Origin of the sequence: Photobacterium sp. NCIMB 13483, assembly GCF_003025475.1 — a bacterium.
Classification (GTDB): domain Bacteria; phylum Pseudomonadota; class Gammaproteobacteria; order Enterobacterales; family Vibrionaceae; genus Photobacterium; species Photobacterium piscicola.
This window is the reverse complement of record NZ_PYLV01000012.1, coordinates 1-115343: the sequence shown is the minus strand read 5'-3', so window position 1 is coordinate 115343 and position 115343 is coordinate 1. Positions and strand designations below refer to the sequence as shown.

At 40.1% G+C, this 115343-nt stretch carries 102 protein-coding genes, 1 tRNA gene and 1 riboswitch (1 of these 104 running past the window's edge); of the genes, 47 read left to right on the top strand and 56 right to left on the bottom strand.

Features of this window, described 5'->3' with window-relative positions:
* The 8 genes from oppC to moaA all read right to left on the bottom strand — a co-directional run.
* Window positions 1-645: the 5' portion of an oligopeptide ABC transporter permease OppC gene (oppC, locus tag C9I86_RS11450; protein ID WP_107276398.1), read on the bottom strand. 267 nt of this gene lie to the left of the window's left edge; only the first 645 of its 912 coding nucleotides appear in the window; the start codon lies at window positions 643-645; its stop codon lies beyond the left edge, outside the window.
* Window positions 646-661: 16 nt separating this feature from the next.
* The gene (oppB, locus tag C9I86_RS11445) at window positions 662-1582 is read right to left on the bottom strand and encodes an oligopeptide ABC transporter permease OppB (protein WP_080157911.1); all 921 of its coding nucleotides are present in this window, start codon (window positions 1580-1582) and stop codon (window positions 662-664) included.
* 76 nt (window positions 1583-1658) lie between these two features.
* Window positions 1659-3290: an ABC transporter substrate-binding protein gene (locus C9I86_RS11440; RefSeq protein ID WP_107276390.1), complete on the bottom strand. Its 1632-nt coding sequence runs from the start codon at window positions 3288-3290 to the stop codon at window positions 1659-1661.
* 468 nt (window positions 3291-3758) lie between these two features.
* Window positions 3759-3920 (bottom strand): hypothetical protein, encoded by a 162-nt coding sequence (locus C9I86_RS20200; RefSeq protein ID WP_162841603.1) that lies wholly within the window; start codon window positions 3918-3920, stop codon window positions 3759-3761.
* A gap of 523 nt (window positions 3921-4443) precedes the next feature.
* On the bottom strand, window positions 4444-4890 hold the full coding sequence (gene moaE / locus C9I86_RS11435; RefSeq protein WP_080157913.1) for a molybdopterin synthase catalytic subunit MoaE: 447 nt from the start codon (window positions 4888-4890) through the stop codon (window positions 4444-4446).
* 1 nt (window position 4891) lies between these two features.
* Window positions 4892-5137, bottom strand: coding sequence for a molybdopterin synthase sulfur carrier subunit (gene moaD / locus C9I86_RS11430; protein WP_080157914.1), 246 nt, complete (start codon window positions 5135-5137; stop codon window positions 4892-4894).
* Window positions 5134-5613 carry a cyclic pyranopterin monophosphate synthase MoaC gene (moaC, locus tag C9I86_RS11425; protein WP_045027816.1) on the bottom strand — a complete coding sequence of 160 codons (480 nt, stop codon included), beginning with the start codon at window positions 5611-5613 and terminating at the stop codon, window positions 5134-5136. The genes moaD and moaC overlap by 4 nt, the downstream gene beginning before the upstream one ends.
* 91 nt (window positions 5614-5704) lie before the next feature.
* On the bottom strand, window positions 5705-6694 hold the full coding sequence (gene moaA, locus C9I86_RS11420) for a GTP 3',8-cyclase MoaA (RefSeq protein WP_107276389.1): 990 nt from the start codon (window positions 6692-6694) through the stop codon (window positions 5705-5707).
* A riboswitch (molybdenum cofactor riboswitch) is annotated at window positions 6683-6857 on the bottom strand. (Overlaps the previous gene by 12 nt.)
* A gap of 184 nt (window positions 6858-7041) precedes the next feature.
* Here moaA and C9I86_RS11415 point away from each other — a divergent pair.
* The 3 genes from C9I86_RS11415 to yvcK all read left to right on the top strand — a co-directional run bounded on the left by C9I86_RS11415 (window position 7042) and on the right by yvcK (window position 9044).
* Window positions 7042-7269 (top strand): hypothetical protein, encoded by a 228-nt coding sequence (locus tag C9I86_RS11415; RefSeq protein WP_080157916.1) that lies wholly within the window; start codon window positions 7042-7044, stop codon window positions 7267-7269.
* A 193-nt stretch (window positions 7270-7462) separates the two neighbouring features.
* Window positions 7463-8041 (top strand): LON peptidase substrate-binding domain-containing protein, encoded by a 579-nt coding sequence (locus C9I86_RS11410; protein WP_107276388.1) that lies wholly within the window; start codon window positions 7463-7465, stop codon window positions 8039-8041.
* A gap of 106 nt (window positions 8042-8147) precedes the next feature.
* Window positions 8148-9044 (top strand): uridine diphosphate-N-acetylglucosamine-binding protein YvcK, encoded by an 897-nt coding sequence (gene yvcK, locus C9I86_RS11405; protein WP_080157918.1) that lies wholly within the window; start codon window positions 8148-8150, stop codon window positions 9042-9044.
* On the opposite strand, the gene C9I86_RS11400 is transcribed toward yvcK, so the two are convergent.
* The 4 genes from C9I86_RS11400 to pepE form a co-directional block, all read right to left on the bottom strand.
* Window positions 9006-9365, bottom strand: a complete 360-nt coding sequence (locus tag C9I86_RS11400) for an Hpt domain-containing protein (RefSeq protein ID WP_080157919.1) — start codon at window positions 9363-9365, stop codon at window positions 9006-9008. The genes yvcK and C9I86_RS11400 overlap by 39 nt on opposite strands.
* Window positions 9365-10816, bottom strand: a complete 1452-nt coding sequence (gene luxO, locus C9I86_RS11395) for a quorum-sensing sigma-54 dependent transcriptional regulator LuxO (protein ID WP_107276387.1) — start codon at window positions 10814-10816, stop codon at window positions 9365-9367. Before luxO ends, C9I86_RS11400 begins: the two co-directional genes overlap by 1 nt.
* Before the next feature lie 385 nt (window positions 10817-11201).
* Entirely contained in the window at window positions 11202-13229 is a 2028-nt protein-coding gene (gene uvrB, locus C9I86_RS11390; RefSeq protein ID WP_107276386.1) for an excinuclease ABC subunit UvrB, read from the bottom strand.
* A 1101-nt stretch (window positions 13230-14330) separates the two neighbouring features.
* Window positions 14331-15068 carry a dipeptidase PepE gene (gene pepE, locus C9I86_RS11385; protein WP_080157922.1) on the bottom strand — a complete coding sequence of 246 codons (738 nt, stop codon included), beginning with the start codon at window positions 15066-15068 and terminating at the stop codon, window positions 14331-14333.
* A 407-nt stretch (window positions 15069-15475) separates the two neighbouring features.
* Between pepE and rsxA the strand changes: the two genes are divergently transcribed.
* From rsxA to nth, 7 genes are all read left to right on the top strand, one after another.
* Complete coding sequence (rsxA, locus tag C9I86_RS11380) at window positions 15476-16057, top strand: electron transport complex subunit RsxA (protein ID WP_080157923.1); 582 nt, start codon at window positions 15476-15478, stop codon at window positions 16055-16057.
* A complete protein-coding gene (gene rsxB, locus C9I86_RS11375; protein ID WP_080157924.1) occupies window positions 16057-16641 on the top strand; it encodes an electron transport complex subunit RsxB in 585 nt (194 codons plus the stop codon). Before rsxA ends, rsxB begins: the two co-directional genes overlap by 1 nt.
* A 2-nt stretch (window positions 16642-16643) precedes the next feature.
* The gene (gene rsxC, locus C9I86_RS11370; RefSeq protein WP_107276385.1) at window positions 16644-19310 is read left to right on the top strand and encodes an electron transport complex subunit RsxC; all 2667 of its coding nucleotides are present in this window, start codon (window positions 16644-16646) and stop codon (window positions 19308-19310) included.
* Between the two features lie 2 nt (window positions 19311-19312).
* Window positions 19313-20359 carry an electron transport complex subunit RsxD gene (gene rsxD / locus C9I86_RS11365; protein WP_080157926.1) on the top strand — a complete coding sequence of 349 codons (1047 nt, stop codon included), beginning with the start codon at window positions 19313-19315 and terminating at the stop codon, window positions 20357-20359.
* A gap of 14 nt (window positions 20360-20373) precedes the next feature.
* Entirely contained in the window at window positions 20374-21006 is a 633-nt protein-coding gene (gene rsxG, locus C9I86_RS11360) for an electron transport complex subunit RsxG (protein ID WP_080158161.1), read from the top strand.
* 2 nt (window positions 21007-21008) lie between these two features.
* Window positions 21009-21713, top strand: a complete 705-nt coding sequence (locus C9I86_RS11355; RefSeq protein WP_080157927.1) for an electron transport complex subunit E — start codon at window positions 21009-21011, stop codon at window positions 21711-21713.
* A 147-nt stretch (window positions 21714-21860) separates the two neighbouring features.
* A complete protein-coding gene (gene nth, locus C9I86_RS11350; RefSeq protein ID WP_080157928.1) occupies window positions 21861-22496 on the top strand; it encodes an endonuclease III in 636 nt (211 codons plus the stop codon).
* Window positions 22497-22575: 79 nt separating this feature from the next.
* Here the strand turns inward: nth and C9I86_RS11345 are convergent, their stop codons facing one another.
* Window positions 22576-23025 (bottom strand): hypothetical protein, encoded by a 450-nt coding sequence (locus tag C9I86_RS11345; RefSeq protein ID WP_107276384.1) that lies wholly within the window; start codon window positions 23023-23025, stop codon window positions 22576-22578.
* A 92-nt stretch (window positions 23026-23117) separates the two neighbouring features.
* A complete protein-coding gene (locus C9I86_RS11340) occupies window positions 23118-24014 on the bottom strand; it encodes an OmpA family protein (protein WP_080157930.1) in 897 nt (298 codons plus the stop codon).
* Window positions 24015-24215: 201 nt separating this feature from the next.
* Between C9I86_RS11340 and rnt the strand changes: the two genes are divergently transcribed.
* The 4 genes from rnt (at window position 24216) to C9I86_RS11320 (ending at window position 30412) form a co-directional block, all read left to right on the top strand.
* Entirely contained in the window at window positions 24216-24878 is a 663-nt protein-coding gene (gene rnt, locus C9I86_RS11335) for a ribonuclease T (RefSeq protein WP_080157931.1), read from the top strand.
* Window positions 24879-25117: 239 nt separating this feature from the next.
* On the top strand, window positions 25118-26380 hold the full coding sequence (locus C9I86_RS11330; protein ID WP_107276383.1) for an outer membrane protein transport protein: 1263 nt from the start codon (window positions 25118-25120) through the stop codon (window positions 26378-26380).
* A gap of 34 nt (window positions 26381-26414) precedes the next feature.
* A complete protein-coding gene (locus tag C9I86_RS11325; RefSeq protein ID WP_107276382.1) occupies window positions 26415-28823 on the top strand; it encodes a VolA/Pla-1 family phospholipase in 2409 nt (802 codons plus the stop codon).
* A 266-nt stretch (window positions 28824-29089) separates the two neighbouring features.
* Window positions 29090-30412: a Na+/H+ antiporter family protein gene (locus tag C9I86_RS11320; protein ID WP_080157934.1), complete on the top strand. Its 1323-nt coding sequence runs from the start codon at window positions 29090-29092 to the stop codon at window positions 30410-30412.
* Between the two features lie 91 nt (window positions 30413-30503).
* Here C9I86_RS11320 and C9I86_RS11315 read toward each other — a convergent pair whose 3' ends face one another.
* Window positions 30504-30842 carry a Grx4 family monothiol glutaredoxin gene (locus C9I86_RS11315; RefSeq protein WP_080157935.1) on the bottom strand — a complete coding sequence of 113 codons (339 nt, stop codon included), beginning with the start codon at window positions 30840-30842 and terminating at the stop codon, window positions 30504-30506.
* Window positions 30843-31172: 330 nt separating this feature from the next.
* Here C9I86_RS11315 and sodB point away from each other — a divergent pair, with 330 nt between their 5' ends.
* Window positions 31173-31763, top strand: coding sequence for a superoxide dismutase [Fe] (sodB, locus tag C9I86_RS11310; protein WP_080157936.1), 591 nt, complete (start codon window positions 31173-31175; stop codon window positions 31761-31763).
* A gap of 73 nt (window positions 31764-31836) precedes the next feature.
* Here sodB and asd read toward each other — a convergent pair whose 3' ends face one another.
* A complete protein-coding gene (gene asd / locus C9I86_RS11305; RefSeq protein ID WP_107276396.1) occupies window positions 31837-32952 on the bottom strand; it encodes an aspartate-semialdehyde dehydrogenase in 1116 nt (371 codons plus the stop codon).
* Window positions 32953-33661: 709 nt separating this feature from the next.
* Between asd and nhaC the strand changes: the two genes are divergently transcribed.
* From nhaC to C9I86_RS11285, 4 genes are all read left to right on the top strand, one after another.
* Complete coding sequence (gene nhaC / locus C9I86_RS11300; RefSeq protein WP_080157938.1) at window positions 33662-35113, top strand: Na+/H+ antiporter NhaC; 1452 nt, start codon at window positions 33662-33664, stop codon at window positions 35111-35113.
* 429 nt (window positions 35114-35542) lie between these two features.
* Window positions 35543-36274 (top strand): nucleoside recognition domain-containing protein, encoded by a 732-nt coding sequence (locus C9I86_RS11295; RefSeq protein ID WP_080157939.1) that lies wholly within the window; start codon window positions 35543-35545, stop codon window positions 36272-36274.
* A complete protein-coding gene (locus tag C9I86_RS11290) occupies window positions 36274-36735 on the top strand; it encodes a YjiG family protein (protein ID WP_080157940.1) in 462 nt (153 codons plus the stop codon). The genes C9I86_RS11295 and C9I86_RS11290 overlap by 1 nt, the downstream gene beginning before the upstream one ends.
* A gap of 87 nt (window positions 36736-36822) precedes the next feature.
* Window positions 36823-37947, top strand: a complete 1125-nt coding sequence (locus C9I86_RS11285; RefSeq protein ID WP_107276381.1) for a M20 family metallopeptidase — start codon at window positions 36823-36825, stop codon at window positions 37945-37947.
* Window positions 37948-38090: 143 nt separating this feature from the next.
* On the opposite strand, the gene C9I86_RS11280 is transcribed toward C9I86_RS11285, so the two are convergent.
* On the bottom strand, window positions 38091-38459 hold the full coding sequence (locus C9I86_RS11280) for a nitrous oxide-stimulated promoter family protein (RefSeq protein ID WP_080158162.1): 369 nt from the start codon (window positions 38457-38459) through the stop codon (window positions 38091-38093).
* 296 nt (window positions 38460-38755) lie between these two features.
* Window positions 38756-39769: a nucleoid-associated protein YejK gene (gene yejK / locus C9I86_RS11275; protein WP_080157942.1), complete on the bottom strand. Its 1014-nt coding sequence runs from the start codon at window positions 39767-39769 to the stop codon at window positions 38756-38758.
* 76 nt (window positions 39770-39845) lie between these two features.
* On the opposite strand from yejK, the gene C9I86_RS11270 reads away from it, so the two are divergent.
* Both C9I86_RS11270 and C9I86_RS11265 read left to right on the top strand, forming a co-directional pair.
* The gene (locus C9I86_RS11270) at window positions 39846-40064 is read left to right on the top strand and encodes a YejL family protein (RefSeq protein WP_045027757.1); all 219 of its coding nucleotides are present in this window, start codon (window positions 39846-39848) and stop codon (window positions 40062-40064) included.
* Window positions 40065-40116: 52 nt separating this feature from the next.
* On the top strand, window positions 40117-41985 hold the full coding sequence (locus C9I86_RS11265; RefSeq protein ID WP_080157943.1) for a DUF3413 domain-containing protein: 1869 nt from the start codon (window positions 40117-40119) through the stop codon (window positions 41983-41985).
* A 62-nt stretch (window positions 41986-42047) separates the two neighbouring features.
* Here C9I86_RS11265 and C9I86_RS11260 read toward each other — a convergent pair whose 3' ends face one another.
* On the bottom strand, window positions 42048-42305 hold the full coding sequence (locus tag C9I86_RS11260) for a hypothetical protein (RefSeq protein ID WP_235865934.1): 258 nt from the start codon (window positions 42303-42305) through the stop codon (window positions 42048-42050).
* 306 nt (window positions 42306-42611) lie between these two features.
* Between C9I86_RS11260 and C9I86_RS11255 the strand changes: the two genes are divergently transcribed.
* Window positions 42612-44243: a GGDEF domain-containing protein gene (locus tag C9I86_RS11255; protein WP_107276380.1), complete on the top strand. Its 1632-nt coding sequence runs from the start codon at window positions 42612-42614 to the stop codon at window positions 44241-44243.
* A 63-nt stretch (window positions 44244-44306) separates the two neighbouring features.
* Here the strand turns inward: C9I86_RS11255 and C9I86_RS11250 are convergent, their stop codons facing one another.
* The 5 genes from C9I86_RS11250 to C9I86_RS11230 form a co-directional block, all read right to left on the bottom strand.
* Window positions 44307-46253: a DNA topoisomerase III gene (locus C9I86_RS11250; RefSeq protein ID WP_107276379.1), complete on the bottom strand. Its 1947-nt coding sequence runs from the start codon at window positions 46251-46253 to the stop codon at window positions 44307-44309.
* A gap of 216 nt (window positions 46254-46469) precedes the next feature.
* On the bottom strand, window positions 46470-47558 hold the full coding sequence (mnmH, locus tag C9I86_RS11245) for a tRNA 2-selenouridine(34) synthase MnmH (protein WP_080157948.1): 1089 nt from the start codon (window positions 47556-47558) through the stop codon (window positions 46470-46472).
* Window positions 47558-48592 (bottom strand): selenide, water dikinase SelD, encoded by a 1035-nt coding sequence (gene selD, locus C9I86_RS11240; RefSeq protein WP_080157949.1) that lies wholly within the window; start codon window positions 48590-48592, stop codon window positions 47558-47560. Before selD ends, mnmH begins: the two co-directional genes overlap by 1 nt.
* A gap of 258 nt (window positions 48593-48850) precedes the next feature.
* Window positions 48851-49399, bottom strand: a complete 549-nt coding sequence (locus C9I86_RS11235) for an NAD(P)H nitroreductase (RefSeq protein WP_080157950.1) — start codon at window positions 49397-49399, stop codon at window positions 48851-48853.
* 76 nt (window positions 49400-49475) lie between these two features.
* Complete coding sequence (locus C9I86_RS11230) at window positions 49476-51488, bottom strand: FAD-dependent oxidoreductase (RefSeq protein WP_107276378.1); 2013 nt, start codon at window positions 51486-51488, stop codon at window positions 49476-49478.
* Window positions 51489-51706: 218 nt separating this feature from the next.
* On the opposite strand from C9I86_RS11230, the gene sppA reads away from it, so the two are divergent.
* The 3 genes from sppA to C9I86_RS11215 all read left to right on the top strand — a co-directional run bounded on the left by sppA (window position 51707) and on the right by C9I86_RS11215 (window position 55621).
* On the top strand, window positions 51707-53554 hold the full coding sequence (gene sppA, locus C9I86_RS11225; RefSeq protein ID WP_080157952.1) for a signal peptide peptidase SppA: 1848 nt from the start codon (window positions 51707-51709) through the stop codon (window positions 53552-53554).
* A gap of 233 nt (window positions 53555-53787) precedes the next feature.
* A complete protein-coding gene (gene ansA / locus C9I86_RS11220; RefSeq protein ID WP_107276377.1) occupies window positions 53788-54801 on the top strand; it encodes an asparaginase in 1014 nt (337 codons plus the stop codon).
* Window positions 54802-54946: 145 nt separating this feature from the next.
* Window positions 54947-55621 (top strand): glutathione S-transferase family protein, encoded by a 675-nt coding sequence (locus C9I86_RS11215; protein WP_080157954.1) that lies wholly within the window; start codon window positions 54947-54949, stop codon window positions 55619-55621.
* A gap of 3 nt (window positions 55622-55624) precedes the next feature.
* Here C9I86_RS11215 and C9I86_RS11210 read toward each other — a convergent pair whose 3' ends face one another.
* Entirely contained in the window at window positions 55625-55948 is a 324-nt protein-coding gene (locus tag C9I86_RS11210; RefSeq protein WP_107276376.1) for a YeaC family protein, read from the bottom strand.
* 234 nt (window positions 55949-56182) lie between these two features.
* Here C9I86_RS11210 and C9I86_RS11205 point away from each other — a divergent pair, with 234 nt between their 5' ends.
* Window positions 56183-56968 (top strand): DUF2989 domain-containing protein, encoded by a 786-nt coding sequence (locus C9I86_RS11205; protein ID WP_107276375.1) that lies wholly within the window; start codon window positions 56183-56185, stop codon window positions 56966-56968.
* A 75-nt stretch (window positions 56969-57043) separates the two neighbouring features.
* On the opposite strand, the gene msrB is transcribed toward C9I86_RS11205, so the two are convergent.
* Window positions 57044-57433 carry a peptide-methionine (R)-S-oxide reductase MsrB gene (gene msrB, locus C9I86_RS11200; protein WP_080157957.1) on the bottom strand — a complete coding sequence of 130 codons (390 nt, stop codon included), beginning with the start codon at window positions 57431-57433 and terminating at the stop codon, window positions 57044-57046.
* A gap of 335 nt (window positions 57434-57768) precedes the next feature.
* On the opposite strand from msrB, the gene gap reads away from it, so the two are divergent.
* Both gap and C9I86_RS11190 read left to right on the top strand, forming a co-directional pair.
* Window positions 57769-58764, top strand: a complete 996-nt coding sequence (gap, locus tag C9I86_RS11195) for a type I glyceraldehyde-3-phosphate dehydrogenase (RefSeq protein WP_080157958.1) — start codon at window positions 57769-57771, stop codon at window positions 58762-58764.
* Between the two features lie 349 nt (window positions 58765-59113).
* Complete coding sequence (locus C9I86_RS11190; RefSeq protein ID WP_080157959.1) at window positions 59114-59989, top strand: D-hexose-6-phosphate mutarotase; 876 nt, start codon at window positions 59114-59116, stop codon at window positions 59987-59989.
* 50 nt (window positions 59990-60039) lie between these two features.
* Here C9I86_RS11190 and C9I86_RS11185 read toward each other — a convergent pair whose 3' ends face one another.
* Window positions 60040-60420 (bottom strand): VOC family protein, encoded by a 381-nt coding sequence (locus C9I86_RS11185; RefSeq protein WP_080158163.1) that lies wholly within the window; start codon window positions 60418-60420, stop codon window positions 60040-60042.
* A gap of 553 nt (window positions 60421-60973) precedes the next feature.
* Between C9I86_RS11185 and C9I86_RS11180 the strand changes: the two genes are divergently transcribed.
* The 3 genes from C9I86_RS11180 to C9I86_RS11170 all read left to right on the top strand — a co-directional run bounded on the left by C9I86_RS11180 (window position 60974) and on the right by C9I86_RS11170 (window position 65841).
* Complete coding sequence (locus tag C9I86_RS11180; protein ID WP_080157960.1) at window positions 60974-62908, top strand: PrkA family serine protein kinase; 1935 nt, start codon at window positions 60974-60976, stop codon at window positions 62906-62908.
* 25 nt (window positions 62909-62933) lie between these two features.
* Complete coding sequence (locus C9I86_RS11175) at window positions 62934-64205, top strand: YeaH/YhbH family protein (RefSeq protein WP_107276374.1); 1272 nt, start codon at window positions 62934-62936, stop codon at window positions 64203-64205.
* Between the two features lie 106 nt (window positions 64206-64311).
* Entirely contained in the window at window positions 64312-65841 is a 1530-nt protein-coding gene (locus tag C9I86_RS11170; RefSeq protein ID WP_107276373.1) for a SpoVR family protein, read from the top strand.
* A gap of 83 nt (window positions 65842-65924) precedes the next feature.
* Here the strand turns inward: C9I86_RS11170 and fadR are convergent, their stop codons facing one another.
* Window positions 65925-66776, bottom strand: a complete 852-nt coding sequence (gene fadR / locus C9I86_RS11165) for a fatty acid metabolism transcriptional regulator FadR (RefSeq protein WP_080157963.1) — start codon at window positions 66774-66776, stop codon at window positions 65925-65927.
* A 520-nt stretch (window positions 66777-67296) separates the two neighbouring features.
* Between fadR and nhaB the strand changes: the two genes are divergently transcribed.
* Both nhaB and dsbB read left to right on the top strand, forming a co-directional pair.
* On the top strand, window positions 67297-68886 hold the full coding sequence (gene nhaB, locus C9I86_RS11160; RefSeq protein ID WP_080157964.1) for a Na(+)/H(+) antiporter NhaB: 1590 nt from the start codon (window positions 67297-67299) through the stop codon (window positions 68884-68886).
* 142 nt (window positions 68887-69028) lie between these two features.
* The gene (dsbB, locus tag C9I86_RS11155) at window positions 69029-69541 is read left to right on the top strand and encodes a disulfide bond formation protein DsbB (RefSeq protein WP_080157965.1); all 513 of its coding nucleotides are present in this window, start codon (window positions 69029-69031) and stop codon (window positions 69539-69541) included.
* 89 nt (window positions 69542-69630) lie between these two features.
* Here dsbB and C9I86_RS11150 read toward each other — a convergent pair whose 3' ends face one another.
* Both C9I86_RS11150 and C9I86_RS11145 read right to left on the bottom strand, forming a co-directional pair.
* Window positions 69631-70056: a (deoxy)nucleoside triphosphate pyrophosphohydrolase gene (locus C9I86_RS11150; protein ID WP_080157966.1), complete on the bottom strand. Its 426-nt coding sequence runs from the start codon at window positions 70054-70056 to the stop codon at window positions 69631-69633.
* A complete protein-coding gene (locus tag C9I86_RS11145) occupies window positions 70056-70709 on the bottom strand; it encodes an SEC-C metal-binding domain-containing protein (RefSeq protein ID WP_080157967.1) in 654 nt (217 codons plus the stop codon). The genes C9I86_RS11150 and C9I86_RS11145 overlap by 1 nt, the downstream gene beginning before the upstream one ends.
* A 182-nt stretch (window positions 70710-70891) precedes the next feature.
* On the opposite strand from C9I86_RS11145, the gene C9I86_RS11140 reads away from it, so the two are divergent.
* The 3 genes from C9I86_RS11140 (at window position 70892) to C9I86_RS11130 (ending at window position 73615) form a co-directional block, all read left to right on the top strand.
* Window positions 70892-71569, top strand: a complete 678-nt coding sequence (locus tag C9I86_RS11140; RefSeq protein ID WP_107276372.1) for an NAD-dependent epimerase/dehydratase family protein — start codon at window positions 70892-70894, stop codon at window positions 71567-71569.
* Window positions 71570-71645: 76 nt separating this feature from the next.
* Entirely contained in the window at window positions 71646-72602 is a 957-nt protein-coding gene (gene dusC / locus C9I86_RS11135; protein ID WP_080157969.1) for a tRNA dihydrouridine(16) synthase DusC, read from the top strand.
* A gap of 146 nt (window positions 72603-72748) precedes the next feature.
* Window positions 72749-73615, top strand: coding sequence for a neutral zinc metallopeptidase (locus C9I86_RS11130; protein ID WP_080157970.1), 867 nt, complete (start codon window positions 72749-72751; stop codon window positions 73613-73615).
* Window positions 73616-73705: 90 nt separating this feature from the next.
* On the opposite strand, the gene C9I86_RS11125 is transcribed toward C9I86_RS11130, so the two are convergent.
* The gene (locus tag C9I86_RS11125) at window positions 73706-74149 is read right to left on the bottom strand and encodes a YcgN family cysteine cluster protein (protein WP_080157971.1); all 444 of its coding nucleotides are present in this window, start codon (window positions 74147-74149) and stop codon (window positions 73706-73708) included.
* 292 nt (window positions 74150-74441) lie between these two features.
* Between C9I86_RS11125 and C9I86_RS11120 the strand changes: the two genes are divergently transcribed.
* On the top strand, window positions 74442-74693 hold the full coding sequence (locus C9I86_RS11120) for a YkgJ family cysteine cluster protein (RefSeq protein WP_080158164.1): 252 nt from the start codon (window positions 74442-74444) through the stop codon (window positions 74691-74693).
* 30 nt (window positions 74694-74723) lie between these two features.
* On the opposite strand, the gene C9I86_RS11115 is transcribed toward C9I86_RS11120, so the two are convergent.
* Both C9I86_RS11115 and C9I86_RS11110 read right to left on the bottom strand, forming a co-directional pair.
* Window positions 74724-74969 carry a TIGR02647 family protein gene (locus tag C9I86_RS11115; protein WP_107276370.1) on the bottom strand — a complete coding sequence of 82 codons (246 nt, stop codon included), beginning with the start codon at window positions 74967-74969 and terminating at the stop codon, window positions 74724-74726.
* A 282-nt stretch (window positions 74970-75251) separates the two neighbouring features.
* Window positions 75252-76124 carry a Tim44 domain-containing protein gene (locus tag C9I86_RS11110; RefSeq protein ID WP_080157973.1) on the bottom strand — a complete coding sequence of 291 codons (873 nt, stop codon included), beginning with the start codon at window positions 76122-76124 and terminating at the stop codon, window positions 75252-75254.
* Window positions 76125-76533: 409 nt separating this feature from the next.
* Here C9I86_RS11110 and C9I86_RS11105 point away from each other — a divergent pair, with 409 nt between their 5' ends.
* The 3 genes from C9I86_RS11105 to C9I86_RS11095 all read left to right on the top strand — a co-directional run bounded on the left by C9I86_RS11105 (window position 76534) and on the right by C9I86_RS11095 (window position 79625).
* Window positions 76534-76938 (top strand): TM2 domain-containing protein, encoded by a 405-nt coding sequence (locus tag C9I86_RS11105; RefSeq protein ID WP_080157974.1) that lies wholly within the window; start codon window positions 76534-76536, stop codon window positions 76936-76938.
* Between the two features lie 197 nt (window positions 76939-77135).
* Window positions 77136-77732: a TetR/AcrR family transcriptional regulator gene (locus C9I86_RS11100; RefSeq protein WP_080157975.1), complete on the top strand. Its 597-nt coding sequence runs from the start codon at window positions 77136-77138 to the stop codon at window positions 77730-77732.
* A gap of 18 nt (window positions 77733-77750) precedes the next feature.
* On the top strand, window positions 77751-79625 hold the full coding sequence (locus C9I86_RS11095; RefSeq protein WP_107276369.1) for an MFS transporter: 1875 nt from the start codon (window positions 77751-77753) through the stop codon (window positions 79623-79625).
* A 55-nt stretch (window positions 79626-79680) separates the two neighbouring features.
* Here C9I86_RS11095 and menE read toward each other — a convergent pair whose 3' ends face one another.
* From menE to C9I86_RS11070, 5 genes are all read right to left on the bottom strand, one after another.
* A complete protein-coding gene (gene menE, locus C9I86_RS11090; RefSeq protein ID WP_107276368.1) occupies window positions 79681-81105 on the bottom strand; it encodes an o-succinylbenzoate--CoA ligase in 1425 nt (474 codons plus the stop codon).
* On the bottom strand, window positions 81093-82067 hold the full coding sequence (gene menC / locus C9I86_RS11085; RefSeq protein ID WP_080157978.1) for an o-succinylbenzoate synthase: 975 nt from the start codon (window positions 82065-82067) through the stop codon (window positions 81093-81095). The genes menE and menC overlap by 13 nt, the downstream gene beginning before the upstream one ends.
* A gap of 87 nt (window positions 82068-82154) precedes the next feature.
* Entirely contained in the window at window positions 82155-82967 is an 813-nt protein-coding gene (gene menH / locus C9I86_RS11080) for a 2-succinyl-6-hydroxy-2,4-cyclohexadiene-1-carboxylate synthase (RefSeq protein ID WP_107276367.1), read from the bottom strand.
* Window positions 82951-84684 carry a 2-succinyl-5-enolpyruvyl-6-hydroxy-3-cyclohexene-1-carboxylic-acid synthase gene (gene menD, locus C9I86_RS11075; protein ID WP_199190781.1) on the bottom strand — a complete coding sequence of 578 codons (1734 nt, stop codon included), beginning with the start codon at window positions 84682-84684 and terminating at the stop codon, window positions 82951-82953. Before menD ends, menH begins: the two co-directional genes overlap by 17 nt.
* On the bottom strand, window positions 84681-86015 hold the full coding sequence (locus C9I86_RS11070; RefSeq protein ID WP_080157980.1) for an isochorismate synthase MenF: 1335 nt from the start codon (window positions 86013-86015) through the stop codon (window positions 84681-84683). Before C9I86_RS11070 ends, menD begins: the two co-directional genes overlap by 4 nt.
* A 399-nt stretch (window positions 86016-86414) precedes the next feature.
* Between C9I86_RS11070 and C9I86_RS11065 the strand changes: the two genes are divergently transcribed.
* The 3 genes from C9I86_RS11065 (at window position 86415) to C9I86_RS11055 (ending at window position 89747) form a co-directional block, all read left to right on the top strand.
* Window positions 86415-87629: a pyridoxal phosphate-dependent aminotransferase gene (locus tag C9I86_RS11065; RefSeq protein ID WP_080157981.1), complete on the top strand. Its 1215-nt coding sequence runs from the start codon at window positions 86415-86417 to the stop codon at window positions 87627-87629.
* A gap of 166 nt (window positions 87630-87795) precedes the next feature.
* A complete protein-coding gene (gene yfbR / locus C9I86_RS11060) occupies window positions 87796-88380 on the top strand; it encodes a 5'-deoxynucleotidase (protein ID WP_080157982.1) in 585 nt (194 codons plus the stop codon).
* Complete coding sequence (locus C9I86_RS11055; RefSeq protein WP_080157983.1) at window positions 88380-89747, top strand: anti-phage deoxyguanosine triphosphatase; 1368 nt, start codon at window positions 88380-88382, stop codon at window positions 89745-89747. The genes yfbR and C9I86_RS11055 overlap by 1 nt, the downstream gene beginning before the upstream one ends.
* A gap of 817 nt (window positions 89748-90564) precedes the next feature.
* On the opposite strand, the gene C9I86_RS11050 is transcribed toward C9I86_RS11055, so the two are convergent.
* Window positions 90565-91173: a tRNA-uridine aminocarboxypropyltransferase gene (locus C9I86_RS11050; RefSeq protein ID WP_107276366.1), complete on the bottom strand. Its 609-nt coding sequence runs from the start codon at window positions 91171-91173 to the stop codon at window positions 90565-90567.
* A 10-nt stretch (window positions 91174-91183) separates the two neighbouring features.
* On the opposite strand from C9I86_RS11050, the gene rrtA reads away from it, so the two are divergent.
* On the top strand, window positions 91184-91726 hold the full coding sequence (gene rrtA / locus C9I86_RS11045; protein WP_241956887.1) for a rhombosortase: 543 nt from the start codon (window positions 91184-91186) through the stop codon (window positions 91724-91726).
* 68 nt (window positions 91727-91794) lie between these two features.
* Here rrtA and C9I86_RS11040 read toward each other — a convergent pair whose 3' ends face one another.
* From C9I86_RS11040 to C9I86_RS11005, 8 genes are all read right to left on the bottom strand, one after another.
* Complete coding sequence (locus C9I86_RS11040; protein WP_080157985.1) at window positions 91795-92097, bottom strand: helix-hairpin-helix domain-containing protein; 303 nt, start codon at window positions 92095-92097, stop codon at window positions 91795-91797.
* A gap of 129 nt (window positions 92098-92226) precedes the next feature.
* Complete coding sequence (gene ppiD, locus C9I86_RS11035) at window positions 92227-94119, bottom strand: peptidylprolyl isomerase (RefSeq protein ID WP_080157986.1); 1893 nt, start codon at window positions 94117-94119, stop codon at window positions 92227-92229.
* Window positions 94120-94544: 425 nt separating this feature from the next.
* The gene (gene hupB / locus C9I86_RS11030; RefSeq protein WP_080157987.1) at window positions 94545-94817 is read right to left on the bottom strand and encodes a nucleoid-associated protein HU-beta; all 273 of its coding nucleotides are present in this window, start codon (window positions 94815-94817) and stop codon (window positions 94545-94547) included.
* A gap of 216 nt (window positions 94818-95033) precedes the next feature.
* Window positions 95034-97406, bottom strand: coding sequence for an endopeptidase La (gene lon / locus C9I86_RS11025; RefSeq protein ID WP_080157988.1), 2373 nt, complete (start codon window positions 97404-97406; stop codon window positions 95034-95036).
* A gap of 197 nt (window positions 97407-97603) precedes the next feature.
* Complete coding sequence (clpX, locus tag C9I86_RS11020; RefSeq protein WP_107276363.1) at window positions 97604-98887, bottom strand: ATP-dependent protease ATP-binding subunit ClpX; 1284 nt, start codon at window positions 98885-98887, stop codon at window positions 97604-97606.
* 111 nt (window positions 98888-98998) lie between these two features.
* Complete coding sequence (gene clpP / locus C9I86_RS11015) at window positions 98999-99622, bottom strand: ATP-dependent Clp endopeptidase proteolytic subunit ClpP (RefSeq protein ID WP_080157990.1); 624 nt, start codon at window positions 99620-99622, stop codon at window positions 98999-99001.
* 105 nt (window positions 99623-99727) lie between these two features.
* The gene (gene tig, locus C9I86_RS11010) at window positions 99728-101026 is read right to left on the bottom strand and encodes a trigger factor (protein WP_080157991.1); all 1299 of its coding nucleotides are present in this window, start codon (window positions 101024-101026) and stop codon (window positions 99728-99730) included.
* A gap of 434 nt (window positions 101027-101460) precedes the next feature.
* Window positions 101461-101537: transfer RNA gene (locus C9I86_RS11005), tRNA-Arg, on the bottom strand.
* 349 nt (window positions 101538-101886) lie between these two features.
* Between C9I86_RS11005 and folD the strand changes: the two genes are divergently transcribed.
* A complete protein-coding gene (folD, locus tag C9I86_RS11000) occupies window positions 101887-102744 on the top strand; it encodes a bifunctional methylenetetrahydrofolate dehydrogenase/methenyltetrahydrofolate cyclohydrolase FolD (RefSeq protein WP_080157992.1) in 858 nt (285 codons plus the stop codon).
* Between the two features lie 76 nt (window positions 102745-102820).
* Here folD and rfaH read toward each other — a convergent pair whose 3' ends face one another.
* Complete coding sequence (rfaH, locus tag C9I86_RS10995; RefSeq protein ID WP_080157993.1) at window positions 102821-103324, bottom strand: transcription/translation regulatory transformer protein RfaH; 504 nt, start codon at window positions 103322-103324, stop codon at window positions 102821-102823.
* 448 nt (window positions 103325-103772) lie between these two features.
* On the opposite strand from rfaH, the gene C9I86_RS10990 reads away from it, so the two are divergent.
* Window positions 103773-105167 (top strand): peptide MFS transporter, encoded by a 1395-nt coding sequence (locus C9I86_RS10990; protein WP_080157994.1) that lies wholly within the window; start codon window positions 103773-103775, stop codon window positions 105165-105167.
* A 76-nt stretch (window positions 105168-105243) separates the two neighbouring features.
* Here C9I86_RS10990 and C9I86_RS10985 read toward each other — a convergent pair whose 3' ends face one another.
* Window positions 105244-106293 (bottom strand): response regulator, encoded by a 1050-nt coding sequence (locus C9I86_RS10985; RefSeq protein ID WP_107276362.1) that lies wholly within the window; start codon window positions 106291-106293, stop codon window positions 105244-105246.
* Between the two features lie 360 nt (window positions 106294-106653).
* On the opposite strand from C9I86_RS10985, the gene C9I86_RS10980 reads away from it, so the two are divergent.
* On the top strand, window positions 106654-107538 hold the full coding sequence (locus tag C9I86_RS10980) for a LysR family transcriptional regulator (protein ID WP_080157996.1): 885 nt from the start codon (window positions 106654-106656) through the stop codon (window positions 107536-107538).
* Window positions 107539-107869: 331 nt separating this feature from the next.
* On the opposite strand, the gene purF is transcribed toward C9I86_RS10980, so the two are convergent.
* The 7 genes from purF to C9I86_RS10945 form a co-directional block, all read right to left on the bottom strand.
* Complete coding sequence (gene purF / locus C9I86_RS10975; protein WP_080157997.1) at window positions 107870-109387, bottom strand: amidophosphoribosyltransferase; 1518 nt, start codon at window positions 109385-109387, stop codon at window positions 107870-107872.
* 86 nt (window positions 109388-109473) lie between these two features.
* Window positions 109474-109965 (bottom strand): colicin V production protein, encoded by a 492-nt coding sequence (cvpA, locus tag C9I86_RS10970; protein WP_045035698.1) that lies wholly within the window; start codon window positions 109963-109965, stop codon window positions 109474-109476.
* 64 nt (window positions 109966-110029) lie between these two features.
* A complete protein-coding gene (dedD, locus tag C9I86_RS10965; RefSeq protein WP_080157998.1) occupies window positions 110030-110680 on the bottom strand; it encodes a cell division protein DedD in 651 nt (216 codons plus the stop codon).
* A 62-nt stretch (window positions 110681-110742) separates the two neighbouring features.
* Window positions 110743-112005, bottom strand: coding sequence for a bifunctional tetrahydrofolate synthase/dihydrofolate synthase (gene folC / locus C9I86_RS10960; RefSeq protein ID WP_080157999.1), 1263 nt, complete (start codon window positions 112003-112005; stop codon window positions 110743-110745).
* Between the two features lie 199 nt (window positions 112006-112204).
* Window positions 112205-113128, bottom strand: a complete 924-nt coding sequence (accD, locus tag C9I86_RS10955) for an acetyl-CoA carboxylase, carboxyltransferase subunit beta (RefSeq protein WP_107276361.1) — start codon at window positions 113126-113128, stop codon at window positions 112205-112207.
* A 225-nt stretch (window positions 113129-113353) separates the two neighbouring features.
* Window positions 113354-114133 carry a tRNA pseudouridine(38-40) synthase TruA gene (gene truA / locus C9I86_RS10950; protein ID WP_080158001.1) on the bottom strand — a complete coding sequence of 260 codons (780 nt, stop codon included), beginning with the start codon at window positions 114131-114133 and terminating at the stop codon, window positions 113354-113356.
* An 868-nt stretch (window positions 114134-115001) separates the two neighbouring features.
* The coding region (locus C9I86_RS10945; RefSeq protein ID WP_146142630.1) for a transposase at window positions 115002-115343 on the bottom strand (342 nt) is incomplete at its 5' end.

The following is a 115343-nucleotide window of genomic DNA, read 5'->3' as shown; positions in this document are numbered from 1 at the left end:
AATATGACGGGTTATAATTCTCCAGCGGCTAACACCACAAACATGTGCAGCCTCAATAAACTCTTTACCTCGTAATGACAACGTCTGACCACGTACAATACGCGCCATATCCAGCCAAGAAATGGCACCAATAGCGATAAAGATCAGCATGATGTTACGACCAAAAAAGGTCACTAATACAATCACAAAAAACATAAACGGAATCGAATACAATATTTCCAAAATACGCATCATGACCCGATCAGTTTTACCACCAATAAACCCTGATGCGGTACCATAAAGCGTACCAATAATCACCGCAACTAAAGCACCTAATAGTCCTACCATCAGTGAAATACGACCACCAACTAAAGTACGTGTATAAAGATCACGCCCCAGACTATCCGTTCCAAAAAAATGTCCTTCAGCCCCTAATGATGGCGCAGCATGCAACGCATACCAATCGGTATCATCAAACGCATATTGACTGACCATCGGACCAAAAATTACCGCCAGTGTAATTAAACCTAAAATCACTAATGAGACCATTGCTGCCTTGTTACGAAAGAAACGTGAGCGAGCATCTTGCCATAAGCTACGGCCTTCTATTTCAAGGTTTTCAGAAAATTTCTCAAGAGCCTCGACATTATCTTTTTTTGTTAAAATCATAATTATCAGCCTCTTAATAACGAATTTTAGGATCGATCATCGCTAACACGATATCAACAATGGCATTGAAGATAATCGTTAACGAACCAATCAAAATCGTAACCCCTAGCACTAATGAATAATCACGATTAAAAGCTGCATTAACAAACAACTTACCAATACCAGGCAAACCAAAAATCGTTTCAATCACAACCGAGCCTGTAATAATACCGACAAAGGCCGGCCCCATGTATGACACCACGGGCAACAATGCTGGACGTAATGCATGCTTTAAAATAATGTGGCGATAGCTCAATCCCTTCGCACGTGCAGTACGAATAAAATTACTGTTTAAGGTTTCAATCATACTGCCACGCGTAATACGCGCGAAGGTTGCTACATACAATAGCGCCATACCTAGCATTGGCAGAATAACGAACTTAAACGATCCATCTTGCCAGCCACCAGCAGGTAACCATTGTAAATTAATGGCAAAGATATAAATCAAAACAGGAGCGAGAATAAAGGAAGGCATCACTACCCCCGCCATTGCGGTGGACATAATGGTGTAATCAAGCCATGTATTCTGTTTTAACGCAGCCAGAGTACCAACAGATACCCCCATAACTAATGCAAAAATAAAAGCAAAAAAGCCTATTTTTGCTGATACAGGTAACGCTTTAGACACTAATTCGTTAACTGTAAAATCTTTATATTTGAATGATGGACCAAAGTCACCTTGAACAATATTGCCTAAATATGTCGTATATTGTTCAAATACAGGTTTATCTAGACCATATTTTGCTTCGATATTAGCAAGAACTTCCGGCGGTAAAGGGCGATCTGAAGTAAAGGGGTTACCGGGAGCGAAGCGCATTAAAAAAAATGAGATAGTGATCAATACCAACAGTGTCGGTATCGCTTCAAAAATCCTTTTAGCAATGAATTTAATCATATAAAGCTACCGTATTAGTTGTGCAAGCGAAGGCTGCCTTTATTATCAAAGGCAGCTAATTATTATGATGAAAAAATTATTTAGCGATGAAATACAGATCTTTAGAGTAGATATTATCTTCTGCATTCTTCATTGGATAACCGCCTAATTGTGGATTCACTAATCGCGCATTAACGTAGTGATAAATAGGCATAATTGGCATATCTTGCGCTAAACTTGCTTCTGCACGTTTATAATCTGCTGCACGCTCAGCCGCTGTTGGGGCAAGAATGGCATCATCAATCGCTTTGTCATAATCAACGCTAGCATATTTAGGGTAGTTCTGTGAGTGGCCTGTACGCATAATCGCTAAGAAGGTTGAGGCTTCATTATAATCGCCACACCAACCCGCACGAGAAACATCAAAGTTGCCTTGGCGTTTACTGTCTAAATAACTTTTCCACTCTTGGTTTTCAAGTTGTGCTTCAACACCCAATCCTTTTTTCCACATTGATGCAATCGCAACAGCAATCTTTTTATGGTTCTCAGAAGTGTTATATAACACTTTAAATGTCAGTGGATTATTCTGGTTATAGCCCGCAGCTGCTAATAATGCTTTGGCTTTTTCTAGGCGTTGCTTTTGATTTAATTTAGCGTAATCCGGCATCTCAACATCAAGGCCATTAGTTGCTAATGGCGTAAAGTTATATGCAGGTGTTTCTCCTTTACCCACGATAAATTTCGCCAATACATCACGGTCAATGGCGTACGATAACGCTTTACGTACATCACCATTGTCAAATGGTTTACGTGCAGTATTGAACTCATAATAATAAGAGCATAAATAAGGGGTTACTTTAACATCTTGCGGATAATCTTTGGTTAAACGCTTGAAATGCTCATTGGGCATTTCGTAAGTCATATCGACTTCACCAGCAAGGAAACGGTTCATTGCAGCAACTTGGTTTTCAATCGGTAAAAATGTAACTTGGTTAATTACCGTCTCTTTATTATTCCAATAATTATTATTACGGGTTAAGACAATACGCTCGTTTACAACCCACTGATCTAACTGATAAGCACCATTTGATACGTAGTTGCCCACTTTCGTCCACTGATCACCAAATTTTTCAACTGCCTTTTTATTAACAGGTTTCATTGAGGTATGCACAAGCATTGATGCAAAATAAGATAATGGCTTATCTAGCGTTACTTTTAAGGTATGAGCATCAACAGCTTCAACACCTAATGTTGTGGGTAATTTCTTACCTGCAATAATATCTGTCGCATTTGCCATGGTCGTCATATCAAGATACGACGCATAAGGTGATGCCGTTTTAGGATCAGCAAGACGACGCCATGTATAGACAAAATCATCAGCGGTTACGGGATCACCATTTGACCATTTAGCATCGTCGCGTAGATTAAAAATCCAAGTTTTGTTATCCGTTGTCTGCCATGATTTTGCGACACCAGCAACCAGATTACCATCGGCATCTTGATTAACTAACCCTTCAAGTAAATCACGAATAACATTTGATTCAGGAACACCTGATACTTTTTGTGGATCAAGAGATTCAGGTTCAGTGCCATTCGCACGAACTAACTCTTGTGTATCGGCCAATTTAACTTCAGTGGGAACTTGTGCTGCAAAAATTGAAAAAGAAGGAAGGGCAACAGCGAGGCCAGCACCAAGTAACAAAGCTTGGGTAATTTTATTCTTATACATGCATTAACTCCAATACATCAATTTATAACGTCCATGACATTTTCAGCCGGTCATATTGATTACTGACAAAATAGTTATTCTCAATCCTAGAGAACAACTATCAAACCGAAGAATTGTCTAAAACATTAACAGGAGTTATATTAATTTGCCACAAACAGACAAATAAAACACATTTCATACTACACATTTGGTTAACAACCACCAACATTAACTAGATCAATCTCACATTTATAGTTTATTACACCTATAATCATTAAGGTTAAAGCTATTAATATTAGTAAAAATGGCTCATTTGGCCTTTTTTAAGGTTATAATTTGTACATCAATTCAGAATCAGAATAAAAAACCACTGAAACCCAGCATTACCGAGCATAAAACAAACACTAGCATTACAAACTAAAGACAAAAAGAAGCATAAAAAAAGGCACTACCTAAGTAATGCCTTTCTATAATAATACCGCATAATATTTACTTATTTTGACTGTCTAGTTCAATCAGCTGCTTGTCTTGACTCACGGCTTGTTCTTTTTGTTCGAGTAATAACGGCTCTTCGTTATCGTGGTTATTATCATCCATGCCAATATCAGCCATCATCTGCTTGATTCTTTTACAAGGTATACGTTTATGCATTATTAACCTCTCCGCTGTTAAATGATGCTAGTAGACCGTTACTGCCTCTTCACTGCTTGGTCTTATACCAGCCAAAAACTCTTGCGCTTAATCTTCACCTTTTAAATATGGCACATAAATAACAACTTCACTGGCTAATTTACCTTATTGTTGCTTATTTATAACAAAAGGATCTTAAAAAGATAACAGATAGATTATTTTAGCAAACAACATCATAAGCTGGTAAGGATCCTATAATTTAGCCAATAAGCCCGCTACTATTTAGCCACTAAGAAATATATCCTGTACCAACGTCAATTTCTTAGTAATACCTCTGTCATTTCATACGGTGAGAATAAGAGTAAAATTATGAGACCTACAGGCTGCATTTCACGACCAAGTCCATCCCGTTTTCGCACGAGTTACGTTCCAACTACCACGGCAAATCGAGATAAGAATAAAAATAAAAAATAATCTTTTTCGTTAATATCTACCTATAAAAAAAGGAGCTAAAATTAGCTCCTTTTCTATATCAATCAAAATCTTATTCTGACCATCTATCAGCGGCAGAATTGTCAGTTTCTCGCGCATCTACCCAGCGACTTTCTAATGGTGTTTGCTCTTTTTTCCAAAACGGTGCTTTGGTTTTCAAGTAATCCATAATAAATTCGCAAGCTTCAAATGCAGCACCACGGTGAGCGCTTGTTACACCAACAAAGACAATTTGATCACCCAAATCAAGATCACCCACACGGTGAATCACACGTGTTTGTAATAATGGCCAACGGCTACGTGCTTGCACAATAATTTCTTGGAGGGCTTTTTCTGTCATACCAGGATAATGTTCTAAAGATAACCCAGTAACAGCATCGCCTTGGTTAAAGTCACGTACTTTACCAATAAACGTAACAACTGCCCCAGCTTCATTACCTTCAGCTAGTTTGGCGTACTCATCAGCAACAGAAAAATCATCGTGTTGTACTGAAATCATATTAACCCCCAGTAACGGGTGGAAAGAAAGCGACTTCATCACCATCTTTTATCGCAGTATCTAAGTGACAAATTGTTTGATTAACTGCAACCAATAATTTGCCTGATTCTAATGCTAACTGCCATTTGTCACCACGACTTAACAAGGCTTGACGTAAATCATCTGCTGTTGCAAATTCCGCAGCAACTTCAATCTTATCAACACCCACTAACTCTTTAATTTGAGCGAAAAACAATACATTAATCATGCTTCTGCCTTAAAGTGACCAGATTTACCGCCCGTTTTTTCAAGTAATCGTACTTGACTAATAACCATGTCTTTTTGAACCGCTTTACACATATCATAAATGGTTAATGCAGCAACAGATGCTGCCGTTAATGCTTCCATTTCGACACCCGTTTTACCTGCAAGCTTACAGCAAGATTCAATGCGAACTTTATTTTCAGCCGGTATCGCTTGCAACTGGACTTCAACTTTCGTCAGTAATAGCGGGTGACATAATGGAATTAAATCCCAGGTTTTTTTTGCCGCTTGAATACCGGCAATACGTGCTGTCGCAAACACATCACCCTTATGATGTTGGCCTGAAACAATCAATGCTAATGTTGCAGGAGCCATGTGTACAAAGGCTTCTGCACGCGCTTCTCGTACTGTTTCAGCTTTTGCCGAAACATCAACCATGTTAGCTTCACCTGAAGCATTAATATGGGTAAACTGATTCATTCTATATTCCCAATAAAAGCAATAACTTAAATGCAATTAAAATTCTTATTTCGATTGCTTATTTATTATTTATAATCATTCTTCGTACTATCTAGCCACCAATAGACGCCAAATTAGGTGTCATACCCGTCTTACCTTCATCAAGGAAGTGGCTCACCGCTTTTGTGTTTAAACTGGTTTGAATACGCTCAATAAGTTGTGGCTGCTGGCTATCGTCTGCCAACAAATCGCGTAATTCAACACCATCTTCACCAAAGAGACACAGGTGTAATTTACCTTTAGCTGAAATACGAAGACGATTACAGCTTTCACAAAAGTTCTTTTCATACGGCATGATAAGGCCAATTTCACCGATATAATCAGGGTGATAAAAAACTTGTGCAGGGCCATCATTATTATCTTTTACTTTTAGTAACCACCCATTAGCGATGAGATGATTACGAATACTCACACCAGAAACATGATGTTTACTAAAAAGACTGTCCATTTCACCGGTTTGCATTAACTCGATAAAACGTAATTGAATTGGGCGAGTTTTGATCCATTCTAAAAACTTTGGCAGTTCTTGAGAGTTAAGATCTTTGAGTAATACCGTATTGATTTTTACCTGTTCAAAACCAGCGTCAAAAGCTGCATCAATGCCTTCCATTACTTGATGAAACATATTTTCACCCGTAATTTGGTAGAACATTTTAGGATCTAAGCTATCAACGCTCACATTGATATGAGTTAATCCAGCTTTACGCCATTCATGAACATGTTTTGCCATGCGGTAGCCATTGGTGGTGGTTGCCACCTTTGTGATACCCGGCTGACTCGCGACAGTACGAATAATATCGGTAAAATCACGACGCAAACTCGGTTCACCACCCGTGATACGCACTTTAGTGGTACCACAGTCAGCAAAAGCCGCAGTCACTCGATGAATTTCGTCCAGCGTTAAAAAAGAAGGTTTCTTCTGATCCGTAGGCTGGTAGCCATCTGGCAAGCAATAGGTACATTTGAAGTTACATACATCTGTAACTGAGAGTCGTAAGTAATAAAATTTACGATTAAAACTATCTTCTAATTGTTTAGCCACGGAACACCTTTCCAAATGCGGGAGGCCAGTTCATTTCTAAACCAACCCTGGTGACATTATGTCACTGGCGTTAATCACTTATTGACTATTGATTATTTCCTTTATGGATCAATCAAACAGCACGTAGCAACTTAGTGAAAAAAGCTCGGAGTTATGGCAGTTGTGCCCATCAGTCGTTGATTAACTATTAATGTCACACAACGGCATTTCTTATTTAAAAGTATCAGAGTTTTTCGAAAATTGACAAATAACTGAAAAAAACAGGCTGACATTCTACCTTTCGAGCAGAAACACGACAATACTAGTTAGGTATTTAACGCTAAAATCATGTCAATTGTGGAGGATTTATGTTCAATATAATGGAATCAGCAACACTGGATGATATTGCACTTTATCTGCAACGAGAAGAAAGCCTTGATTCAGATTCTGCTCGTGCAGCAGCCCAGCAAGTATTAGGTAATTTTATTGAAATGCGCAATAAAGGTCTAATAAAAGGATGGTACTTTGATGAATTTGGCCATTTAGAGTTGCTACCGACCGACAGTGTTCAATCATGGATCGATCAAACAAAATAAACCGCCACAGGCACAATGGTTTTTATTTTGCTTACCAATAAAACCCAATATTAATAAGTGGTATTTTAACATAAACACCTGATGGTTATTTTTGCTTAACAATCAATCACTTTAGTTGTCGACGTGTGTTTTTATAACTTCGGCACCAGACTTGCTTGCCTATAAAAAAAGACATCTCATCAATGGTGTAATCATGGCAACGCTACATATACCGCTCTTATTTCAAAAACGTCATATCCTGCCGACAGGACGGATGCAGCTTTATTTATCGACCATTACTGATGCAACAACACTAAAAATTATATTATCATCAAAAACAGGCATTGGTATCTGCATGTTTAGCGATAAAAAAAACCAACAACGCTTATGCCATATAGGCACACGAGTCACGGTTGAAGACTTTAACCATGAACCTAACAAACAACGGATTAAATTAAACATCTATGGCGAAGATCTGTTTAAAATAGCAAAAATAGAGCAAGGTGAAAATAATGTCATATGGGGGAATTGTCAGCAATTACCACTCTGGCCCCAACGTGAACTCACCCTAGAACAACAATTGTTATCGACTCGATTACAGTTAATGTTTAATAAACATCCCGATTTACACAAATTACATCATCAGCAAGAATTCCATAATCTAAGCTGGTTGTGTCAACGTTGGCTTGAAATCCTACCCGTACCGACACAAGAAAAGCAGACCCTACTCAACCGCCCTGATTGTCTTTATGCTTGCGACTACCTCATGAGCATGATCCAAACCCACCATTAATTTTTAAATAATATGATCCATATCGAAATCAGCATTAACCAATAAATGCACGAACGCATATCCTTTGTTAAAATATACTCATAATATAATAATTAGAACGAACATTATGTCTACAGAGAGTACAGCAGTAACACGTATTGTTGCCATTGGCGGCGGTCACGGACTAGGTCGAGTATTATCATCATTATCTGATTATGGCTCACAGGTTACAGGCGTCGTCACTACAACAGATAACGGGGGCTCTACAGGTCGTATCCGTGCCTGCCAAGGTGGTATTGCATGGGGCGATATGCGTAATTGTATTAATCAATTAATTACTGAGCCGTCTATTGGTTCTATGATTTTTGAATACCGCTTCCGTGGTAATGGCGAACTTAATGGGCATAATTTAGGTAACTTAATGCTAACTGCATTAGATAACCTTTGTATTCGTCCTCTTGATGCGATTAATTTAATTCGCGATATGCTCAAAGTTAAGCCTTTCATCATTCCAATGTCTGAACACCCTTCTGATTTAGCAGCTATTACCCATGACGGTCAAATCATTAATGGTGAAACCAGTGTTGATGAATTAGCTGAAATTCCCAAACGCCTCTACTTAGAACCCGCAGTACCTGCAACAAAAGAAGCCGTAAATGCCATTATGGAAGCAGATATTATTCTATTAGGACCCGGCAGCTTTCTAACAAGTATTATGCCCGTATTACTACTGCGGGATATCGAACAGGCTCTAAAAATCAGCACGGCTAAAATTGCTTTTATTACTAATATAGATAAAGAAAAAGGCCCAGCTGGAGAGATGAGCCTTAAAACGATGCTACATTGGTGTGAACGCGCAATGGCAGGAAGAAAGATTGATACCATCATCACAGATGTACATCAACCACTACTCAATCCTAAGTATCAGCAGATGGTACTGGATTTAGCGTCAAATAATCATGAATGGCGTCATGATCGTAACAAATTAAAACATGCGGTTGATAGACTCATTGCTTCCCGCTAGTTGTTTATATTCAATTGCCATTCCTGCGACCATTTGCCTAAATTGAGGTAAATGGTCAATCATCCAATCATCTTGACCTTGCCTAACACGGTATTCACATTCTTGTGCCATTAATGCTAAATCATCAGCACCAAAACTTGCGGCACTGCTTTTAATCGCATGGCTAATATCACCAATTTGATTTATTGAAGGTTGGCTTGACAGCTTTTGACAGTACTGTTCAAGCTCATCACTAAAAACATTAAGCAAGATTGCGACCGTGTCTGCCCCGACTTCATCTGCTAATTTTTTTAATGTTTCTGCATTTATATTAATTGCCATTAATCAATCTCCCGACTACCCGCCGTCTCTTGCCAAGTTTGTAATTTACGATAAATTGTTGATGGACTCACTTCTAATAACCCTGCAGCACGAGGAATATTTCCATCACAAGCATCAATAGCCCATTGAATAGCACGTTTTTCTACTATCCATAGAGGTTCAATTTTATCTTTTTGTATTTCGTCAACAAATGATGTATTTATCGTTGGTGTCAATGTCGTATTTAGTTGTGGATAGACTGATACGGGAGATGCAATTTCCGCACCAAAAATAGCATTAATCGGTGGTGGCACCATTTCTTTCGTTACTTCTTCAGCGGTATTTAGCACAACAATATTACGAATAATATTTTGTAGTTCACGCACATTTCCCGGCCAAGAATAAGATTCAAATAACTGCAATACTTCTTTAGAAAAACAGCTAAAATTCTTACCTTCTTCTAATGACATTAATCCTAATAATGCATGAGCAATTTCAATAACATCATCACCACGATCACGTAATGGTGGTAAGGTGATCGGAATCACATGGAGTCGATAATAAAGGTCTTCTCGAAAACGACCTTCTTGCACCTCTTGCCATGGATTTCTATTGGTCGCGCACACAAAACGAACATCAACATGGCATGTTTTAGATGAACCGACTTTTTGATAAGTGCCGGTTTGGATAAAACGCAATAATTTGCTTTGTAAATCCAAATCCATCTCACAAAGCTCATCTAACATTAAGGTGCCATTATGTGCTATCTCAACAGCTCCTTGACGTTCAGTTGATGCCCCCGTAAAAGCACCTTTTACATGACCAAATAATTCACTTTCAATCAGTTCTTTAGGAATTGCGGCACAGTTTAAAGCAATAAACGGTTTATCATGACGTGGGCTTGCTGCATGGATAGCTTCAGCACAGACTTCTTTTCCCGTTCCACTTTCACCGGTTATAAATACTGTTGCTTTACTTGATGCCGCAGATTCAATAACGCGATAAACAGCTTGCATAGGTAAGCTATTACCAATGAAGCCTTGATATTGTGCGCCATCAGATTGTTTTGAGGGGGTATTAGATAATGATTTAGTATTACCTTTAAATACATTATTGACCGTTATTCGTAACCGATCTGCCTCACAAGGCTTAATTAGAAAATCTTGAGCCCCCTGTCGAATCGCATCAACAGCAATATCGATAGAGCCATGAGCTGTCATAATAACAACAGGAATATTACCGTGATCTTGTCGAACTAACTGTAAGACTTCCATGCCAGTCATATCAGGTAAGCGAAGATCTAATAAGATTAAATCTGGAATAACACCTTTGATAAACTGCAATGCTTCTTCACCGGTACCCACAATACTTACATTGAGTCCGAGAGGATTTAAGTAAGATTTATATAAGGCAGCCACTGACGCGGTATCTTCAACCATTAATACTTGGCGTTGTCGTGTAATGCTTTCCATCGCTCCTCCAAAAACGAACTCCTTAATCTAATTGTAATCAATACAATTGAAAGTGGGATCCTAATTTACTTTTTTTATATTATGCCAGATTCAATTGCAGAATGGTTTGCATTTTGCGAATACCATTCGTTTTATGCGCATCAATAATGAAAAATAAAGACACTCAATCACTAGAAACAGACAAAAAAAGCCGATAGATGCTATAAAAAAAAGTTGGCATGGGGTATGCAACTATAACAATGACTCTTATCTTAGGGGTCAACCTAGCCAACTGACGTTGTTGTGGATTCTTTCACTTAACAATGAAGCCAACCGAACCTTTTTCTCGGCTGGCTTTTTTTTTATCTGCATATTTCAATAAATATACACTATTAGCTACAAGCAATTAACTGTTAGCAATAAATTGCTGCCTTAATTGATGAATTTTATCCCGCGTTTCAGCAGCTTGCTCAAACTCTAAGTTTTGTGCAAAATCATACATTTGTTTTTCTAAACGCTGAATTTCAAGCTCTAATTGTTGCGGTGTTAATACCGAATAAGTCCCTTTTGATTCCGCCACTTTATGTAGCTCAGCGGCTTTATTTCGAGATTTAGTTCTTCCACTCGGCGCACCCAGTTCTAATAAATCACCAATTTTCTTATTCAATTTTTGAGGAATAATATTGTGCTCAAGGTTATATATAATTTGTTTTTCACGGCGACGTTGGGTTTCATTAATAGCCCGTTCCATAGAACCAGTAATACGATCACCATATAAAATAGCCTTACCTTCAATATTACGTGCAGCTCGTCCCATGGTTTGAATCAAGGATCGTTCTGAACGTAAAAAACCCTCTTTATCCGCATCTAAAATAGCCACCAATGAGACTTCAGGAATATCGAGTCCTTCTCGAAGTAAGTTAATCCCAACTAACACATCAAATTTACCTAACCGTAAATCACGAATAATTTCAACCCGTTCAACCGTATCGATATCAGAGTGAAGATAACGTACTTTAACACCATGTTCAGTTAGATATTCAGTAAGATCTTCTGACATTCGCTTAGTTAACGTCGTTACTAACACTCGCTCTTGTTTAGCAGATCTTATGTGGATTTCAGAAAGTAAATCATCAACTTGTGTTGCTACAGGTCGAACTTCTATTTCAGGATCAAGCAAACCTGTAGGACGTACCACTTGCTCAGCAATATCACCTGCTGATTTTTCAATTTCATAAGTACCTGGTGTCGCTGAAACGTAAATTGTCTGAGGTGCTAGAGATTCAAACTCTTCAAACTTCATTGGACGATTGTCTAGCGCTGACGGTAATCGAAAACCATATTCCACCAGATTTTCTTTACGAGAGCGATCGCCACGGAACATAGCCCCTATTTGAGACACAGTAACGTGTGATTCATCAATAATTAATAAACCATCGGCAGGAAGATAATCAAATAATGTTGGTGGCGGCTCACCCTCAGCACGACCACTGAGATAACGTGAATAGTTTTCGATACCAGAACAAAAACCAAGCTCGTTCATCATTTCGATATCAAATTGCGTTCGCTGTGAAATACGCTGTTCTTCAACCAATTTATTATTATCTAACAATTGTTGCTTACGCTGGGTTAACTCTAATTTAATCCCTTCGATGGCTTCAAGAATTTTCTCTCTGGGTGTCACGTAGTGTGTTTTAGGATAAATCGTCGTACGGGCTAAATTACGTTGAATAATAGCGCCAGTTAAGGGATCAAATGATGAAATAACTTCAACTTCATCATCAAATAATTCTAATCGAATCGCTTCTTTTTCTGATTCGGCTGGGAAAATATCAATCACTTCCCCTCGAACTCGAAACGTACCTCGCTCAAAGACAGCATCATTACGTTTATATTGCAGTTCAGCTAAGCGACGAAGAATGTCACGTTGATTGAGTACATCACCACGACGTACATGTAACATCATTTTTAAATAAGATTCCGGATCACCCAAACCATAAATAGCCGATACTGATGCGATAATAATAACGTCGCGCCGTTCCATTAATGCTTTGGTTGCTGACAACCGCATTTGTTCAATATGGGCATTAACGGAGGCGTCTTTTTCAATAAATGTATCCGTGGTAGGTACATAAGCCTCAGGCTGGTAATAATCGTAGTAAGAAACAAAATACTCTACGGCATTATCAGGAAAAAAATCTCTCATCTCACCATATAACTGAGCTGCTAAGGTTTTATTGGGGGCCATAATAAGCGTGGGACGATTAGCTTGAGCAATCACATTGGCTATCGTAAAAGTTTTACCCGAGCCTGTAACCCCAAGTAGCGTTTGCTGTGCAAGACCAGAATCAAGCCCATCCATCAATTGTGCAATGGCCGTGGGTTGATCGCCCGCTGGTGAATAATCAGATACAAGACTGAACAGCTTACTCATTACATCTACCCGTAATAACAATACTGAGTATCATTGTGAGCACCTACCCAATAATGTCAATACTGGTGTAGTGAAGTTCAATAATTGTGGTGGTAGCAGGAAAAGGATAAAAATAGCTTCAGTAATAAAACATTACTTATTAAAATTTGAACACCAAACCCAATTTTAACAGCAAAAGCCGCAACCTAGTTATTAACATGGTTGTTAACGCTAGGCCCCCTTTGGACTTTACGTTTTATTACTGAAGCAAATCAACGAATGTTGAATTAAAAATAAAACAGATATTTACACATATAATCATTTTTGGATTAAGTATCTCACCTCTTTCTAGTTTTTACGTAGAAAGATAGAAAACAATAATGAATATGGAAATACTTAATACCTCAAAATAATAAGTAAAAAAACAAGAACAATAAATACCTACTAATGAATATATCGCCTCATATAAATAACCACAATTAATGAATGGTGATGTAATTTATCAAGCGAGCATATGCACAATGTTAATAAACAATAAAAACGTTAAATATCAATAAAGTAAATAAATATCAGCTAAATTATAATTATAATTAAAATCAGCAACTATAATATATGAAGAAATTATTCATCAAATTTTATGTCTTTTTACTCTAGACGACTCTTTAATTATATTATCTTATTTATACCCTATGGCTATCGTTGAAATTACCGTTAATAAACGCTTTATTTTCCATCAATTCTATAACCATACTATAAACGGAGTGATCACTAACCATTCAAGCTTAAATACTCTCCACCGCTTTTCCAAACATGCTTGCTTTCAATATCATCACACTATTTTTTATATTTCTTCATTATTTATAATATTTACATCTCTATTTCTTTCTCGTTATTCCTTATCATCATTATTATAACAATAGAGCCCCTCATTACATTTCTTATCAACATCAATCAAAATAACCCCCTAACATCAACATAGTTATCCACAGAAATTGTGGACAACCACCAAAAAGCCAAGTGGTTAGGCACTTCTTAAAAATCAAGTCTTTTTTTTATCCCATAAAAAAAGCTAACCTAAATGGCTAGCTCCTTATTAATGTATTAACTATAACAACAATAATATTAGTAATTAAGATCCATCAAAAACTGTACGTCATCACCGGGTTGATAATAAACAGGCTCATTACCGTAGCTAAAGAATTTTAGCGGCTTCCCGTTAGCTGCATGATAACTAATCTTATTATCTGTAACTGCTAACCAGGTACCTTCAGGAATACCAATAACAGGTTCATGTTTATTGATTTCAAGGAACTCTTGAATACGCTCATCACGCGTCTCACCCATATGACCTTCAACAGAGGCTTCTAAGTAATGCGGATTAATTTGGAAAGGCACGAAATTTAATGAAGATAGAATTGCACCAGTTACTATCGGCATATCGTTAGTTGTACGAATAGTTGGGCAACCGATGTTAGTCCCAGCACTCCAACCAATATAAGCCGTTCCTTTTTTTAGTACTGCTTTACGAATTGGACCAACTAAACCTAAATCATGTAAGGTTTTATTAAGTACCCAAGTATTACCACCACTAACAATAATACCATCAGCTTGTTCGATAGCCGTAACAGGATCTTCAGCACGGTGTAAGCCTGTTGCAACACAATCCAAACCCAGTTTATCAAATGTCGCTTGAACTAATGCTACACGATCATCATGACTTGAACGAATAACAGCGTATGGGATCACGACAAAATGCTTCGCTCCAGTACGCTTTACCTGCTCAACAATTGCATCAGCAGCAAATTCCATTACATGCGTGTTACCAGCAATTTTACCATTACTGAGTAATAAAATATCCATTGTTCCATCCTATCGCTTATGTTTATTCGTTATACGTGTAATCACGAACATTATTTATATTAAACTCAGTTATATCAAACGCAGAATTCGCTAATTTTACAACCGCTACAATCACAATTTACAAAAACACTCAGAAAAAACAGCTAAATTTTCATAACAGTTAGCAACATGTTCACTATTTAAAAACACCACCAGCACAATTAAAATTCAAAAACAACGTATTTTATTAACAACCAAACACAAGCTATCCGCTTAAAAGAAGAAATTTATTGCACTAAAAACTTATATTTCAAACAACTACTCAAATTTAAGGCCATTAATAGATAAAACCCTACCCTTGAGGAGTTGTTATAGCGCTCACAAAATCAGATAATGTTGAGATCTCTTGCAATGATAATGAACTCGGTATGACTGAATACCTTTTACTCCTGATCGGAACAGTGTTGGTAAACAACTTTGTTCTCGTTAAATTCTTAGGTTTATGTCCTTTTATGGGTGTATCTAAGAAACTAGAAACCGCTATAGGTATGGGCTTAGCAACTACATTTGTACTAACGCTTGCTTCTGTGTGCGCATATCTTGTTGAAACCTACATCTTGGAACCATTAGGTATCCAATACTTACGCACGCTTAGTTTTATACTCGTGATTGCCGTTGTGGTGCAATTTACGGAAATGGTCGTGCATAAAACTAGCCCAACGTTGTATCGATTATTAGGTATTTTCCTACCGTTAATCACAACCAACTGTGCGGTATTAGGTGTCGCTTTACTCAATACCAATGAGCACCATAACTTCATTCAATCTGTTATTTATGGCTTTGGTGCGGCAGTGGGTTTCTCATTGGTATTAGTATTGTTTGCTTCTATGCGTGAACGAATTGCAGCGGCCGATGTACCGGCTCCTTTTAAAGGCGCTTCGATTGCAATGATCACCGCAGGCCTTATGTCTCTTGCCTTTATGGGCTTTACTGGATTGGTGAAATTGTAATGAGCGGGATCTTAATTGCTGCCATTGTAATTGCTGTTTTAGCTGCAATATTTGGCCTTATTTTAGGTTTTGCTTCAGTGCGTTTTAAAGTTGAAGCAGATCCTATTGTTGAACAAATTGATGCTATTTTGCCGCAAACTCAATGTGGTCAATGTGGTTTTCCCGGTTGTCGTCCCTATGCTGAAGCAATAGCAAATGGCGAAGTCATTAATAAATGCCCACCCGGTGGTCAAGCTACCATTGAAAAACTTGCCGATTTAATGGGTGTCGAAGTGCCTCAGGCTTCGAATGAAGTAACTAATAGTATTAAGAAAGTCGCTTTTATTCATGAAGATATGTGTATTGGTTGTACCAAATGTATTCAAGCGTGCCCTGTAGACGCCATTGTTGGCGGCACTAAATCAATGCACACCGTAATAAAAGACGAATGTACAGGCTGTGACCTTTGTGTTTCTCCTTGTCCTACAGACTGTATTGAAATGATCCCAGTTAAAGAAACACCAGATAACTGGAAATGGCAACTCAACCAAATACCGGTTGTTAATATTGCTGCGACAGCGAATGCAGAAAAGGTTAAGCCATAGTCATGCTATCGATTATTGAACAAATTAAACAAGGTAAATTGTGGGATTTCCACGGTGGTATTCACCCTGCGGAAAATAAAACATTATCAAATACGCAGCCAATTAAAACTGCGGGCATTCCTAACGAATTAGTGTTGCCACTAAAACAACACATTGGTTCTCGCGGTGATATTATCGTCAATATTGGCGATCACGTTCTCAAAGGCCAACCACTCACGCAAGGTGATATTGCGATGTGTGTGCCTATTCATGCTCCAAGCTCTGGCACTATCACGGCGATTGAGCAACGAACAACCGCCCATCCTTCTGGCTTAACCGATTTATGTATCGTAATTGCAACCGATAACCAAGATACTTGGTGTCATGCAACGCAATACCCTGATTATCAAGATCGCGATCCAGCTGAACTGATTGAAGCTATTCGTCTTGCGGGTATAGCAGGCCTTGGCGGTGCCGGTTTTCCAACCGCACGTAAACTTCAAGGTGGTTTAGGTAACGTTGATATACTGATCATCAATGCTGCTGAATGTGAACCCTATATCACTGCCGATGACCGTCTCATGCAAGATTATGCGGATGAAGTTATCGAGGGCGTGCGTATTTTACGTCATATTATTGCACCAAAATTAACTTTAATTGGTATCGAAGACAACAAACCTGAAGCAATCAAAGCATTAGAAGCCTGTATTAGTGAAGACGATAATATTATTATTCGTGTTATTCCAACCAAATACCCTTCAGGCAGCTCTAAACAACTGGTTAAGCTATTAACAGGCCGAGAAGTACCTAGCCAAGCACGCTCAACCTCAATCGGGGTTATTATGCAGAACGTAGGTACCGCTTTTGCAATTAAGCGCGCTATTGTTAACGGTGAGCCATTAATTGAACGCGTAGTGACCTTAACAGGTGAAGCCTTTAAACAACGCGGTAATGTGTTTGCCTTATTAGGAACACCAATCGCTTATCTACTTGAAAAATTTGGTTATCAAGCTGATAAAAAACACCCTCGCGTCATTATTGGTGGCTCGCTGATGGGCTTTACATTGCCACATGCCAATGTACCAATTACCAAAATTACCAACTGTATTTTAACGCCTAAGCGTAAAGAGTTACCGCTGCATACTTACGAAATGGCCTGTATTCGTTGTTCTGCTTGTGCTGATGTTTGCCCATCGTCATTATTACCACAACAGTTACAATGGTATGCAAAAGACAAAAACTACGACAAATGTGAAGAATATAATTTAAGCGACTGTATTGAATGCGGTGCTTGTGCTTATGTTTGTCCAAGTGAAATTCCATTGGTACAGTATTATCGCCAAGCCAAAGCTGAAATTTGGGAACGCCAACAAGATGAAATGAGTGCCGAACGTGCACGTCAACGTTTTGAAGCCAAACAGCAGCGCATGGAACGCGATAAAGCTGAACGTGAAAACCGCTTTGCTAAAGCAGCAACGGATCGTCGTCAAAATATGGCAGCATCTGGTGGCGATGATGCTGTTGCAGCAGCTATTGCGCGAGTGAAAGCGAAACAAGCAGCTGCGGCAACAGAAACAACAGCACCAACCATTAAACCTGCAGTTGCTGCCGCTATTGCTAAAGCAAAAGCCAGACAAGCCGCTTCAGTACCAGAAACGAATGCAGAGCCTGATAACAGTGAAATGGCAGCCTTACGTAAGCAGCGTAAACTTCAAGCTCGCGAGCAAAAAGCAGCCAAACATGCTGAATTAATACAACAACAGCAAGCCGACTCAGATCAATCACCAGCACAAAATACAGATAAGAAAGATGCAGTTGCTGCCGCTGTTGCGCGTGCAAAAGCCCGTAAAGCAGCACAACAAGCACCTGTTAACGACGTAACAACAGATACGGCGCCTGTTGCCGAAACAAACACCGACGCTGCAGTCGATCCTAAAAAAGCAGCGGTTGCAGCTGCCATTGCACGTGCAAAAGCCCGTAAAGCAGCACAACAAGCACCTGTTAACGACGTAGCAACAGACACGGCGCCTGTTGCCGAAACAAACACTGACGCTGCAGTCGATCCTAAAAAAGCAGCAGTTGCTGCTGCCGTTGCACGAGCGAAAGCCCGTAAAGCGGCGCAACAAGCACCTGTTAACGATACAACAACAGACACGGCGCCTGTTGCCGAAACAAACACCGACGTTGCAGTCGATCCTAAAAAAGCAGCGGTTGCTGCTGCCGTTGCACGTGAAAAAGCCCGTAAAGCGGCGCAACAAGCACCTGTTAACGATACAACAACAGATACGGCGCCTGTTGCCGAAACAAACACTGACGTTGCAGTCGATCCTAAAAAAGCGGCGGTTGCTGCTGCCGTTGCACGTGCAAAAGCCCGTAAAGCAGCACAACAAGCACCTGTTAACGACGTAACAACAGATACGGCGCCTGTAGCCGAAACAAACACTGACGTTGCAGTCGATCCTAAAAAAGCGGCAGTTGCTGCTGCCGTTGCACGAGCGAAAGCCCGTAAAGCAGCACAACAAGCACCTGTTAACGACGTAACAACAGACACGACGCCTGTTGCCGAAACAAACACTGACGTTGCAGTCGATCCTAAAAAAGCGGCAGTTGCTGCTGCCGTTGCACGAGCGAAAGCCCGTAAAGCAGCACAACAAGCAAATAAAGTACAACCCAACATTGAGGAAGAATAATCGTGGCTTTTAATATTGCCAGCTCACCCCATGCACATAACCGTCGCAGCACAAGTACCATTATGCGAACGGTTATTTTATGTGCGATTTTTGGTGTTATTGCTCAATGCTATTTTTTTGGTTTGGGAACACTTATCCAAATTGTTTTTGCATCTCTGTGTGCTCTTGCATTTGAAGCCATTGTACTTAAATTACGCCAACGTCCATTAGCACCTTATTTACGTGATAATACTGCACTATTAACCGGGGTATTAATTGGTATTTCTATTCCACCACTGGCACCGTGGTGGATCACCGTCATTGGTGTATTCTTTGCGATTGTTGTCGCAAAACACCTCTATGGCGGTATGGGACAAAACCTATTTAACCCAGCAATGGTTGCTTATGTAGTGCTATTGATTTCATTCCCTGTTCAAATGACAACATGGTTACCACCAGCATCTTTAAGTGCTAACCCTGTGACATTTATGGATAGCTTGTCTGCAATCTTTACGGGTTACACCCCTGATGGTTTTAGTATTCAACAACTCAAAATGTCAGTTGATGGCTACACAATGGCAACGCCATTAGACACCCTAAAAACATCATTAAAAACCGGAATGACGATTGCAGAAGCAATGAAAAAACCAGTTTACGGCACACTAGCAGGTATTGGTTGGGAGTGGGTTAACATTGGTTTCTTATTAGGTGGTTTGCTACTGCTTAAATTACGTATTATTCAATGGCATATTCCGGTTGCAATGCTAACGTCATTACTGGTTATTAGTAGCATTATGCATGTGCTTGATCCAAGTGTCGCAGCTTCGCCGCTATTACATATGTTCTCTGGCGCAACAATGCTTGGCGCATTCTTCATCGCCACCGATCCAGTAACGGCCTCAACAACGGTAAAAGGTCGACTGATCTTTGGTGCTTTTATTGGCATAATGATCTACCTCATTCGTACTTGGGGTGGTTTCCCTGATGGGGTCGCCTTTGCAGTGCTACTCGCCAATTTATGTGTGCCAATCATCGATTACTACACTCGTCCACGCACTTATGGACACTAATAATGAGTATGCCCATGTTTAAATCCATGAAAAAAAATGGTCTAATTCTGGCTATTTTTGCCTTATTGTCGACAGCATTAGTCTCTCTAACTCACTATTTAACGGCTGATCGTATTTTTGAACAGCAGCAACAGCAATTACTGAATACACTTAACCAAGTTATTCCTGTCGCAAGCCATGACAACTTACTTTATAAGAGTTGTACGCTAGTTAAAGATCTACGCTATATCGGCACCAAAACACCGATGCCAGCTTATATTGCGACTCAAGCAGGTAAACCAACAGGGATTGCAATTGAAGGAATTGCACCGGATGGATACAGTGGCGCAATCAAATTAATTGTAGGCCTTGATACTAAAGGGGTTATCACTGGCGTTCGTATTTTAGAACAGCATGAAACGCCAGGACTGGGTGATAAAATTGAAACCACTGTCAGTGATTGGATCTATAGTTTCACAGGTAAGCGAGTCAATGGCGCTAACGATCCTAAATTTCATGTCCGTAAAGATGGCGGTGAATTTGATCAGTTTACTGGCGCAACCATTACTCCACGCGCAGTGGTTAAAGCGGTAAAAAATATCTCGTTGTACTGGCAAAATAATCAACAGCAGATTCTGAACCAGCCACTAGACTGTCCGAGTGAATAATTATGACAACATCTTATAAAGAGTTGATGAAAAATGGCTTATGGTACAACAACCCAACTGTCGTGCAGCTGTTAGGTTTATGTCCATTATTAGCGGTATCATCAACAGCAACCAATGCGCTCGGATTAGGTCTTGCGACGACCATGGTTTTGGTAATGTCTAACTTTACTATTTCCATCATTCGAAAATGGGTACCATCAGAAATTCGAATTCCTGTGTTTGTGATGATCATTGCATCATTGGTAACCTGTGTGCAGTTATTAATGAATGCCTATGTCTATGGCTTATATAAGTCATTAGGTATCTTTATTCCATTGATTGTAACTAACTGTATTATTATCGGTCGAGCAGAAGCCTTTGCCTCAAAAAATAAGCCATTACCTGCGGTATTAGATGGTTTATGGATGGGTCTAGGTATGACATCAGCGCTATTTTTACTGGGTGCTATGCGTGAAATTTTAAGTAAAGGCTCATTATTTGATGGTGCCAACCGCTTATTAGGTGATTGGGCGTCGGTGCTGCATGTTCAAATATTTCATTTTGACAGTAGCTTTTTACTCGCGATGCTACCACCAGGCGCATTTATTGGCGTGGGTTTCATGATCGCTCTAAAAAATATCATTGATAAATATAAAGAAAATAAACAATCAACCCAAGAACAACAACAACCGAAAGTGGAACGTGCACGTATTACTGATGTTAAGTAATACCGTATTTGTGACTTTTCAGAACTAAAACTGGCTTTTAAGCCAGTTTTACTCTTGCTATGAATATGCTCAAATATGCCAACTATCCCTATAGGTGCTCACCCTTGATCATGGTGATATTGGCATTATATTGCGTCAGGAAAGACTATGAATAATCAGAAACGGGTTCAAATATTAGAACGATTACAAGCCGAAAACCCACACCCACAAACTGAGCTACATTGGACGACACCGTTTGAGTTGTTAATTTCAGTTTTACTGTCAGCACAAGCAACAGATGTTAGTGTCAATAAAGCAATGGATAAACTTTACCCTATCGCTAATACACCCCAAGCTATTTTTGATCTTGGTGTTGATGGCGTAAAACAATATATAAAAACCATTGGTTTATTTAATTCTAAAGCTGAAAACGTCATCAAAACATGCCGTATTCTATTAGATAAACATAATGGAGAAATTCCTGAAAATCGCGAAGCATTAGAAGCCTTACCGGGAGTGGGGCGTAAAACAGCAAATGTCGTCCTTAACACAGCATTTGGTTGGCCGACTATTGCAGTTGATACTCATATTTTTCGAGTCTGTAATCGCACCAAGTTCGCTATTGGAAAAAATGTTGAAGAAGTAGAACAAAAGCTACTAAAAGTGGTGCCTGCTGCATTTAAAGTCGATGTCCACCACTGGCTTATTTTACAGGGCCGTTATACCTGTGTTGCACGCAAGCCCCGTTGTGGTAGCTGTATTATTGAAGACCTTTGTGAATATAAAGATAAAATTGACATTTAAAAGTCGACATTTGAACATCATAGCGCTATAAAAAAAGGAGCATCAATATGCTCCTTTTTTGTTATTCATCACTGTTTAATTACAATGGTTGACAGTCTTTAGTAAAGCCATTTTGTTGACGTTTAGCCGCTAACTCTGCCGCCCCTTTATCAAGCGTATCAAATAACCTTTCACGCTGTTGAGGTGACATTTTTTTACCGCCCGCATCTAACGATTGTTGTAATTCTACTTCCGCTTTTTGCTTGTCGCCTTGAAGATAACTGTCTTGTGCTAGTGCAATATAAGCCATGCTTCGCGCTAAAGGTTGCCCTTCATGACCTAACGCTTGTAATTCCGTGGCTGCACCTGATTGACATAATTGTTGATTTTTTATTGCTTCAGCAACCGGTTTTAAATTGGCTTTAACAACTTTTTTTACGGTTTCTTTAGTCGTCACAGGAGCTGTTTTTTCAACACTCGTTGTGTATGTTTTAATTCCAATAATGGCCGCAATAATAATCACGATACCAATGAGTAGACGCTTCTTCATACCCAAGTCCTTATATGATAATTAACACCGCTATCATAAAATATATTCAAGTAAGCAATGTCAACGCTAGATTAACATTGCACAAGAGCGTCTTATGCTTCACTTCTACCTAATGAAATCACCACTCGGCGATTTTGATTACGGCCAACAGGAGTCGAATTATCAGCAATCGGTCGTCTTTTTCCATATGCTTCCACCTGAATTCTATTTTCAGGTAAACCTAGCCCTTTAAAATAACTTTCAATTTTTGCAGCGCGCTGTTCTGATAAACGTTGCCCTTCAACGGTACCAAGAGCAGCATCGCTATACGCAGCCACCAGCACTAAATCAATATCATCGGAATAACGAACATAATCAGCAATTTGTGCCAATCGTTTTTGCGACATATTATCCAGCTTATCACTGTCATTATTATAATGCAGAATAGTGAAGGCAATATCATCAAAGCTAAATGGCATTAAGTTATTTAAACAATGACTAAAATCTTGATATGACTTATTAAAATTCACCGCAGACAAACCAACTTCCAATTGTCGTTGCTGCTGTACGGGCCATGTTTTATAACTAAATGTTGGATTACGCCCATCTTCTAATTCCGCTAACATTTGCCACGCAGTATTTCCGCCAATATACCCATCAAATTGTTTAAAAAACTTCAAATTTGTCATCGCATAAGCCGCATCACCCGGCATCCATGACGGTGGCATCGATGTAAGCTTAACATTACGCGTCGCCCCCAATTGACGATTCATTTTTAACTCAAAATGAAGATTCATTTGTTTGCTAGAACGTGCCGAAAATTGCGCACTACCATAACCCGGAATATCATGATTTAGACGACATTCTAAGGGAGTATCAACAATCACTTGCCATTGTGATTGGCTAGGTTGCGCTAAATAATTTTTAGCCATGGCTGCTGGCATAAAGAAAAAAACACTCATGATCAATCCAATTCGCAGCCAAGGTGTTAATAATTCAATTAAATTCATTTCATAACCAAATTAGAAGAAAATAATACAGCAACAATGACAACAGTATGCCTCTATATCGGCACCCATGACGTGAGCTTTAGCCTTGTCTTACTGTATAGAAATATCAATGCATTCAATTCGAGAACGATCGCGAACAGCAATGAAATTAAGCTATTAATCTGCCATAATACCTGATTCTATTATTTTGACAGCAGTGCTATGAGCCAAGATAACCAATTCAATACCCTAAAAAGTCGCTTTCGCGGCTACTTTCCTGTCGTCATTGACGTTGAAACTGCAGGTTTTAATTCAAAAACTGATGCCTTATTAGAAATTTGTGCTGTCACTCTACAAATGGATGAAGATGGTTGGTTAAAACCTGCAACAACCCTTCATTTCCATGTTGCACCTTTTGAGGGCGCGATTTTACATAAAGAAGCCTTAGAATTTAATGGTATTCGCGACCCATTTAGCCCATTACGTGGTGCAGTATCAGAAGAAGTGGCACTGAAAGAAATTTATAAGCAAATCAGAAAAGAACAAAAACACACTGATTGCACACGAGCGATCATGGTGGCGCATAACGCAACGTTTGATCATAGTTTTGTAATGGCGGCATCAGAGCGCGCAAAACTAAAACGTAATCCATTCCATCCTTTTGCGACCTTTGATACTGCGGCGCTAAGTGGTTTAGCATATGGACAAACAGTGCTAGCTAAAGCTTGTCAAACTGCAGAAATTCCATTTGATAACCGTGAAGCACACTCAGCGTTATACGATACCGAACGCACCGCTGAACTGTTTTGTAAAATAGTCAATAAATGGAAACAATTAGGTGGGTGGCCGCTATGCACTCCCACAGAAGAGCCATCAGTAGAGTAAATCTCAATCATTCAGCAGCTCTTGATTAAGCCCATCTTAGTATGGGTTTTTTTATGCCCCGCAACACTCCATCACTAGTTACCTTCACACCTTTCATTGAAAATAATCATCAAAATTAATAATTAGCTCGCATAATTTAACAAATATACAACATTACTCTTATACTAAATCTGTAATGCGTTTTGTTTTTCCTCATGGATGAATAAAAAATGAAATAATGATCGTTGAGAGGCAGAATAATGTCCGTAAATATACGTTATATTTCCCTTGCTCTTTGTAGCAGTCTTACCGCCACCTCCGCCTTTGCTGCGGGGTTTCAAGTATCAGAACAATCAGCATCAGGTTTAGGCCGAGCCTTTGCTGGAGAAGCCGCCATCGCCGATAATCCAGCTGTTATTTCTCGAAACCCAGCCGCAATGACGCACTTTGATACAATGGCGGTTTCAGTCGTCGGCAGTATTGTTGCACCAGATATTGATATTACCGCCCATGACGCTCCCAATGGTGTCCAAACTGCTAAAAATGTTGCACCAATGGCTTTTGTACCTGCTAGTTACTTTGTGATGCCCATCAATAATCGTCTCTCTTGGGGTGTCGCTTTATTTTCAGGTTATGGCGTAACCACCGATTACCCTGCCGATTTTTATGATGGCACTTCAGCGGGAAAAACCTCATTAGTTGCCATTAATTTAAACCCCAGTGTCGCTTATAAAGTCACCGAGCAATTAAGCCTTGGCGTGGGAGTCAATGCCGTTTATGCCTCAGCTGAACTCTACCGTCACTATGGTCAGAATGCGTTGCCTTTTTATCCTGCAATTAAGCCCAGTGATAAAACAATCAACATGGAAGGTGATACTTGGAGTTGGGGCTGGAATATCGGTGCATTTTATGAGGTAGACGACAATAATCGTTTTGGTATTGCTTATCGTTCTAAAGTCGATCTCGATTTTAAAGGCGATTTTACTGACTACTCTGGACTCGTGCTTGGCAGTAGCAATAGAGGCAACACCATCAAAGGCAAACTGCCCGTCGTACTTCCCGCAACAGCTGAGTTATCAGGCTTTCATCAACTCAACCATCAAATAGCGATTCATTACAGCCTGTTTTGGACCCAATGGAGCAGCTTTAAAGAGTTACGTGCCACTAATTCACAATGTAACTTTGGCGGCCAAATGCCCGGGGTGTGTTTATTAAAAGATGAAGATTACAAAGATGCATTCCGATGGGCGATTGGCACGACTTATACTCTACATCCCAACGTAACGTTACGGGCTGGGTTTGCCTATGACGAACAAGGCGGCAAAGCCACACTCAGTATTCCTGATACCGATCGTTTTTGGTACTCGGCCGGCGCAACTTATCACTATAACTCTCAATTAAGCATTGATGTTGGTTTTAGCTACGTCTATGGCAAAGAGAGTGATTTTATTGAAAATAACGACCGTTTTACGGCCAGCAGCGTTGCTTATATTGGTGCAGCACAACTTAACTACGCCTTTTAGCCCCCATGGATAACAACATTTAATAAGGGAATATATGAATAAGTATATTTTAACGATACTGACAACAAGTTTAGGGTTAATCGGTTGTGGTGGTGATAGCAAGATTGAAGGAGCACCCACCCTTGATCCCACTATTACCGAGAGTGTAAACGCAGCCACTAAAATTAATTTTGATTTAATCAGCGATCCACAAAACCCTATTCTCGTTCAACCGACGTATTTATTAATGGATAGCCGTGATGGCACCTTAAATACCGAAGCCGCAGCCGTCGATCCAAATAATAGTAGTGATCCATTAGTCGCCATGGGACAAACGGATGGTTGGAGTACGAGTCAACCGCTACAATTGCAATTCGTCGGTGTGGATCTTGATACAACAACCTTAAATAATAGTTTTTATTTAATTGAATCAATTAATCCGACCAATGATGCCGACACAACAACGCCAATAAAACTCACTCAAGCTAACGGCGACTTTGCACTCTCTGCATCAGGCACCACTTTAACGGTAGTGCTATTAAAACCATTAAAACCAGCCCATAATTATATGTTTGCTGTCACCAATGATCTGCAAGACAGTAATGGTGACAAGGTTGGTATGAGCAACACTTATGCAGTATTAAAAGCGCAAGCAACAGCTCCCACTCCAGCCTTAATTCCCGCTCAAACAATCACGCACAAAACAGAAACCGAGTTTGAAAAAATAGGCGTCAATAAAGACAGCATTATTTTCTCCAGTTGGTTCACCACCGCCGCTGTTGGCGATGTATTGTTTAGTGTTAAAGCAGCCACAGCACTTGCCATTCAACAAGGAGCAAACACAGTATGGAAAGGTAGTGCTGTTGCCGATAACGTGACAACCTCTGATTTACGTAACCTATTTAGCTTCTCTAACCTCACTGACACAAAAACACAGACGCCAGCTGGAAAAGGAGAAATTTACACAGGTACCGTTGCATTGCCCTATTTTTTAAATAATAGCGCCGACAACTTTGCAACCACACCTTGGCAGAGCGGTATGCCAAGCATCGCCATTATCAGCTCAGTACTCGCCAGCGGAAGTGATGCTGATAAAGCCACAATTATTGCGCAATTGGCAACACTTAATATCACCTCAGCAGATATTGCAGCCGCGGCAGATCCTCAAGTTCAAAGCAAACTCTTGGTCGCATTAGCGGGGGCTACGCTGACTTTATCGAATGGTGAACAACTTGATCCACAGCGCCTGATCACCCGTTTTAGTCCATTACCAAAATTACAATCAGTACAATATATTGATTACACTTTAATTTTACCCACAGCCGCCAAGTGTGACGATATAGGGAAAAATAGCACCACTATTTATTTACATGGTATTACCAGCCACAGAGGCACAGTAATCGCACTTGCCGACAATATTATTAATGATCATTGTCAGGCTATTTTTGCGATTGACCATCCTCTACATGGAAGCCGCACTATTGATGGTGTTCCCGGCAGTGCCAGTGATGGTCATCCTGAATATTATTTAAATTTATCAGCACTTACCGTCGCCCGTGATAATTTACGCCAAAGCACTACGGATATTATTAATTTACGAGCAACCATTGGCAAAATATTAACAACAATTATTGAAGGTGACAGTTCTACAATCAATAAATTAGGACATTTAAAAACCTTAAATCCAACCCAAGGCATCACTTTTATTGGCCACTCTTTAGGTGCCATTACCGGGGTTAGTGTCGCAAATATTGCTAATCGTAGCCTAGGATCACCACCAATAGATGCCGCTTACTTTAATATCAATGCACTTGCATTCGCCAATCCTGGCGGCGAAATTCCTTATCTACTGCTGAATTCAGGTAGCTTTGGTGATTTTGTTAAAGGTAACTTAATGCTCAGTAGCAATGCTGAATTTAAAGCGTTTTGTGACCAACAATCATTAACGGCTGCGGCGTGTTTTAATGCTTATCAAACACAGTTAATATCACAAGGCGATCCCACATCACTCGCCACATTAGCCGCTGTTTATACCACCTTTAACCGCTTTGCTTATGCTGCTCAAACTGTATTAGATACCATAGATCCCACCAATCATGCGCCACAAGTTAGTTCAAGTACGGCATTATATTTAGCACAAGTAAAAGATGATGCGACAATTCCTAATATGACACCACTAGGGGCAACCGTTGAGGAGACGGATATCTTACAACCCTATTCTCCTTTTACGGGCACGACCCCTTTAATTGCCGGACTTAACCTCACAGTAACCAATCAATCCATTACTGATCAGTTAATTCAAGCTGCGGTATTATTTAATCAAGGTGGTCATTCGTCATTACTCGATCCAACCCTAAGCCCTGCAGTCACACAAGAAATGCAACAGGAGATAGCGTCATTTGTAAATACAATGGGTAAAAACATCACCATTAACGATAAAAGTGTAATTACGGCAGTACCTTAAAATTTTATTTGGTAAAACTAACCATAATAAAAGCGGGTTAAATACTCGCTTTTTTTTATCATATAAAACAATATGATATTTTCATATGACCGTTGTTAGATATAAATATCAGCATAAAATTAGTGCTCGACAAATGCTGAAAATCAAGCACACTGTGAGATATGAGATCAAAGTCTCATATATAACAATTAAATCGCGTGTTGCAGTGATTATCACTGACAAACAAACGAAGTAATAATGCAAACAACGGATGGAACTCACGTTTTATGAACCCTGTAATTATCGCCGTATGCATCATGCTGGTACTCGCTTTAATGCGTGTCAATGTCGTGGTTGCGCTTACATTTAGTGCCATTATTGGTGGCCTCATCGGAGGATTATCCCTTACCGATGCTATTTCTGCCTTTGAAGGTGGTTTAGGCGGAGGAGCAACAACAGCCCTAAGTTATGCCATGTTAGGTGCTTTTGCCGTCGCTATTTCACGATCAGGCATTACCGATGTCCTTGCTCAAAAAGTGATTAAGCACATTAGTGGCCATGAAAATATCGCCGCCGCTACTGGTGTGAAATATAGCGTTCTTATCATTTTAGTGTTACTTGCCATTTCTTCTCAGAACGTTATTCCAGTCCATATCGCCTTTATTCCGATTGTTATTCCACCGCTATTGCATGTATTTGCCAAACTTAAACTTGATCGACGCTTAATTGCCTGTGTTTTAACGTTTGGTTTAGTCACGCCTTATATGGTACTTCCTATTGGTTTTGGCGGTATTTTTCTAAATAATATTCTGCTGAAAAATTTACATGATAACGGGTTAGATGTTGTAGCAAGCCAAGTGCCGATTGCCATGATATTGCCCGCTTGTGGCATGTTATTTGGTTTATTAACCGCTATTTTTGTAAGCTACCGTAAACCACGTGAATACTCAGTAGAAAAAATTCTTGCCAGTGAGCCAGAGAAAAAAGTCATTGATATGCGCCATGTTTATATTGCTGTTGGTGCTATTTTTGCCGCATTAGGTGCACAACTTTATAGTGGTTCAATGATTGTCGGGGGTTTAGTTGGCTTTATGGTGTTTACCTTTACTGGTGTTATCAAGTGGAAAGAAACCCACGATGTATTCACTAAAGGTGTCCATATGATGGCAATGATCGGTTTTATTATGATTGCAGCGGCAGGTTTTGCGGCAGTAATGAAAGCGACAGGTGGCGTTGAAACCTTAGTTAACTCATTAGAAGGTGTTATTGGCAATAACAAACCACTGGCAGCATTGTTAATGCTTGTGGTGGGTTTATTGGTCACTATGGGTATTGGCTCATCGTTCTCTACCATTCCAATTCTAGCGACAATCTATGTTCCTTTATGTTTGTCTTTTGGTTTCTCACCAATGGCAACGATTGCTATCGTAGGTACTGCAGCAGCACTTGGTGATGCAGGCTCTCCAGCTTCTGATTCAACCTTAGGTCCAACATCGGGTTTGAATGCCGATGGACAGCATGACCATATTTGGGATTCTGTCGTACCGACCTTTATTCACTACAACTTGCCACTGATAGCCTTTGGTTGGATAGCATCAATGATACTGTAGTGATCCAATACTAAGTATTAAATACAAAAAAACCGCCATAATAGTTGGCGGTTTTTTTATCAGTGCAAAACAACACACTTAACAAACTAACTTATTCAGCCGCTTGTGCATCACGACGTGCAGCAGACTCTTTAATTAGTGTTTGTAATTCACCTTTTTGGAACATTTCCAAAATGATGTCACAACCACCAATTAGCTCACCGTCAATCCATAATTGTGGGAATGTTGGCCACTGTGCGTAAACAGGTAGTTCAGCACGAATATCAGGGTTTTGAAGAATATCTACAAACGCAAATTTTTCACCACAGTTCATTAACGCTTGTGATGCTTGTGATGAGAAGCCACAGCTTGGTAATTTTGGAGAGCCTTTCATGTACAACAAAATAGCGTTATCTGCAATTTGTTGCTTAATTTTATCGATAGTTTCCATAGCTTCCTCGTACAAATTTAATAATCATTTATTATAAACCCTACCATTCTACTTGGTTATCGTCACCAATAAAAATACTTTCAAATTATGTTTCGGTTCTCTTTTCAATAATAAAGCGTAATCTTAGTTATATTGATATCTATTAAGTGGTTATTGACCTTACCAATAACGAGGTATAGGGTATTTTTTTAAGCATAATGCTTTTAATAAACTAAAAACTTGCTAAAATAAAACGGTCAGATTCAAATAATAAGTAGGCGCCAACGTCTACTAGAAGTAATGTCGTGGGCATTAAGCCCAATAACTAAAATTAAAATGGAGAATTGAGCAATGGCATTTGAACTACCAGCTCTACCGTACGCTATCAACGCTCTTGAGCCACATATCTCTCAAGAAACGCTAGAATACCACTACGGTAAACACCACAACACTTACGTTGTTAAGCTAAACGGTCTTGTTGAAGGTACTGACCTTGCTGAAAAATCTCTTGAAGAAATCGTACAGACTTCTACTGGTGGTGTTTTCAACAACGCAGCTCAAGTATGGAACCATACATTCTACTGGCATTGCCTAAGTCCAAATGGCGGCGGCGAGCCAACTGGCGAATTAGCAGATGCTATTGTTAAAGCATTTGGTTCTTTCGCAGAATTCAAAGCTAAATTCACAGATTCAGCAATCAACAACTTTGGTTCAGGCTGGACATGGTTAGTTAAAACTGAAGATGGCGCATTAGAAATCGTTAACACGTCAAACGCAGGTTGCCCTATTGCAGAAGAAGGTCTGAAAATGACACCACTTCTAACTGTTGACGTTTGGGAGCATGCTTACTACATCGATTACCGTAATCTACGTCCAAGCTACATGGACGCATTCTGGGCATTAGTTAACTGGGATTTCGCAGCTAAAAATCTAGCAGCTTAATTTACAGTAATGCAAAGACTAAAAACCCGCCTATTTTAAGCGGGTTTTTTATTATTTTAATTTATTATAACAACTAAGCTTTAGCGGCTAACAAAATTCGTAATGTACGTCGTAATGGCTCAGCAGCGCCCCAAAGCAACTGATCACCCACCGTAAATGCATTTAAATAATCATCACCCATTGCAAGTTTACGCAAACGACCCACAGGCACTGATAATGTCCCTGTTACTTTTGCTGGGCTCAATTCTTGCACCGTAATATCACGCTCATTTGGAATCACTTTAACCCAATCATTATGGGATGCAATGATAGCTTCCACTTCATCAAGCGGTACATTTTTCTTAAGCTTTAATGTTAATGCTTGGCTATGACAACGCATTGCGCCAATACGTACACACGTACCATCAATCGGAATCGGACTATCTTGAAGACCTAAAATTTTATTGGTCTCAACCGATGCTTTCCACTCTTCTTTGCTTTGACCATTATCACGCTTAACATCAATCCATGGAATCAATGAACCCGCTAATGGCGCACCAAATTGTTGAGCTGGAAAATCTGCCGCACGCAGTGTTTGCGCAACTTTACGATCAATATCTAAAATTGACGACGCTGGATTCGCTAACTCACTAGCAACGGAATCATTAACCACACCCATTTGGTTGATTAACTCACGCATATTCTTGGCACCAGCACCCGATGCAGCTTGATAAGTCTGTGATGTCATCCACTCAACCAATCCCGCTTTATATAAGCCACCCACAGCCATTAGCATCAAACTAACCGTACAATTGCCGCCAACATAAGTATTAATACCACTATGAATACCTTGTTGAATCTGATCAAAGTTAACCGGATCTAATGTAATGATTGAGTCAGGCTGCATCCGTAATGTTGATGCCGCATCAATCCAATAGCCTTTCCAACCGGCTTGACGTAATGCGGGATACACTTTCTCTGTATAACTACCACCTTGGCAGGTAATCACCACATCAAGTCGCTTTAACGCTTCAAGATCAAACGCATCTTGTAATACACCAGCATCTTTTCCAAAATTAGGCGCCGCTAAACCCACTTGTGATGTAGTAAAAAAGACCGGATCAATAACCGCAAAGTCACCTTCCTCGACCATGCGCTGCATTAATACAGAGCCAACCATGCCACGCCAACCCACTAAACCTACTGTCATCATTTGCAACTACACTCCCTGTTGTATTGAAATTTCTTTATCCATCTATAGAGATTTACATGATTAAAAACAAGTATAATTTTCAATTATAAATAAAATATATCTGTGTTTAAGATAAGCATATTTTACTGTTTTCTTATCATTTGAGTTTCTTATTAGTCATATTAGGTTTTATTATCAGCAATAAAAAATCAAAAAAACGCATAAAAACCAACCGTAATTAACCTAAAAACAAGCTTTTATGTATATTTAAAGAGCTTATTCCTAACTTATGCAATCAACTTAATAAAAAGTGACTATTGTCATATCTTTGAAAAAAATGCCTTTCCCTGATAATCTTCAGCGCTGTGATTAAGTAGCTAGATAGTTCATAACCCTTATAGTTAATAGCTTTTTATACTTTATCTCTCGCTTTTTGTGCGATTTTTATAGATACACTACGACTTTATAATAAACATAAAACACAACATAAGAACCATCAATTAACACTAAAAGAACAACTAAAGTCAGTGTTTTACGAAAGATCGGCACCAAAAAGACTTAGATCACAGAAAGAAACATTATTTATCACGATGATAAATCAATTTGATAGAGTAGCGCCGATTCAAGCGCCGTCTTTTTCAATCCGATTTAAAAACCAATGATAAATAGTATTGATTGGTTGGGTTGGACCCAATTTCAACAAGCTCGATAAAACAAGGTTAGAAGTATGGAAAAACAGACAATCGTGAAACTACCGTCAGTAATGCAAGTCATTATTGCCCTCGGTATTTTCCTTGCCCTTGCATTCTCTTTTACCTCAAAATTGAATTTGCCAATCCAACTAGCATTATATATTGGTTGGTTTGTGATTATTGCATTAGGTATTAAACTCGGACACGATTACAAATCGTTAGAAAAAGCAGCCACTAAGGGCATCGCTAACGGTTTAGGTGCAGTATTAATATTACTAGCCGTTGGCTCATTAGTAGGTACTTGGATTGCTGGTGGTATTGTGCCAACCATTATCTATTACGGACTTGAAGCGATTCACCCTTCCATTTTCTTGCTAGCGACAATGATCATTTGTTCATTGACGGCATTAGCAACAGGTACATCTTGGGGCGCAGCAGGTACCGCGGGTATTGCAATGATGGGTATTGGCCAAGGCTTAGGTATTCCCGCACCAATGACTGCGGGTGCCGTACTTTCTGGCTGCTATTTTGGTGATAAAATGTCACCACTATCAGATTCAGTGATCCTGGCCTCTTCAATGTCTAACGTTGAGATCATGGAACACATCAAAGGCATGTTACCTATTGCACTGATCAGCTATATCATCACTGGCATTCTATTTACCGCGGTAGGTTTTCACTACGCAGGTAGTGTTGATATGTCACAAGTTGATTCTGTGATTGCAGCGATGGATAAACAGTTTGTTATTTCACCATTATCCTTTATTCCAGTCATTATCGTGTTGGTGCTGTTAGCGTTCCGTTTACCGTCTTTCCCTGTTATTTCATTTGGTTCACTGCTAGGTATTGCATGGGCTGTTATGGTTCAGGGCATGGATCCGCTTAAAGCGATTAATGCAGCTTGGGCGCCATTCTCTATCAGTTCTGGGGTTGAATTTATTGACGCAATCCTAAACCGTGGCGGCATGTCATCCATGCTTGGTTCTGTGGCTGTTATTATCTTTGGCTTAGGTTTTGGTGGCTTACTTGATAAAGTTGGCGTACTACAAACAATTGCCCGTTTATTTGAACGTAAAGTAAATTCAGCAGGCAGTCTTGCAGTATCAACCATTGCAACGGCTTTCCTCGGTAACGTCTTTGGTTCTGCAATGTACGTATCATTAATTCTAACGCCAAAGATTTGTGCTAAGAACTATGACCGTTTAGGTTACCAACGTAAGAACTTATCACGTAATGCTGAATTTGGTGGCACACTTACCTCCGGCATGGTGCCTTGGAGTGATAATGGTATCTACATGGCGAGTATTTTAGGTGTCGCTACCTTCTCTTACGCGCCATTCATGTGGTTAAGCTTTGTGTGTATTATTGTGACGATTGTGACGTCTTACATGGGCTGGTTTGTGGATCGTTGTCCACCAGCAAGTGCAGAGCAATTAGCTGAAGATGACGAAGATGAATTAATGACAGTGAAGCGTTTAACGTCATAAGCTGCATTGCATCATCACAATAACATTAACGCACCTCTTTTATAGGTGCGTTTTTTTTATTAAAACAAAGATAGAAAACCACACTTCTCAGCCAATAAATCATCGCACAACCAATTGATACCTAAAAGGTATTTATTTAAAACCCCCTTCTATTCCGTATTCCTCCCAGTCGCAACACTCCCCGTTATTGACCCAACAGTCAGCACCTTTATAGAGCCAGTTCACAAATATAAGAACCACATTTCATCAAACTTACTTTTCAATCCAACACCTTGACCCTCGTCAATATTTCAAATTCATTTTTAATGAAAATACCGTTATTACCGAATTAACCACTAAATACAACATTTGAAAACGTAGCCATAAAAATAATTATCGGTGTTTATTTGGTAAACCATTTTTTATTTTACGTTTTATAAGGATATATCTATGAGTAACAACGCAATAGAAGGTCGTAAAGTTACCATTGGCAGTTATATTGCCCTCGCTTTTGCCGTCATTTTCTTTTCAGGAGCATTACAATCTAATCAATGGTATGGCGTATTTGACTTCACAACCTTAAATGGCTCATTTGGTAATGTGGTTTATTCAGTTAACGATACTGCAGAAGGCGTGGAAGCGGCTTCAACATCATTTAGAGGTAAAGGTGGTAGCGGTGCGCGTGATGGCTTTATTTTTGCGTTAACGTTAATTCCAACAGTGATGTTTGCTTTAGGTATGATCAATGTACTTGAGCATTACGGTGCGCTCGATGCTGCTCGTAAATTATTAACCCCTCTACTACGTCCATTAATGGGTATTCCGGGTAACTCAGGTTTGGCTTTAATTGCCTCACTACAAAGTACTGATGCTGGCGCAGCGATGACTCGTCAATTACAGGATGAGGGTCACTTAACCAAACGAGAAACAGATATTTTTACCATGTTCCAGTTTTCTGCTGGTGCCGCGATTGTTAACTTCTTCTCATCAGGGGCAGTGCTATTTACCTTAACCACAGCATCAGGTGAACCCGCTGTTACTTCTTCTATCGGCCTTGCGGTTGCGATTATGTTTATCTTCAAATTTGTGGGTGCGAATATTTTCCGTATCTACTTAAACATCACTGAAGGCAAAGACAACAAAGATACTAAACCAACAACAGTAAGCACGGAGAACGCATAATGACAACTGCAAAAAAACCTATGGTTACTGATATTTTTGTTGAAGGCGCTAAAAAAGGCTGGGTAATTGCAACCACTTCAACAGTGCCTAACGTATTAATGGCGTTCGTGATCATCAAAGCGCTGCAAATCACCGGCGCACTAGAAGTAATGGGAACATTATTCTCACCTATCATGGCTATTTTTGGTCTTCCTGGTGAAGCTGCGGCGGTATTGATAGGCGCATGGATGTCAATGGGCGGCGCAGTAGGTGTGGTTATTACCTTATTTGACCAAGGTATTTTAAATGGCGAGCACATTGCGATTCTTGCTCCTGCTATTTATTTGATGGGCTCACAGGTGCAATACATGGGCCGAATTATGGGACCAATTCGTACCGAAGGTCGCTATATTCCAATCATGATTGCCATTTCGGTATTAAATGCCTTTGCTGCAATGTTTGTGATGAACGTTTTAGTGTAATTGCTGAGCGCACTGAAGCCATTTAATCTTTAGTGCGTTTTCTCTCTTTTATTACCGATAAGCCATCAATGGCTCGGAGCCTTTACTATGTCTTTTTCTCTGAATAATTATCTCGAAGAGCTACGCCCTCTTATTAATATTGATTGCGGTACATTAACCGTTGATGGTATCGATGTGGTTGCAACCATCATGGCGCAAAAATACCTTGATTTAGGTTGGCATGTTAAACGCATTGATTGTGGTATTGCAGGTACTGGCTTAGAAGTACGTAATAAGCCTGACGCTGATCATATTGATGTGATGTTAATTGGCCATATGGATACCGTCTTCCCAGCAGGCACTGCTGCCGCTCGCCCAATGACCCACGATGATGAGCGCGCTTATGGCCCTGGTGTCTCTGACATGAAATCTGGCTTGTTAAGTGTGGTTTATGCCTTACGTGATCTCGATCCTACTGCACTTGATGCATTATCAATTTGTGTGTGCATGAACCCAGATGAAGAAATTGGTTCACTACACTCAGAAGCATGGCTCAAGAGCGTTGCTATTAACGCTAACCATGTTTTAGTTGCAGAAGCTGCACGTGCTGATGGTTCATTGGTTAAAGCGCGTAAAGGCATGGCGCGTTACCGTTTAAGTTTCCACGGCAAAGCAGCGCACGCAGGTAATGAGCCTCAAAATGGTCGCAGTGCAATCACCGAAATGGCACATTGGATTCTAGCCATTAACACCATGACCAATTTTGAGTCAGGCACAACCTTAAACGCTGGCGTTGTCAGTGGTGGTGCTGGCGCTAATATCGTACCTGATTTCGCACAAGTGGTGGTTGATGTGCGTTTCTGGGATAACGATGAGTATGCGGCGGTTGATGCTCAAATTCGTACACTAACAGAAACACCGTTTGTTGATGGGGTTACGATTACAGTTGAGCGAGAAGCACACAAACCATCAATGGTGCCAAGCCCACAAACTGAAGTGTTAATGGCGCAAGTGGAAGCGGTCGGTAAAGAGCTAGGCATTGATATTACGTGGCAAGCAGTTGGCGGTGGTTCTGATGCTAACCTAACCGCAGTCTTAGGTATTCCAACCTTAGATGGTTTAGGTCCAATTGGTGCGGGTTTCCACAGTGCAGATGAATGGTTAGATTTGGCTTCAATTGAGCCACGTATTCGCTTATTGCAGCAAGTACTTGTGAAAATTGCGCAACAATAACCTATAAAAAAACATTAAAAAAGGCTGCATTTCTGCAGCCTTTTTTCTTTGTAAATAATCCACATTGGCATGATTTACAAAGAGGTACAATCTTTTCAGTTGTTAGGTTAAATCAATATCGGTTCAACAAAATCAATATGGATTTAACTCGTTTTTGCGATAATATCGGCTTTTGCGGCTGACATTTGGACACTACGTAAATTGTCTAACTTAAAGTGTATAGCCCTAAATGGGTGACGCCAAAAATAATGTGGATAACTCCAACGTAAAACGTGGATCATCTGAAGACGCTTGGCAGATTGATAGCAATGCCCAATACAATGCATACAACTTGGCTTTTCTTCGCCAAGACGACAACCTGTTACTCTCTCCTCAACATACTCGATAAGACTTTCACATTCAGAGCACATTACTGCTCCACGGTGCAACGTTTTACAATATAGGCGAATCATCGCTTTCACTGTATTCAGTTCACGCTGCGAACGAACTGAATGATTGTTAATAACTATCATAGTTGTGCCATTATCCATCCATCCCCTGCAGTGCCAATGATAAAAATCAAATTTATGCAAAAATCAGAACCTAATGGGCAAAAATCATAACCAAAATTAGACCGATGGTTATTTATTAAACTTTAATACATTGTTCGAATAAATTGCGAACAATGTACAAATATAAAAAAACATCATCGATGTTCAAGATTGACGCTTTAAATAGCAAAAAACCACTGTGATATATGCAAATATTAGTGAGTGCATACTTCACAGTGGCTTTATTTATTACTAATATTACTGCATAACAGTCGTTATTAATTATCGCTATTTAAACGACGTAATAACTGATCTTTCAAATTAGGCGGCGTGCCTTTGATGGTTAATGTATCGGTTTCTGCATCATAAAAAATACGTTCACCTAATAACATACTGTCAAAGTTAAGCGTCATACCACCGCCTGAGCCAACAAATTTGGTCAATTTACGCATTGCAGTACGATCGGCAGGGAAACTTTCTTCTAACTCGTAACCTTGCTTTGAAGTAAAATCGTAAAAATTAGTACCATCATCTGCCGCAGGTAACTCACCGGATAGCTCTTTTACGGTAACTTCATCACCCGCTTGCAGCTGACCATTACAGTAATCATAAACTTGTTTACGATATTGCTGCTTTTCTTCTTTATCTAGACGAGAATCCGCACAAAAATCCTCTACCGCTTGCATCAAGACTTGGTTTTGAACTTTAACGTCTAAACCTACTTCTGCTTGCATAAAATCAAGGAAGAAATCAGCGATCTTACGCCCTACGCGACCTTTAGCAAAAGTAAGATAGCGGGTTGATTCTGGGTTAGTTTCCCATGATGACAAATCAATACGTGCAACGATATCCATCTTATTAATATCAAGATAGTCAGTCGCACTGATACCTAATTGATCAGTGACTTTCATGCTATGACACGTCGGTAACATACCAATAAACAAATAGTCTGTTGCCAATGACTGGTATTCAGCCATCACTAAAGTACCCGCTTCAGAAAACGGATATTTCGCTAATTCAACCTGTAAACGTTGCACTGATTGATTTGAAAACGTCAGGAAATCTAACTCTCCTTGACGAAATTGTTTCAACCAATGAGCAAACTCACTATCAGCAGCAAAATGCGCGAAGCCTTTTGTTCCTTTGCTACTATAAATTCGATGTAATTCAGCAACAAGATCTTCTGTCGCAGAATCATTATCAAGGGTTTGATTTCTAAGATGAATTTCTAAATCATCTTGGTCGTTTTTTACTAATTGATGTAGAATGACGTTCGAAAGTGTAAGACTCATAATGGAAAAGGTTTTCAGGAAAACTGAACTCTAGGTTATCATAAGTCGTTATCCTAAACATTAAACAAGATTTCTTATGCCAATCACTTCAAAATATAGCACTAAAAAAGTTGAACAAATCATTGATGACGTGTTCGATGTTCTAGACAAACATAAAACATCACCAGAATTAGCCCTAATGGTTGTAGGTGATATTGCTACTAACATTATCAATGCCAATGTACCTGTTGCACAACGTGAAGTTCTTGCACAAAAATTTGCAAAAGCACTACAGGCCTCAATTAAAAAAGATTAAGTTTAGCTTGAGAGTTAAACATAGCATTGAAGACTGAGAAGAATTGACATTTATGGTCGCCAGCACATACAAAGACAAAGTTTCCCAGCTAATTAGTTGGGGACACTGGTTTAGCTTTTTCAATATCATCGCTGCCATGCTATTGGGCACGCGTTATATTATTTATTCAGAATGGCCGACAACAACGATCGGACAACTGTATCTAGGATTAAGCTGGATCGGGCATTTTGGTTTCCTTGTCTTTGGTATTTATATACTGATCCTCTTTCCTGCAAGTTTTCTTATTCCCTCACAGCGTTTAATGCGTGTGTTTGCGGTATTAGTTTCAACGGTAGGATTGACCGCATTACTGCTTGATACCTATGCTTATCAAAGTGTCGACTTACATTTAAGTCCGCTGGTATGGGATTTGTTATTAAGCGGTGAAAAAACAGAGCTAAATACGCGCTGGCAATACCTATTTATTGTCGTTCCAGTCATATTCCTGATCGAGATGATATTCTCAGAATGGATTTGGCGTAAACTTAGAAAGCTAACCCGTAAAAACGTCGGTGGTCCCATTGCCATCATGTTCGGTCTATGCTTTCTAAGTAGCCACATTATTTATATCTGGGCGGATGCTAACCTTTACCGTCCAGTCACAATGCAACGTTCAAATTTCCCACTGTCATACCCAATGACAGCGAAAACGTTCATGGAAAAACATGGCCTTTTAGATCGCCAAGAATATGTTAAACGCCAAGCACAACAAGGCATTAATAACAGTGAAATGATGCGTTATCCAATCGATAAAATTAATTTCATCGATAAAGGTACCAAGCAAAACTTACTGATTATTATGGTCGATAGTTTACGCAGTGACATGGTTAATACCACAACAATGCCTAATCTAACGGCTTTTGCTGATAACAATATTAACTATACTGATAACTACAGTACCAGTAATAATAATAGCGGCGTATTTGGCTTACTTTATGGTTTACCAAGTGGTTATGCCAACAGTATTCGTGCAGAAGGCAAATCACCACTGCTGCTTGATACGCTACAAAATCGTGGTTATCACTTTGGTCTATTCAGTGGTGAAGGGTTTGAACAACCTATTTATCGCGATGCTATTTTCTCTAAAACTCAGCTTGCAACTATAGATAACCTTGATAATGGAAAGCGCACGCCAAGTGATCGTTTAGCCTTTAATGATTGGCACCGTTGGCTAGAGAAGCAAAAAGCTGATGAGCCGTGGTTTAGTCTGCTTGAATTAACTTCAGTTGATCAATATGAAGAAAGTAGTGATTATCAAACTAAATTTACGCCATCTTTAGGCAGTAATTTACTTCATGATAAAAAAGTAGATTCTAATGTATTACTTAAAAATAGCTACCGTAACGCGGCTTATCATATTGATACGATTTTAGGTAAAGTGTTTGCGCAATTAAAAGCACAATCAATGTTAGATAATACTATCGTGGTTGTTACCTCAAACCATGGTACTGAGTTTAATGAAACAGGTAATAATACTTGGGGCTCTGATAGCAATTACAGCCAATATCAGATCAAAGTACCAATGATCATTCATTGGCCACTGCACCCACCTCAAGTTGTTACCCGTCCAACCAGTAACCTTGATTTAGTGCCAACCTTGATGGAGTCACTGTTTAATGTGGCGTCTAATCCATCAAATTACAGCTCAGGTATCAGCCTGTTTGATAATAACAGTGATCGTCGTTGGATATTAGCGGGTGATAATAATGATATTGTGGTGATTCAAAAAGGCACCACCACTGTTGTCGATAAATACGGTAACTATCGTGTTTATAATGATAATTATCAGCTAATGGATCAGGATAAACCAAAACTATCGACACTGATGCAAGTTATGCATGAGTTAAAACGGTTTTATATTCCTAATGACCTTAATAATTAGCATTATATAACACTAAAAAAGCAGCTTTCGAGCTGCTTTTTTTATACGATTAGCGGCAGTAGTTAGAGATAATCCGTTCGATTATCCGCGTAACAATGTTCAAATCCATCTTGCCAGCCATTACGGTATTTTAATATTGTTGCCATTCGTTCAGGATCACGTCGAAAACCATCAAGATACGTATTACCCGCAACTGAACGGCTATAACAACCATCCTGATACCCATCAAGATAGGCTCGTTCAAACCCCAACTCAGCTAACTGCTGATGACGGCTACTACTGCAACCATTTAATACACTCAAGCTTATAATACTTATCATATTTATCAATAATAGCCGCTTCATCTCGTTAACCTTTTACTTATATAAGTATCCAATAACGTTAATAACAACATTCATTATTTTTTAATATTATATTTTTACTAGCATGGCTTAAAAATAGATAATAACGGCTGATTTAGTTGTAATATAAATAAGAATAAGTGTGACAAAAGGATGAATTAGATCTCACTTTTTAGTGTAAAACAGAATATATCGCTAACTTGTGGCATATATCCTGCTAATTTCGCAGATAATAGTTAACAATAACACCGTCACTCACTAACTGACTCATGGAATAGAGTATTAATGAACGCGCAGATTTCATCTTTCTATCAAACAGTTACTAAACAATGCAGTAATGCTCATAGCCTTAGAACTATTTGTGAATTAGTCTGCCGTAATCTTATTCAAAGTTTTTCAATTAATCATCTGCAACTTATTATTAAATCAAATAACGAGTGGAAATTATTATTAGAGCTAAACAGTAAAGGTATACAATATTATTTTCCACCAACAATAATACCGACAGCAAATGAATATTATTATAAAAACATTCATTACTATGCTAATAAAACTGAAGCATCAATTGATATATTTAAAAATTATCGTTATATATTAGTTCCATTAAAATACCATGCAAAGATTATTGGTCATTTAACTATTGCAGCACCATTAACCTCAACACTACAACCGAAACACCTCACGATATTAACCGCATTATTAGCCACAGAAATTACCGCTGGCTTAATAAAGCAAACGACAAAAAGCCATAGTCTCAGCCGTAAACACGCTGAAAAAGAATTACTTTCAAGTAAAGAACAACAACAATCATTATTAAACTACCTACAGGGTATGCATGAAATTTCTTTTCAATTATGGCGTAGTAACATAATGAAAGACATGCTGTTTATTGCTGTTGATGAAGGAAAAAAACGACTTAATATCGATAGAATGGCGATTTTTCTATTTGATGAACAACAAAAAATGCACGGTACTTTCGGCACTGATATTCAAGGGAATACTGTCGATGAGTTTTATTTTCATTCCGATATTCCTAATCAATGGTTTGCATCTAAGACATTAAAAGATAAAGAATATATCGCATTTCAAGAAAACACCCCACTCTACCATGATTTACAACAAATTGGCTTTGGTTGGAGTGCTTATATTGCGCTATGGGATGAAGATACGCCTATCGGATGGATTGCTTGTGATAATTTACTTACAGGACAACCATTGCGTAATTATCACCATCAATTGTTGAAACAATATGGTTTTATTGTTTCACAACATATATTACGACTACAAGCAGCAGATACACTTATCAAGCTCAATCATGATCTCGAACAACGAGTACAAAGCCGAACCAAAGCGCTCAATAAAGCCAATGAACAGCTGCAGAAATTATCTAGAATTGATGCACTTACAAATATTGCTAATCGCCGAGTCTATGATGAAACGGTAATGACTGAATGGCGTCGAGCAAATAGGCTCGGTTTACCACTATCATTACTCATCTTAGATATTGATAATTTCAAAACTTATAACGATAAACTCGGTCATGCCGCTGGTGATCAATGCTTAAAAACCATTGCCGCGGTGCTGTCTAAAGTTGAACGTCGAGCTGGAACGTTATTTGCCCGTTATGGTGGCGAAGAGTTTGTACTGTTATTACCAGGACAAGACCAACAAGCCGCGGTCAATAATGCGCAACGCTTACTTAATGCAATGCATAAAATAGCGTTGCCATTTCCATGTCTTGAATTAAATAATAACGCTCCCGCTATTGTCACAATCAGTATTGGTGTCAGTACTATTATTCCATCGCAAACAACAACCTATGATGCATTTTTCAAACATGTTGATACCGCACTATATCAAGCAAAAGCCGAAGGGAAAGACTGCTTCCGCGTTCTTTTACCTGAATTATCAGCATGAATATAATGCAATAAATACTGATACATATTAAAACTAAGCCAGCATCATCAATTAGCTATTACGCTAAGGTGCTGACTTAGCTTTTGTTTTAGCTGCCGACCCTTTCTTTGCATAACTGCGCTTCTTCGTTCGCGGGGTAAACTCAGGTGAAGTCAATGAACGTAAACTTGGTGGTACATCACTGATTTTTACCTGATCCATCAAGGCAGTAACTTGTTGTTCTAACGCTGCCATAAATGGTTGATACGCACATTTTCTATCTGCCATATCATGCAGTTGATGCTCCCAATGCGCAGTCATATCAGGATAAGTTGAGCTATCAGGTAAAGCGTAAATTAAGCCTTTCCCCGCCTCTGATGCATGAATAGCTTTACCTTGGCGTTGTAGTAACTGGCGCTTAAACAGCATTTCTAAAATACCCGCTCGCGTTGCTTCTGTGCCTAAACCATCGGTATCACGCAATATTTTCTTTAATGACGCATCAGATACAAACCGAGCAATACCCGTCATTGCTTGTAATAACGTCGCTTCAGTAAACGCTTTTGGTGGCTCCGTCATTTTATCTTTGATCTCACCATCACGACATACCAATACCGTGCCTTTATCTAACGGTGGTACTTTATCAGCTAAATCACTGTCTTCTTTTTTATCATCACGCCCTAATAGCGCTCGCCAACCTGGTGACATTAACTGACGACCTTTAGCAATAAAGAGCCCATTAGCAATAGTGAATACTAACTTAGCATCAGCATATTCAGCTGCTGGATAAAATTGCATTAAGTACTGGCGAGCAATTAATTGATATATTTTCGCTTCATAACCCGTTAATACTGATGAAGATTTAGGGGTAGGAATAATCGCATGGTGAGCATCCACTTTTTTGTCATTCCATGCTTTTGATTTTAATGCTGTATTCGCATTATCCACTGCAGAAGCTAACTGATTATCCGTTGTCGCAATCGCACGACACACATCATTCGCTTGTTTCAAATGATCCAATGGTAGATGGCGACTGTCAGAACGAGGGTAAGTGATCACTTTATGTTTTTCATATAATGACTGACAAGTCGATAATACATCAGTCGCACTCATGCCAAACCGTTTCGCCGCATCAATCTGTAACGCGGATAATGAATATGGTAACGGTGGCGCTTGTTTAGTTTGTTTACGCTCAGATTCGGTTACTTCTGCAGCTTGGCCTTTAATCCGTGCCACCACGTTTTCACATAACTTACGATTAAGCACTCGCCCTTCTGAATCTTGGTGAGGTTCACATGATTTACTTGGCTGCCACTTGGCATAAATCGTTTGTTCACCGTAAGTGATTAATGCCAATACTTCATAAAACGGTTTGGCGACAAAATTAGCAATCTCATCATCACGTCGAACAACCAGCCCTAAGATCGGTGTTTGCACTCGACCGACCGATAATACGCCGCGATAACCGCCCTTTTGCCCCAACAAAGTATAAGCACGGGTCATATTCATGCCATATAACCAATCGGCACGCGAACGTGCAAGGGCTGAAACTGATAACGGAATAAAATCACGGTTACTGCGCATTGTGGCTAAAGCTTTTTTAACTGCTGCTGGGTTTAAATCTGAAATAAGCAGTCGTTGTGCCGCTTCTTTTTTGGTTTTGGATATTTTGACGTAATCAATCACTTCATCCACCAGCAACTGTCCTTCTCGATCGGGATCGCCAGCATGTACCACTGCAGTTGCTGTTTTCGCCAATTTTTTGATCACCGCTAATTGTTGCTTAGCGGCTTTTCGAGGAATTAATTGCCATTGCTGAGGCACAATCGGCAAGTCTTCCAAGTGCCACTTTTTATAGCGTTCATCATAAGCATCAGGCTCGACTTGTTCTAATAAATGCCCAATACACCAAGTGACAATATCGCCATTCCCTACTTCAATATAGCCGGTATTATTTTTATGAGGGCGAGGTAATACAGCAGCGATTGCTCGGCCTAAGCTTGGTTTTTCAGCTATATATAAGCAACTCATGGGGATCTTTATCTGAAAGGATTAATAGTAAGACTGTACCGAAAATGGATGCTAACAGCAACATAACACTGGATATTAAACCAGTAGTTATCTGTTTGTTTTTTGCAATTGATCTTGCAAGATCATCAAGGTTGACATGACTAGCTAATAAAAAAGCCAAACACATCATATTAATAGATATATTTGGCTTTCATTTAATCTGTAGATATCAATAAACTATCGAGCGGCTAACCAATCTTGTACTTGGTGATAATCACCTCTAAATACAATACGATCTGCTTTTTTGCTTAATTGATAAGTATACATTGGATCATAATACTGCTCTAGCAAAGGCGCTAACCAAGCATCATGCTCAGTTAATGAGCCGTTAGATTGCATCATTTTCACTGCATGTTGCTGTGATTTCAGCATTACTTCATAACGTTCCAAACCTAAACGTTTACGAATATTGAACATGCCTTTTTCTAAATACTCAGCAAATAAAATCCAACCTTGTTCCTCACCGTAATGAGCCACATAATCACGTTGCATTTTAACGACATAATCATCTAATAGACGTGCTAAACGTACATCTACTGGATCATCAATAACAGCAATATCAGCTTCTTGCATTGCACGATTGATTGATAAAGGCACAGTAACACAACCAATGTTTTTACCTTCATCTTCAAACACGAAGTGTTCAATGCCACGATCTAATTTTTTAACCATCTGTACAGCAAGATCACTCTCAAATGCAATTTGAGTTCGTTGCGGCGTAACATAACGACCAAACGATGAACCACGGTGGTGTGCTGCACCTTCTAAATCAAGGCCATTAGCAAGAACATTGACCATAATTGTCTTACCGCTACCCGTATTACCAGCAACAATAGACATTGGTTTAGCAGCAACTTCATCAATAGTATCAACTAAATAACGACGTAATGCTTTATAGCCACCAGTGATAAACGGATAATCTATACCCGCTTCTTTAAGCCATTGTTGAGTAATTTGAGATCGTAAACCACCACGGAAACAATAAAGATAACCGTCAGGATTTGCTTCACAAAATGCTTTCCATTGCGCTACACGTTCTGCTTTAACGTCACCATTAACCAGCTTATGACCAAGATCAATGGCTGCATCTTGTCCTTTATTTTTATAACACGTACCAACAGCTGCACGTTCATCATCCGTCATTAACGGACGACTATGAGAAGTTGGGAATGCACCTTGAGTAAATTCAACCGGTGCACGCATATCCATTAATGGTGTATCGTTCACAAACAGATGACGGAAATCTTCGCAATTGGGACGCGACATTAGCAAACCTCAATAAAGGTATCGCCATCCATCGGCACAAGTTCACCAATCGCTTCCAGCAAGATGTTATGTTTTTTAGCAATGGCTTGTACTTCAGCTTCGCTACTTGGATCAACGGCTAATAATAGGCCGCCTGATGTTTGAGGATCACATAATAATGCTTTTTGTTGATCCGTCATTTGACCCACTTTGTGGCCATAACTCATAAAGTTACGCTCTGTACCACCAGGAACACAACCTTGAGCGATGTAATCATACACACCCGGTAATGTTGGAATCTTATCAAACCAAAGTTTTGCTTTTAGGTTACTGCCTTCACAAATCTCAGTTAAGTGACCCATTAGGCCAAAACCTGTTACGTCAGTTAGCGCTTTTACGCCTTCAACATCAGCAAAGTCTGCACCAGGTTTATTTAGCTTACACATCCAATCGCGTGCCAAACCTTTATGCTCATCAGCCAACTTAGATTGTTTTTCAGCCGTTGTTAATACGCCGATACCTAATGGTTTAGTTAGGTATAAATGACAACCCGCTTCTGCACTGTCATTACGTTTAACACGATCAGTACTTACTAATCCTGTTACAGCAAGGCCAAAAATTGGCTCAGGAGCATCAATAGAGTGACCACCAGCAAGAGAAATACCTGCCTCACGACACACTGAACGGCCACCATCAATCACTTTTTGCGCAATTTCAGGTGACAATACATTTACAGGCCAGCCTAAAATAGCAATCGCCATGATAGGTTTGCCACCCATAGCGTAAATATCACTGATCGCGTTAGTCGCAGCAATACGACCAAAATCAAACGGGTCATCAACGATTGGCATAAAGAAGTCAGTGGTACTGATCACTGCTTGACCATTACCGATATCATAAACGGCAGCGTCATCTTTACTTTCATTACCAACCAGTAAATTAGGATCAGCAAAAGGTGCTAATTGAGTACGAAGAATAGTATCAAGTACTTGGGGAGAAATTTTACAACCACATCCGGCACCGTGGCTGTATTGTGTTAGGCGAACATTTTCCATGACACGCTCCAAAATATAGAAAGAACCAGCGATTCTACTCCTGCCCTCGACAACTGTCATCTTTCCAACTAAAAAGCGACCGTTTTCTATTAAAACAAATCCACATTGGCAGTAATAGTCATCAATAAGGAATAAAAAAGGTGATGCTATTCACGGTTTAACACCGAAAAATAGCTATCACCTTCCATTTTTAACCCTGCAGTCACATCAGTGAAGAGTTAAATGCGAGTTAATGTTACATCTGTTGTATATCAGTAATTACAAATATTCAACGTATTGAGCAAGATCGCGTTCATGGACTTTCGCTTCACGGCAACCAATTGAACCGAGGTATAAAAAACCAACAATCATGTCTTCGCCCGTAACACCTAATGCTTCACGAACCACGGGATGATATGCCCAAGAACCTGTACGCCAAAAACCAGAGTATCCTTGTGCTACTGCTGCCATTTGCATTGCTTGTGCAGCACAACCAGCAGATAAATGTTGTTCTATAACTGGGACTTTATGGCCAGAGGTCACTTTACTAACAACAGTGATCACCATCGGTGCACGAAAAGGTGCTTTTGAGGCTTTTTCAATTACAAAATCATCGAGATGATCCGCTTTCGCTGCCGCAACTAAAATATTTGCTAGCGTGGTTAAACCTTCACCTTGAGAAACAATAAAGCGCCACGGCGTTAAGCCACCATGATCAGGAGCACGTAATCCTGCACGAAAGATATTCTCAAGAACATCACCTGCAGGTGCTGGCTCAACTAATTTTGGTAATGAGCGACGATTAAGCAGAAGTGATAGCGCGTCCATAACAACCTCAAAATGAAAATAATTATTGTTTCTCATATAATAAGGCAGTTAAAGCGCAGAACACAAGCCATCATAATTATAACTTAGCAGCTAATTCAACCCCTTGACGGATCACCCGTTTTGCATCGACTTCACTAGCATCTTCTGCACCACCAATCACATGCACTGACACACCTTGCTGGATTAACTGTTGCGATAAATTATCGACCGATGTTTGACCGGTACAAATAACAATATTATCGACATCTAATGTCTGTGGTTGCCCATCAATAATAAGGTGCAAGCCTTCATCATCGATAGCTTGATAATGCACTCCCGCCCATAGTTTAACGCCGCGTTTTTCTAATGTACGGCGGTGGATCCACCCCGTTGTGCGTCCAGGGCCTTTGCCTACTTTTCCTGGTCGACGTTGTAATAACCATACTTGTCGTGGACTAATATAATCGTCTGAAGGTAATAAACCGCCACTATGGCATAGACTTTTATCAATATCCCATTCACTCAACCAGCTATCAAGATCATACTCACTTGGTTCTGTCAGCATGGTAGCGACATCAACCCCTATGCCACCCGCACCAATGATAGCGACTTTTTCCCCTACAACTTTTTGCTGCCGAATTAAAGTTTGGTAATCAATCACCTTCAAATGATCAATCCCCGTGATTGGCGGTATTCGAGGTTGTACTCCCGTAGCAATAATAACCTCATCATAATCAAGCAACTGCTCGACATTTGCTTCAACGCCTAACCGTACCACAACACCCGTTTGCTCTAAGCGCCGAGTAAAATAGCGGATGGTTTCTTTAAATTCTTCTTTACCGGGGATCTGCATCGCCAGATTAAACTGCCCACCGACATGGGTGTTTTTTTCATATAAATCGACTTTAAATCCGCGCTCTGCCGCAGCAACAGCGCACGCCATTCCCGCAGGACCACCACCAATAACCGCCACTTTTCGCGACTTAGCAACCGCCGTTAACACCAATTCTGTCTCATAACATGCGTGAGGATTAACTAAACAACTGGCGCGTTTACCAACAAAAGCATGATCTAAACATGCCTGATTACAACCAATACAGGTATTAATATCATTGGCTCGGTTTTGCTCTGCTTTTAAGACAAATTCAGGATCGGCTAAAAATGGTCTCGCCATCGACACCATATCGGCTTGCCCTTGAGCCAAAATATTTTCAGCAACTTGCGGCGTATTAATGCGATTACAGGTCACTATTGGAATAGAGACTTGTTGTTTAATTTTCTCAGTAACCCAAGCAAATGCAGCTCGTGGCACTTGAGTGGCAATGGTAGGAACCCGTGCTTCATGCCAGCCAATACCAGTATTTAAAATAGTGACACCTGCCGCTTCTAATTCAAGCGCTAACTGCACCACCTCATCGTAAGTGCTCCCTTGTTCAACTAAGTCCAACATTGATAATCGAAAGATAATAATAAAATCATCGCCCACACGCGTTCGTACAGCGCGAACAATTTCAATGGCAAAACGAATTCGATTGTCATAACTGCCCCCCCAGTCATCGTAACGTTGGTTTGAACGCTGGCAAATAAACTGATTAATGAGATAGCCTTCAGAACCCATTAACTCAACCCCATCATAACCCGCTTCGCGCGCAAGCTCAGCACTGTGTGCAAAATCATTAATGGTATTATTAATTTGGCGATGACTCATTTTGCTTGGGGTGAATTTAGAGATAGGAGAACGAATAGCAGAGGCACTTACCGCAAACGGTGACATTGCATAACGCCCAGCATGCAATAACTGTAACGCAATCTTCCCCCCTTGCTGATGCACTGCAGTGGTAATATTGCGGTGTTTACGCACATGGCGATTGTTACTAAATTCAGCACTAAACGGATGTAATCGACCACGAAAATTAGGAGAAAAACCGCCCGTAACAATAAGCCCAACCCCAGCTTTTGCTCTAATGGCATAAAACGTCGCGAGTTTATGAAAGCCTCCCCGTTCTTCTTCTAATCCGGTGTGCATTGAGCCCATTAAGACTCGATTACGTAATTGAGTAAAACCCAGATCCAGCGGCGTCAATAAATGAGGAAACGGTTTATCATTCATAAGCAGCTCCTAATCATCATGGTCAGACCAGTATATTTGAGCTTAGACCGCAATATCAACCCAAATTAACAAAAAAGCAACATTTACATGATGCGCCTCAATATTTATAATCAATCACGTACGTTTATTTTACTATTAATAACAATTACACCGTAAAAACACTGTAATTCAGCAGTGACTACGCTACGATATCGCTATCACCATTATCAGGAATTTTCATGAAAGCCATATTCTCAAGGATTGGAAAATTCTTCCTCGCTATCGGGAAGTTGATTAACTTTACTCGCAAATTTGTCCTCAACCTTTTATTCGTTCTAATTATTGGCGCGATAATTTTTGCATTAACCGATGAAGATAAGACCACCGATACTACCGAACCCTCAGCGTTAGTGCTCAACCTCTCAGGTCCAATTGTTGAACAAAGTAATTATGACAATCCACTTGATAGTGTAATGAGTGAGGCGTTAGGTAAGCCTGATGTAAAACAAAATGTATTATTTGATATTGTTGAAGCGATTCGCGCAGCAGCAACAGATAAAGACATCACAGGTTTGGTACTTAACCTTAAAGACATGTCTGAAACCAGCTTAACCAAAATGCGTTATATCGCAAAAGCCATTGAAGAATTTAAAGCATCAGGCAAACCTGTTTATGCTTATGGTGACAATTACACCCAAAGCCAGTACTACCTCGCCAGTTATGCAGATAAAGTCTTTTTATCGCCAGACGGTGGCGTAATGCTAACAGGTTATGGCACTTACACTCTGTATTATAAGAGCTTACTGGCTAAACTAGATGTAACCACCCATGTGTTCCGCGTAGGTACTTATAAGTCATTCGTTGAACCTTATATTCGTGATGGCATGTCAGCCGCAGCCAAAGAAGCCAATACCGTATGGTTAACCCAGTTATGGGGCGCATTCAGTGACGATGTCGCAAAGAACCGCAAAATAAAACCGCAAACATTAACACCCAATATCGATGAGTTTATTACTCAACTGAAATCTGTTAATGGCGACTTTGCTCAATTGAGTAAAAAATTAGGTTTAGTTGATTCACTCGTCACTCGTGATCAAATGACCCAATATTTAATAGATACTTTTGGTGCTAACGACAAACATAGCTTTAAACAGATTAGCTATTACGATTACCTACCATTACTGGTTGATGATCAACAACCATCACCAAATAAAGTGGCCGTTGTTATCGTAAACGGTGCCATTGTTGATGGTAAAAGTAGCCAAGGTTCTGCTGGCGGTGACACTATTGCCTCACTATTAAACCAAGCACGCTTTGATAAACAAGTGAAATCAGTAATCTTACGGGTTGATAGCCCAGGGGGTAGCGCTTTCGCCTCAGAGGTTATTCGTAATGCCGTTGATGCTCTCAAAAGAGCGGGCAAACCAGTTGTAGTCTCAATGTCGAGTGTTGCAGCCTCTGGCGGTTATTGGATCTCCTCCAGTGCCGACGAGATCATTGCTCAACCAACAACAATCACCGGCTCTATTGGTATCTTTGCAATCTTAACCACCTTTGAAAAAGGCTTAGAAAAACTGGGCGTTTACAGTGATGGGGTTGGTACGACACCATTCTCTGGTGTGGGAGTTACGCGTGCGCTACCTGACGGTGTTGCAAAAGTATTCCAACTTGGGGTTGATAATGGTTACCAACGTTTTATTGGCTTAGTCAGTAAATACCGCCATATGACGTTAGCTCAAGCAGATAAAATTGCTCAAGGCCGCGTATGGACAGGTAAAGATGCGCAGCAACGTGGTCTAGTTGATAAATTAGGTGACTTCGATACCGCCATTACTGCTGCTGTTGAATTAGCGAAAGTAAAAGATTATCAATTAGTATGGATGCAACAACCACTCTCACCAGTACAACAATTCTTTAAAGAAATGTCTGGCGAAGTAACCGCTAAAATCGCAACTATGGTGCTGGGCGATATGCCATCCACGTTAGCGCCAGTGACAAAAGTTGCTAAAGATCTTACTTCACTCACTAATTTTAACGATCCTAATGGCCGTTATGCTTTTTGCTTAAATTGCAGCACGGTTAATTAAAGACAACAATTGTCAGTAGCCCGGTCAATATTGGCCGGGTTTTTTAATGTATTCACACACCACAACCCACCATTAGTTAACAGTCATTTACACTGATACTGTGTAATAAATCAGCATACTCTGCTACGATCACATTTTAACTCATACAATCACACTACAAATCTAACTAACCTCGCATCTTCATGCAGTTTGCGTATAATACGCGCACTCATTCGTTCATTCTGAGCTTAAAAATGGAAAGAAAACACATTTACATCGCTTACACTGGCGGTACTATTGGTATGCAAAAGTCGGATCATGGTTATGTTCCTGTTGCTGGTTTTATGCAGCAACAATTGGCAAGCATGCCAGAATTCCATCGTTCAGAAATGCCAGAGTTCACTATCAATGAGTATGAACCACTGATTGATTCATCAGATATGACCCCCATGGATTGGCAGCGAATTGCAGATGATATAAAAGCTAATTATGATAAATATGATGGTTTTGTGATTTTACATGGTACTGATACCATGGCTTACACCGCATCAGCATTATCATTTATGTTTGAAAATTTAGACAAACCTGTGATTGTGACTGGTTCACAAATTCCATTGGTTGAATTACGCTCTGATGGTCAAAGTAATTTGTTAAATGCTCTTCATATTGCGGCTAATTACCCAATCAATGAAGTCACCGTATTTTTCAATAACCAATTGATCCGTGGTAATCGCAGTACTAAAGCACATGCTGATGGTTTTGGTGCGTTTATTTCGCCAAACTTACCACCGCTATTAGAAGCGGGAATCAATATTACTGTTAATAACATTGCCCAAATAGATAAAAAGCCTGACGGCGCATTTCAAGTCCATAGTATTACACCGCAACCAATTGGGGTTATCACAATGTATCCGGGCATTTCTCCTGAAGTGATCCGTAACACATTACGTCAACCCGTCAATGCAATGATACTACTGACATTTGGTGTCGGTAATGCGCCACAAAATAAAGAATTGCTTGAGCAACTCAAAGCGGCAACAGATCGTGGCGTTATTGTAATGAACTTAACTCAATGCCTATCAGGTAAAGTGAATATGGGTGGGTATGCAACAGGCTGTGCGCTTGCTGAAGCAGGTGTCTTAAGTGGTTATGATATGACCCCTGAAGCTGCATTGGCTAAATTACATTATTTATTAAGCCAAGACCTTACCACTGAAGCGGTCCGTAGTCTGATGCAACAAGATTTACGTGGTGAATTAACCCATTAATCGATAATCACACTGTTGATTACCGATGCAAAAAAGAGCCGCTATGGCTCTTTTTTTGATCATGATTTCTACCACCAACAATAACAAAGCCAACTACACTTATTGCAATATTATCGCTCATTGAGCCAAGCAATAAGTGACCACTATGATTTTACATGGCACCTCGATATCTCCCTTTGTACGAAAAATAATGCTAGCACTCAATTACAAAGGTATTCGCTATGAACTCCAACCGCTTAATCCTTATCTTGAAAAGGAACTTGCACACAAACGCCACCCCATGGGAAAAGTTCCAGTACTTGAGCATGGAACATTAACCATCATTGATTCCGCAGTTATTGCGCATTATTTAGATGATGTTTATCCCATTCCACCACTATATCCAGGCAATGCACAACAACGAGCTCAAATACGCTGGCTTGAATCATACGCAGCAACTCGTGTCACATCATTAATTGGAGGAGTACTGTTTTATCAAAAAATATTACGTCAAAAAATGCAAAACAAAAGTTGCGATCAAGAAGCCGTTGAGCAATGTTTAACTCATCATCTTCCAGATGTACTGCACTACCTTAACCAACAAATTCCACAGCAAGGTTATGTCAGCGATCATTTTTCAATGGCTGAAATTAGTTTATGGAGTATCTTTCGAAGCGGATGGATGAGTGGGTTACGTTTACAACCGCATTATCCACAGTTACATGCTTATCTACAGCGAATAGAACAGGAACCATGGATAGCCAATCTTATCGCAGAAGAAGATCATCAATTACAAGATTTCTATTGTGAACCCATGATTTTACCGCACTCATCAACATGATAATTACAACTGATCATGATCAAAGCGAGCAATATCATTGTCATGGGACGTATTTTCAGTGTCACGAGGCACCGCAGTGACATCAACAGCAAAGTCCCGTTTAAATTCCGCTTTTGATTTAAATTTAATATCACCACCAGCAGCAACCGTCATGTGATCGGCCTTGATATTATGCCGAGACTGATACAGCATCACCGCTTGCATTGCACTATCACGTAATGGGGGAGTTAATGTTGAGCCATCCAACCATTTACCTGTCTCAACTGCGGTTAAAATACGCTGATAAACGTCAGGCGTCATTGCCGCTAAGAGTTGATTAACATCCATATTCTTATCCTTATTTACCATGGTTGCATGACATATTTTAGGTCAATATCAAAAAACATATTTATTCATTGTAGACCTATCATATTAAATTACTTTGCAGTAACAGTTTCATTTACAAAAAAAATAATACTGCTAAATTTAATTATCGCTTTTTTATGAGTTTATCTTTTGAACTTTGTTTTATTGTTCGCACGTACAGTATCGTCACACTCACTACGAAATGTAAAAGCCATAATGTTATTACCACTTTTACTGAGTGGTTGCTTTGATCATTACCGTACCACAGAGAATCTATGTGATGATAACCCCGACGTATGCCAACCATTAAATCTTAATGATGGTCAATGTCGCATTCAACGAACGAACCTTATATGGCAACGTTATGACACCTTGCAAACCCCCTCAGAACAACACAAATTTAAAGAGTTAAAAGCAACCAAGGAATATCAGTTCTGTCTTGAGTATGCCGCACGCATTGAGCCAACAGAATTAAAGCAACGTAAGACCAAACGCATACAAGCGCTATATCATAGTTATGAAAGTATTGAACGGCTCAATCAAGAATTACAATCCTCTCAAGATCCACATATTATTTATTATCGTTGGAGTCAGGGTGACCCAATAGCTAAACAACAATTTATTGCACTTGAAGGTGATAAAAAACTTGAACACCCTGAATTACAATTAGCACTGGCTCGCTATTATGTTAATAAAGATAAGCCTAAGACAATCGATCTTCTGCATCATAGCCTCAGCCTTTATAAAGCAAAAGATAATATTAATATCAGTATATTACACTCTCTTTCAACCTTATATTATCAGCAACACAACATGGCAGCAGCTTATGTCTGGGCTAATATCAGTACCCATTATCAACCCAATAATACACCTCAAAAAATAACACTTCATAACCCATTTAAGCTGACTGAAAACGAGCGAAAAAAATTAGATAGTGTGACACTCAACATCATTGCAACCTTGAATAACGGTCAATACCATCGCACTGATATTATGATGTAATAGCCATAACAACTCACCATAGTATAAAGATCTCAGCGCGATTATCTTAAACCGTCACGAGTACACAGCAGCAGATTAATTATCGGTAGAGAAAAGCAGTGAAATTGAATTAACACAAAATCGCTCACCTGTTGATGGCGGTCCATCAGGAAAAATATGCCCTAAATGGCTATCACACTGTGAACACCGAATCTCCGTCCGTACCATGCCATGACTATCATCATTTAAATAACGAATACACTCTTTCGTGATAGGTGCGTCAAAGCTCGGCCAACCACAGCCAGAATCATATTTATTAGCAGAAGCAAATAAAGGCTGCTCGCAGCAAGTACAACTATAAACACCAGTCTCACGATTATGTAACAGTGTGCCACTAAAGGGAGCTTCTGTTGCTTGCTCACGACACACTCGATAAGCATCAGTAGATAACTTATCCTGCCAATATGCATTATCTTTTTGATTCATTCTTTTATTGCCTTTCTTGTATTTTAAGTAAATTGAATAAATATATTTGCAATTTGGGGTCACTGTACCACATACTTCTTGTGCAAAAAGTCACATAGACTCGAAAATAGTTTTTGATTATTGCAACAAACAGTTAAGAGTAAATAATTACTGCGCCGTTAATTTAAACAACATTTGTATAAATTAACGGCGATGTAGTGGAAATGTAAAGAAATCCGAACTTTTTTTTGACCTCAAGCAATTTAAACGTTTTTTTTGCTTGCAGGCTTGCAAAGGATTCTGTAATTTTACTGCCAGTTATATTTCATTAGAAATTAAGTTGTGGAGCAACTGTAATGACAATTAAAGTAGGTATTAACGGTTTTGGCCGTATCGGTCGTTTTGTTTTCCGTGCATCTCAAGAGCGCACAGACATCGAAGTTGTTGGTATCAACGACCTAATCGACGTTGAATACATGGCATACATGCTTAAGTACGACTCAACTCACGGCCGTTTCAACGGTACTGTTGAAGTTGAAGGCGGTAACTTAATCGTTAACGGTAAAACTGTACGTGTAACTGCTGAGCGTAACCCTGAAGATCTTAAGTGGGATGCAATCAACGTTGACGTAGTAGCTGAAGCAACTGGCCTGTTCCTAACAGACGAGACTGCACGTAAGCACATCACAGCTGGCGCTAAGAAAGTTGTTCTAACTGGCCCATCTAAAGATGCTACACCTATGTTCGTAATGGGTGTTAACGATACAACTTACGCTGGTCAAGACATCGTTTCTAACGCTTCTTGTACTACTAACTGTCTAGCGCCTATCGCTAAAGTTCTAAACGACAACTTCGGTATCGTTTCTGGTCTTATGACAACAGTTCACGCTACTACAGCAACTCAAAAAACTGTAGATGGTCCTTCAGCTAAAGACTGGCGTGGCGGTCGTGGTGCTTCTCAGAACATCATCCCTTCATCAACTGGTGCTGCTAAAGCAGTAGGCGTTGTTCTTCCAGAAATCAACGGCAAACTAACTGGTATGGCTTTCCGCGTACCAACTGCTAACGTTTCTGTAGTTGACCTAACAGTTAACCTAGAAAAAGGCGCATCTTACGCAGCTATCTGTGCTGCAATGAAAGAAGCTTCTGAAGGTTCTCTAAAAGGCGTTCTTGGTTACACTGAAGATGCAGTTGTTTCAACTGACTTCAATGGCGACACTCGCACTTCAATCTTTGATGCTGCAGCTGGTATCGCACTTAACGATAACTTCGTTAAAGTTGTATCTTGGTACGACAACGAAATCGGTTACTCAAACAAAGTTCTAGACCTAATCGCTCACATCTCTAAGTAATGTAAGCAATTAGCTGACTTTCTTTGAAAGCAGATAGTAAAAGGCGACGCTTAAGGGTGTCGCCTTTTTTACATCTAAAATATGGTAATTATCAATTCAACCAAAAATAACATGCCGTCATCATTCTCACTTAGAACGAATAAATTATAAAATAACCACCGCAGCCCTGTTTAATGTATAGCACATGAAATATTCAGATCAAATATGTTACAAAAATAACAAATAAATCTTAATATTCTTTGATATTTTAAAACGAAAAATAAGTTTTCATTGTTTATGATTTTGCGCTGAATATAACCAAAATCATCACCAATGGGCGCTTTCGCCACTCAACATTAAGGAAAAGAAGATGGATTTACGTCAACTTTCGACAATTAATGCATTATCTGATGCTGTTACTGTATGCGAATATCAAGGTGTGAAAATTATTCGCATTATTCACCCAATGGTAGAAGCGGGAATTTCTCTCCATGGTGGCCATCTACTTTGGTTCAAACCTGCGGGTGAAAAAGATGTTATTTGGCTAAGTGAAAATGCTGAATTTGATCTAACAAAAGCAGTTCGTGGTGGTATTCCTGTTTGTTGGCCATGGTTTGGTAAAGCAGGAACTCCTTCTCATGGTTTTGCTCGTACAAGTGAGTGGACATTATCGCAACACCGTGAAAATGAGCATGGCGTTATTGTTTCTTTGACCCTTGAAGATAACCAACAAACTCGTGAAATTTGGCCACATAAATTCCATAACCAAATCACATTTGAAATGAATGCTGAGCTAAAAGTGAGTTTATCATCAACCAATACAGATACTCAGCCTTGGTCATTTGGCGGTGCACTACACACTTATTTTAATATTGCAGATATCAACAATGTTTCAATAACGGGTATGGGTCACGCATATTTAGATAGCACTCAAGCAGGAAAAGCATGCCAAGGTAGTGATGTATTAACCTTTAGCGCAGAAACGGATCGTGTATATACTCAGCCTCAACCAACGATTCTAATTGCAGACAAAAATAACCAACGTACTATTGCAGTAACGAATGACGGTGATAATGCAGCCGTTATTTGGAACCCTTGGCAACAATTATCAATAAGCATGGCTGACATGGCAAACAATAGCTTTGAAACCATGGTGTGTGTTGAATCAACAATTCATACCCCAACTATTGAGCTACAACCAGGACAGTCACATACCTTAGCAACTCGTATTGCCGTCCAGCACTAATTCATAATGCTTTCTCCATCACTAGCAAGATTACGATCTGGCTAGTGATGTTATGCTAGCATGGTGCCATTTGATTCAATCAATACCCAACCATTGCCATCAGGATCATTAAAGGTCGCAAATCGCCCTTCCATCATTGTAATAATTTCAGATAGTGCCACACCTCGACTGCTAAGCTCTTGATATGTAGATTGAATATCATGAGTTTGAACCACTAAACCTTGTACCCCTCCCGCTTCCATCCCCGCAAAAGGTTTTACTAAACTGATCGTTGTTTCAGCCCCTTTTGGCACCAGTTGTACCCACCGAGTTTGTTGATTCTCAGCATGATCTCTTATTAATTCAAACCCTAATACATCACGATAAAATTGCAGTGCTTGATTTTGATCTGTGACTGGAATTGATACCGTATCAACTCGACAAATAGACATAACATCTCGCTCCATACTTTTAAACACTAACATGACCGTCCATATTGAGATTAAATCAGTCATTTGCCTTTTGTGTTAAAAAATGAGTATGCCCCCTTAGATTCTTACAATTTATCATTCGCTCTTAATGTTAAGACAGAGCAAAAAAATCACGCTATGACAAAAAAACACAATAAAACTGCCTTTAATACATAATCAAAACATTTACTTCATAACTAAATACTTAATCAGTAATAAAAACTAATAAGCATATAAGTCATAGCATTTACATCCAACTGATAAACTCATCACCTACAAACACAAAAACAACATAGATACAATAACTTTACAACAAATTAGCTTGCGAAACCCTTTAAATTAAAGGATAGTGATTGGTATCGGTTATTTAATCGGCAATTTTATCCTATCAACTGTGAAAAAATTTATTCACCAATCAGTAATTCTCCAATACAAAGTAGCAAGTTCAGACTAGGCTTAAATAAGTAAGCAATGCAAAAACACTATGTTTTTCATTAATTACTCTCAAATATAAGAACGATTCAGGGGGCATACTATGAGTATTTTTGACCACTATCGTCAGCGCTATGAAGAAGCTAAAGACGAAGAGCTTTCATTACAAGAATTCCTTGATATCTGTAAAGACGATCGTAGTTCTTACGTCAACGCAGCAGAGCGTCTTCTAATGGCTATTGGCGAGCCAGAAATGATTGATACCGCACAAGATCCACATCTTAGCCGCTTATTTTCCAACCGCGTAATATCACGTTATGACACCTTTAAAGATTTTTATGGCATGGAAGAAGCCATTGAACAAATTGTGTCTTACCTTAAACATGCGGCTCAAGGACTTGAAGAACGTAAACAAATTCTCTATTTATTAGGCCCTGTTGGTGGTGGTAAATCATCATTAGCTGAAAAACTTAAAAGTTTAATGCAAAAAGTGCCGATTTATATTCTTACGGCTAATGGCGAACGTAGCCCAGTCAATGATCATCCTTTCTGTTTGTTTGATAAACAAGAAGATGGTGGATTACTAAAAGATGAATATGGCATTCCTGGCCGTTATCTTAATAGTATTATGTCGCCATGGGCTGCCAAACGATTACATGAATTTGGTGGTGATATCACTCAATTTAAAGTGATAAAAGTGCGCCCTTCGATTCTTGATCAGGTCGGTATTGCTAAAACGGAACCGGGTGATGAAAATAATCAGGATATTTCATCATTGGTCGGTAAAGTTGATATTCGCCAACTTGAGCATTTCTCGCAAGATGATCCCGATGCATACAGTTATTCAGGAGCCTTATGTAAAGCAAACCAAGGCTTAATGGAGTTTGTTGAGATGTTTAAAGCACCATTAAAAGTGCTACATCCATTATTAACAGCCACACAAGAAGGTAACTATAACGGTACTGAAGGACTATCAGCATTGCCTTTTGATGGCATGATTTTAGCGCACTCAAACGAATCAGAGTGGCAGACATTCCGTAATAATAAGACTAATGAGGCCTTCCTCGATCGTGTTTACATCGTTAAAGTTCCTTATTGTTTACGGGTTTCTGAAGAAATGCGTATTTACGAAAAATTATTACAAAACAGTGAGCTATCATCGGCACCATGCTCACCAAGTACCCTTGAAATTCTAGCGCGTTTCACTGTGCTATCACGTCTAAAAGAGCCTGAAAACTCAAGTGTATATTCAAAAATGCGTGTCTATGATGGTGAAACACTTAAAGATACCGATCCAAAAGCAAAATCATATCAAGAGTACCGTGACTATGCGGGCGTTGATGAAGGCATGAATGGATTATCAACCCGTTTCGCCTTTAAGATCCTCTCACGTGTATTTAACTTTGATCATGCTGAAGTTGCGGCTAACCCTGTTCACCTATTCTATGTGCTTGAACAACAAATAGAGCGTGAACAATTCCCACAAGATATTGCTGAAAAATATCTAGAGCATCTCAAAGGCTTCTTAACGCCTAAATATGTTGAATTTATTGGTAAAGAAATTCAAACCGCTTATCTGGAATCTTATTCAGAATACGGCCAAAACATCTTTGATCGTTATGTAAGTTATGCTGACTTTTGGATTCAAGATCAAGAGTATCGTGATCCTGATACAGGCCAATTGTTTGACCGTTCTGCGCTCAATAATGAACTCGAGAAAATTGAGAAACCTGCAGGTATCAGTAATCCAAAAGATTTCCGAAATGAAATTGTTAATTTTGTTCTTCGTGCTCGTGCCAATAATGCAGGTAAAAATCCAAATTGGACTAGCTATGAAAAGCTACGTACTGTAATTGAGAAAAAAATGTTCTCTAATACAGAAGAGCTGTTACCGGTTATTTCCTTTAATGCGAAAACCTCAACAGACGAGCAGAAAAAACATGATGATTTTGTTGCTCGAATGATGGAGAAAGGCTATACCCGCAAACAAGTTCGCTTATTGTCTGAATGGTACTTACGCGTGCGTAAGTCGTCGTAACCAACTGACAACAAAGGGGGGAACTATGGCACACTTTATTGATCGAAGGCTCAATGGTAAAAATAAGAGCACCGTCAATCGCCAACGTTTTTTACGCCGTCATAAACAGCGAATTAAAGAGTCAATCGCTGATGCAGTAAATAAACGTTCGATTACTGATGTCGATAGTGGTGAGGATATAACCATCCCCTCTCGCGACATTAGCGAACCAACCTTTCATCAAGGTAAAGGTGGGCAACGAGAAGTCGTTCACCCAGGTAATGACCAATTTAGTCCCGGCGATCGCATCGAACGACCACAAGGAGGTGGTGGTCAAGGCAGCGCGGGCGAAGGTCAAGCAAGTCCTGATGGCGATGGACAAGATGATTTTGTTTTCCAAATTTCAAAAGACGAATACCTTGATCTATTGTTTGAAGACTTAGAATTACCTAATTTACAAAAAAACGCGATTAATCAACTTGTAGAATGGAAAACGTTTCGTGCTGGGTATAAATCACAAGGCGTACCATCAAATATCGCTATCGTAAAATCATTGCAAAATTCACTCGCAAGACGAACCGCAATGACCGCAGGTAAGCGGCGTAAAGTACGAGAGCTAGAGCAAGCACTGGCGTTATTATTTACAACTGAGCCTGCTCAACCGTTTGAAGAAGAACGGATTAAACAAGAGATTGACGTGCTACGGAAAAAGATTAACCGTACTCCATTTATTGATACATTTGACTTACGATATAAGAACTACGAACGTCGTCCACAACCATCAAGTCAGGCGGTTATGTTTTGCTTAATGGATGTATCCGGCTCAATGGATCAGGCGACAAAAGATATTGCTAAGCGGTTCTATATATTACTGTATTTATTTTTAAACCGTACTTACAAAAATGTTGAAGTGGTGTTTATTCGTCACCACACTCAAGCAAAAGAAGTGGATGAGCATGAGTTTTTCTACTCTCAAGAAACCGGTGGCACAATAGTATCAAGTGCATTGAAAATGATGCATGACATCGTTAAACAACGCTATCGTCCCGAAGAGTGGAATATTTATGCGGCACAAGCATCTGATGGCGATAATTGGGCAGATGATTCCCCAGGTTGTCGTGAATTGCTTGATAAACACATACTTCCAGTAACACGTTATTATTCATACATAGAAATCACTCGTCGAGCACATCAAACATTATGGCGAGAGTATGAAGCGTTACACAGCAGCCATGAGAATTTTGCGATGCAAAATATTAAAACTGTTGAAGATATTTTCCCCGTGTTTAGGGAATTATTTAAAAAACAAGTCAGTTAAATTAACGCTACTCTATGATACTAACCATAATCGGCACAGCATAAGCCTTGTGCCGATTTATGCCAACTTATCAGTATCGAGTGGACAAACATGGGGAGATTGAGTGATGGCAATAATGACAACAACAAAACCACTCAGTGATGGACCAGATTGGACTTTTGATTTGCTTGAACAATATCACGTTGAAATTAAGCGTGTAGCTGCACACTATCGCCTTGATACTTACCCAAATCAAATTGAAGTTATCACTGCCGAACAAATGATGGATGCCTATTCCAGTATCGGAATGCCTATCAACTACCACCACTGGTCATTTGGTAAGCGCTTTATTGAAACTGAGCGAGGCTACAAACATGGTCAGATGGGCTTAGCCTATGAGATCGTAATTAATTCCGATCCTTGTATCGCTTATCTGATGGAAGAAAACACCATTACTATGCAAGCCCTCGTAATGGCACATGCATGTTATGGGCACAACTCTTTCTTTAAAAGCAATTACCTGTTTAAAACTTGGACTGATGCCAGTTCTATCATTGATTATCTATTATTTGCCCGTAAATATATTACAGAATGCGAAGAAAAATATGGTGTTGATGATGTAGAAAAACTACTCGATTCATGCCATGCCTTGATGAATTATGGCGTTGATCGCTACAAGCGCCCTCAAAAAATATCACTAGTTGAAGAAACTGCACGCCAGAAGGCCCGTGAAGATTATTTGCAATCTCAAGTCAATTCTTTATGGCGCACCATTCCCCAACACCAAGCCAAAGAAACCATATTAGAAGAAGAACGTTTTCCATCAGAACCACAAGAAAATATTCTCTATTTCTTTGAAAAACACGCCCCACTACTGGAACCATGGCAACGAGAATTAGTGCGTATAGTACGTAAAGTTAGCCAATATTTTTACCCACAAAAACAGACCCAAGTCATGAACGAAGGTTGGGCAACATTTTGGCATTATTCAATTCTAAACCACCTCTATGATGAAGGATTGGTAACAGATCGATTCATCATGGAATTTTTACACAGCCATACTAATGTGGTCGCACAACCTGAATACAATAGCCCTTATTACAATGGCATAAATCCTTACGCGTTAGGGTTTGCAATGTTCCAAGATATTCGTCGTATTTGTGATCATCCAACCGAAGAAGATAAATATTGGTTTCCTGATATTGCTGGATCAAATTGGCTCGATACTCTCCATTTTGCAATGGAAAACTTCAAAGATGAAAGCTTTATAAGCCAGTTTTTATCGCCAAAATTAATGCGTGACTTTAAGCTTTTCGCTGTCGATGATGATGACCGTCATAACTATGTTGAAGTCAGTGCTATCCATAATGAAGAAGGTTATCGCGCCATTAGAGAAAAGTTATCGTCTCAATACAACCTCAGCAATAATGAGCCTAACTTACAAGTTTGGAACGTGGCACTTCGAGGAGATCGTTCATTAACATTACGTTATATTCCACACAATCGAATACCATTAGCAGACAGTCATGCCGAAGTGATAAAACACCTGCACCGACTATGGGGATTTAGAGTGACCCTCGAAGAGGAATTACCAGATGGACGTGGAAAAATTATAGCAACTTGTCCGGCAAATACGCAGTACAACACTGATATATAACATCAGCCTCAACCACAATATAAAAAAGGGGGAACCAACATAACGTTGATTCCCCCGTTTTAATTTTTTAAGAGCAGTAACTATTACTGCTCTTCTTCATATAAATATTTAGAGATTTTAACACGATGGGTATACCAAATCGCCCCACTTTCTCGGCCATATTTTTTAATGCGATCAGCAACTAACTCTGGTTGATGACCATCACAGTATGATTGCAAATCACTATAGAAATTAAGCGCTAATTGGCATGCTTCTGGATTCATAAAGTAATAACCGCCAACGCGAGTATAAATTTTACGTAATCCATTAATTGTCAGCACATATAGCGTATTACCTGATTTTCCTGCCATTCCTTGGAATAAACGGTAATCATAGTAATTAAAAGCACGGGCTCGACAAACTTCCTCACATAACTGAGGATCATTTTTACCGTATTTATCAACGATCTTCTTTACTTCTTGCAGTAAATCTAATCGATCATCACTATTTTCAATAAACTCAGCAAAACTCTCAGCTGCGAGTAATCGTTGACATGATTCAATTACATGTTGAATTAATTCACTGGAATTTTCTGGATTACCTTTGACAGCATAACGCATAAAAACACTACTGATATCAGTACGAGCCGCTAATAAATCAGCTAATACGCGTTGAACATCCTGTCCATCTAATGTAATTAACGTATCTAAAATGCTTAAACCAGAGGTCTCCATGTAATTATTTACACGGGTAGGTTTACCATGTTGAATAGTTAGCCAACCATCTCGAGCCAAACGTTGTAATACTTCACGCAGCGTTGTTCGAGTTACGCCAATCAGTTCTGAAAGTTCACGTTCAGCAGGAAGAATAGAGCCCTGAGGAAAGTGATTATTCCAGATACTTTCAATAATGTATTTCTCAGCAAACGTCGCTGGGCTATCTGCCTTAATAACCATCTAAGTTCAATCCAATTCGCTTCTTGTTTATATTATTTATTAACACTCATCATACCACTAGTTGTTCAATAGCTGAAATCTAGTACATAACTCTGACATAGCGCAGATAGATATGTACAAAAATAAACCATCTATCCCCTTAAAGGTTGCATTGGTTGCATTATTTTATCAGCTAGCGATATTTTGCCTTTAACATTCTGTATATTGTACCCTTAATGTCTTAGGTATCACCCTCAGTTTGTGATGAAAATGTCATAATAATTTTACATAGTTATGTCTGCGATTGACTAATCAATTTCAATCGGTAAAGTTATCATTAACAAACTGGGAGCAAATGGACGCTGCTGCCTGCTTTAAGTTAAATATCATCATCGGTTATTTATGGTGTTTATCTTAAAGAACTTATCACTGCTAAAAATTATTGGCATGACGCCATCAATTCTCTGCTGATTAGTGCTCGCGGGCGGCTTTTAGACCATTTCGTACCTTTAAATTTGCACTAATAATAAGAGATTCAAACATGGCTATATCGCTAGGGAATGCCTTCATAAAGAACTTTTTAGGTAAGGCGCCTGACTGGTACAAGATTGCAATTATTTCTTTTCTTATCATTAACCCACTGGTTTTCTTTCTCGTTGATCCTTTTGTTGCTGGTTGGTTATTGGTAGTGGAATTTATTTTCACTTTAGCAATGGCACTTAAATGTTACCCGCTCCAACCTGGTGGCTTACTTGCTATTGAAGCTGTCGCCATCGGCATGACCAGTGCTGAACAAGTAAAGCACGAGCTTGTTGCAAATATCGAAGTATTATTACTGCTTGTCTTTATGGTGGCTGGCATCTACTTCATGAAGCAGCTGTTGCTGTTTATTTTCACCAAAATACTCATTAGCATAAAATCTAAGATACTGCTTTCTCTCGCTTTTTGTATCATGGCAGCATTCTTATCTGCCTTCCTTGATGCATTAACCGTTATTGCCGTCGTTATTAGTGTAACGGTTGGCTTCTATAGCATTTATCATAAAGTCGCTTCAGGGCAAGATCCAAGCGCCAATCATGATCATACCGATGATGATCATGTTCAAGAACTGAGCCGTGACGATTTAGAAAACTACCGTGCCTTTTTACGTAGTTTATTAATGCATGCCGGTGTAGGTACGGCACTCGGTGGTGTAATGACCATGGTTGGTGAACCACAAAACTTAATTATTGCCGATCAAGCGGGTTGGCAATTTGGTGAGTTCATTATTCGTATGTCACCGGTTTCTATTCCAGTGCTAATTTGTGGTCTCTTTACCTGTGTGTTGATTGAGAAATTTAAAATTTGTGGTTATGGCGCAAAATTACCTGAAAATGTTCGCACGATTTTGGTTGATTTAGACAACGAAGAACGTAAACGTCGCACTAACCTTGATTACGCTAAATTTATCGTTCAAGGTATTATTGCGGTATGGTTAATTGTTGGTCTAGCAATGCACTTAGCGGCGGTAGGATTAATCGGTTTAACGGTCATTATTTTTGCAACCGCATTTACAGGCATAACGGAAGAACATGCATTAGGAAAGGCGTTTGAAGAAGCTTTACCTTTTACCGCACTACTTGCAGTCTTTTTCTCGGTCGTTGCCGTTATCATTGATCAACAACTATTTACGCCAATTATCGGCTGGGTGTTAAGCCTTGAAGGTAGCTCGCAATTGACCATGTTCTATATTGCCAATGGTGTCTTGTCGATGGTTTCAGATAATGTGTTTGTTGGCACGGTATACATTAATGAAGTTAAAGCAGCATTACTTCATGGTGTTATCGATCGCAATCAATTTGATATGTTAGCAGTTGCTATCAATACTGGTACTAATTTACCGTCAGTGGCGACACCTAATGGTCAAGCGGCCTTCTTATTTGTTCTAACCTCTGCGTTGGCACCGCTCATTCGACTTTCTTACGGACGTATGGTGTATATGGCTTTACCTTATACAATCGTATTAACCTTTGTGGGTTTAGCCGGTATTGAGCTGTTATTAGTTCCGATGACTGATTGGTTTTATAGTATGAATTGGTTAACACAAGGCACAGTAGATGCTGCGGCATTAATTCCTGCGGTAGGTCATTAAAAGAACACAATCGACTTATATGACGATTTACTTATCTTCAGAGCTATGATTGAATAACGTTCAGTAATAAGTGCCATTTATCATTTCAAGGCCCTGATGTTCAGGGCTTTGTTTTATCCAGTTAGCCATTAGAGTATCCAGAATGAAAGTGCTTAATTCTTTTTCAAAAACACGTTTAGCTTGGTTGCTATTGCTACTGTCCATTATTTTCTTTGAAAGTTCTGCACTCTTTTTTGAACATGTAATGAAACTCGCACCCTGTGTAATGTGTGTTTATGAACGTGTTGCAATGATGGGGATTGGTATTGCCGCTCTAATTGGTTTATTGGCGCCTAAAAATGGCCTATTACGCTGGTTAGGATTAGCTGGCTGGGGATTTAGTGCTTACCGTGGTCTTGAATTAGCCTATCAACATGTAGGATTTCAATTTAACCCATCACCCTTTGCTACTTGTGATTTATTTGTCCAATTTCCTTCATGGGCACCACTTAACCATTGGGTTCCATGGATGTTTGAAGCCTATGGTGATTGTGCCAAAGTGGTATGGACCTTCCTTGATCTTTCAATGCCACAATGGCTAGTAATCATTTTTGCTGCCAACCTTATTGTTTGGGCCGTCATGGTTATTGCACAATTTTTTGGTAACAAGCGCTAAGCTATTACAGCTACATAAAAAACGAATATAAAAAAAGCGAAGCACAATGCTTCGCTTTTTTTATGCGCCACTATAGTAGCAACGTGTACTTAGCTAATATCGCTATCTCTTGAAGCTATATACTGTTGTAACGCGGCAATAATAGGATAATCAGCAGCACAAAACTGATAATCCGCTAATTGTCGTAATGAAACCCACGCTATTTTTTGATGGCTATTGAGCATAATATCCCCTTGCCGCCAATGGGATAAATAACCTTTAAGCTCAACGACTTTATCACCATAATCAAACACACTATCAGCAAGCCACATTCCCGTTGTAGTCGTTATCGACAGCTCTTCAGACAGTTCTCGTTCAAGGGCTTGTATTGGGGTTTCACCCTGCTCAACTTTGCCACCAGGAAATTCCCACAGCCCCCCCTGACTCGCATCATCAAACCGTTGGGCAATAAAATAATATCCCTGCTTTTCAATCACCCCCGCAACAACAATGACATGTGGCTTTGCTATTGTCATTACAGCGTTTTACCACAACATTGTTTAAATTTCTTGCCACTTTCACATGGACAAGGATCGTTACGTCCAATACCTTTAAATGGATTAATTGCTTGAGCTCCAGAACCTATTTGCAATTGATCCGCCGCCATCATCACTTCGGTTAGCATTAAAGGTAACTGTGTATATAACTCACTGGCTGCCGGCATACCAGTAACACCCGCTTGTTCCATTTGCGCCAATGTTGCCGCTTCATCCACCAGTAACATTAATGTCGTTAATAGTGCTGACAACATGCGCATGGTGCCATCAGAAACGGTTTGCTGTTGCCAATTAGGCTCAATGAATGCCCACACAGCCAAAAATCCTTGCGCAAACTCACGTAACGCATTTTGATTACTGCCATCTTGCTGCCAAATCAAATTCGTTGGTAATTGGTATTCACCCGCTTTAACCTTACGATATTGCATTTCAAAATGACTAAGAATTGGCATTTTATCGGCGTCATCAACCATGACAACCGCAGCTTCATCACCACCACCATTGATTAAAACTGGCAGCCATATTTCTGGCTCCATTGGCTTTGGGTTAGCATTCGCAGCAAATAAAGCACCTTCAATAAAAGCCGCTGACATCCCTTGCCAATGTGATGGTAACGTCATTAATGTATTCATTCGATGTCCTACAGGTTAATTCTTTTGATTCACTTTGCCGCTATTATACGTCGAATATGCATGGCAATAGCCATAACGACACCATTAATCGCCGTTAATCGCTAAAATTTGATAAAGTTAAAAGCAAATTAAATAAAAATACGTTATTTATAGCCCTCGACTTATATATGATGGATACACTTATGTCACCCCGTTCACTGAATGCGATTATTGCTGGAGCCAGCGGCTTAGTCGGTACTGAGCTATTACATCAATTACTCGACCACCCACGTTTTGATCATATCTACGCTTTAGCTCGTCGACCATTACCTTTTCATAGTAAGAAATTACACCAAATTATAGACAGTCAATTACGTATTATTGCTTGGGAGAATGATCAACCCGTACCTGAATATGGTTTTATCTGTTTAGGAACAACCAAAAAAAAGGCGGGCACAAAACAAGAGCTTGAAGCGATTGACGTTGATTTAGTTAAAAATGTCGCTATTACGATGAAAAATTTGGGTGTAAAGCACCTTTTCGTGGTATCCAGCTTAGGCGCCTCTAAATACTCCCCTTCTCATTATTTACGCTGTAAAGGGAAGATGGAACAAGCATTAACCACTTTAGCATTTGAACATTGTGTCTTTGTTCGTCCAGGTCCACTTAAAGGCGAACGAAATCAACCCCGCCAAGATGAATTAGTTATTCAACGTATTTTTGATATTATTCATCCATTAATGGTTGGCCCACTGCAACACTACCTGCCTATTCCTGCCGAAGATGTCGCAACCAGTATGCTAAAACTAGCCATCACATGTGATAAGCACCAATTACGACCAACCACAATTATTTCAGGCTATCATCTACAATCAAAGTAAAAACAAAGATGACAAATTAGCCAACTCGCACTAGACTCTTGCCCCTTAGCTATTTACCAGTAGAGCAAACCCCCCTATGCGAGTTATTTTAGGCCCGATGGAAGGCGTATTAGATCATCTAATGCGTGAGATGCTAACCGAGATTAATGACTATGATCTTTGCGTAACTGAATTTGTACGTATCATTGATAGCCTACAACCCAATAGTGTTTTCTATCGTTTATGTCCTGAATTACATCAAGGCGGTAAAACACGCTCTGGTACACCAGTTCGTGTTCAACTATTAGGTCAAGATCCACAATGGATGGCTGAAAATGCTCACCGTGCGTGTAACCTTGGTTCTGCTGGCATCGATATTAACTTTGGTTGCCCAGCCAAAGCAGTAAATAAAAGCCGTGGTGGTGCGGTATTACTAAAAGAACCTGAGTTAATCTATCAGATAGTAAAAGCCACTCGTGCCGCGGTTAATCCAACCAAACCTGTAACCGCTAAGGTACGTTTAGGTTGGGATGATCCGCAACAATGCTTTGAGATTGCCGATGCAATTGCGCAGGCTGGCGCTGATGAAATGGTTATTCATGCTCGAACAAAAGATGATGGTTATAAAGCAGACACCATCAAATGGGATTACATTCGTCAACTTCGTCAGCATGTTACATTACCGATTATTGCCAATGGCGAAGTCTGGAGCCATGCTGATGGCCAGGCATGTTTAGCCGCAACCCATACTGATGCATTAATGGTTTGCCGTGGTGCATTAAACTTACCCAATTTAGGTAATGTGGTTAAATATAACCAAGCCCCGATGACATGGGAACAAGTGTTAGCCTTATTATTAACCTACTCGCAATTTGAAATCAAAGGCGATAAAGGCTTATATTACCCCAACCGTGTTAAACAATGGTTTGCTTATTTACGTCATCAATATCCACAAGCGAAATTATTATTTACTGATATTCGTTGTCTCAATAAAGCAGCGCCAATTATTGAACGATTAGAACTTGCACAACAACAATTGTCGTTAACCGCTTAAAAAATATATCTAATCATAGCGTTAGATATATTCACGGCTATCACTCGCTGGCTCATCAATATATTCTTGTTAAGAAAAATACTACTAACGTATGTTTTTGAGCCATTATTTAATCAGCGACTCCCCACAAAAGTAAAGGATTGATAATGCGTTGGAAGAATTCTCGCCAAAGCTCAAACATTGAAGATCGACGTGGCGATAGCCCTGCTCAAGCTGGTCTACCAGCGGCAGGATTATTGCGTTTAGTTCCCTTACTGATGCGCAGTAAAATAGGTCGAATCATTTTAGTCATCGGCGGCTTATTTTTAGCTTTTCAATATTTCACTGGTGGCGGTTCCTCCCTTGGTCTACAACAATCTCACACACCGAAGAAAGCCGCACTACAATCAAATGATGAGAATAAGCAATTTGTCGCCGCTATTCTTGGTACCACAGAAAGTGTTTGGGACAAGCAACTATCGGGGAAATATCAACCACCAACACTAGTGCTGTATAACAATGTTACTCGCACAGGTTGTGGCACAGGTTCAGCACAAACGGGTCCCTTTTATTGCCCTGCAGATCAAAAAATCTATCTTGATCTTGGCTTTATTAAAGAGCTTAATAAATTAGGCGCACCAGGTGATTTTGCCTTTGCATATGTTATCGCTCATGAAGTTGGTCACCATGTTCAAAAGTTACTTGGTACGAGTGATAAAGTGCATCAACTACAACAGCGAAGCGATAAAATCACCGCCAATAAACTCAGTGTAAAGTTAGAGCTTCAAGCCGACTGCTACGCTGGTGTTTGGGGTCACTATGTCAATCAACAAGGTATGCTTGATGCGGGTGATATAGAAGAAGGGATCAATGCTGCTAGTGCCGTTGGCGATGATCGTTTACAAAAATCAGCAGGACAAGCTGTACAGCCAGATGCCTTTACCCATGGCAGTTCACAACAGCGTATTTCATGGTTTAAAAAAGGTTTTAAATCAGGCGATCCAAAAGTCTGTAATACTTTTGCTCGTCCATAATTTGCACTAAGAGTGTAATCAAATTAAAAATGCCCTCGAAACGGTCAGTGACGAGGGCATTTTTTATTAAATCAACAAACAATTAGCGGCTTATTCACTAATACGATTAGGATGATTTAGGATGTGGTCTTCCCAATCAATCACGTCAATTTCATACACGATTTTATTGCGCACAGATTCATCTGCAGCATGCATTGCTTCTTTAGAACCCGTGATCAATGGGTGCCACTCAGGTAAAGGTTTACCCTCAGCAAGCAAACGATAAGCACATGTTTCAGGTAGCCATACAAACTCATCAATGCGCTCACGAGTTAATTTAAGACACTCTTCGCCTGACTCAAATCGGTTTGCGTAATCTTTACATGAACATGTTTGATTATCGAGCAGACTACACGCGACATTGGTGTAATAAATATCATCGGTATCATCATCAATTAACTTATGTAGACAACATTTACCGCAGCCATCACAAAGTGATTCCCACTCTTGATCTGTCATTGTCGCTAAGTCTTTCTGTTGCCAAAAATGGGTCATGATACTTACACCAGTATTGTTATTTGTGTCGTTCAATACGCCACAATAATGAATGAGCTTATCAAAAAATAAAGCAGGCGGTTTTTATAGCGATCAATACGGTAAACTGCAAATTAAAAATACCTATTAATCACCAATACCGACAGAAATAATAGCTATTATCATTTAGCGTAGGAATAAATTACCAACCTGTAAATAATCGAGATCGATAAAATCACCAAGTCATTTGGCTTTTAGGATTAACAATGGTAATTTGCGCAACCAATTTGTAAAGCAGAAAGAGATAAATATGATGGAATGTCGTTTGGGTTGTGGAGCATGCTGTATTGCTCCGAGTATATCATCTTCGATTCCAGGAATGCTGAATGGTAAACCTGCGGGGGTACGTTGCGTGCAGTTAAATGAAAACAATTTATGCAAACTCTTTGGTCACCCAGAACGCCCAGCGGTGTGTCATAATTTTAAAGCTTGCTCTGATATTTGTGGTAATACCAACGAGCAAGCCTTAACAATTATTACCGAGCTTGAGCAAATAACCGAGTGATTATTGCTGCTTGCTTACTGAAGAATAATGCTATTCTTTGGCCGCGCCAGTCAGAATACGTAATGCATTTTTAGCATTTTCTACCACTTGATGGCCAGAATATGTCAAATATCCTCCATCCTCTTCAGTCACTAATCCTTTCGCATACAAACGTTGCGCTGCAGAGATAACAGTAGGACTTGCATCGCTATGAACCTTAATACCTTCCATATTGCTGTGCATAGGGAATTTTACCAGCAGATTCATTTCATCAACGATATCGGGAGTGTACAGCATAGTCACCTCTTAATATGGAAAATCCCAGTGGGATAAATAATCTATTATTAATATTAGCGTTTGTTGGTAAGAAAACTAGGTGCAGAGATCAATATCTGAAGATCTTTCTCTACCAAGATGAGATCCACGTCAAAAAATTGAACATCTATCAGTCATTAAGTTTCAGCGTTGTATGAAAAACGACCTAAGCTATTGAGAGATATAAAAAAGCCGCTTCACAAAATCATCATAATATATGAAACAATTTGCTATTAGCGGCTTTTTGACTGTTCTTTGTCGCGATTATGCTTGAATACCAACAATTAACCATGGTGCATTAGGTTTGCGTAAATCACGCTCTAAATGCCATACATCATTAATATCTTCTTCTACACCTTCAACGCTATCTTTATAACGGCCACTGAACTTAATACTTAACTGAGCCATATTTGCATCATGATCAGCACGTACAAGTTCTGCATCAACGTACATCACTTCTGTATGTTGTTCTTCAGACAGCTTTGCACGCTCAGCAGTTAAATCCACTAATAAAGCGGGAGACACGTACTCACGAATTTTTTCTAATTCGTTATGATTCCATGCGCCTTGAATAATACGATAATGATCACGCGAACCATTTAGGAATGCATTCATATTAAAGTTTGGCGGTAAGTTAAACGGCACATCGCTATCTGTTGATTCAAAACCAGATGATTGTTGTTGTGCTGCACCTTGACGGAATTGTTGCTGTTGTTGACGTTGCTGTTGAGGCTGACGAGGAGAATTTCCAGCATAAGACTCACGGTGCCCCATCGGTGTACCTTTATTCGCACGCATTGCTTTAAATAGTTTAAACAATACAAAAGCAATCACACCGATAATAAGAATATCCATAAACTGGATACCATCAAATGCGCCACCAAAGAAAGCAGCTAACAAACCACCAGCAAGAAGACCACCTAACAAACCACCCATTAGGCCTTTTTTCGCCGATGATGCTGCGGTTGGATTTTGTTTACGAATAGTGTCAGTCTGTTGTGGTTGCTGCTTACGAACCGGAGCGGTTTTAAAGCTTTTACCAAATGACTTACCACCACCGAATCTTTTTGCTTCTGCATGTGATGCTGTAAACGATACAGCCACAATAAGAGCAAATACGGTAAAAAAGCGTTTCATAATAATCGATATACCTTCGTCATTAACTCTAAGCATCGTAGCTATTCGCTACAAAATGTCAATTTAATCACTCATTAAAATTGTTACTAACGTTTAACATCTATTACGCATATTTCAAATAATAAATTAAACGCAGAATAATCAGACATCTAACACTAATAATACAGGCATCATTTTACGTATTTTTTTATATAATTAAACATAAAGCCATTTAATGCGCATAGTTATGCGTAATAAATTGAACTAATACAACCTAAAAGGTGAAAATTCCAATATCATTCCATATATTATCCGCAGTAAACGTTTATTATTATATACTGTTTTTTATGTCATCAACGAAAGTTAACAATATCTGTTCAACAATGTTACTTTCATTAATTATTATGATCTTTTCTCAATGGAGCTAGCTATGCAAGAGAACAATACACATAGTAAATTTGTGGGTTATCTATTGTGGATTTTTGGTTTTACAGGTGCTCACCGTTTTTATTATGGTAAACCAGTAACAGGTACCATTTGGTTTTTAACACTCGGTTTGTTTGGCATTGGCTGGTTAATCGATTTATTTTTAATCCCGTCAATGAACCGTGAATCTGATTTACGCTTCGCCGGCGGTGAAATTGATTATAATATTGCGTGGCTACTATTAACCTTCCTTGGTGTATTTGGTGTTCATCGCATGTACATGGGTAAATGGTTAACTGGTATTCTCTATCTATGTACTTTTGGCTTTTTCCTCATCGGTATTTTAATCGATTTTTGGACGCTAAATGATCAAGTGTCGCTTGAAAATATCAAAAAACAAAAAGCATAGTATTTATATTTGATGACTCATATTGTGGCATTATATGCACCGCTTATTACAGCTGCATCAATGCCGCAATACTCACATTATGTGAAATTTATAATTTCCATAATAGTTCAAAATAACAATTATTAGAATAATTAAAAAAGCAGTCTATCACTAGGCTAATTACGACAACTGCAAACATATTTAAAGAGTATAATTCCATGGCAAGAAGAAATGACCACACCCGCGAAGAATTGGTAAGTATGACTCTTGAGCAAGTAAAAAACTTTCTCGATGAGCACCCACACCATGAACTGAGCTTACGTAAAGTCGCGGCGATGATTGGCTATGTTCCAAGTACTTTAGTGAATGTGTTTGGTAACTATAATCTATTACTCCTTCATGCCGTAGCTCAAACACTTGACGAATTATTCCAACAAGCAGAAATGTGTGTTCGCGACTCAACCTCTTCTCAAGAAGCACTGCGTAATCTTGCTTTCTGTTATCTTGATTTTGCTACCGCACACCCTTATCGCTGGCAGTTAATTTTCCAACATACCATGAATGGCGAAGATCTACCTGAATGGCAAACAGATCGTATTGATAATATGACGGGTATGCTTGAAGCGTTAATTGGCCAAATTAATGGTGAGATGAGCGATAAAGAAGTACTTGAAGCTAGTCGTGTTATCTGGGCTGGTGTTCACGGTATTACATTATTAACTGTAGACGATAAATTATTCACCTCAACACCTGTTGATGGTAAAGCATTGATCAATAATTTATTAGATACCTACCTTAATTCATGGCATAAATAATTTAACGAGAACAACAGAATGTCCCCTAAACCTCAGTCAAGCTTATTAACTAAACGACGGTTTTTACCTTATTTTCTAACACAGGCTTTAGGGGCATTTAATGATAATGTTTATAAAAACATTCTATTGATTTTCATTGCTTATGCTTCAGTACACACACTTCCACTTAATGCTGATCTATTAATTAATTTAGCTGCGGGATTATTTATTCTGCCCTTTTTCTTATTTTCAGCCTCAGCCGGTATTCTCGCTGATATTTATGATAAAGCGAAAATAATGCGAATAGTCAAACTGGCTGAAGTTATTATTATGTGTTGTGCTGCCATTGCCTTTATTTACCAAAGTTATCTATCGCTATTATTTTTGTTGTTTTTGATGGGCACCCAGTCTGCATTTTTTGGCCCAGCTAAATATGCATTATTACCTCAACACCTTAAAAAAAGTGAATTAGTCTCTGGCAATGCACTGGTTGAAACCGGCACATTTCTGGCTATTTTACTTGGCACTATTATCGCTGGTGTTATTGCTAACAGTGACAATAGCCGTTACATTGCGGCCATTAGTGTGATTCTGTTTGCTATTTTAGGTTATGTCACTTCGCTGGCGATTCCACCAGCACCACCCAGCCAACCTCATATCAAATTTCATTGGCGTCCATGGCAACAAACGCGTCATACCATGAAAATTGCCCAACAAGATAAAATTATATTTCAATGTATCATCGGTATTAGTTGGTTTTGGTTCCTTGGCGCGTGTTACTTAACCCAGTTCCCGAATTTTGCCAAATCCAATTTAGGTGGCCAAGCCTCTTCTGTTTCTTTCTTACTGACTTTATTTTCAATCGGTATCGCTATTGGTTCAATGTTATGTGATCGATTATCACACCACCGTATTGATCCCGGCATCGTTCCTATCGGCTGTTTTGGCATCAGTCTGTTTGGTTTCGGGCTCTACGCCATGACCCCAAGTATTATTCCGGTTAGTGACTCTATCTTAACGTTTGTGGCACAACCCTCACTATGGCCGGTTTTTATCTCGCTATTGTTGCTCGGTGTCGCTGGCGGTATTTTTATTGTGCCGCTGTATACTTTAATGCAACAACGTGCCCAAGAAGATCAACGCGCTCAAATTATTGCAGCTAATAATATTTGGAATGCGGTATTTATGGTGATCAGTGCCATTACTGCCATTATTTGTTTATCACTACTACACCTGTCTATTCCTCAATTTTTCTTATTATTATCAGGATTAAACGGCTTAGTCTTAGTATATATCTATTTTCAAGCCCCTGATTTTTTCTGGCGTTTCGTGGTATGGGTTGTCACTCACACCATGTACCGCGTTCAGCATCAAAATCTTAACAACCTTCCTCAACAGGGAGGTACATTGCTTGTTTGTAACCATGTTAGCTATATGGATGCGTTATTATTAGCAGGCGCTTGTCCTCGCCCTATTCGCTTTCTAATGGACGAAAACATTTATAACTTGCCGCTTGTGAATACCTTTTGTCGTGCTTGCAAAGCGATTCCTGTTGATTCAAATGATAGAAAATCTGTCCGTACTGCATTTGCACTCGTTGCGTCTTATTTAGAGAATGGCGATATTGTGTGTGTATTTCCAGAAGGACACTTAACGCAAGATGGTGAAATAGCCCCTTTCATGCGAGGCATCGATTTAATCATTAAGCGTTCAAGCGTTGCGGTGATCCCTGTTGCTTTACAAGGATTATGGGGCAGTTATTTTAGTCGCGAAGGTGGACATGCCTTACTAAAATGGCCGAAACGGTTTTGGTCAAAGGTGACCATTGTTGCTGGAGATTGTGTACATTCAGAAGCAACCAATAGCCAATTACTGCGTCAACAAGTCATCGAATTACGTGGTGATAAGCGCTAAAATAAAAAGGCGAAGCCATAATGCTTCGCCTTTATACTCATATCTGTTTTTAGTTTTAATCTTGTGATGCTAACCACTTAGTCAAATCTGAACGAGAAACCTTTACATTTTGAGTAAAGCATTCAGGTAATGAAAGATAGCGAATCGGTCGCTTATGTGGCGCTACATTTTGCGACATATAAGTCACAAGCTGATCGACTAAATAACTGTCTAACGGTTGCGCTGTGGTTACTATTGCCACCGGTCTAGCACCAAAGTCATGATCATCTATTGGCAGTACGATAACTTGATTAACCGCGGCGTGTTGTAATAACACTTGTTCGATATCTTCAGGTTGTACATTTTCCCCCCCTGAAATGAACATATTATCAGCACGACCTCGAATAAATAATTCATCATCATGCCACTCGCCTAAGTCTTTGGTTGCAAACCAATTATCATCGTCATCATAGCCCAATAACGAAAAAATCGTATTATTGCGGTAATATCCTAAACATAATACTTTACCGCGTACCCAAATTTCACCCTCACGTAAGATAAGCTCACGATTAGGTAACACCGTCCCAACACCCGCACTACTATTGGCACGTTTAGCGGTTATAGTTGATGCCATTTCTGTCATTCCATAACCACTCCAACATTCAATCCCGGCTTGCTCTGCTGCCGTGGTTAAACTCACCGGAATGGTAGCCCCACCCAATAGCACTTGTTGTAACTTGTGCTGGTGTGCGTATTCGGAATCAAGGAAACGTTGCAATTGCGTTGGCACCAATGAAGCATGACTGACCCATTGTAGTGCTTGTTGCTGTAATGCTGGTTCTACCAAGACGATACGTGCACCACGGTATAACCATCGCCAAACAATCGCTAATCCTGAAATATGAAATAACGGCAGTGACAATAGCCAACTATCGTCAGCGGTAAAGGTCATTTGCTTTAATAACCCACTCGCACTGGCTAAATGCGATTGTGGATGGTGCACAACCGCTTTAGGTAAACCTGTCGAACCTGATGTTAACGTCAGTGAAACCGGACGGTGTTCTTGCCACATCACCGGAATAATACGTTCAGACGTTACTGTAGGATTCAAAGAAAGCGTATGCCCATGTAATTGTTCTGCCGTATCTATCTCTGGGCACCAAATGTGATCATTATCCAATGCCGTTAATTGCTCAATTAACACCTTAGCTGGCAATTTAGGATTGAGGCCAACATAACGGGCACCAACACGAATAATCGCTAATAACAGCCACAACACGTCGATACTGTTTGGCGCAACCACCGCAACTAATTGATCGCGTTTGACCCCTTGAGCCACAAGTCGCTGTGCATAAGTTTCAATATTAGCGGTAACTTCAATCCAATTCCACGTAACTGCACCGGCGTTTACATCACCTAATGCAATCGCAATTTCAGTCGGTCTTTGTTCGGCCCAATATTGCCAAGGCCACTTTTGAAATTCTGCTGTTATTTGTGCCATACCATGTCTAATTCAGATAAAGAAATCACTGGTAATTCACAACCAGGCCATGACTGCATTAACTGGGTTTGAAATAATTGCATAGTGTCTAATCCAGGAATCACATTGGGTGTTTGCCATTGTGCTAAACGTGCCAATTGATTTAACCCTAAACTTGATTCAAGACTAGAACTGATCACCGCGGTCAATCCAACAGCATGTGCTTGCTCGATCAATGTAATGCATCGCGCAAGAGAACCAATTAGCGTCGGTTTTATAATAATCGCGGCCACACCAGGTTCAGCTTTTACTTCAAATCCAGCATCGCGTACTGTTTCATCCCAAGCAATATTGATTCCAGTTTGTTGAGCAAACGCTAAACTGTCACTGGGTAAACGACAAGGTTCTTCTAAAAAGGCAATGCCGCTACGGTGTTCAGGCTTAACATACTTCGCAAATTGTTGGGCTTTTAATGGTGTCCATTGACGGTTTGCATCAAGTCGTAATTGCATATCAGGAATCGCTTCCAGTAGCATATTTGCCACAATGCCATCACGTACAGCTTCATACATGCCGACTTTAATCTTAGCCACTTTATCACCCGGCATCTGATTAAAACGTTCCACTAAATCATCAGGATCACCACAACATAATGGCGCAACTAAATAATTACCGGTAACGGGAAGTTCAGCGGCCAATTCCGCAATAGCACAACTAATACCAAACGCAACAGAAGGAAAAGCAGCATCTAAATCAAGTGCTTCACCAGCAACCCATTGTGAGAGTAATTGTTGTGCTTGCTCGCCTGCTTCTATAGCAGTTTCAACACTAAACTCTGGTAATGGCGCAATTTCACCATAAGCTAATTGTTGATCTTGGCATAACTCAACCACCCAACCTTCACGTGTAACCAATCGTTGATCTCGTAAAATAACCCCAGAATCCATTGGAAGTTGGTATTGAAATAACTTAGCGCTGCGCATTACATTTCCTTATATTTTGCTAAAGCTGTATCTAACAAACACTCTAGCCAGAAAACAGAGTCTCTTCTTTACTTTATAACCTTATTATTAACCAAGAAAGGCTAATAATGCCGTCGTAAAAGCAACAGGTTGTTCAATATGAATATTGTGACCAGCATTATCAATGACTGTCACGGCTAAACCACAAGCCGCAGCTAAGTCTCGAAACTTAGTATCATGCTCACCACAAAGATAATGTACTGGAACAGAAAGCTGTTGTAATTGAGGTAATAATTGTGGCTGTTTAGCAAGCGAGGTCGCCAACATCATTTTAGCAATACCAGCACCTAAATTATCACTTCGTTTAGTAACCAAAGCTTGTCGCTGTGCTGTCGTCAATGATGTAAAAACGGACTGTTGATACCAATCTTGTAATACATCGATTAATGGTTGCTGAGCAAACCGTGCCGCCCAACGCTGATCATGTTGATAGCGAGGCTCTCGTTCAGCACTTGGTAATCCAAAATGCCCGCCTTCAAGCAACACTTTAATTAATCGAGGTCCATTAGAGGATACAGAAGGATCAGCAGCTAATGCACATGCATGATACATGGCTAATCGCGCCCCCATCGAATACCCAATAAGCACGTAATCAGTAACGCCACGATGAGATAAGGTTGTGTTCAGTGCGTGATGAATAGCATCAAATCCCCCGTCTAAAGCTGCGGCTGTCATGTCAACATCAACAAACGCACTCAGCCCATGACCGGGTAAATCGATAGTCATGCATTGTTGAGTCATGGCCAGTTGGCTAATCACATAACGCCAATCATGACCATTACCCAATAAGCCATGCAAAAAAACGAGAGTAGGTTGATTAGCATTCGCTTTAGAACCGAAAGTTTCAGAATAAAGTAGCATGCTCAACCTCAGCAAATAATGCCTTTAGCATTGCTCCAGCTTCACCCGCTGGCGTTTTAATTTCAACCAGGGTTGTACCTATATGTGATTGACCATTACGGATAGCTACTTCAGCAGCATTCAATGAGGTTGGTGCGCAATACTGTAAACCGAACATCGCCGCCGCATGGCTAAACTCAAACCCATGAGGCATGCGATAAAAATCATCTTTTTGCTGATCAGGAACAGGCAACATATCAAAAATACCACCACCGTCATTATTGGTGACAATAACCACAATCGGATATTGATGTTGATTCAATAATGCCAATGAATTGAGATCATAGAGTAGCGAAGTATCGCCAATCAGACACACTAATGGCGCTTTACGAGCACGCTGCACACCAGCAGTCGTTGCAATAAGGCCATCAATGCCAGACGCACCACGATTAGCAAATGTCGCGGTTAAGGGTAATTTAGCGCACATATCCAACAATCGAACAATCATGCTATTACCCAAAAACAATTCTGTTTGAGGCGCTATCCACGGCATAACTTGTGCGGCTAAGCCTAATTCAGAAAAACGATTACTGTGAGCTGCAACAATATCAAAATAACGTTGCGATGCTTCAGCTAACGGCAGTGCCCATTGTGAATATAGTGACTCAGTTGTTAACGTTATTGCTGCTTGCGCCCATGCATCAATGTTGGCTTGAATACGCTGACTACGGCGATGATGAGAGTCTAATCGTCCAGCCAGCGGATCAATCAGTAAAAACGCCTGCCATTGATGCTGACCAATAAACTGTAATAACCGTTTTGAAACGATACGGCCGCCAAATTGCAGTAGCACCTGCGCTTGTTGAAGATGATGCTGACAGGCACCGTTTTGTAACCAGCCATCAAAGCCAGCATAATCACTACTGCCACCCGCTTGCGGATCCACCAGCAATGGCCAACCTAATATTGACGATAATTGTTGAACAGTTTTAAGCTCACTCGTCGCTAATCGTCCAGCAACAATCACCCCTTTCTGAGCACATAATGCTTGCCATTGTGTTGCATCAATAGTTGCCATTGCCGATGACAATAGCGCTTGATGCTGACAGTAAGGGATAGCATCCTGCTGCCATTGTGCAACAGGGGTAAGGTAATCACTAAAATCAACATCATCGCCATACAATGGTTCTGGATAATGACAGTTAAAATGTACCGAACCACCACGCAATTGTTGCTGCTGCATCGCATCATCAATAGCACATAACAACCAATTAGGACTAATATCCAAACTTGGACTTGGTATATCTAAAAAGTGACTTACATGATCAGAAAAGATCCCATGCTGACGAATCGCTTGGTTGGCACCACATTGAAGTAATTCAGCGGGGCGATCAGAGGTTAACAGTACCAGTTTTTCACCAGTAAGCCCTGTTTCAGCCACCGCAGGTAATAAATTCGCGACCGCAGTACCCGATGTCACAATAACCGCTACCGGAGATTGAGATGCTTTAGCTAAACCTAAAGCTAAAAAACCCAAACCTCGCTCATCAAAATGGGTATGAATCGTAAGTTGCGTTAGTTTTGCTGCCGCTAACGTCAATGGTGTCGAACGAGAACCTGGCGCAATACAGACATGTTGCACACCCAGTCTCATTAACTCTTCAAGCATTAAGCTTGCCCAACAACCATTTAATGCAGCTCGGTATGATTGGCTCGTTGTTAATGGTGGCTGTATCATGCGCTTTTATATCCCATCTTATCCATAATATTCACATCATCAGAACAGGGTTGTTCAAACAAACTGCACAGGGTGGATGTTTTACGATCGAGCTCTTTCCATTCACTATCGGCAACAGAACCCGGCACAATACCCGCCCCTGCAAACAAATGTAAATCATCACCACTGATCATCGCACTACGTATCGCGACACAAAACTCACTGTGTTTTTGTCCAATGTACCCCACAGCACCGCTATACCAACCACGGGCAAACGGTTCGTGATCTGCAATAAAATTTAACGCCGCATCACGGGGTAAACCAGCAATAGCCGCCGTTGGCTGTAGGCTATCAAGTAGATTGGCACTAAAAACAGCATCATTAAGCTGACCATCAATACTGCGTTTTAAATGCTGCACTTTGCGTAACTGCACCAATTCAGGCACTGGCGCAACATTCATTGATTCACACTGAGGAACCAAACGTTCAACAATATCATCAACCACTAAACGGTTTTCATAGCGATTTTTTGTATCCGCCAATAACCACTGTGCCAATTGTTGATCTTCTTGAGTATCGGCTCCGCGTCCAATCGTACCCGCCAGAGCTTCTGTTTGTAATGCACGCTCATGACGTTGAAATAAACGCTCAGGTGTCGACCCAACAAAACAATGCTCAGCATCTAGCGCCATTAAAAAATGGAAACTATTACTATTACTGGCGCGACTTGCTTTAAGCAATTGTGCTGGCAATACCGGATGATCAAGTTGCAATGTTGTGCGTCGAGCCAACACCACTTTTTCAAATTCATCATTAGCGATTCCCGTCAGAGCTTGATCTATCATGGTTGACCAACCTGCAAAGTCAGGGCTATAGCTACGACTTAAAATACGGCTATCAATATCAGTGACGATATCAGGGCTGATAACGATTTTTTCTAACATCGCTAACATACGCGGCTTATCGTCACTCATATTTGCAGCAAGATGCCACTCACCATCAAAACGAATGATTTCAAGTAATGGCAAAAAGAAGAAAGACGACAGGCAACGTCGATTACGATCGGTATGCCCATCAAAAGAACGTCCACCCCAAACACGCTGATCGTCATTAATCACTTGTTCAGCGATTAACGGATCGGTAAACGTTTTTATCTGCCCTAAAGCAACCACTTCTTCACGACAATCTCGAGATTGCCAATAGAATTTAGGAAATAAAGATTGCGCATCCATCCAATCAATTAAATCAGTATTTGCAGGCAGTTCTAGTTTTACTAGTAATCGTTGAGTTGTTGCTGATGCTTGTTTAATGTTAGCAATCAATAATGCAACGGCTTGTTGTAACGCAGTCAAGATAACCTCGCTCAGCTAAATATCACCAATACGGCTCATCCCTGGCTGAAAGATAAAAATATGCCAATCATGGACATACTTGGTTCTTTGCTAATAATCGTTCTTATTTCAATGGTTACTTAGCTAGAAAACCATTGATTATCAGCAAAGACGAATGATCTGAGTATTCTACCTCACTCAATAGCATCTGACTAATGAAGTAACATCATTCCTTTATCCTATATTTCAGCATAAATAGCTGAACCTTAACAATAACTGTAGTTAATACCACAGCTACTATGGGTTCGAAATAACACAAAAAACTATTTTTCCAAATTTTATGCTGAAAGGTGTTCCTTTAAACTGGTTTTATAGTGTAATTTGTGAGGATACCAAAAATTATCATCAGGAAAGTATTATATGCAAAATTTCGGGATGTCATCCAAGCTCAATAATGTTTGTTATGACATACGTGGTCCCGTTCTTAAGCATGCAAAACGCATGGAAGAAGAAGGCCAAAAAATACTTAAACTTAACATTGGCAATCCGGCGCCATTTGGGTTTGATGCCCCTGATGAAATTCTGGTTGATGTGATTCGTAACTTGCCAACATCACAAGGCTACTGTGATTCAAAAGGCATTTACTCGGCACGTAAAGCCGTCGTACAACATTATCAAAAAAGTGGCTTATTAGACATTGATGTTGAAGATGTTTTCATTGGTAATGGTGTCTCTGAATTAATTGTAATGGCGATGCAAGCATTACTAAATCACAAAGATGAAATTTTAGTGCCGTCCCCTGATTACCCATTATGGACGGCCGCTGTATCACTTTCTGGTGGTACCGCTGTACATTATACCTGTGATGAGCAATCTGATTGGTACCCAGATCTTGATGATATTAAAAAGAAAATTGGGCCTCATACACGTGGTATCGTACTGATCAACCCTAATAACCCAACCGGTGCTGTTTATAGCCGTGAGTTTTTATTAGAAATTGTTGAAATTGCACGTCAGCATAATCTGATTATTTTTGCCGATGAAATCTACGATAAAATTCTCTATGACGGTGCAAAACACACTTCGATTGCACCATTAGCACCAGACGTATTCTGTATCACGTTTAATGGCCTGTCTAAATCATACCGAGTATGTGGTTTCCGTGCGGGTTGGATGGTGTTATCTGGCGCAAAACACAAAGCAAAAGGCTATATTGAAGGCTTAGAAATGCTGTCTTCTATGCGCTTATGTGCCAACGTACCGATGCAACATGCGATTCAAACAGCACTTGGTGGTTACCAAAGTATCAATGAATTAATTTTACCCGGTGGCCGCTTACTGGAGCAACGCGATAAAGTTTATGATCTATTGACTCAAATTCCTGGGGTTTCATGTGTAAAACCTAAGGGCGCACTATACTTATTTCCCAAACTAGATCAGAAAAAGTTCAATATCGTTGATGACCAACGCTTTGCAATGGATTTCTTACTCCAAGAAAAAGTCTTAGTGGTTCATGGCACTGGCTTTAACTGGAAACAACCGGATCACTTCCGTATTGTTACCTTGCCTCGAGTTGATGATCTTGAACTAGCAATGGTGCGTTTAGAGCGCTTCCTGCACAGCTATCGTCAATAACAACCACGATAATAATACCGTTAAATAACGCCTCTCATTAGCCTCGATTTTTATCGAGGCTTTTCTTTATTCGCACCGTCAAACCATTCACAACTAATTCCCCCACCACCCCAACAGTATTGGTATACTCAAGCCATCAGTATTTTAGCTATAAGGGAACTCTCCCATGGAAAAAAGCCATTTTTTTGCGCATCTCGCTCGAATGCGTTTAATTCAACGCTGGCCACTCATGCGTTGTGTTGAAACTGAAAATATTTCAGAGCACAGTCTTCAAGTCGCTTTTGTCGCTCATGCGCTAGCACTGATTAAAAACCGTAAGTTTGGCGGCAATGTTAATCCTGAACGTATTGCATTATTAGGCATGTTTCATGATGTCAGTGAAGTGATCACCGGGGATATGCCAACCCCGATAAAATACTTTAACCCTACCATTGCTGAAGAATACAAAAAGATCGAGCTCGCTGCTGAACAAAAATTACTGTCGATGCTACCTGAAGAATTTCATGATGATTACGCACCACTGCTTGATAGCCACAAATTAGATCCTGAAAATGCCGCTATCGTGAAACAAGCCGATACTTTATGTGCTTATCTCAAATGCCTAGAAGAATTAAGTGCAGGTAATCATGAATTTACTAAGGCAAAAAAACGCCTAGAAGAAACCTTAGCTGAACGCCGCACACCTGAAATGGACTACTTTCTTACCACCTTTGCCGATAGCTTTAATTTAACGTTAGATGAGATCAGCTAATGACAGCCTTTATTATTGATCCTTGTTGGCAACAACGTCACAGCGACGAACAAAAAATGCGTCGAGATGATCATCGCTCGGCCTATCAACGTGATCGTGCACGAATCTTACACTCAGCCGCATTTCGACGTCTGCAAGCCAAAACCCAAGTACATGGTGCGGGTAATCATGATTTCTACCGCACCCGTTTAACTCACTCACTTGAAGCCTCACAGATAGGCACTGGCATTGTGGCACAGCTAAAATTAAAACAGCCCCAATTCCATTCATTACTCTCATCAACCAGTTTGATGGAGAGCCTTTGTCTGGCGCATGATATTGGTCATCCCCCGTTTGGTCATGGTGGTGAAGTTGCATTAAATTATATGATGCGCAATCACGGGGGTTTTGAAGGTAATGCGCAAACCTTCCGTATCGTTACTTTACTGGAACCCTACACTGAACATTACGGCATGAACCTCTCTCGGCGTACGTTATTAGGGCTACTTAAATACCCAGCATTACTGAGCCAAACAACAGCAGCAGAACGCGCTGCGGATGTGATGAACTTTCGTCATTTAAAAGCCAAACAATGGCACCCAGCAAAAGGGATTTATGATGATGATAAAACGGTCTTTGATTGGGTCTTAGCACCATTATCAGAGCACGACCGTCAATTATTTAAACAAATGCGTAATCACTCACCACGACCCGATCAACATAATAAAACACGCTTTAAATCACTTGATTGTTCAATCATGGAATTGGCGGATGATATCGCTTATGGGGTTCATGATCTTGAAGATGCAATCGTGATGGGAATCGTTAATCGCGATCAATGGCAAGAAGCTGTCGCATCAAAAATTGCTGAATGTGGTGATCCATGGCTAGAGCAACGAATTGGTGAAATAAGTGAACATATGTTTGCTAGTCATCATCAACGTAAAGATGCAATCGGCGCGCTAGTTAATGCTCTACTCACTTCAATTAGTATTGCACCAACCATTCAAGATGGCTTGCACAGTTTTGAAGAGCCATTATTAAAGTGGAATGCCTTTCTATCACATCCAATGGAAAATGCATTGAATGTGTTGAAACAATTTGTCAGTGATTATGTGGTTAAAAAACCTGAGATTCAGTTACTAGAATATAAAGGCCAACAATTAATCATGGAATTGTTTGATGCGTTTGCATCAGATCCTGAACGTTTACTACCAGAGTCTACTCGTAAGCATTGGCAGAGTGCCGTTGATAAAGGCGACAATGAAATGCGGATCATCGCTGATTATATTTCAGGTATGACAGATGGCTTTTCGCAGCGGCTGTACAACACTCTCTTTCAACCATCAATTACCTTGGAAATAGGTAACGAAGGGCATGGGGTGTAGAGGATTCAATGCAGAAAATGACGGAATTGGGCTTTGCATTCACCAGCCTATTATCCGTCATCTCGGAAGTTGAGGCACGAAGCTATCCGTGATCTACTCACCGCGAACTTGAGCTTTAAAGACGCCAGTGAAAACCCTATATAACCACAGTAATTCTACGACGCGCGGGTAATAGATTCCCTATCGCCCTCGCGGGCATTCATTGTAGGGAATGACGGGGTTGGGCTTTGCATTCACCAGCCTATTATCCGTCATCTCGGAAGTTGAGGCACGAAGCTATCCGTGATCTACTCACCGCGAACTTGAGCCTTAAAGACGCCAGTGAAAACCCTATATAACCACAGTAGCTCTACGATGCGCGGGTAATAGATTCCCTATCGCCCTCGCGGGCATTCACTGTAGGGAATGACGGGGTTGGGCTTTGCATTCACCAGCCTATTATCCGTCATCTCGGAAGTTGAGGCACGAAGCTATCCGTGATCTACTCACCGCAAACTTGAGCCTTAAAGACGCCAGTGAAAACCCTATATAACCACAGTAATTCTACGACGCGTAGACAATAGATTCCCTATCGCCCTCGCGGGCATTCACTGTAGGGAATGACGGGGTTGGGCTTTGCATTCACCAGCCTATTATTCGTCATCTCGGAAGTTGAGGCACGAAGCTATCCGTGATCTACTCACCGCGAACTTGAGCCTTAAAGACGCCAGTGAAAACCCTATATAACCACAGTAACTCTACGACACGCGGGTAATAGATTCCCTATCGCCCTCGCGGGCATTCACTGTAGGGAATGACGGGGTTATTATCCTTCTTCTCACAAATAATTCTTCTCAAATACCCCGTGCGGCATATGTTTTATCTGAAAATCTATCATGTGATTAAAAGTGGTTAACAACGGCGCAAACTTATCAGCATCAGCTTCAAACGCAGATAGGGCTAAATAGCCGGCTTCTACGGTTGAAACGCCCTGCTCTTTGGGTGATTTGCGAATACGATAATTACCATTGTCTGCATTGTCTAAATTAACTAACGGCAAATGGTGTAAATTGGTTGCCAATAGCCACATTTTATACGCTTTTTTCCATGTGCCATCTAATAGAATAACCGTCTGTAAACGTTGCTTCTTTGCTGTCGCAGCAACACTTGATATCGGCACTGAACCTTCACCAGGATAGACGACATACACATCACGTTCAGGATCAGCCAGTAAGCTATTAAGTTCATCATTATCAGAAAAATCTTCTCCAACCCAAAGTCGGCTATTTGGTAGAGAAAGTGATAATATTCTTGCTGTACCTATCGCACGTTTGATTTCAGATGGATGCTGTAAGATCCAGATTTCCGTTGTTGCTGTGATGTTTTCAATCCAGTGGCAAATACAGGCTTTTTTTGCCTTACCACAGTATTCACAATACCGACTCATTGAGGTTGCCTTGTCTATTCGCAATTACATTATTATCGCATTAATTATAGGGATTATTGCTCAAATCCCCCAACTACAGCCACTGTTAGTATGGGATCGCCAAGCAATACTTAATGGCGAGGTATGGCGGATCCTAACAGGAAATATTACCCACACCAATTGGATTCACCTCGCTATGAATGCGGGTGCATTTATTATTATCAGCTTTATTTTCCGCGCCCATTTTACACCGAGTTATTATAGCTTATTAATTTTAAGCATCAGTACCATCATAGGTTTAGGACTCTTTGCCACACAGATTACTTGGTATGCAGGGTTTTCAGGCGTATTACATGGCTTATTTGCATGGGGAGCGGTACGTGATATTCAAACTAAAACCAAAGGCGGTTGGTTGTTATTTGTCGGGCTCATAGCCAAGATAGGTTGGGAACAATGCTTTGGCGGCTCAGCAAGTTCAGCTGAATTAATAGGGGTACAAGTTGCCACTCAAGCCCATTTAATAGGGGCTATATCTGGTGCAATTATCGCGCTTGTCACAACCCGTAAAGCTTAAATAGTGCTCAATAAAAACGACAGGCGCTGGTGGCCTGTCGTAATAAATAAAGCCTATGTAATTATTCACTACAACTTAATGCGCTTACGATTTTTATCGACTGTTGACACACCAATACCTTTGACTTTTGCAAGATCATCAGCAGAAGCAAACTTGCCATACTTAATACGATATTGAATGATATTTTCAGCTTTATCCGGCCCGATTCCTACTAATAATTTATCAAGCTGTTCTGCATTGGCATCATTAATATTCACAATAATATCAATACCTTTATGCTGATCAGGATTGGCATAAGTTACAGGGGCTAATACCAATGTTCCCGCTACAACGATGGCTTTAAACAGCTGATATTTTATTGTCATGTTCATTCTATCCCTTTTGAAAGTGAATACGAATAATATGCAATTAAACTCTCATTGTAATGGTAATGGCTATTTTATAGTTAAAAAAAAGACGGGTCGCACAAGGCGACCCGTCTGTTTACATTACAATTTCAATTAATCTTTCGATGCGTCTTGCATTGGGTAGCTAATCTCAGCTGATTCACGCAATGTTTTTAGCGTCGCAGCTAGATCTTCTTGAGCAAACATCTGCCCAATTTGCTCTGCAAACTGACCATTTACTTTTTCGCCAGCCAACTTCATGTTAACAACTTTATCAAGCGCGATGATTTCAACATTACCGTTGTTATCACGAGCCATACCGTAAGTTGCTTTACCTGCCGTTGGTTTAGGTAAACCAAATGCGACATTTGAAATGTTTGCATTTGGGCCTGAACGATTGATTGTTTGTTCGCCAGAGAAGCTGAAGCCATCTTTAGCAACAATATCATTCTTACCTTTACGAAGATCAGCGATGATCTCATCAGCTTTAGCTTGTGCTTGTTGTTCACCTTTTTGGTTCGCAACCAATGCATTCACCTTAGCAGCAACCTCTTTAAACGGTAATACAGCTTCAGCTCGCGCATCATCAACACGTACCACAACCACATGCTCAGGACCCACTTCAATCACGTCAGAGTTCATACCATCATCATGAACTTCAGGGCTCTGTAGTGTTTCTTGAACTTGCTTATTAGCCAACACGCCTTTTTCAGCCGCTGGTGTGATGTAACCTGTGTTAATAATTTTCGCATCAACAGCTTCAGCTGCAGCGTCAAGTGAATCTGGAGATTCAAACGCCACTTCAGCTAGCTTACTTTTCAGCTTATAGAACTCGTCAGCCGATTGCTGTTGTTGTAATTCAGCAACAATTTTTGCTTTAACATCAGCAAATGGTTTTACTTTTCCAGGTTTAATACCATCAAGTAAAATGATGTGGTAGCCAAATGATGACTTCACAAGGCCAGACATATCACCAGGCTTAGCAAGTGCAAAAGCTTCTTGCTCAAATGCTGGATCCATCATGCCTTTAGTGAACCACTCTAATTTACCGCCATCTTTAGCACTGAACGTATCATCAGATGATTGCTTAGCAACTTCAGCAAAGTTAGCGCCGCTCTGTAGCTTCGCCAGTAATGCTTCAGCTTTCGCTTTAGCCGCTGTTGTATCGCCTTTAATTAAGATGTGGCTAACTTCACGCTCTTCAGCAGAGCTAAACTTAGCTTGGTTATCTTTGTAGTATGTTTCAGCAGCTTGCTCTGATACTTTAATATCTTTAGTTAAGCCTTTATCTGATAGCTCGATGTAAGATACTTTGATTTGTGCAGGTCGAGTGAACAAGTTTGGATTTTGGTCGTAAAAATCTTGCGCTTCTTTATCGGTAACTTTTACTTTTTGAGTAAAGTCAGCAAGGTTCAGCGTTAATGTACGAACAACACGTTGTTGTGATTCAAGCTTACGCAACTCATCAGCTTCATCAGCTAACACAAAGTCACTGCCTTGTAATGCTGAAAGGAATTGCTGACGTAGCATATCTTTACGGATCGTTTCTGCAAACTGATCAGGCGTAAAACCAGCACGACGTAAAGCCATGTTGTATTGCTCGTTATTGAAAACACCATTAACGGCAAATGCAGGCATCGCAAGAATTTCTTGTTTTACTTGTGCATCGCTAACACTAAGACCAAGTTTATTTGCACGTTGTTGAATAAGTTCATCATTCACCATACGATCTAATACACTTTGACGGAATTGCTTCACATAAGCAGGATCGCTCATCAAAGTTGAAAAATAATCGCCCATACGCTGTTGCATACGGTTACGCTCATTTTGATAAACTTGCTCAAACTGACGCTGGCTAATATCTTTACCATTAATCTTTGCTGCAACTTGCTCATTTCCACTCGCCAGATAACTGCCGACGCCAGCAAATACAAAAGATAAAATAATTAGGCTTAGAATAATCTTAACCCAGATGCTGTTAGCGCCTTCGCGCAATCGCTCCATCATAATCTGCCGTCTCTCCTACTGTTCGATCTGGCTCGGTTTCGAACTACTATCAAATTAATGCACACTGCTACTGACATCACCATGATGACTGCACCATACTATTTACTACATGTTATATAACAACAACTGAATAGCTACTGCTATATCGATACTCGGTTTTAATTAACTTAGCTTTATCAATATAGATAACCTATGGCCGATAAGCCACATACAGCACTGAGAATTGTTACATAAACGCAATTAAACAACGCTATGATGAATATCACACAAGATATTTGTCGTAGTCTGTTGCTATGAGGCTATTTTAAGTAAAAAAAACGCATCAACCGATGCGCTTTGATTGTACCGAGTGAGTATACCCTTTCCGGTAGCAATTTTTAAGCCATGAAAACATGACAAAATACTGGCACAACGGCCAATATTTTTTAGTTTACAGAATCTTTAAGCGCTTTACCTGGTTTAAAACCAGGAACTTTTGCAGCTGCAATTTGAATCTCTGCACCTGTTTGTGGGTTACGGCCAGTACGTGCAGCACGCTCACGAACAGAAAAAGTACCAAAACCAACTAATGCAACTTGATCACCGCTTTTTAGGGTTTCAGTTACAGTTTCAATGAAGGCATCAAGAGCACGGCCAGCAGATGCTTTAGAAATATCAGCACTTTCTGCGATTTTATCAACTAGTTGAGTTTTGTTCACAATTAGATCCTCTGAATGAACCTTGATTACCACGCGGTAGTTAAGTCTGTACTCGCATAAAGGGTAATCAAGTAAAAAACATTATTACTTTGATAGATCATGATAAATAACTATCAAAGCTTAAAATTAGTTCGCATAATGCGGATTAGATGTACCTTATAGCCACACAAAAAAACGCTGACAAGTTTTTTAATCTTGAAAGCGTTTTTTCTTTAACTAATTTAGCTCTAGGTCACTATTTTGTACATTGACTAACTCAATGCCTGTCGGATTATTCTGCAATGCCAACATTAACACTTCATCAATCCAACGTACTGGACGCACTTCCAAATCAGCAATAACATTCTCTGGAATTTCTTCTAGATCACGTTCGTTCTCTTTTGGAATTAATACCGTCTTAATGCCGCCACGGTGTGCTGCTAGCAACTTCTCTTTCAAGCCACCAATCGGCAATACTTCGCCACGTAACGTGATTTCACCCGTCATCGCAACATCAGCACGTACAGGGTTACCTGTTAAGCTTGAGACCAAGGCTGTACACATAGCGATACCCGCACTTGGGCCATCTTTAGGTGTTGCACCTTCAGGTACGTGAACATGGATATCACGTTTTTCGTAGAAATCACTCGCAATGCCTAAACGTTCAGCACGACTACGTACCACTGTCATTGCCGCCTGAATAGACTCTTGCATTACATCACCTAAAGAACCGGTGTAGGTTAGCTTACCTTTGCCCGGCATAGATTCAGTTTCGATAGTTAATAAATCACCACCAACTTCTGTCCATGCAAGACCTGTCACTTGACCAACTCGGTTGCTTTCGTCAGCTTTGCCGTAATCACAACGCTGTACACCTAAGTAATCTTTAAGATTATCTTGGCTAATCGATACGTGCTTAATGTCTTTGTTTAATAAAATTTCTTTCACCGCTTTTCGGCATAGTTTAGAAATTTCACGCTCAAGACTACGTACACCCGCTTCACGAGTATAGTAACGAATAATCCCCATTAATGCTGAGTCTTCAATCGTTAACTCGCTCGGCTTTAATCCATTACGTTGAATTTGCTTCTCAAGTAAATGATTTTTCGCAATGTTCAGTTTTTCATCTTCGGTATAACCAGAAAGACGGATCACTTCCATACGATCAAGCAATGGCCCTGGAATATTCATTGAATTCGAGGTTGCCACAAACATGACATCAGATAAGTCGTAGTCAACTTCTAAGTAGTGATCGTTAAATGAACTATTCTGCTCAGGATCTAAAACTTCAAGTAATGCTGAAGCGGGATCGCCACGCATATCAGAAGACATCTTATCAATTTCATCCAATAGGAACAGTGGGTTTTTCACTTCCACTTTTGCCATCTTCTGAATCAACTTACCCGGCATTGAACCAATGTAAGTACGGCGATGACCACGGATTTCCGCTTCATCACGTACACCACCTAATGCCATGCGCACGTATTTACGTCCGGTTGCAGCAGCAATAGATTGACCTAACGAGGTTTTACCCACACCAGGAGGACCGACAAGACAAAGAATTGGTCCTTTAAGCTTGTTAACACGGCTTTGCACTGCGAGATATTCAAGAATACGTTCTTTAACCCGCTCTAAACCGTAGTGATCGGCGTTAAGAATTTCTTCAGCTTTAGCAAGATTCTTCTTCACTTTAGAACGCTTATGCCAAGGCACGCTTAACATCCAATCGATGTAACCACGTACAACAGTCGCTTCAGCAGACATCGGTGACATCATCTTTAACTTTTGCAGCTCTTGCTCAGTTTTTTCACGTGCTTCAGCTGGCATCTTTGATGCTTCAATCTTAAGCTTTAACGCTTCAAATTCATCTGGTGCATCGTCAAGCTCACCCAACTCTTTCTGGATAGCTTTCATTTGCTCGTTAAGATAGTACTCGCGCTGACTTTTCTCCATCTGCTTTTTAACGCGTCCACGGATACGTTTTTCAACTTGCAGCAGATCGATTTCAGATTCCATCATTGCCATCAAGAACTCTAAACGCTCTGTGATATCAACAATTTCAAGCACTTTCTGCTTATCCGCTAATTTCAATGGCATGTGCGCAGCGATGGTATCAGCCAAACGCGCAGCATCATCAATGCCATTTAGCGATGTTAAGACTTCAGGTGGAATCTTTTTATTTAGTTTGATGAACCCTTCAAACTGACTTATCGCAGTTCGAACGAGAACTTCTTGCTCACGCTCATCCATTTCTGGCGTAACCAAAAACTCAGCATTTGCAGTAAAAAACTCATCATCAGTTAGATCTTCAACCTTGGCACGCTGTTGGCCTTCAACCAACACTTTTACCGTACCATCAGGTAGTTTCAATAATTGAAGAATCGTTGCAACTGTACCAACATCATAAAGATCAGTGATCGACGGTTCGTCTGTGGCTGCTTCTTTTTGAGCGACCAACAGAATCTGTTTATTGTTTTCCATTGCCGACTCTAGGCAACGAATTGATTTTTCCCGGCCCACAAACAATGGAATAACCATATGAGGGTATACCACTACATCACGTAGAGGTAGAACCGGGATCTCAAGGCGCTCAGAACGCTCCAGGTTCATATTCTTCTCTCTTCCTGTCCAGACTAATCGTATTAAATAACTTGGCTGGATACAGCATAGTTACTTAATACGATTAGAGTTAGCTTATATTGAGTATATGGGGGTAAAGCATCAAGTTTCAATGTATGAAATGTCAGAAAATAAAAAAGGAGGCAAAAGCCTCCCTTTTTTAGCTTTTATGTGCAGATGTTGAGCACTTACTCAGCACTAGCCGCTTCTTGTGGTTCTGTATTTTCGAAAATCAGTAATGGTTCTGACTCACCGTTAATTACAGACTCATCAATCACAACTTTACTGATACCTTCTAGAGACGGAAGCTCATACATGGTATCAAGTAATACTGCTTCAACAATAGAACGCAGGCCACGAGCACCTGTTTTACGCTCCATCGCTTTTTTAGCAATAGCAATCAACGCATCATCGCGGAATTCTAATTCAACGTTTTCAAGCGCTAACAATGCTGCATACTGTTTAGTAAGGGCATTTTTAGGCTCACGTAAAATTTGAACTAACGCATTTTGGTCAAGTTCGCCAAGTGTTGCAGTAACAGGTAGACGACCGATGAATTCAGGAATTAAACCGTACTTCACCAAATCTTGTGGTTCAACTTTCTTAAACAAATCACTTAATGTGTCTGTTTGATCTTTTGAACGAACATCAGCACCAAAACCGATACCTGTACCTGTTGCTACACGTTGCTCAACCACTTTATCTAGGCCGGCAAATGCACCACCACAGATAAATAGGATCTTAGAAGTATCAACTTGTAAGAACTCTTGTTGAGGATGCTTACGACCACCTTGTGGTGGCACAGAAGCAACGGTACCTTCGATTAGCTTCAGCAATGCTTGCTGAACGCCTTCGCCTGATACATCACGTGTAATTGATGGATTATCCGACTTACGTGAAATCTTATCAATTTCATCGATGTAGACAATGCCGCGCTCGGCTTTAGCTACGTCGTAATCACATTTTTGTAGCAACTTCTGAATGATGTTTTCAACGTCTTCACCAACATAACCTGCTTCAGTTAATGTTGTTGCATCAGCCATTGTAAATGGAACATCAAGCATACGCGCTAGTGTCTCAGCTAATAATGTTTTACCACTACCAGTTGGACCAATAAGTAGGATGTTACTCTTACCTAATTCAACGCCATCACTATTCTTATCGCCATTACGTAGACGCTTATAGTGATTGTATACAGCAACAGCCAACACTTTTTTAGCGTGTGATTGACCGATGACATAATCATCTAAGTTGTCACGAATTTGTTGTGGTGTCGGCAGCTCGTCGCTATCGCTTTTCGTCATTACTTCTTTTATTTCTTCGCGAATAATGTCGTTGCATAAATCAACGCACTCATCACAAATATAAACAGAAGGACCGGCAATTAGCTTGCGAACTTCATGCTGACTTTTGCCACAGAAAGAGCAGTAAAGTAGCTTGCTACTACTTCCCTCTTTGCGCTTATCTGTCATTCGCTAACCTCTTTTATTGGGGTATCCCATCATTGTCTTGTCTTGAGTGTATAACAAGTCGACTTATTTTGCTTTACTAAACCCGCATCGCGAATTGCAAAATAAAACAGTTTAGTCACGCTTACTCAATACAGCATCAACAAGACCGTACTCTACTGCCTGATCTGCAGACATAAAGTTATCACGATCTGTATCACGCTCAATAATTTCTAATGGTTGACCAGTATGTTCAGCCAATAAGCCATTCAAACGTTGTTTAATCGTTAGAATTTCTTGTGCATGGATTTGAATATCCGATGCTTGACCTTGGAAGCCACCTAGTGGTTGGTGGATCATGACGCGAGAGTTAGGTAGACAATAACGCTTACCTTGAGCACCGCCAGCCAATAGGAATGCACCCATTGAACATGCTTGGCCCATACATACTGTACTAACATTTGGTTTAATAAACTGCATGGTGTCATAGATAGACATGCCCGCTGTTACTGAACCGCCTGGAGAGTTAATGTAAAGGAAAATGTCTTTGTCTGGATTCTCTGACTCCAAAAATAGCAACTGGGCTACAACTAAGTTAGCCATATGATCTTCAACCTGACCGGTTAAGAAAATCACACGCTCTTTTAGGAGACGGGAATAAATATCGTAAGAACGCTCACCACGAGAAGTCTGCTCGACCACCATCGGTACCAGCGCATCCATAATCGGTGACATGCCGTTTTGTGCTTGGTAGCTCATAATCTTATTTCCCTAAAATAAATGGCCCGAATGAAAATATTCACACGGACCATTGTTAGCAGAAGACTTGAGATAATGTCAAATCTCTACAGCAATTTCAGTAAATTAAGCAGCAGGATTCATTAGATCGTTGAAGCTAACTTCTTTATCTGAAACCTGAGCTTTAGCTAGAAGTGCATCAATTGCTTGCTCTTCTAGAGCAACGTTGCGCATATTATTCATTAGCTGCTCGTTGCTTGCGTAGTATTTAACTACTTCTGTTGGATCTTCGTATGCAGAAGCCATTTCAGCGATGATTGCGTTAACACGCTCTTCGTCTGCTGTTAGTTCTTCAGCTTTAATTACTTCACCAACTAATAGACCAACAACTACACGACGCTTAGCTTGCTCTTCGAACAATTCACGTGGTAGTTCAGGCATGTTCTTAGCATCGCCGCCAAAACGTTGTGCTGCTTGCTTACGTAGTGCTTCGATTTCTTGATCGATAAGTGCTGCAGGAACAGTGATGTCATTTTGCTCAACAAGACCGTTAAGAACTTGATCTTTAATGCGGCCTTTAACAGCTTGCTTAAGTTCACGTTCCATGTTCTTACGAACTTCAGTCTTAAGACCTTCAACAGAACCGTCTTCAACACCAAACTTAGCAACAAACTCTTCAGTTAGTTCAGGTAGCTGTTGTGCTTCAACTTTGTGAAGAGTGATAGCAAATACTGCTGACTTACCTTTTAGGTTTTCTGCATGGTATTCTTCAGGGAAAGTTACTTCTACAGTAAACTCTTCGCCTGCTTTATGACCAACAACACCTTCTTCGAAACCAGGGATCATACGACCTTGGCCCATAGCAAGTGCGAAACCTTCAGCTTTACCGCCGTCGAATTCTTCGCCATCGATAGTACCAACGAAATCGATAGTTACACGGCTATCAGCTTCAGCTGCTGCTTCAACGTCAGTCCAAGTAGCTTGTTGCTTACGTAGTGTATCTAGCATGCCGTCAACGTCAGCATCAGTTACTGTAACAACTGGCTTCTCAACAACAACTTTGTCTAGACCAACTAGTTCGATTTCAGGGAAAACTTCAAAAGAAGCTTTAAATACTAGATCTTTGCCTTCAGCCATTTCTACTGGAGTAAAAGTTGGCGCGCCTGCTGGATTAATCTTTTCTTTAACGATAGCTTCGATAAAGTGGCGGTGCATTACTTCACCTAGGATGTCTTGACGTACAGAAGCGCCAAACATTTTAGCAACCATCTTCATTGGTGCTTTACCTGGGCGGAAACCGTCGAAACGACGAGTTTTAGCAATTTTACGTAGTTCAGCAGCAACAGCATCTTCGATGTTTGCAGCAGGAACTGTAATAGTTAGGTGGCGTTCTAGACCTTCAGTGGTTTCAACGGTAACTTGCATTATATTTAACCTCAAAACTTACTCAGCTTTTCTGAGTGGTGTTGCCGAACAGCCATTTACTGACGGTGGCATCCTTTCATGTTACAGCTCGAAAACCATAACGCCTAAATTCTTTCATCAAGATTCTGATAGTAGGTCACCTACTTATCAGAGCGCGCTATTATAACGACACGTAAGCGTGACGTCGAGGTAGATACCTTTAAACGCGAGCGATCTCTTTAACTGCCTTACAAGATAGGGGCTAGAAATATCATTTCAAGGGGAAAAATGAAAATAATCGCTTTAAAACCCTTTTTTTTGGTTTAAATGTCGGAAAAACGAGCTAATTAGGAAAAATTTCAACAATAGTAGAATAGAAAAATAGTCGTGAAATAGATCTAATACTAGAAAATAAGAGATTGATGAATCAAAGAAATGATAATGAAGAGAAGAGATGGTACGCCCTGCAGGATTCGAACCTGCGACCACATCCTTAGAAGGGACGTGCTCTATCCAGCTGAGCTAAGGGCGCATCATTGTGTAGCAAGGAGCTACGAGGCAGGATTATACGTAGCTGTAAGGTAAGGTCAATCCCTTTACTCTATTTTTCCGATATCAAATGGCTAACTGGTTAAATATACAACAAAAACACCCTGTTTAAGCAAATATTTCAAGCAAACCACGTCAAACATTCCTCCTCTTCCCTACTGATAATTTCTTTCGGCAACATTCTTTTTATTCGTCATTATTTACTCTTACCTTAATTCTTGATTCAATTTCAATATATTATCAAATAGCAAACGTTTGCTTAATGGTAATTACATTTGTAATCTGCCACAATATCAGCGTTGATACGTTAACCAACACAACAAAGGATCACCATGAGCGCTCAAATTATTGATGGGAAAATCATATCCCAAACTGTACGACAAGAAGTTGCTGCAAGAGTCAAAGCTCGCACCGATGCCGGATTACGCGCACCTGGGTTAGCGGTTGTTCTCGTAGGTCAAGATCCTGCCTCGCAGATTTACGTTGGTAGTAAACGCAAAGCGTGTGAAGAAGTTGGCTTTATTTCAAAATCATACGATTTACCCAGCACAGCATCTGAGCAGCAATTACTCGATTTGATTGATGAACTCAATCAAGACCCCACAATGGACGGTATTCTCGTGCAATTACCGCTACCTGCGGGTATGGATAGCACACGAATTCTTGAACGCATCGATCCAGAAAAGGATGTTGATGGCTTCCACCCTTATAATGTCGGCCGTCTTAGCCAGCGTATTCCTAAATTACGCTCATGCACTCCAAAGGGTATTATCACGCTTCTTGAACGTTATAATATTGAAGTGCGCGGTAAGCATGCCGTGATTGTTGGCGCATCAAACATTGTTGGACGCCCAATGACATTAGAGCTATTACTAGCAGGAGCAACGACAACAACCTGCCATCGCTTTACGCAAGATCTTGAAGGTCACATTCGCCAAGCTGATATATTGGTCGTCGCTGTCGGTAAACCTAATTTCATTCCTGGAGATTGGATTAAACCTGGCGCAACAGTGATTGATGTAGGTATTAATCGCCTTGAAAATGGCAAATTATGTGGGGATGTTGAATTTGATGTTGCTTGTCAACGTGCAAAGCATATTACACCAGTTCCGGGTGGTGTAGGACCAATGACGGTAGCAACCTTAATTGAGAATACGTTGCTCGCCTGTGAACAATACCATTCAGCATAAACACATGAGCGAACAACAATAGCGTATGATGGGATATACAAAAGCGAGTAGCAACATACTCGCTTTTTTATTGCTATTATTCTTTGTTTTTTACTAAATCAGTATTCTCTACACTGACTTTTACTTGTTTACCCAGCAAATTAATCAGCATAAATGAGCGTTTCTCACCATCAGGCTCATGATAAATAGCGTCAAGACCTTTAAATTTACCTTGCTCTAAGACTAATTTATCCCCCTGCTGAGGTAATGATTCAAACATATCTTTATATGAATCATTATCTTCATTAAGCATCAAATTATAAACAAGCTCTTCGCTAACAATTTGTGGCATTGCCCCCTGACGAATAAAATCTGCGACCCCACGCGTTGAACGTACCGTCGTGAAACTTAATTGTTCAGGATCAAAAGTAACAAAAACATAGCTTGGGAATAACGGCTCATAGCATTCACAACGTTTACCACGAACAATTTTTTCTACCACAACCTGAGGGTAATAACATTCAGCCCCTTGACGATCAAGATTGATCACTGCGCGTTCTTGTTCACTACGCTTACAATAAAGTAGATACCAATCTTTCATTATCAACCCCAATAAAATCTTAACTTTTATTAGTATATACAAAATTAATACTGATTTACATCTCTCACCTTTTACCTCGATTTTAGGATGGCATAGTGCCTTTATATTCTATGGCTATAGGTTTAAACGATATTATTGGCTAATATTCACCACTGAAATTGTAACATACATGAATATTCCCAACTGATGATATAAGCGACCAATATAAGACTCAAAAACAATATAAAAAGCTAATTTTAAAAGACAGAATAGTGTAAGATACAGCTCTGCATGATGAAATTTGATTTTTCATAACTGAGCAATAAATACACAATCGCTTATTTATCAGCTTCTTATAATGTTTTATTATTGTTCGTTAAATGTAAAAACTTGCAGTTAAATATATTGTGCTTTATAAACCTACATGAATGAGCAAACACACACTAATTAAAATAAAATAGAGAATCCTATGAGTCATAATAGTAGTGGTACCCTTCTGGGCCACCCAAAAGGCTTGTTCCTTTTATTTGGAACAGAGCTATGGGAACGCTTTTCTTATTACGCAATGCGAGCAATTCTGGTTTTATATCTAACAGATAAAACCATTGATGGCGGTCTTGGGTGGACCACAGAAGAAGCGCTTAACTTATACGGTATCTACACTGGCTTAGTTTACTTTACTCCTCTTATTGGTGGTTGGGTTGCCGACAACATTTTAGGTCAACGTCGCTCCATTATTATTGGTGGCGTATTGATGGCTATTGGTCAATTTACGCTAGCCCTACCTCACAGCGTTGTTGATCCCCATGCTGTTACCGCTTTCTATGTTGGTTTAGCGTTCCTTATTGTGGGTAATGGTCTATTTAAACCAAATATTTCAACTATGGTAGGTGACTTATACCCTGAAGGTGATAACCGTCGTGATGGTGCTTTCACTATTTTCTACATGGGTATTAATATTGGTTCACTACTAGCAGGTGTTATTGCAGGTACAGCATCTGCTGTCTATGGCTGGAAAGCTGGCTTCCTATGCGCAGGCGTAGGTATGTTAATGAGTTTATTAATTCAAGTTTTCTTTGCTCAACGTTACCTAGGTGATATCGGTACTGTACCGGCAGCTGTACGTGACGCGGCAAATAATGCTAGCGGCAAAAAAGAACCACTAACGAAAATTGAACGTGATCGTTTAAAAGTAATTTTGGTAATGTGTACTTTTGTTATCGTATTCTGGGCAGGCTTTGAACAAGCTGGCGGCCTAATGAATATTTACTCTCAAGAATACACTAACCGTATGATTGGTAACTTTGAAGTACCAGCAGCATGGTTCCAATCACTGAACCCATTCTTCATTATTCTATGTGCACCATTGCTTGCTGCATTATGGGTTAAAATGGGTAAAAGTGAGCCAAATTCACCGGTTAAATTTGCGTTAGCAATGTTCTCTCTTGCACTGGGTTTTGCTTGTATGATCGGTGCTGCGCTAGAACAAAATGGCGACGTAACTGTTAAAACATCAATGATGTGGCTAGTCGGTGCATACTTCTTCCATACAATTGGTGAGTTATGTCTATCACCAATTGGTCTATCAATGGTAACGAAATTAGCACCATTACGTCTTGCGTCATTAATGATGGGTGCATGGTTTGGTGCTAACGCCATTGCAAACTACATTGCAGGTGTTGTTGGTGCAAGTATCGGTCAAGCAGGCCCACTTGCTATCTTCTCTGGTATTGCAATTACAGCGGTTGTTGCAGGTGTATTACTGCTGTTGTTCTCTAACAAGCTTATCTCGTGGATGCACGGCGCTGAAGGCGCAGCTTATAACGATGACAATGATACTAAACCACAACCAGCAAATGCTTAAGTTGTGATGTGAAATAAAAAAGGGGATGCCATGCATCCCCTTTTTGTTTGTCTTATTTTTACTAACAGATATTCGTTTAGGTAACCGTTTCAAAGTTAACACTAAAATTAGCATGATTAATATCACAAAGAGACAATCGACCACCAATATCAGACATGGGTAAAATAACGAGTGGATTATCACAAGCTCGATCCCCTAACCATTGTCCTGCAGCTATCATTGCACATTGCTCACCCACTTGTAGCTTTCCGCCAAGCCCTGCTGCAATAAGATGTAATTGTTTCTCAGCTAAATTGAAAACACCAAATAAGCCTTTTACTGGTGTAGCGTAACCTGAATATTGCAAACCTAACTCGATTTGAGCCACTAAATGCTGCACACTGCTTAGATAGTTACCTTGCTGACGTAAGAAGTCGTTAAAACAAGCTCTGATCAATAATGCAGTCGCAGTGCTATTTTCACCACCAGAGCTAGTATCAACCATATAGAACGCCAACTGGCCATCAATCAACCAGATATAATCAAAGATAACCGGTGAGATCTCAGCTGCTTGTAACGCCCGATAACTCAGTTTCCAACGTCCGTAACGAGATTGAAGATCAGGCATTAACCCCATTAATAATTCACGGGCAGCCTGAGGATTATTTTTTAACTCTGAAATATGCCATTGTAGTTCTTCTTCAACTAACCCTGAATCATCGCCATCGATAACCCAGCGTTGAGAAAAATCCTGTTGCTTTTGTCGTGCACTGTCTTGCATTTTTAATACAGAAATAATTGCTGATTTCAGTATCATAATATTATCAATCGGTTTAATTAAAAAATCTTTAACCCCTAACCGTAATGCTTGAGCAACATCCGTCATATTGCCCGTCCCCGAGATCACAATCACGGGTATCATTGGATACTGCAATGCCACTTCTTCAACAAACTCCATTCCGGTCATGACAGGCATCGACAAATCACATAATAATAAGTCTGGAATCTCGTCTTTCAGGGCTCTTAATCCAATCAGACCATCTTCTGCTTCTCGTACCTGACATCCTTGGCTATTTAAAAAGCCAACCAGCATAGTGCGAAACACAGGATCATCTTCTACGATAAGTATGTTTTTCCCTTTAAGCAAAAGTATCTCCTTTTTCATGACTACGTCTATGAGTGTATAAGCTAAAGTTAGCAACACCAACTACGATCACCAAATTTTATAATGGGCTCTTATTTCAAGAACACACTATCACTAAGCATAGAGAATAATTAGCAGCTTATAACGGTTTATATTTGCCACCAAAATAGTCACATCACAAAACATTTAATAAGCAAATAATAAATAACTCAAACTCAAACAAAAAATTTATAAAATATCCACCTCAGACCAATAAATATAGGGCCTAACATATTTTTATTAAAAATACATAACAAAAGGGGGTGATTTTGACTCGTTTTGTTATACAATTACCCATTATCAGTTTTCACAAATGACTTTGATATGAAACTTGACGATCTAAACCTATTCCGCATGGTTGTGGAAAATGGTAGTTATACCGCTGCATCACGCAAGACACAGGTACCAGTTGCGACGCTAACCCGCCGCATCCAAGCACTTGAAGAAGGCCTTAACATTCGCCTTTTAAATCGTCATGCTCGTAAGCTGTCGCTGACTGAAGCCGGTCAGAAGTTTTATCATGACTGTGCGCCATTGTTACAACAGCTACTTGATACCACTGAGCATATCAGTGAAGAGTGCAAAGGCGCTGCTGGTAAATTACGAATTGCTGCACCGACCAATATCACCAAGGTGATGTTACAGCCGTTGTTAACTGCATTTATGCAGGAACATCCAGCGATCAGTATTCAGTTATTTATGAGCAATGAACCCGATCAACTTGATCCAACCGACTGGGATGTTATGTTCCGTGTTGGTCCTCAACGCGATTCAACGCTTATTGCACGTCGTATTAACGAAGTAAAAGATATTCTAGTCGCAAGTCCTGATTATCTTAAGAAAAACCCAGAACCTAAGCATGCTCAGGATCTACATGAACATACGCTATTAAAAGGTAATCCGCTGTTACGCTGGCGTTTAACCAACCAAAATGGCGAAACAGTTACAATCAACGAGCGCGCACGCTTTGAAGCAAGTGAACTCAATGTAATTCGTAAAGCATGTAGTGCAGGTCTTGGTATTACACTGATGCCAAACGTAATGTTAGAAAAATACATTGCCGCTGGTGATGTGGTACAGGTACTTAAAAACTGGTCAGCTAACCCACGTGACGTATATTTGATTTATAACCACCGTGATTACCAACCAGAAAAACTACGTCTATTTATTGATTTTGCAAGTCATTACTTTGATCTTGAAAAACACTAATTAGAATTAGTTTCCTCAAAAAAAACAGAGAAAAATGCCGCCAAATAATTAGGAGCGGCATTTTCATTTGTTGTTATTTATAACAGCCTTACCCATAATTTTTGTACGTTGCATTTTATTATTCTGCATTAGTATTTAAAGCATTCTCACGCCAGCATTATCTCTGTTGTTTCATCATCTTGTTTTGCGATCACCTTCATCACTCATAACAGATTTAATAAGTGCACCTAGCATCAACAAAACTGGCACAAACGAAAACACACCAACAAAAAAGCGATGGTGATCAAACCATCGCTTTGTCGTGTTCGTTACTGTGACTTAACAAATAAAATCACATACCTTCGTTATACAACTCAAGGCTAGCTAAATCTTGTTGTAATTCAGACTGTAATTTTGAATCTTCATTACGTAACGCATCAAGATAATCAAGATATTGTTGATCGACATCGCCTGTCACATAACTGCCATTAAAGACCGATGTTTCAAATAGCGTAATGTCAGGATTACCTTCGGCTACCGCTGCCACTAAATCACTTAAATCTTGAAAAATCAGGCCATCAGCGCCAATCAATTTACCGATTTCATCCACTTCACGACCATGTGCAATTAACTCATTAGCACTTGGCATATCAATACCGTAGACATTTGGGAAACGAACTTCAGGTGCGGCTGATGCTAAATAGACTTTATTCGCTCCTGCATCACGAGCCATCTCAATAATCTGCTCTGATGTAGTACCACGCACAATCGAATCATCCACCAGCAATACGTTTTTATCTTTAAATTCAGAACGAATCGCATTTAACTTACGACGCACAGATTTACGACGCATCTGCTGGCCTGGCATGATAAAGGTACGGCCAACATATCTATTTTTAACAAACCCTTGGCGATAAGGCTTATCCAACGTACGCGCGATTTCCAGCGCACTATCACATGAGGTTTCAGGAATAGGGATCACCACATCAATATCAATGTCAGCCCACTCGCGCTTAATTTTTTCACCTAGCTTAGTGCCCATCGCTAAACGCGCACCATACACTGACACTTTATCGATAAAGGAATCTGGGCGGGCAAAATAGACAAACTCAAACACACATGGATTAAGCTGTGGGTTAAGTGCGCATTGCTGCGTGTAAAGCTCACCATTAAAAGTGATATAAATCGCCTCACCAGGGGACACATCACGCATAAAATCAAAACCAACCGCATCCAATGCCACTGATTCTGACGCAACCATATACTCAATTTGGCCGTTTTCTTCACGTTTACCTAAACACAATGGACGAATACCATTAGGATCACGAAAAGCAATTAAACCATGGCCAATAACTAGAGCAACAACCGCATAAGCTCCTTTTACAATATTATGGACATCGCTTACTGCTTTAAATATATCGTTCGGACTAATGGGATAAGTTTGGCTCTGTGCTAATTGGTTCGCCAGCACATTCAGTAAAATTTCCGAATCAGAGGTGGTATTCACATGACGCTTAGTTTGTTCAAACAAGGTTTCTCGAATATCCGCCGCATTGGTTAAATTACCATTGTGCGCTAAAGAAATACCATAAGGAGAGTTAACATAAAACGGTTGCGCTTCTGAAACACTAGAGCTCCCTGCCGTTGGGTAACGCACATGTCCAATACCCACATTACCTTGTAAGCGCTGCATATGTTTAGCTTCAAAGACATCACGAACTAAACCATTCGCTTTACGCAGACGGAAACGATTGCTTTCTAAGGTACAAATACCCGCAGCATCTTGGCCGCGATGCTGTAACACTGTAAGTGCATCATAGATAGACTGGTTTACCGGGGTAGATCCCACGATTCCAACAATACCACACATTCCCTTAATCCTCGTTCTGCATAAAATAACAGCTGCTAACATTACTGCTTATTACAATAACGTCAGCAACCGCAGTTAATCTTGCACTATTTAATGCTATGTAAAAAACTAGAGCTTTCTTTGATATATTCGAAGAACCATTCTATTACTGCACCAAATTGAGGTATTAACTCAGATTTCTTCCACCACTCTGAGCTAGATAACCCGGTAAAGGTGTCAGTAAAGAACAATACCGCAGCGACAATAAGCACACCACGAACCGCACCAAAAACAACCCCTAGAACACGATCAGTACCTGATAAACCAGTTTTTTGTACTAATTGACCGATAACATAGTTCACCACTGCACCAACAATCAGTGTCGCAATAAACAGCACGGCAATCGCACTACCATTACGCAACATCTTGTCATTGAAGTTAGTAAAATAAACCGCCAATTCAGTATAAAAATTACTTGCGACAAAAAACGCAGTAAACCAAATCACTAATGACAGTGCTTCTTTAACAAAACCACGGACCAAACTTACCATTGCTGAAAAGCAGATCACGCCCAGTATTACATAATCAATCCAGATCATTTTTGTTATTGCTCGTTTTGTTGATGGGTATTCTAACAGAAAAAACGCTTACGCAAACGTTTACCTAAGGATTTATTGCATCAAATCGGTTCAATTTACCGTTTAGACCCGTAATTTTTTTCAATTCCGCAATTTGACCAGCTAGCTTCGCTTTTGATACATCAGGACCAACAACAACCTTTACATATTGACCAGGTTTAGCATTACGCGGAATTAATTGTGCTTGATAACCATTCAAACGCAGTTTTGCAATTAAAGCATTGGCGTTGTCAAAATTACCAAAAGTACCCATTTTAATTACCCAAGCTGAACTTGTTGTAACGGGTGTTTTTATTACAGGTTTTGGTTTTTCAACCGGTTTCACAGTAGGTTTTACTACCGGCTTAACAGCAACTGTTTTTTCAACCACGGGTTGTGGCTCAGCTGACGGTTGATTATCAGATTCAATGGTATAGGTTTCATCACCAGATGAGGTTGACGTTTGTGTATCCGTCGTCGCAACAACGGGCTCTTGAGGCAACACAACATTTGCATTTTCAGGCTCAGGAATCGTTTTAGCTTCACTTTCGCCTCCCATTTTTGGCTGTAATGGGATACTTGCAAACTCTTCTTTATAATGTTCTTTCTTGCCATCGAAAAAATCGGGTAGAAAAATAACACCTACCGCGACTAAAATAATGGTTCCAATTAGTCGATTTTGAAATTGACTCGCCACAATGACTCCTGTTGGTATCTAAACGAGAACACTGCACAATCACAATGTGCTCTCTTCACGTTCTACAACTTTAAATGAGTGGTTATTTGACCGACAGTGTAAAACGAGCCAAACACGATTACCACATCGTCAGCCCCTGCTTGTGTTAATGCTTGGTCAAATGCTAACTCAGGACACTCAAATCCACGACATCCTGTTGGTAAATGCAACAAAATCTCATCAGCAACCGCAGCACGAGGTCCAGTTAATGACGCCGGATACCAATAATCAACACTGTCACGCATAGCGGCAACGGTAGCGGCAATGTCTTTATCATGCAGCATTGCAACCACAGCATGGACTTTGTTTTTACCTTGTTGTGCTTTAATAGTGGCTAGTTGGGTCGCAAAATATTGTGCAGAATGTGGATTATGTGCCACATCCATAATAATTAATGGCTGTTCACTTACCCGCTGCATCCGCCCGGGTAAACGTGCATTACGCAAACCATCAACAATATTTTGATCGCTAATATCGAGCTCAGTGACCGACAACGCCATTAATGCTGTCGCAGCATTGGGTAAAGGCAGTTGTGGTAAAGGCAAGTCCGTCAGCGCAAAAGCACCAGATTGCCACTGCCAACGATCACCCTCAACATGATAATCAAACTGATAACCCACTTGGTAAAGCTCAGCACCAATATCATCAGCATGTGCCGGCACTGTTGCTGGCGGATGTGGCTGTCCACAAATCGCAGGCTTGCCACCACGAAAGATACCCGCTTTTTCATAACCAATAACATCAATGTTATCGCCAAGCCAATCAACATGATCAATTGCTAAGCTAGTGATCACACATACATCATGATCAACAATATTGGTCGCATCCAAGCGGCCACCTAAACCAACTTCTAATACCACCACATCAACTTGATGCTGCTTAAATAATGTCAGCGCAGATAACGTACCAAATTCAAATAAACTTAAACTGGTTTCACCACGTGCCGCCTCTACACTCGCAAATGCTTGGCAATGTTCACTATCATCAAGTTCTTGGTTGTTAATTCGTACTCGTTCGTTATAACGCACTAAATGAGGCGAACTATAAACCCCGACTTTATAACCAGCAGCCAATAGAATAGCTTCAAGCATGGCGCAGGTTGAGCCTTTACCATTGGTTCCCGCAACGGTGATCACACACGGAGCTGGCTTGATAAGCTCGGCACGTTGCGCGACTAAGCGAACGCGGTCAAGTCCTAAATCAATGGCGCTAGTATGAAGTTGTTCAAGATATTGTAGCCATGTTGAAAGCGCGGCTGTCGCTTGAGGAGGAGTCAATCCTGACATTGAAATCATTCACTTGTAGTAACGAACTGAATCATTAATTTACCACTGAATGCTAAAGAACTTAATCATCAAGGGTAATAAATTGCAGATTCGACCTAGAAAAAAAAATGCCACACTAATAATAATTCATTAGGGTGGCATTTATTAACATTAATCGTTGTGATTACTAAGCGTAAACCACTCTCGATTAAAGGCAATATTAGTCTTCTTTTTCTGCAGCGTTAGCAGCAGGTTGAGCCTCAGGCTTACTATCAACAGACACAACCAGCGGTGATGCTTGGTTCATCATTTTAGCCATTAAGCCTGCAATACGTTGACGCATTTCACGGCGGTCAACAATCATATCGATCGCACCATGCTCAAGCAAAAACTCACTACGTTGGAAGCCTTCTGGTAGCTTTTCACGTACGGTTTGCTCAATAACACGCTGGCCAGCAAAACCAATCAGTGCTTTTGGTTCACCAATATTGATATCACCTAGCATAGCAAGAGAAGCTGAAACACCACCCATTGTTGGGTCAGTTAATACAGAGAAGAACGGTAAACCTTTTGCAGATAAACGTTCTAATGCAGCACTGGTTTTCGCCATTTGCATTAATGACATTAGCGCTTCTTGCATACGAGCACCGCCACTGGCTGAGAAACACACCAATGGACAGTTCTTCTCAATAGCAGAATCAACTGCACGCACAAACTTAGCGCCAACAACCGATCCCATTGAGCCGCCCATAAAAGAGAATTCAAAGGCACAGGCAACAACAGGTAAACCAAGTAACTCACCGTTCATCGCAACTAAAGCATCTTTCTCACCGGTTGCTTTTTGGGCTGCATATAAACGATCTTTGTATTTCTTAGAATCACGGAATTTAAGCTTATCTTGTGGCTCTAATTCTGCTGCGATTTCCACTTGCGTATCAGCATCAAGAAATGTTTCAAGACGGCGACGTGCTTTCATACGCATGTGATGGTCACATTTAGGGCAAACTTCAAGATTGCGCTCGAGATCTGCGTGATACAGTACCTGATCACAAGACGTACATTTCGTCCAGACACCTTCAGGGATTGATACCTTACGCGAAGATACGATATTACTTTTCGTTAGAATCTTTTCAAGCCAGCTCATGAATGACCTTTCTTTTTTATTCTTCCGCCAATAATGACCGAAGAGACAAATTCATTAAATATTATCTACGATTAAAACATAATCTTATTAATCTGTAGATAAAAAACTGGTATTACCTTTATAAGTCTCTATGACATTTTGGAATAAAAACATCAAAAATCGTTAATAACAGTCATAACACGGTGAATTATTCACCAACTTTTTAGTCTGTATTAACGGTATCACTTACAAAAATAATGGACCTAAAGCCGAACGCGGCAAATTGTATTCTGCAGGATAATCAACATCGACTAAATACAAACCTGCTGATTTTGCTGTTGGCCCCGCAATTCGACGATCTTTTTGCTCAAGTACCCACTTGATCCAATCAGGTTGCTTCTCACCTTTACCCACTTTAATTAAGCTACCTGCGATGTTACGCACCATATGGTGCACAAACGCATTAGCTTTAATGTCGATAACGATGAAGTCACCTTTACGGGTTACGGTCAAATGCTCTAATCGACGCCACGGACTGCGTGACTGGCATTGGCTGGCACGAAATGAAGTATAGTCATGTTCACCAATTAAATATTGCGCGGCTTCATGCATTTTTGCTTCATCAAGATGACCATGGTAATGGCTAACACCGTGTTGGAAAATAGCCGGACGCACTGAATGATTGTAAATCACATAACGGTAGCGACGAGCGGTAGCAGAGAAACGTGCATGGAAATCTTCATTAACTTCATGTGCCCAACGAACAGCAATATCTTTAGGAAGGTATGCATTCACGCCCATGGTCCACGCGGCCATTTTACGTTCAATATCAACATCGAAGTGAACCACTTGTCCAGTACCATGAACACCAGTATCGGTACGCCCTGCACAAAAAACAGCAATCGGCTGATTAGCAATGTGTGACAACGCTTTTTCTAAACGCTCTTGAACACTATCCACATCGACTTGACGCTGCCAACCACAATATTTAGCACCATCGTATTCTATACCTAACGCTATTCGCATAATCTCACTTCGACTTAATTCAACATAAACACACAGGCGATGTTATTTAAGCGCCTGTTCAAAACAGAGGGTGAAGTATAGGGGATTTCGAGGGGTGAGGAAAGTAGGGACGAGGAAGAGCTAAAGATATCGAGTTTAGAGATTATTAGTGTCGAGACAGCCCAATATACGTGATCTCGGAAGGTGAGGCACGGAACTATCAGAGATCTACTCACCGCGTTATTGAGCCTTAAAGATACCAGTGAAAATAATAACTCTACAACGTGTGAATAGCAGATTCCCTATCGCCCTCGCGGGCATTCGCTGTAGGGAATGACGGGGTTGGGACGGACATTCACTGTAGGGAATAACGGATTGGGACGGGCATTCACTTAGCCCATTACCCGTCATCCCGGAAGTTGAGGTACGAAACTATCCGGGATCTACTCACCACGAGCTTGAGCCATAAAGACACCAGTGAAAATAATAACTCTACAACGCGCGAATAGTAGATTCCCTATCGCCCTCGCGGGCATTCGCTGTAGGGAATGACGGGGATGGAACGGACATTCACTGTAAGGAATGACGGGGTTATTTCCCGTCATCCCGGAAGTTGAGGCACGTATATGGACTCCCCGTGTAATGCAAGAGTTTGAGAAAGCGTGTTGGCAAGTGCACGTATATTCGGTTTCTTTATGGGGAGCTACCCCGAACCTGTATGGCTTCATTCACGTTGCAAGGATTCTATACGAGTTAAAGGTGTATCAACACCGTCGTGCCTCTCAGATTTTTCCTTGCCTGCTTTGATTACACGTTATCCACGGTTTCTTGCAACTACATTGGTGAGATATTGTACTTCATGTTACATCGCAACCTTATCTAAGCACTACTAAGCAGGCAGCTTTTCTTGGTAAGGTTGGTTTGATTTCAGCATGGCACAAGCCATCCTGACGGTCTTATTGGCTAATGCTATAACAACTTTATTAAAATGATTTCTTTCAAGTAAGGCTCGAAGCCAGCAACTAAGTTGATCTGATTTATCTTTGATATTACTAACGACAGATCTTGCCCCATGCACAACCACTGCACGTAATGTTCGATCTCCCTTTTTACTTATACCTAATAGCTTATTATGACCACCACTACCTGAATGAGCGGGGACTAAACCTATACTGGCACTTGCATCGCGTCCGCATTTATATGCTGAAGCATCGCCCATTCGAGCATAAAG

Excerpts from the sequence above, each read along its gene's own strand:
- oppB (WP_080157911.1), bottom strand. The coding sequence starts at position 1,582 with ATGATTAAATTCATTGCTAAAAGGATTTTTGAAGCGATACCGACACTG.
- C9I86_RS11440 (WP_107276390.1), bottom strand. The coding sequence starts at position 3,290 with ATGTATAAGAATAAAATTACCCAAGCTTTGTTACTTGGTGCTGGCCTC.
- C9I86_RS20200 (WP_162841603.1), bottom strand. The coding sequence starts at position 3,920 with ATGCATAAACGTATACCTTGTAAAAGAATCAAGCAGATGATGGCTGAT.
- moaE (WP_080157913.1), bottom strand. The coding sequence starts at position 4,890 with ATGATTTCAGTACAACACGATGATTTTTCTGTTGCTGATGAGTACGCC.
- moaD (WP_080157914.1), bottom strand. The coding sequence starts at position 5,137 with ATGATTAATGTATTGTTTTTCGCTCAAATTAAAGAGTTAGTGGGTGTT.
- moaC (WP_045027816.1), bottom strand. The coding sequence starts at position 5,613 with ATGAATCAGTTTACCCATATTAATGCTTCAGGTGAAGCTAACATGGTT.
- C9I86_RS11415 (WP_080157916.1), top strand. The coding sequence starts at position 7,042 with ATGTTCAATATAATGGAATCAGCAACACTGGATGATATTGCACTTTAT.
- C9I86_RS11410 (WP_107276388.1), top strand. The coding sequence starts at position 7,463 with ATGGCAACGCTACATATACCGCTCTTATTTCAAAAACGTCATATCCTG.
- yvcK (WP_080157918.1), top strand. The coding sequence starts at position 8,148 with ATGTCTACAGAGAGTACAGCAGTAACACGTATTGTTGCCATTGGCGGC.
- C9I86_RS11400 (WP_080157919.1), bottom strand. The coding sequence starts at position 9,365 with ATGGCAATTAATATAAATGCAGAAACATTAAAAAAATTAGCAGATGAA.
- luxO (WP_107276387.1), bottom strand. The coding sequence starts at position 10,816 with ATGGAAAGCATTACACGACAACGCCAAGTATTAATGGTTGAAGATACC.
- uvrB (WP_107276386.1), bottom strand. The coding sequence starts at position 13,229 with ATGAGTAAGCTGTTCAGTCTTGTATCTGATTATTCACCAGCGGGCGAT.
- pepE (WP_080157922.1), bottom strand. The coding sequence starts at position 15,068 with ATGGATATTTTATTACTCAGTAATGGTAAAATTGCTGGTAACACGCAT.
- rsxA (WP_080157923.1), top strand. The coding sequence starts at position 15,476 with ATGACTGAATACCTTTTACTCCTGATCGGAACAGTGTTGGTAAACAAC.
- rsxB (WP_080157924.1), top strand. The coding sequence starts at position 16,057 with ATGAGCGGGATCTTAATTGCTGCCATTGTAATTGCTGTTTTAGCTGCA.
- rsxC (WP_107276385.1), top strand. The coding sequence starts at position 16,644 with ATGCTATCGATTATTGAACAAATTAAACAAGGTAAATTGTGGGATTTC.
- rsxG (WP_080158161.1), top strand. The coding sequence starts at position 20,374 with ATGTTTAAATCCATGAAAAAAAATGGTCTAATTCTGGCTATTTTTGCC.
- C9I86_RS11355 (WP_080157927.1), top strand. The coding sequence starts at position 21,009 with ATGACAACATCTTATAAAGAGTTGATGAAAAATGGCTTATGGTACAAC.
- nth (WP_080157928.1), top strand. The coding sequence starts at position 21,861 with ATGAATAATCAGAAACGGGTTCAAATATTAGAACGATTACAAGCCGAA.
- C9I86_RS11345 (WP_107276384.1), bottom strand. The coding sequence starts at position 23,025 with ATGAAGAAGCGTCTACTCATTGGTATCGTGATTATTATTGCGGCCATT.
- C9I86_RS11340 (WP_080157930.1), bottom strand. The coding sequence starts at position 24,014 with ATGAATTTAATTGAATTATTAACACCTTGGCTGCGAATTGGATTGATC.
- rnt (WP_080157931.1), top strand. The coding sequence starts at position 24,216 with ATGAGCCAAGATAACCAATTCAATACCCTAAAAAGTCGCTTTCGCGGC.
- C9I86_RS11330 (WP_107276383.1), top strand. The coding sequence starts at position 25,118 with ATGTCCGTAAATATACGTTATATTTCCCTTGCTCTTTGTAGCAGTCTT.
- C9I86_RS11325 (WP_107276382.1), top strand. The coding sequence starts at position 26,415 with ATGAATAAGTATATTTTAACGATACTGACAACAAGTTTAGGGTTAATC.
- C9I86_RS11320 (WP_080157934.1), top strand. The coding sequence starts at position 29,090 with ATGAACCCTGTAATTATCGCCGTATGCATCATGCTGGTACTCGCTTTA.
- C9I86_RS11315 (WP_080157935.1), bottom strand. The coding sequence starts at position 30,842 with ATGGAAACTATCGATAAAATTAAGCAACAAATTGCAGATAACGCTATT.
- sodB (WP_080157936.1), top strand. The coding sequence starts at position 31,173 with ATGGCATTTGAACTACCAGCTCTACCGTACGCTATCAACGCTCTTGAG.
- asd (WP_107276396.1), bottom strand. The coding sequence starts at position 32,952 with ATGACAGTAGGTTTAGTGGGTTGGCGTGGCATGGTTGGCTCTGTATTA.
- nhaC (WP_080157938.1), top strand. The coding sequence starts at position 33,662 with ATGGAAAAACAGACAATCGTGAAACTACCGTCAGTAATGCAAGTCATT.
- C9I86_RS11295 (WP_080157939.1), top strand. The coding sequence starts at position 35,543 with ATGAGTAACAACGCAATAGAAGGTCGTAAAGTTACCATTGGCAGTTAT.
- C9I86_RS11290 (WP_080157940.1), top strand. The coding sequence starts at position 36,274 with ATGACAACTGCAAAAAAACCTATGGTTACTGATATTTTTGTTGAAGGC.
- C9I86_RS11285 (WP_107276381.1), top strand. The coding sequence starts at position 36,823 with ATGTCTTTTTCTCTGAATAATTATCTCGAAGAGCTACGCCCTCTTATT.
- C9I86_RS11280 (WP_080158162.1), bottom strand. The coding sequence starts at position 38,459 with ATGATAGTTATTAACAATCATTCAGTTCGTTCGCAGCGTGAACTGAAT.
- yejK (WP_080157942.1), bottom strand. The coding sequence starts at position 39,769 with ATGAGTCTTACACTTTCGAACGTCATTCTACATCAATTAGTAAAAAAC.
- C9I86_RS11270 (WP_045027757.1), top strand. The coding sequence starts at position 39,846 with ATGCCAATCACTTCAAAATATAGCACTAAAAAAGTTGAACAAATCATT.
- C9I86_RS11265 (WP_080157943.1), top strand. The coding sequence starts at position 40,117 with ATGGTCGCCAGCACATACAAAGACAAAGTTTCCCAGCTAATTAGTTGG.
- C9I86_RS11260 (WP_235865934.1), bottom strand. The coding sequence starts at position 42,305 with ATGATAAGTATTATAAGCTTGAGTGTATTAAATGGTTGCAGTAGTAGC.
- C9I86_RS11255 (WP_107276380.1), top strand. The coding sequence starts at position 42,612 with ATGAACGCGCAGATTTCATCTTTCTATCAAACAGTTACTAAACAATGC.
- C9I86_RS11250 (WP_107276379.1), bottom strand. The coding sequence starts at position 46,253 with ATGAGTTGCTTATATATAGCTGAAAAACCAAGCTTAGGCCGAGCAATC.
- mnmH (WP_080157948.1), bottom strand. The coding sequence starts at position 47,558 with ATGTCGCGTCCCAATTGCGAAGATTTCCGTCATCTGTTTGTGAACGAT.
- selD (WP_080157949.1), bottom strand. The coding sequence starts at position 48,592 with ATGGAAAATGTTCGCCTAACACAATACAGCCACGGTGCCGGATGTGGT.
- C9I86_RS11235 (WP_080157950.1), bottom strand. The coding sequence starts at position 49,399 with ATGGACGCGCTATCACTTCTGCTTAATCGTCGCTCATTACCAAAATTA.
- C9I86_RS11230 (WP_107276378.1), bottom strand. The coding sequence starts at position 51,488 with ATGAATGATAAACCGTTTCCTCATTTATTGACGCCGCTGGATCTGGGT.
- sppA (WP_080157952.1), top strand. The coding sequence starts at position 51,707 with ATGAAAGCCATATTCTCAAGGATTGGAAAATTCTTCCTCGCTATCGGG.
- ansA (WP_107276377.1), top strand. The coding sequence starts at position 53,788 with ATGGAAAGAAAACACATTTACATCGCTTACACTGGCGGTACTATTGGT.
- C9I86_RS11215 (WP_080157954.1), top strand. The coding sequence starts at position 54,947 with ATGATTTTACATGGCACCTCGATATCTCCCTTTGTACGAAAAATAATG.
- C9I86_RS11210 (WP_107276376.1), bottom strand. The coding sequence starts at position 55,948 with ATGGATGTTAATCAACTCTTAGCGGCAATGACGCCTGACGTTTATCAG.
- C9I86_RS11205 (WP_107276375.1), top strand. The coding sequence starts at position 56,183 with ATGTTATTACCACTTTTACTGAGTGGTTGCTTTGATCATTACCGTACC.
- msrB (WP_080157957.1), bottom strand. The coding sequence starts at position 57,433 with ATGAATCAAAAAGATAATGCATATTGGCAGGATAAGTTATCTACTGAT.
- gap (WP_080157958.1), top strand. The coding sequence starts at position 57,769 with ATGACAATTAAAGTAGGTATTAACGGTTTTGGCCGTATCGGTCGTTTT.
- C9I86_RS11190 (WP_080157959.1), top strand. The coding sequence starts at position 59,114 with ATGGATTTACGTCAACTTTCGACAATTAATGCATTATCTGATGCTGTT.
- C9I86_RS11185 (WP_080158163.1), bottom strand. The coding sequence starts at position 60,420 with ATGTCTATTTGTCGAGTTGATACGGTATCAATTCCAGTCACAGATCAA.
- C9I86_RS11180 (WP_080157960.1), top strand. The coding sequence starts at position 60,974 with ATGAGTATTTTTGACCACTATCGTCAGCGCTATGAAGAAGCTAAAGAC.
- C9I86_RS11175 (WP_107276374.1), top strand. The coding sequence starts at position 62,934 with ATGGCACACTTTATTGATCGAAGGCTCAATGGTAAAAATAAGAGCACC.
- C9I86_RS11170 (WP_107276373.1), top strand. The coding sequence starts at position 64,312 with ATGGCAATAATGACAACAACAAAACCACTCAGTGATGGACCAGATTGG.
- fadR (WP_080157963.1), bottom strand. The coding sequence starts at position 66,776 with ATGGTTATTAAGGCAGATAGCCCAGCGACGTTTGCTGAGAAATACATT.
- nhaB (WP_080157964.1), top strand. The coding sequence starts at position 67,297 with ATGGCTATATCGCTAGGGAATGCCTTCATAAAGAACTTTTTAGGTAAG.
- dsbB (WP_080157965.1), top strand. The coding sequence starts at position 69,029 with ATGAAAGTGCTTAATTCTTTTTCAAAAACACGTTTAGCTTGGTTGCTA.
- C9I86_RS11150 (WP_080157966.1), bottom strand. The coding sequence starts at position 70,056 with ATGACAATAGCAAAGCCACATGTCATTGTTGTTGCGGGGGTGATTGAA.
- C9I86_RS11145 (WP_080157967.1), bottom strand. The coding sequence starts at position 70,709 with ATGAATACATTAATGACGTTACCATCACATTGGCAAGGGATGTCAGCG.
- C9I86_RS11140 (WP_107276372.1), top strand. The coding sequence starts at position 70,892 with ATGTCACCCCGTTCACTGAATGCGATTATTGCTGGAGCCAGCGGCTTA.
- dusC (WP_080157969.1), top strand. The coding sequence starts at position 71,646 with ATGCGAGTTATTTTAGGCCCGATGGAAGGCGTATTAGATCATCTAATG.
- C9I86_RS11130 (WP_080157970.1), top strand. The coding sequence starts at position 72,749 with ATGCGTTGGAAGAATTCTCGCCAAAGCTCAAACATTGAAGATCGACGT.
- C9I86_RS11125 (WP_080157971.1), bottom strand. The coding sequence starts at position 74,149 with ATGACCCATTTTTGGCAACAGAAAGACTTAGCGACAATGACAGATCAA.
- C9I86_RS11120 (WP_080158164.1), top strand. The coding sequence starts at position 74,442 with ATGGAATGTCGTTTGGGTTGTGGAGCATGCTGTATTGCTCCGAGTATA.
- C9I86_RS11115 (WP_107276370.1), bottom strand. The coding sequence starts at position 74,969 with ATGCTGTACACTCCCGATATCGTTGATGAAATGAATCTGCTGGTAAAA.
- C9I86_RS11110 (WP_080157973.1), bottom strand. The coding sequence starts at position 76,124 with ATGAAACGCTTTTTTACCGTATTTGCTCTTATTGTGGCTGTATCGTTT.
- C9I86_RS11105 (WP_080157974.1), top strand. The coding sequence starts at position 76,534 with ATGCAAGAGAACAATACACATAGTAAATTTGTGGGTTATCTATTGTGG.
- C9I86_RS11100 (WP_080157975.1), top strand. The coding sequence starts at position 77,136 with ATGGCAAGAAGAAATGACCACACCCGCGAAGAATTGGTAAGTATGACT.
- C9I86_RS11095 (WP_107276369.1), top strand. The coding sequence starts at position 77,751 with ATGTCCCCTAAACCTCAGTCAAGCTTATTAACTAAACGACGGTTTTTA.
- menE (WP_107276368.1), bottom strand. The coding sequence starts at position 81,105 with ATGGCACAAATAACAGCAGAATTTCAAAAGTGGCCTTGGCAATATTGG.
- menC (WP_080157978.1), bottom strand. The coding sequence starts at position 82,067 with ATGCGCAGCGCTAAGTTATTTCAATACCAACTTCCAATGGATTCTGGG.
- menH (WP_107276367.1), bottom strand. The coding sequence starts at position 82,967 with ATGCTACTTTATTCTGAAACTTTCGGTTCTAAAGCGAATGCTAATCAA.
- menD (WP_199190781.1), bottom strand. The coding sequence starts at position 84,684 with ATGATACAGCCACCATTAACAACGAGCCAATCATACCGAGCTGCATTA.
- C9I86_RS11065 (WP_080157981.1), top strand. The coding sequence starts at position 86,415 with ATGCAAAATTTCGGGATGTCATCCAAGCTCAATAATGTTTGTTATGAC.
- yfbR (WP_080157982.1), top strand. The coding sequence starts at position 87,796 with ATGGAAAAAAGCCATTTTTTTGCGCATCTCGCTCGAATGCGTTTAATT.
- C9I86_RS11055 (WP_080157983.1), top strand. The coding sequence starts at position 88,380 with ATGACAGCCTTTATTATTGATCCTTGTTGGCAACAACGTCACAGCGAC.
- C9I86_RS11050 (WP_107276366.1), bottom strand. The coding sequence starts at position 91,173 with ATGAGTCGGTATTGTGAATACTGTGGTAAGGCAAAAAAAGCCTGTATT.
- C9I86_RS11040 (WP_080157985.1), bottom strand. The coding sequence starts at position 92,097 with ATGAACATGACAATAAAATATCAGCTGTTTAAAGCCATCGTTGTAGCG.
- ppiD (WP_080157986.1), bottom strand. The coding sequence starts at position 94,119 with ATGATGGAGCGATTGCGCGAAGGCGCTAACAGCATCTGGGTTAAGATT.
- lon (WP_080157988.1), bottom strand. The coding sequence starts at position 97,406 with ATGAACCTGGAGCGTTCTGAGCGCCTTGAGATCCCGGTTCTACCTCTA.
- clpX (WP_107276363.1), bottom strand. The coding sequence starts at position 98,887 with ATGACAGATAAGCGCAAAGAGGGAAGTAGTAGCAAGCTACTTTACTGC.
- clpP (WP_080157990.1), bottom strand. The coding sequence starts at position 99,622 with ATGAGCTACCAAGCACAAAACGGCATGTCACCGATTATGGATGCGCTG.
- tig (WP_080157991.1), bottom strand. The coding sequence starts at position 101,026 with ATGCAAGTTACCGTTGAAACCACTGAAGGTCTAGAACGCCACCTAACT.
- folD (WP_080157992.1), top strand. The coding sequence starts at position 101,887 with ATGAGCGCTCAAATTATTGATGGGAAAATCATATCCCAAACTGTACGA.
- rfaH (WP_080157993.1), bottom strand. The coding sequence starts at position 103,324 with ATGAAAGATTGGTATCTACTTTATTGTAAGCGTAGTGAACAAGAACGC.
- C9I86_RS10990 (WP_080157994.1), top strand. The coding sequence starts at position 103,773 with ATGAGTCATAATAGTAGTGGTACCCTTCTGGGCCACCCAAAAGGCTTG.
- C9I86_RS10980 (WP_080157996.1), top strand. The coding sequence starts at position 106,654 with ATGAAACTTGACGATCTAAACCTATTCCGCATGGTTGTGGAAAATGGT.
- purF (WP_080157997.1), bottom strand. The coding sequence starts at position 109,387 with ATGTGTGGTATTGTTGGAATCGTGGGATCTACCCCGGTAAACCAGTCT.
- cvpA (WP_045035698.1), bottom strand. The coding sequence starts at position 109,965 with ATGATCTGGATTGATTATGTAATACTGGGCGTGATCTGCTTTTCAGCA.
- folC (WP_080157999.1), bottom strand. The coding sequence starts at position 112,005 with ATGTCAGGATTGACTCCTCCTCAAGCGACAGCCGCGCTTTCAACATGG.
- accD (WP_107276361.1), bottom strand. The coding sequence starts at position 113,128 with ATGAGCTGGCTTGAAAAGATTCTAACGAAAAGTAATATCGTATCTTCG.
- truA (WP_080158001.1), bottom strand. The coding sequence starts at position 114,133 with ATGCGAATAGCGTTAGGTATAGAATACGATGGTGCTAAATATTGTGGT.